This is a genomic window from Streptomyces sp. NPDC102259, assembly GCF_044766465.1.
Lineage (GTDB): Bacteria > Actinomycetota > Actinomycetes > Streptomycetales > Streptomycetaceae > Streptomyces.
Window position 1 is genome coordinate 114,784 of record NZ_JBIWMA010000017.1, and the last position, 84,564, is coordinate 199,347.

General features: G+C 71.3%; 83 protein-coding genes (1 of these 83 only partly in view). 30 read left to right on the forward strand and 53 right to left on the reverse strand.

All coding sequences use genetic code 11. The annotated features are described in order from the left end of the window. The 8 genes from ACIRPU_RS31635 to ACIRPU_RS31670 all read right to left on the reverse strand — a co-directional run. A protein-coding gene (locus ACIRPU_RS31635; RefSeq protein WP_403873357.1) for a TetR/AcrR family transcriptional regulator crosses the window boundary here: on the reverse strand, positions 1-319 show its 5' portion. Its footprint begins 326 nt before the window's first position; the window shows 319 of its 645 coding nt (coding positions 1-319); it begins with the start codon at positions 317-319; its stop codon lies beyond the left edge, outside the window. A 51-nt stretch (positions 320-370) separates the two neighbouring features. Beyond that, a complete protein-coding gene (locus ACIRPU_RS31640; protein WP_403873360.1) occupies positions 371-679 on the reverse strand; it encodes a DUF4229 domain-containing protein in 309 nt (102 codons plus the stop codon). Between the two features lie 111 nt (positions 680-790). Next, a complete protein-coding gene (locus ACIRPU_RS31645) occupies positions 791-1,315 on the reverse strand; it encodes a GNAT family N-acetyltransferase (RefSeq protein ID WP_403873363.1) in 525 nt (174 codons plus the stop codon). A gap of 55 nt (positions 1,316-1,370) precedes the next feature. Further along, a complete protein-coding gene (gene mqnE, locus ACIRPU_RS31650; RefSeq protein ID WP_355704827.1) occupies positions 1,371-2,534 on the reverse strand; it encodes an aminofutalosine synthase MqnE in 1,164 nt (387 codons plus the stop codon). A gap of 133 nt (positions 2,535-2,667) precedes the next feature. Beyond that, positions 2,668-3,123 carry an Lrp/AsnC family transcriptional regulator gene (locus ACIRPU_RS31655; protein WP_054238669.1) on the reverse strand — a complete coding sequence of 152 codons (456 nt, stop codon included), beginning with the start codon at positions 3,121-3,123 and terminating at the stop codon, positions 2,668-2,670. A gap of 128 nt (positions 3,124-3,251) precedes the next feature. After that, positions 3,252-3,923, reverse strand: coding sequence for a UbiX family flavin prenyltransferase (locus tag ACIRPU_RS31660; RefSeq protein WP_384111277.1), 672 nt, complete (start codon positions 3,921-3,923; stop codon positions 3,252-3,254). 128 nt (positions 3,924-4,051) lie between these two features. Further along, positions 4,052-4,954, reverse strand: coding sequence for a menaquinone biosynthesis prenyltransferase MqnP (mqnP, locus tag ACIRPU_RS31665; RefSeq protein WP_403873368.1), 903 nt, complete (start codon positions 4,952-4,954; stop codon positions 4,052-4,054). Next, positions 4,951-6,408 carry a menaquinone biosynthesis decarboxylase gene (locus ACIRPU_RS31670; RefSeq protein WP_403873371.1) on the reverse strand — a complete coding sequence of 486 codons (1,458 nt, stop codon included), beginning with the start codon at positions 6,406-6,408 and terminating at the stop codon, positions 4,951-4,953. The genes mqnP and ACIRPU_RS31670 overlap by 4 nt, the downstream gene beginning before the upstream one ends. A 266-nt stretch (positions 6,409-6,674) precedes the next feature. Here ACIRPU_RS31670 and ACIRPU_RS31675 point away from each other — a divergent pair, with 266 nt between their 5' ends. After that, positions 6,675-7,088: a PLD nuclease N-terminal domain-containing protein gene (locus ACIRPU_RS31675; RefSeq protein ID WP_403873374.1), complete on the forward strand. Its 414-nt coding sequence runs from the start codon at positions 6,675-6,677 to the stop codon at positions 7,086-7,088. 52 nt (positions 7,089-7,140) lie between these two features. Here the strand turns inward: ACIRPU_RS31675 and ACIRPU_RS31680 are convergent, their stop codons facing one another. Further along, on the reverse strand, positions 7,141-8,451 hold the full coding sequence (locus ACIRPU_RS31680; protein ID WP_403873377.1) for a S8 family peptidase: 1,311 nt from the start codon (positions 8,449-8,451) through the stop codon (positions 7,141-7,143). A gap of 213 nt (positions 8,452-8,664) precedes the next feature. Beyond that, positions 8,665-9,450, reverse strand: coding sequence for a CDP-alcohol phosphatidyltransferase family protein (locus ACIRPU_RS31685; protein WP_403873380.1), 786 nt, complete (start codon positions 9,448-9,450; stop codon positions 8,665-8,667). Positions 9,451-9,700: 250 nt separating this feature from the next. On the opposite strand from ACIRPU_RS31685, the gene ACIRPU_RS31690 reads away from it, so the two are divergent. The 4 genes from ACIRPU_RS31690 (at position 9,701) to ACIRPU_RS31705 (ending at position 15,070) form a co-directional block, all read left to right on the forward strand. Further along, the gene (locus ACIRPU_RS31690) at positions 9,701-10,159 is read left to right on the forward strand and encodes a nucleoside deaminase (protein ID WP_403873383.1); all 459 of its coding nucleotides are present in this window, start codon (positions 9,701-9,703) and stop codon (positions 10,157-10,159) included. Positions 10,160-10,274: 115 nt separating this feature from the next. Then, complete coding sequence (locus ACIRPU_RS31695; protein WP_403873553.1) at positions 10,275-11,225, forward strand: isopenicillin N synthase family dioxygenase; 951 nt, start codon at positions 10,275-10,277, stop codon at positions 11,223-11,225. Positions 11,226-11,345: 120 nt separating this feature from the next. Beyond that, a complete protein-coding gene (locus ACIRPU_RS31700) occupies positions 11,346-13,517 on the forward strand; it encodes a hypothetical protein (protein ID WP_403873386.1) in 2,172 nt (723 codons plus the stop codon). Then, the gene (locus ACIRPU_RS31705) at positions 13,517-15,070 is read left to right on the forward strand and encodes a hypothetical protein (protein ID WP_403873389.1); all 1,554 of its coding nucleotides are present in this window, start codon (positions 13,517-13,519) and stop codon (positions 15,068-15,070) included. The genes ACIRPU_RS31700 and ACIRPU_RS31705 overlap by 1 nt, the downstream gene beginning before the upstream one ends. A gap of 7 nt (positions 15,071-15,077) precedes the next feature. Here the strand turns inward: ACIRPU_RS31705 and ACIRPU_RS31710 are convergent, their stop codons facing one another. The 9 genes from ACIRPU_RS31710 to hemL form a co-directional block, all read right to left on the reverse strand. Beyond that, a complete protein-coding gene (locus ACIRPU_RS31710; RefSeq protein WP_403873392.1) occupies positions 15,078-16,046 on the reverse strand; it encodes a CU044_5270 family protein in 969 nt (322 codons plus the stop codon). Further along, positions 16,043-16,639, reverse strand: a complete 597-nt coding sequence (locus ACIRPU_RS31715; protein ID WP_403873556.1) for an RNA polymerase sigma factor — start codon at positions 16,637-16,639, stop codon at positions 16,043-16,045. The genes ACIRPU_RS31710 and ACIRPU_RS31715 overlap by 4 nt, the downstream gene beginning before the upstream one ends. Before the next feature lie 114 nt (positions 16,640-16,753). Beyond that, entirely contained in the window at positions 16,754-17,830 is a 1,077-nt protein-coding gene (gene ccsB, locus ACIRPU_RS31720; protein WP_403873395.1) for a c-type cytochrome biogenesis protein CcsB, read from the reverse strand. Continuing rightward, positions 17,827-19,563 (reverse strand): cytochrome c biogenesis protein ResB, encoded by a 1,737-nt coding sequence (locus ACIRPU_RS31725; RefSeq protein ID WP_403873399.1) that lies wholly within the window; start codon positions 19,561-19,563, stop codon positions 17,827-17,829. Before ACIRPU_RS31725 ends, ccsB begins: the two co-directional genes overlap by 4 nt. A gap of 3 nt (positions 19,564-19,566) precedes the next feature. Beyond that, positions 19,567-20,337, reverse strand: a complete 771-nt coding sequence (locus tag ACIRPU_RS31730) for a cytochrome c biogenesis protein CcdA (RefSeq protein ID WP_355704816.1) — start codon at positions 20,335-20,337, stop codon at positions 19,567-19,569. Between the two features lies 1 nt (position 20,338). Then, positions 20,339-20,971, reverse strand: a complete 633-nt coding sequence (locus ACIRPU_RS31735) for a TlpA family protein disulfide reductase (protein ID WP_385553837.1) — start codon at positions 20,969-20,971, stop codon at positions 20,339-20,341. Between the two features lie 66 nt (positions 20,972-21,037). Next, positions 21,038-22,336 (reverse strand): hypothetical protein, encoded by a 1,299-nt coding sequence (locus tag ACIRPU_RS31740; RefSeq protein WP_403873559.1) that lies wholly within the window; start codon positions 22,334-22,336, stop codon positions 21,038-21,040. Positions 22,337-22,539: 203 nt separating this feature from the next. Further along, positions 22,540-23,187, reverse strand: coding sequence for a histidine phosphatase family protein (locus ACIRPU_RS31745; protein WP_403873562.1), 648 nt, complete (start codon positions 23,185-23,187; stop codon positions 22,540-22,542). A 110-nt stretch (positions 23,188-23,297) separates the two neighbouring features. Next, positions 23,298-24,617 carry a glutamate-1-semialdehyde 2,1-aminomutase gene (gene hemL, locus ACIRPU_RS31750; protein WP_403873404.1) on the reverse strand — a complete coding sequence of 440 codons (1,320 nt, stop codon included), beginning with the start codon at positions 24,615-24,617 and terminating at the stop codon, positions 23,298-23,300. 562 nt (positions 24,618-25,179) lie between these two features. Here hemL and ACIRPU_RS31755 point away from each other — a divergent pair. Both ACIRPU_RS31755 and ACIRPU_RS31760 read left to right on the forward strand, forming a co-directional pair. Continuing rightward, positions 25,180-25,617, forward strand: a complete 438-nt coding sequence (locus ACIRPU_RS31755) for a hypothetical protein (protein ID WP_020130078.1) — start codon at positions 25,180-25,182, stop codon at positions 25,615-25,617. A 379-nt stretch (positions 25,618-25,996) separates the two neighbouring features. Then, positions 25,997-26,857 (forward strand): SAM-dependent methyltransferase, encoded by an 861-nt coding sequence (locus ACIRPU_RS31760; RefSeq protein WP_355704813.1) that lies wholly within the window; start codon positions 25,997-25,999, stop codon positions 26,855-26,857. Positions 26,858-26,865: 8 nt separating this feature from the next. On the opposite strand, the gene ACIRPU_RS31765 is transcribed toward ACIRPU_RS31760, so the two are convergent. The 5 genes from ACIRPU_RS31765 to ACIRPU_RS31785 form a co-directional block, all read right to left on the reverse strand. After that, entirely contained in the window at positions 26,866-27,774 is a 909-nt protein-coding gene (locus ACIRPU_RS31765) for a PaaX family transcriptional regulator C-terminal domain-containing protein (protein WP_403873408.1), read from the reverse strand. Positions 27,775-27,836: 62 nt separating this feature from the next. Next, positions 27,837-29,249, reverse strand: a complete 1,413-nt coding sequence (locus ACIRPU_RS31770; protein ID WP_403873412.1) for an alpha/beta hydrolase family protein — start codon at positions 29,247-29,249, stop codon at positions 27,837-27,839. Continuing rightward, positions 29,246-30,628 (reverse strand): MFS transporter, encoded by a 1,383-nt coding sequence (locus ACIRPU_RS31775; RefSeq protein ID WP_403873415.1) that lies wholly within the window; start codon positions 30,626-30,628, stop codon positions 29,246-29,248. Before ACIRPU_RS31775 ends, ACIRPU_RS31770 begins: the two co-directional genes overlap by 4 nt. A gap of 193 nt (positions 30,629-30,821) precedes the next feature. Beyond that, positions 30,822-31,505, reverse strand: coding sequence for a sigma-70 family RNA polymerase sigma factor (locus ACIRPU_RS31780; RefSeq protein WP_403873418.1), 684 nt, complete (start codon positions 31,503-31,505; stop codon positions 30,822-30,824). A gap of 129 nt (positions 31,506-31,634) precedes the next feature. Further along, positions 31,635-32,351 (reverse strand): hypothetical protein, encoded by a 717-nt coding sequence (locus ACIRPU_RS31785; protein ID WP_403873421.1) that lies wholly within the window; start codon positions 32,349-32,351, stop codon positions 31,635-31,637. Positions 32,352-32,572: 221 nt separating this feature from the next. On the opposite strand from ACIRPU_RS31785, the gene ACIRPU_RS31790 reads away from it, so the two are divergent. Then, entirely contained in the window at positions 32,573-33,184 is a 612-nt protein-coding gene (locus tag ACIRPU_RS31790) for a response regulator transcription factor (protein ID WP_403873424.1), read from the forward strand. 125 nt (positions 33,185-33,309) lie between these two features. Further along, positions 33,310-33,690, forward strand: a complete 381-nt coding sequence (locus tag ACIRPU_RS31795) for a hypothetical protein (RefSeq protein ID WP_403873427.1) — start codon at positions 33,310-33,312, stop codon at positions 33,688-33,690. A gap of 67 nt (positions 33,691-33,757) precedes the next feature. Here the strand turns inward: ACIRPU_RS31795 and ACIRPU_RS31800 are convergent, their stop codons facing one another. The 4 genes from ACIRPU_RS31800 to ACIRPU_RS31815 form a co-directional block, all read right to left on the reverse strand. After that, a complete protein-coding gene (locus tag ACIRPU_RS31800) occupies positions 33,758-35,173 on the reverse strand; it encodes an ATP-binding protein (protein WP_403873430.1) in 1,416 nt (471 codons plus the stop codon). A gap of 100 nt (positions 35,174-35,273) precedes the next feature. After that, the gene (locus ACIRPU_RS31805) at positions 35,274-35,999 is read right to left on the reverse strand and encodes a response regulator transcription factor (protein ID WP_403873433.1); all 726 of its coding nucleotides are present in this window, start codon (positions 35,997-35,999) and stop codon (positions 35,274-35,276) included. 295 nt (positions 36,000-36,294) lie between these two features. Then, on the reverse strand, positions 36,295-36,912 hold the full coding sequence (locus ACIRPU_RS31810) for a CE1759 family FMN reductase (protein WP_403873436.1): 618 nt from the start codon (positions 36,910-36,912) through the stop codon (positions 36,295-36,297). Beyond that, a complete protein-coding gene (locus ACIRPU_RS31815; protein WP_403873439.1) occupies positions 36,909-38,045 on the reverse strand; it encodes an LLM class flavin-dependent oxidoreductase in 1,137 nt (378 codons plus the stop codon). Before ACIRPU_RS31815 ends, ACIRPU_RS31810 begins: the two co-directional genes overlap by 4 nt. Positions 38,046-38,175: 130 nt before the next feature. Here ACIRPU_RS31815 and ACIRPU_RS31820 point away from each other — a divergent pair, with 130 nt between their 5' ends. Further along, a complete protein-coding gene (locus tag ACIRPU_RS31820) occupies positions 38,176-38,973 on the forward strand; it encodes a DUF6597 domain-containing transcriptional factor (RefSeq protein ID WP_403873442.1) in 798 nt (265 codons plus the stop codon). Between the two features lie 89 nt (positions 38,974-39,062). Here the strand turns inward: ACIRPU_RS31820 and ACIRPU_RS31825 are convergent, their stop codons facing one another. Beyond that, on the reverse strand, positions 39,063-39,944 hold the full coding sequence (locus ACIRPU_RS31825) for an NADP-dependent oxidoreductase (protein WP_403873445.1): 882 nt from the start codon (positions 39,942-39,944) through the stop codon (positions 39,063-39,065). Positions 39,945-40,078: 134 nt separating this feature from the next. Here ACIRPU_RS31825 and ACIRPU_RS31830 point away from each other — a divergent pair, with 134 nt between their 5' ends. Next, positions 40,079-40,486 carry a winged helix-turn-helix transcriptional regulator gene (locus ACIRPU_RS31830; RefSeq protein WP_403873448.1) on the forward strand — a complete coding sequence of 136 codons (408 nt, stop codon included), beginning with the start codon at positions 40,079-40,081 and terminating at the stop codon, positions 40,484-40,486. 53 nt (positions 40,487-40,539) lie between these two features. Here the strand turns inward: ACIRPU_RS31830 and ACIRPU_RS31835 are convergent, their stop codons facing one another. The 4 genes from ACIRPU_RS31835 to ACIRPU_RS31850 form a co-directional block, all read right to left on the reverse strand. Further along, positions 40,540-41,343: a TIGR03943 family putative permease subunit gene (locus ACIRPU_RS31835; RefSeq protein WP_403873451.1), complete on the reverse strand. Its 804-nt coding sequence runs from the start codon at positions 41,341-41,343 to the stop codon at positions 40,540-40,542. Next, the gene (locus ACIRPU_RS31840; protein WP_403873454.1) at positions 41,340-42,377 is read right to left on the reverse strand and encodes a permease; all 1,038 of its coding nucleotides are present in this window, start codon (positions 42,375-42,377) and stop codon (positions 41,340-41,342) included. Before ACIRPU_RS31840 ends, ACIRPU_RS31835 begins: the two co-directional genes overlap by 4 nt. Positions 42,378-42,384: 7 nt before the next feature. Then, positions 42,385-42,858, reverse strand: a complete 474-nt coding sequence (locus ACIRPU_RS31845; protein ID WP_351768118.1) for a MarR family winged helix-turn-helix transcriptional regulator — start codon at positions 42,856-42,858, stop codon at positions 42,385-42,387. Positions 42,859-42,926: 68 nt separating this feature from the next. Next, positions 42,927-43,400 carry a hypothetical protein gene (locus tag ACIRPU_RS31850; RefSeq protein WP_403873458.1) on the reverse strand — a complete coding sequence of 158 codons (474 nt, stop codon included), beginning with the start codon at positions 43,398-43,400 and terminating at the stop codon, positions 42,927-42,929. 182 nt (positions 43,401-43,582) lie between these two features. Here ACIRPU_RS31850 and ACIRPU_RS31855 point away from each other — a divergent pair, with 182 nt between their 5' ends. The 4 genes from ACIRPU_RS31855 to ACIRPU_RS31870 all read left to right on the forward strand — a co-directional run bounded on the left by ACIRPU_RS31855 (position 43,583) and on the right by ACIRPU_RS31870 (position 46,210). Then, complete coding sequence (locus tag ACIRPU_RS31855) at positions 43,583-43,921, forward strand: YnfA family protein (protein ID WP_355704794.1); 339 nt, start codon at positions 43,583-43,585, stop codon at positions 43,919-43,921. A gap of 62 nt (positions 43,922-43,983) precedes the next feature. Then, the gene (locus ACIRPU_RS31860) at positions 43,984-44,760 is read left to right on the forward strand and encodes an SDR family NAD(P)-dependent oxidoreductase (RefSeq protein ID WP_384111394.1); all 777 of its coding nucleotides are present in this window, start codon (positions 43,984-43,986) and stop codon (positions 44,758-44,760) included. Continuing rightward, positions 44,757-44,927 (forward strand): hypothetical protein, encoded by a 171-nt coding sequence (locus ACIRPU_RS31865; RefSeq protein ID WP_355704793.1) that lies wholly within the window; start codon positions 44,757-44,759, stop codon positions 44,925-44,927. Before ACIRPU_RS31860 ends, ACIRPU_RS31865 begins: the two co-directional genes overlap by 4 nt. Positions 44,928-44,953: 26 nt before the next feature. Continuing rightward, positions 44,954-46,210, forward strand: coding sequence for a GNAT family N-acetyltransferase (locus tag ACIRPU_RS31870; RefSeq protein ID WP_403873462.1), 1,257 nt, complete (start codon positions 44,954-44,956; stop codon positions 46,208-46,210). A gap of 94 nt (positions 46,211-46,304) precedes the next feature. On the opposite strand, the gene ACIRPU_RS31875 is transcribed toward ACIRPU_RS31870, so the two are convergent. After that, the gene (locus ACIRPU_RS31875; protein ID WP_403873465.1) at positions 46,305-47,498 is read right to left on the reverse strand and encodes an RtcB family protein; all 1,194 of its coding nucleotides are present in this window, start codon (positions 47,496-47,498) and stop codon (positions 46,305-46,307) included. A gap of 205 nt (positions 47,499-47,703) precedes the next feature. Between ACIRPU_RS31875 and ACIRPU_RS31880 the strand changes: the two genes are divergently transcribed. The 3 genes from ACIRPU_RS31880 (at position 47,704) to ACIRPU_RS31890 (ending at position 51,050) form a co-directional block, all read left to right on the forward strand. Then, on the forward strand, positions 47,704-48,537 hold the full coding sequence (locus tag ACIRPU_RS31880) for a DUF3558 domain-containing protein (RefSeq protein WP_403873468.1): 834 nt from the start codon (positions 47,704-47,706) through the stop codon (positions 48,535-48,537). A 118-nt stretch (positions 48,538-48,655) separates the two neighbouring features. Continuing rightward, entirely contained in the window at positions 48,656-49,627 is a 972-nt protein-coding gene (locus ACIRPU_RS31885) for a DUF3558 domain-containing protein (protein ID WP_403873471.1), read from the forward strand. Positions 49,628-49,703: 76 nt separating this feature from the next. Beyond that, positions 49,704-51,050, forward strand: a complete 1,347-nt coding sequence (locus tag ACIRPU_RS31890; RefSeq protein WP_403873474.1) for a DUF2637 domain-containing protein — start codon at positions 49,704-49,706, stop codon at positions 51,048-51,050. Between the two features lie 66 nt (positions 51,051-51,116). Here ACIRPU_RS31890 and lysS read toward each other — a convergent pair whose 3' ends face one another. Continuing rightward, positions 51,117-52,880 carry a lysine--tRNA ligase gene (lysS, locus tag ACIRPU_RS31895; protein ID WP_403873477.1) on the reverse strand — a complete coding sequence of 588 codons (1,764 nt, stop codon included), beginning with the start codon at positions 52,878-52,880 and terminating at the stop codon, positions 51,117-51,119. A gap of 140 nt (positions 52,881-53,020) precedes the next feature. On the opposite strand from lysS, the gene argS reads away from it, so the two are divergent. Then, positions 53,021-54,790, forward strand: coding sequence for an arginine--tRNA ligase (argS, locus tag ACIRPU_RS31900; RefSeq protein WP_355704786.1), 1,770 nt, complete (start codon positions 53,021-53,023; stop codon positions 54,788-54,790). A 107-nt stretch (positions 54,791-54,897) separates the two neighbouring features. On the opposite strand, the gene ACIRPU_RS31905 is transcribed toward argS, so the two are convergent. Continuing rightward, the gene (locus tag ACIRPU_RS31905; protein ID WP_403873481.1) at positions 54,898-55,338 is read right to left on the reverse strand and encodes a peptidoglycan-binding protein; all 441 of its coding nucleotides are present in this window, start codon (positions 55,336-55,338) and stop codon (positions 54,898-54,900) included. Positions 55,339-55,602: 264 nt separating this feature from the next. Between ACIRPU_RS31905 and ACIRPU_RS31910 the strand changes: the two genes are divergently transcribed. The 4 genes from ACIRPU_RS31910 to ACIRPU_RS31925 all read left to right on the forward strand — a co-directional run bounded on the left by ACIRPU_RS31910 (position 55,603) and on the right by ACIRPU_RS31925 (position 58,452). Beyond that, on the forward strand, positions 55,603-56,454 hold the full coding sequence (locus ACIRPU_RS31910) for a peptidoglycan-binding protein (protein ID WP_403873484.1): 852 nt from the start codon (positions 55,603-55,605) through the stop codon (positions 56,452-56,454). Next, positions 56,451-57,407: a helix-turn-helix domain-containing protein gene (locus tag ACIRPU_RS31915; protein ID WP_403873487.1), complete on the forward strand. Its 957-nt coding sequence runs from the start codon at positions 56,451-56,453 to the stop codon at positions 57,405-57,407. Before ACIRPU_RS31910 ends, ACIRPU_RS31915 begins: the two co-directional genes overlap by 4 nt. Positions 57,408-57,431: 24 nt before the next feature. After that, positions 57,432-57,596 (forward strand): hypothetical protein, encoded by a 165-nt coding sequence (locus ACIRPU_RS31920; RefSeq protein WP_403873490.1) that lies wholly within the window; start codon positions 57,432-57,434, stop codon positions 57,594-57,596. A gap of 70 nt (positions 57,597-57,666) precedes the next feature. Beyond that, positions 57,667-58,452, forward strand: coding sequence for a DUF4253 domain-containing protein (locus ACIRPU_RS31925; RefSeq protein ID WP_403873493.1), 786 nt, complete (start codon positions 57,667-57,669; stop codon positions 58,450-58,452). A 15-nt stretch (positions 58,453-58,467) separates the two neighbouring features. On the opposite strand, the gene ACIRPU_RS31930 is transcribed toward ACIRPU_RS31925, so the two are convergent. Continuing rightward, complete coding sequence (locus ACIRPU_RS31930; RefSeq protein ID WP_403873496.1) at positions 58,468-59,733, reverse strand: PLP-dependent aminotransferase family protein; 1,266 nt, start codon at positions 59,731-59,733, stop codon at positions 58,468-58,470. Between the two features lie 317 nt (positions 59,734-60,050). On the opposite strand from ACIRPU_RS31930, the gene ACIRPU_RS31935 reads away from it, so the two are divergent. After that, on the forward strand, positions 60,051-60,335 hold the full coding sequence (locus ACIRPU_RS31935; protein WP_403873499.1) for a hypothetical protein: 285 nt from the start codon (positions 60,051-60,053) through the stop codon (positions 60,333-60,335). Here the strand turns inward: ACIRPU_RS31935 and ACIRPU_RS31940 are convergent. Then, positions 60,275-61,648 carry a helix-turn-helix domain-containing protein gene (locus tag ACIRPU_RS31940; protein WP_403873502.1) on the reverse strand — a complete coding sequence of 458 codons (1,374 nt, stop codon included), beginning with the start codon at positions 61,646-61,648 and terminating at the stop codon, positions 60,275-60,277. The two genes, ACIRPU_RS31935 and ACIRPU_RS31940, sit on opposite strands and share 61 nt — an antisense overlap. Before the next feature lie 188 nt (positions 61,649-61,836). Here ACIRPU_RS31940 and ACIRPU_RS31945 point away from each other — a divergent pair, with 188 nt between their 5' ends. After that, on the forward strand, positions 61,837-62,568 hold the full coding sequence (locus ACIRPU_RS31945) for a DUF4232 domain-containing protein (RefSeq protein ID WP_403873505.1): 732 nt from the start codon (positions 61,837-61,839) through the stop codon (positions 62,566-62,568). A gap of 11 nt (positions 62,569-62,579) precedes the next feature. Here the strand turns inward: ACIRPU_RS31945 and hemB are convergent, their stop codons facing one another. Further along, positions 62,580-63,572 carry a porphobilinogen synthase gene (gene hemB, locus ACIRPU_RS31950; RefSeq protein WP_384122805.1) on the reverse strand — a complete coding sequence of 331 codons (993 nt, stop codon included), beginning with the start codon at positions 63,570-63,572 and terminating at the stop codon, positions 62,580-62,582. 261 nt (positions 63,573-63,833) lie between these two features. Between hemB and ACIRPU_RS31955 the strand changes: the two genes are divergently transcribed. Both ACIRPU_RS31955 and ACIRPU_RS31960 read left to right on the forward strand, forming a co-directional pair. Continuing rightward, positions 63,834-66,110 carry an N-acetylmuramoyl-L-alanine amidase gene (locus ACIRPU_RS31955; RefSeq protein ID WP_403873509.1) on the forward strand — a complete coding sequence of 759 codons (2,277 nt, stop codon included), beginning with the start codon at positions 63,834-63,836 and terminating at the stop codon, positions 66,108-66,110. 128 nt (positions 66,111-66,238) lie between these two features. Further along, a complete protein-coding gene (locus ACIRPU_RS31960) occupies positions 66,239-66,427 on the forward strand; it encodes a hypothetical protein (protein WP_403873512.1) in 189 nt (62 codons plus the stop codon). 139 nt (positions 66,428-66,566) lie between these two features. Here ACIRPU_RS31960 and ACIRPU_RS31965 read toward each other — a convergent pair whose 3' ends face one another. The 5 genes from ACIRPU_RS31965 to ACIRPU_RS31985 form a co-directional block, all read right to left on the reverse strand. Next, complete coding sequence (locus ACIRPU_RS31965) at positions 66,567-68,273, reverse strand: uroporphyrinogen-III synthase (RefSeq protein WP_355704769.1); 1,707 nt, start codon at positions 68,271-68,273, stop codon at positions 66,567-66,569. Further along, positions 68,270-69,226, reverse strand: coding sequence for a hydroxymethylbilane synthase (gene hemC, locus ACIRPU_RS31970; protein ID WP_384122801.1), 957 nt, complete (start codon positions 69,224-69,226; stop codon positions 68,270-68,272). Before hemC ends, ACIRPU_RS31965 begins: the two co-directional genes overlap by 4 nt. Before the next feature lie 5 nt (positions 69,227-69,231). Beyond that, positions 69,232-70,950, reverse strand: a complete 1,719-nt coding sequence (locus tag ACIRPU_RS31975) for a glutamyl-tRNA reductase (protein WP_403873516.1) — start codon at positions 70,948-70,950, stop codon at positions 69,232-69,234. Then, a complete protein-coding gene (locus ACIRPU_RS31980; RefSeq protein WP_403873519.1) occupies positions 70,947-71,711 on the reverse strand; it encodes a redox-sensing transcriptional repressor Rex in 765 nt (254 codons plus the stop codon). The genes ACIRPU_RS31975 and ACIRPU_RS31980 overlap by 4 nt, the downstream gene beginning before the upstream one ends. A gap of 251 nt (positions 71,712-71,962) precedes the next feature. Further along, complete coding sequence (locus ACIRPU_RS31985; RefSeq protein ID WP_384122796.1) at positions 71,963-72,235, reverse strand: glutaredoxin family protein; 273 nt, start codon at positions 72,233-72,235, stop codon at positions 71,963-71,965. Positions 72,236-72,337: 102 nt separating this feature from the next. Here ACIRPU_RS31985 and ACIRPU_RS31990 point away from each other — a divergent pair, with 102 nt between their 5' ends. The 3 genes from ACIRPU_RS31990 (at position 72,338) to ACIRPU_RS32000 (ending at position 76,024) form a co-directional block, all read left to right on the forward strand. Further along, positions 72,338-73,285 (forward strand): HAD family hydrolase, encoded by a 948-nt coding sequence (locus tag ACIRPU_RS31990; protein WP_403873523.1) that lies wholly within the window; start codon positions 72,338-72,340, stop codon positions 73,283-73,285. Between the two features lie 453 nt (positions 73,286-73,738). After that, positions 73,739-74,518 (forward strand): ECF subfamily RNA polymerase sigma factor, BldN family, encoded by a 780-nt coding sequence (locus ACIRPU_RS31995; protein WP_054238616.1) that lies wholly within the window; start codon positions 73,739-73,741, stop codon positions 74,516-74,518. Between the two features lie 255 nt (positions 74,519-74,773). Then, positions 74,774-76,024 (forward strand): DUF5667 domain-containing protein, encoded by a 1,251-nt coding sequence (locus ACIRPU_RS32000; protein WP_403873527.1) that lies wholly within the window; start codon positions 74,774-74,776, stop codon positions 76,022-76,024. 341 nt (positions 76,025-76,365) lie between these two features. Here ACIRPU_RS32000 and ACIRPU_RS32005 read toward each other — a convergent pair whose 3' ends face one another. From ACIRPU_RS32005 to ACIRPU_RS32045, 9 genes are all read right to left on the reverse strand, one after another. Continuing rightward, positions 76,366-77,436, reverse strand: a complete 1,071-nt coding sequence (locus ACIRPU_RS32005) for a lysophospholipid acyltransferase family protein (RefSeq protein ID WP_403873530.1) — start codon at positions 77,434-77,436, stop codon at positions 76,366-76,368. Positions 77,437-77,450: 14 nt separating this feature from the next. Further along, complete coding sequence (locus ACIRPU_RS32010; RefSeq protein ID WP_403873533.1) at positions 77,451-78,524, reverse strand: NAD-dependent epimerase/dehydratase family protein; 1,074 nt, start codon at positions 78,522-78,524, stop codon at positions 77,451-77,453. A gap of 303 nt (positions 78,525-78,827) precedes the next feature. After that, entirely contained in the window at positions 78,828-78,926 is a 99-nt protein-coding gene (locus ACIRPU_RS32015; RefSeq protein ID WP_003948845.1) for a 30S ribosomal protein bS22, read from the reverse strand. Positions 78,927-79,103: 177 nt separating this feature from the next. After that, the gene (locus ACIRPU_RS32020; protein ID WP_015658719.1) at positions 79,104-79,316 is read right to left on the reverse strand and encodes a helix-turn-helix domain-containing protein; all 213 of its coding nucleotides are present in this window, start codon (positions 79,314-79,316) and stop codon (positions 79,104-79,106) included. Positions 79,317-79,450: 134 nt separating this feature from the next. Continuing rightward, entirely contained in the window at positions 79,451-80,266 is an 816-nt protein-coding gene (locus ACIRPU_RS32025) for a phosphatase (RefSeq protein ID WP_384125468.1), read from the reverse strand. A gap of 257 nt (positions 80,267-80,523) precedes the next feature. Continuing rightward, complete coding sequence (locus ACIRPU_RS32030; protein WP_403873537.1) at positions 80,524-81,696, reverse strand: acetoin utilization protein AcuC; 1,173 nt, start codon at positions 81,694-81,696, stop codon at positions 80,524-80,526. After that, the gene (locus tag ACIRPU_RS32035; RefSeq protein ID WP_403873540.1) at positions 81,647-82,900 is read right to left on the reverse strand and encodes an MFS transporter; all 1,254 of its coding nucleotides are present in this window, start codon (positions 82,898-82,900) and stop codon (positions 81,647-81,649) included. Before ACIRPU_RS32035 ends, ACIRPU_RS32030 begins: the two co-directional genes overlap by 50 nt. Positions 82,901-82,975: 75 nt before the next feature. Continuing rightward, entirely contained in the window at positions 82,976-83,686 is a 711-nt protein-coding gene (locus ACIRPU_RS32040; protein ID WP_403873542.1) for a VC0807 family protein, read from the reverse strand. 92 nt (positions 83,687-83,778) lie between these two features. Beyond that, positions 83,779-84,423: an HAD family hydrolase gene (locus ACIRPU_RS32045; protein ID WP_403873545.1), complete on the reverse strand. Its 645-nt coding sequence runs from the start codon at positions 84,421-84,423 to the stop codon at positions 83,779-83,781. Positions 84,424-84,564: the final 141 nt, after the last annotated feature.

Here is an 84,564-nt window from a genome sequence, read left to right on the forward strand (position 1 = left end):
CGTGCGGATGCTCGGCGGTGTGCGCGAAGAACGCCCGCAGACCGTCCCAGAGTTGGCGGTCGGCGGACAGGTCGGTGCGGACGCCGGTGCGCACCGCCTGGACGAGCGCCTTGGCCTCGCGCCGGATGCAGGCGGTGAAGAGGTCTTCCTTGGAGTTCAGGTACAGGTACACCAACGGCTTGGACACGCCCGCGAGTTCGGCGATCTCGTCCATCGACGCGGCCATGTACCCCCGGCGGCCGAAGGTCTCCACGGCGGCGTCCAGCATCTGCTGCTCACGGACCGCACGCGGCATCCGCTTGGTCTTCACGGTCCCCATGGACACAGCGTAGTTGGGCCCGCTCGTGCCCCGGCCCGGCGCGTGCCGCGACTACGAGGTCTGCGTCTGGCCCTGGGGGCGCGCCGCCTCGTCGATCGCGGCGTCCTCCTGGGACTTGTTGGCCTCCAGGTTGGCCTTCATACGGTCCACCCGCGCCACGACGTTCAGCGAGGCGCGGTCGCGCTCCTTGCGCAGCACCACGAAGCTGATCGGCGCGGAGATCACCAGCGAGAGCAGCAGGATCCACATGATGTTGGAGTCGCCGAGACCGCGCGGGACGACACCCGAGTAGACGAGGCCCCAGACGACCACGAGGCAGCCGGCGAAGACACCGAGGCGCATCAGTGTGTAGCGGAGCATGTCAATCCACTCTTCCGAATCCAAAAGGGGCCGTCATCCAGTGAAGCACGCCGGGACGCCGATCTTGCATCGGGGTGTGAGCGGTCGGAGCGGTCGGAGCGGTCGCGGCGGTCACGTCAGCGGCAGCAGCATGACGACGTCGTCGCGGTCGTCGTCCGGCGCGACCCTGATGGCGCCGGGGATCCGGCCGACCTCCTTGTAGCCGCAGGAGCCGTAGAAGTCCTCCAGGCCGTGTCCGCCGCGGCAGGTGAGCCGGATCGCGTCGATGCCGTCGAAGGCGCGGGCCTCGTCGGCGGCGGCCGCCAGCAGGTCGCGGCCGTAGCCCTTGCCCTGGTGCCGGGGGTGCACCATCACCGTGTAGAGCATCACCCAGTGGGTCTGGAGCCGGTGGGTGTTGAAGCTGAGGAACGCCGTCGCGGCCACCTGGCCGGCCGCGTCGTGTCCGACGAGCAGCCGGGTGCGGCCCTCGGCCATCTGGACGAGGTGGCGGACCAGTTCCGGCCGGATCGTCTCGCGCTCCACCGGCGCCACGAAGCCGACGGCCCCGCCCGCGTTGGAGACGTCCGTCCACAGGTCGAGGATGCCGTCACGCAGGGCGGGGGTGACGGCGGGATCGAGGGTGAAAGTAAGGGCCACGGAAGGATGGTAGTCCTTACGCGACCCTGACTTCCAAGTCCCTGCTCCTACCGCCTCAGACCCGCATCGGCTGCGGCGACTCGCGGAGCGCCGGGTCGGGGCCGTCGTACTCGCGGATGATCTCGTACCGCGTGTTGCGCTCCATCGGGCGGAAGCCCGCGTCCCGGATGAGGTCCAGCAGGTCGTCGCGGGTCAGCTTGTTCGGGGTGCCGTAGTTGTCGGCATCGTGCGTGATCTTGTACTCGACGACCGAGCCGTCCATGTCGTCGGCGCCGTGCTGGAGCGCGAGCTGCGCGGTCTGGACGCCGTGCATGACCCAGAAGACCTTGACGTGCGGAACGTTGTCGAAGAGCAGCCGGGAGACCGCGAAGGTCTTGAGGGCCTCCGCGCCGGTCGCCATCTGGGTGCGGGCCTGGAGCCGGTTGCGGACCTTGCCGTCCTGCATGTCCACGAAGTCGTGCTGGTAGCGCAGGGGGATGAAGACCTGGAAGCCGTTCGTCTCGTCCTGGAGCTCACGCAGGCGCAGAACGTGGTCGACCCGGTGGCGGGGCTCCTCGATGTGGCCGTACAGCATGGTGCACGGGGTCTTGAGCCCCTTCTCGTGCGCCAGCCGGTGGATGCGCGACCAGTCCTCCCAGTGGGTGCGGTGGTCGACGATGTGCTGCCGGACCTCCCAGTCGAAGATCTCGGCGCCGCCACCGGTCAGCGACTCCAGACCGGCGTCGATCAGCTCGTCGAGGATCTCGGAGGCGGACAGCCCGCTGATCGTCTCGAAGTGGTGGATCTCAGTCGCCGTGAACGCCTTCAGGGAGACGTCCGGGAGCGCGGCCTTCAGCTCCCGCAGGGAGCGCGGGTAGTAACGCCACGGCAGGTTCGGGTGCAGGCCGTTGACGATGTGCAGCTCGGTGAGGTTCTCGCCCTCCATCGCCTTGGCGAGCTTCACCGCCTCCTCGATGCGCATCGTGTACGCGTCCTTCTCACCCGGCTTGCGCTGGAAGGAGCAGTAGGCGCAGGAGGCCGTGCACACGTTCGTCATGTTGAGGTGACGGTTGACGTTGAAGTGCACGACGTCGCCGTTCTTGCGGGTCCGCACCTCGTGCGCCAGTCCGCCCAGCCACGCCAGGTCGTCCGACTCGTACAGCGCGATGCCGTCCTCACGGGTCAGCCGCTCACCGGCCCTGACCTTGTCCTCCAGCTCGCGCTTGAGTCCGACGTCCATGCCCACACCTCTCTACGACTTGCTGCGACTTCCTGCGACGTGCGGCGACTTCCTGCGATGACGCCACCGACGGCCAACCGTACGCCCCCGCCCCTCGGACGGAAGGCGACCCCGAACGGCGCCGAATACGGGCCTAGACCTCCTCGGGAAGCTCCCCGACCCGGTTCTCCCACTTCGTGGAGAGCACGATGGTGGTACGGGTCCGGGACACGCCCTTGGTCCCGCTGAGCCGCCGGATGATCCGCTCAAGACCGTCCACGTCGTTCGCCCGCACCTTGAGCATGAACGAGTCGTCGCCGGCGATGAACCAGCAGTCCTCGATCTCGCTGAGGTCCTTCATCCGGTTCGCCACGTCCTCGTGGTCGGCGGCGTCGGAGAGCGAGATGCCGATGAGGGCGGTGACGCCGAGACCGAGCTGGGCGGCGTTCACCGTGGCGCGGTAGCCGGTGATCACGCCGGCCGCCTCCAGCCGGTTGATGCGGTCGGTGACGCTGGGTCCCGACAGACCGACGAGGCGCCCCAGCTCCGCGTACGAGGCCCGGCCGTTCTCCCTCAGGGCCTGGATGAGCTGCCTGTCCACCGCGTCCATGCGATCGAAGCCTTCCGGTGAGGAGAGATGAAGTGGTGTGTGGGGTCTGGAAGTGGGTGTCCCCGAAGGGGTGGTGCGCGCCGCCCGTCCCGCCCGTGCGGTCCGCGCCGCCGGTGCCGTGGCGACGCTCAGGCGGGAGGACGGGAGCCGCCGCCGATCTCGCCCTTCCAGCGGCGGTACAGCCCGTGCCCGACGCCCGCCGCGTCGAGGACCCGCCCGGCGACGAAGTCCACCAGGTCCTGGATGTGGGTGGCGCCCGCGTAGAAGGCCGGGGAGGCCGGCACGACGCTCGCGCCCGCCTCGTCCAGGGCGACCAGATGACGCAGGGTCTGGCCGTTCAGCGGGGTCTCCCGTACGGCCACGACCAGCGGGCGCCGCTCCTTGAGCGTCACGCTCGCCGCCCGCTGGAGGAGGTCCTTGGAGAGCCCGAGGGCGACCCCGGCCACGCAGGCGGTGGAGGCGGGCACGATCAGCATGCCCTTCGTGGCGTACGAACCGGAGGACGGCCCGGCGGCCAGGTCCCCGGCCGCCCAGTACCGCACCCGGTCGCCGTCGCCGTCGCCGTCGAGGTCCACGTCGAAGGTGCCCGGCTTGCCGTCGGCCCCCCGCGCGAGCCATTCCCGCAGGTCGTCGCGCCAGTGCGCGTCCCGGAAGGAGATGCCCGTCTCGTCGAGCAGGGTGAGCCGCGAGGCCCGGCTGACCACCAGGTCGACGCTCTCTCCCCGAGCGAGCAGCGCGCGCAGCACAGCGGCGGCATAGGGCGTACCGGACGCCCCGGACACCCCCACGATCCAAGGCACGCGCTGCGTTTCTCCTGCGTTCACACCTTGAGCGTACCGGTGAGCGGAGAGGTCTTCAGGACCGGTCGGCCCTGGAGCCCGCGTTCCCCCCGCGCTCCCTCCGCCCGCCCGTTCACCCGGACGGGCCCCTAGACCGTGAGGCCCCGCACCAGCAGGTCGATCAGCGCGCACCCGAACAGGCTGATCCCGATGAACCCGTTCGTCGAGAAGAACGCCCTGTTCAGACGGGTCAGGTCATGCGGCCGCACGATGGTGTGCTCGTAGACGAAGGCACCCGCGACGATCACCAGACCGAGCCAGAAGAAGGCGCCGGCGTCCGTGGCCACGGCGTACCAGACGAACAGGGCCGTCGTGATCGTGTGACAGACGCGCGCGCCCCAGATCGCCGCCGGGATGCCGAAGCGGGCCGGCACCGACATGACGCCGACCTCGCGGTCCGTCTCGACGTCCTGACAGGCGTAGATCAGGTCGAAGCCGCCGATCCAGACGCCCACCGCCAGGCCCAGGATCACCGCGTCCCAGGACCACTCACCGGTGATCGCCAGCCAGCCGCCGATCGGGCCCATCGCCTGCGCCAGGCCGAGGATGGCCTGCGGGAAGTTCGTGAAGCGTTTGCCGTACGGGTACACCACCATCGGGATCACCGCGAGGGGGGCCAGGGCCAGGCAGAGCGGGTTCAGCAGGGCCGCCGCGCCCAGGAAGATCACCAGGGCGATCAGGGCGCCGGTCCAGGCGTGCCGCACCGACATCGCGCCCGTCACCAGCTCGCGGTGCGCCGTGCGGGGGTTACGGGCGTCGATCTCGCGGTCGATGATCCGGTTGACCGCCATCGCGAAGGTGCGCAGGCCCACCATGCAGACGGTGACCAGCAGCAGCCTGCCCCAGTGGATGTTCCCGTCCATCCGGAACATGGCGGTCAGCGCGGCGATGTAGGCGAAGGGCAGCGCGAAGACCGAGTGCTCGATCATCACCAGCCGCAGGAAGGCCTTGGTGCGCCCTGGCTGCGGAAGCGCTGCGGAAGCGGAACTCACAGGCCGTACTCCTTCCAGCGGCGGTCGACCTTCGCCGCCGTATCCGGGTCGGACAGCACCATCTCCGGCCAGCCGCCGTCCCGCGTGTACCCCTCCTCGGGCCACTTGCGCGTCGCGTCGATGCCCGCCTTGCCACCCCAGAACTGCTGGTACGAGGCGTGGTCGAGATGGTCGACGGGGCCTTCGACGACGGACAGGTCGCGGGCGTAGTCGGTGTTGCCGAGCGCCCGCCAGGCGACCTCGTGCAGGTCGTGGACGTCGCAGTCCGCGTCGACGACGACGATCAGCTTGGTCAGGGACATCATGTGGGCGCCCCAGACCGCGTGCATGACCTTCTGCGCGTGCTTGGGGTACTTCTTGTCGATCGAGACGATCGCGCAGTTGTGGAAGCCGCCGGCCTCGGGCAGGTGGTAGTCCACGATGTCCGGGACGATGATCTTCAGCAGCGGGAGGAAGAAGCGTTCCGTGGCGCGGCCCAGGGGGCCGTCCTCCGTCGGCGGCCTGCCGACCACGATCGACTGGAGCAGCGGCCGCTTGCGCATCGTCACGCAGTCGATCCTCAGGGCCGGGAACGGCTCCTGCGGGGTGTAGAAGCCGGTGTGGTCGCCGAACGGGCCCTCCGGCAGCATCTCGCCCGGCTCCAGCCAGCCCTCGATCACGACCTCCGCCTGCGCCGGCACCTGGAGCGGCACCGTCTTGCAGTCGACCATCTCGATCCGCTTGCCCGCGATGAAACCGGCGAAGAGGTACTCGTCGATGTCGCCGGGGAGCGGGGCGGTGGAGGCGTACGTCACGGCGGGCGGGCAGCCGAAGGCGATCGCGACGGGCAGCTTCTCGCCCTTGCGGGCCGCGACCTGGTAGTGGTTGCGGCTGTCCTTGTGGATCTGCCAGTGCATGCCGATCGTGCGCTTGTCGTGGCGCTGGAGGCGGTACAGGCCGAGGTTGCGGATCCCGCTCTCCGGGTCCTTGGTGTGCGTCAGGCCCAGGTTGAAGAAGGAGCCGCCGTCCTGCGGCCAGGTGAAGAGGGCGGGCAGGGCGTCGAGGTCGACGTCGTCGCCGTGCAGGACCACCTCCTGGACGGGCGCGTCCTGGGGCTTCACCTTCTTCGGCGGGACGTGCGTCATCGCGCCGAGCTTGCCGAACGCCTCGCGGACGCCGACGAAGCCGTGCGGGAGCTCGGGGCGCAGCAGGCCGCCGATCTTCTCGCTGATGTCGGCGTACGACTTGAGGCCTAGGGCCTTCAGGAGCCGCCGGTCGGTGCCGAACACGTTCATCGCGAGGGGCATGGTCGACCCCTTCACGTTCTCGAAGAGCAGCGCGGGGCCACCGGACTTCTGGACCCGGTCGACGATCTCCCCGACTTCCAGATACGGATCGACCTCAGCCTTGACGCGCTTGAGGTCGCCTTCGCGTTCCAGTGCCCTGAGCAGGGAACGAAGATCGTCGTAAGCCATGCGTCCCAGTATCGCCGAGGCCCTTCCGGCGCCGACGCGCGCCCCGCACTACGCCCCCGCACCGCCGCGCGGCACGCCCCGCACCGCCGGCCCGCGCCGCCGACCCTCGCGATCGGCCCTCCCGATCGGCCCTCGCGATCGGCCTTCGCGCCCGGTTCATCCGCTCGGCCCGCCCGCGAGGGAACGATCTCCGCCACCCGCTACCCTGGCCCGGTCACCAGGGCCGTTCCGCGCCCCGTCACCATCTCCTGGGGGAACCCGCCACCATGCTCAGGTATCTGCCGTTCCTGCTGGTACTGGCGCTGTGGATCTACGCCTTCATCGACTGCCTCAACACCCCCGAGGAGGAGGTGCGGGGGCTGCCGAAGGTGATCTGGGTCATCATCATCCTGCTCTTCGGCGAGGTGCTCGTCGGTCCGATCGCCTGGCTGGTGGCGGGCAAGGCGCGGCGCGCGCCCGTGGGCGGCGGCACCGCGGCCCAGTCGCCCCGCGGCCGACGCGCCGAGTGGGTCGCGCCGGACGACAACCCCGAGTTCCTGAAGTCCCTCAAGGAGAACAAGGAAGAGGGCAAGAAGGACGACGAGGCTCTCCTCAAGGACTGGGAGGCCGACCTGCGCCGCCGCGAGGAGGAGCTCAAGCGCCGCGAGTCCGGCGAGGACCCCCAGCCCCCACAGAGCTGAGACGAGCCGACGCCGCCCTGCGGTCTCGAAGAGACGCGGTGACAGACCCTTATTAGGCCGCGTCGTGTTCGCCGGACCTCGGCGAGCACTTGGGAGCGTTCTGCCAGTAGCAGCCGACCTGGACGAGTCCGTACCGGTAGTCCGAGCCGGTGCCGGCGATGGGCCGGGCGTCCCGGCCGAGCGTGCGCAGGATGTCGCGGGCGTTCCCCTGGCAGTGGCCGGAGGTCAGGCACAGCGCGGCGGAGCCGGTCACGAAGGGCGCGGCCATGCTCGTACCGGAGAGGAAGCCGTGGTCCTCGCCCAGGGGTGTGACGCGGGTGGGGAGAGTGGAGAGGATGTCGGCGCCCGGGGCCGCGATGTCCACCCACGAGGCTCCGTGGCTGGAGAAGGGCGCCCGCCGGTCGAACACGGTGGTGGCGGCGACGCTGATCGCCTCCGGGTAGGCCGCCGGATAGTTCGGCGCGGTCGTACCGGCGTTGCCCGCGGAGGCCACCACGGCGACGCCCGCCTGGGTGGCCAGCCGGACGGCCTGGTGCACCAGCGGGCTGTCCACCGAGGTTCCCAGACTCAGGTTGGCGACCCTGATGTTCTTCGCCTTCGCGTTCTGGGCGACCCAGTTCAGGCCCGCGATGAGATCGGAGAAGAGCCCTGAACCGCTGTCCCCCAGGACCTTGACGTTCCACAGCCGGGTGCCGGGGGCGGTGCCCTCCCCGCCGATCCCGTTGTTGAGCGCCTGGACGATGCCCGCGACGTGCGTCCCGTGGCCGTAGAAGTCGTCCGCGCCGGGAGAGGTGCTGAAGTTGGCGTTCCCGGCGACCCGCAGGTCCGGATGACCGGCGTCCACGCCGGTGTCCAGCACCGCCACCCCGACCCGGGCGGCGGCGGGCACCCGGAACTCCCGGTCGGGGCCCGCCACGGCGCCGATCCGGAACAGACCCCACTGTTCGGCGAGCAGCGGATCGCCCTGGTACGCGACACCGCCCTCGCCCGGCCGGCCCGCCCGCTGGCGCGGCGCCCGCACCGACGAGCCGTCGGCGGGCTCGGGCACGGACACCTGCTGGTCGGGTTCGACCGAGGCGACCTGCGGGTCGGCGCGGATGGCCTCGATCTGGTCCGCGGTCGCCTCCAGGGCGTAGCCCTTGAGGGCCGCCCCGTCCACGGTGGCGTCGAACACATGGCGCAGCCGGCTCCTGCCGTCCGCCGCCTGCCCCTTCGTCTGCTCCTCGGCGACCTTGCCCGGATCGGTGACCGTGTCCTTCAGCTGCACGAGCCACCGCTCCGTCGGAGCGGGCTCGGCGGCCTGCGCGGAGCCGGGGACGAGCGCGGCGGCCGTGAGGGCCGACAGCGCGGCACAAGTGATCACAGCGCTACGGAGCGGAATCTTCCCGACTCTTGCCACCTGGTCCTCCACCCTGCACGCACCGAAGCGAAGATCGACAAGGTAGGACAATAGGAGCGGTCACATGTTCCCCCTGGGCGACGCACCCGGGATCGTCCGGGCCGGTCGGGAAATCACCTGCCCGGCCGAGCGGGCTCGGCGCTCCGGCATCCGCCCTCCACGGTCACCTCGCCCGCGTCACCGCAGCCGGGACGACGACAGGATCGACAGCAGGTGGGCCGGGACCATCACCCAGGTGATCGCGGCGATGGCCGCCAGCGCCCCGCGGGTCGGCCCGACGCCGCCGGTCGCCGCGTCCAGGGCGGCCACGGCCAGCAGGACCAGGGAGGCCTCGATGCCGTTGGTGACCCGGTGGATCTTGAAGGCGGCGGCGAGGCGGCGCAGTGAGGCCACGCCCTGGGAACGGGGCGCGGTGGCCTCGTCGTCGGCGACGGCGAGTCCGCGCCGGGCGCGGGCCACGTCCACCAGGTCGGTCGAGGCCTTCAGCAGCACCACGCCGAGCGCGGTCGCGAGACCCAGCGACACCCAGCCGTTGAAGCCCGCCCAGCCGCCGAGGCCGGACTCGGCGGCCCGGAAGCCGAAGCCGATCATGAGCGCCGCGTCGGCCAGATAGGCGCCGAGCCGGTCGACGTAGATGCCGGTCGCGCTGTTCTGTCCCTTCCAGCGGGCGACCTCGCCGTCCACGCAGTCGAAGAGCAGGAACAACTGCATGAGGAGCGCGGCGAGCACGGCCCCGGCGAGGCCGGGGACGAGCAGCGCGGCGCCGGACAGCACCCCGCACACCACCATCGTCCAGGTCAGCTGGTCCGGGGTGACCCGGGTGCGCACCAGCTGGCGGGTGAACCGCAGCGAGACGCGGCGCATGTAGAGGCGCCCCGCCCAGTGCTCGCCGTTGCGACTGGCGAGCTTGGCCTGCGGCTGGCAGACCTCCCGCAGCTCCTCCAGAACAGGAGCAGCAACCATGAACTTTCCTTCCGCCCGGGGCTCAACTGCCGCGCCTGCGGCGGTGATCGGCACAGGTTACTTGACCCGCCGCCGGACATTTCCTGGGGGATTTTGGCACGGTTGGGTGCGGTGTCCCGACCCGCTCACCGCCTCGGGCCGGGTCACCTCGCGCCGGTCCGGCCACACGATCGCGTGAGCGTCCGCGTCAGCGCGGACTCCTCCGGGAACGGATCGGGGTGAAGGCACGCGGCTCGTCGAGGAGGACCTCATGGATCAGGTGGACCACGCGACGGCACGGTCGTGGCTCGCCACCGCCGTCGAAGAGGCGCGGGCCGGTCTCGCCGAGGGAGGCATCCCGATCGGGGCCGCGCTGTACGGCCCGGACGGCACCCTGCTGGGCCGCGGCCACAACCGGCGCGTCCAGGACGGCGACCCCTCGACGCACGCGGAGACGGCCGCCTTCCGCGCGGCGGGACGGCAGCGCTCGTACCGCGGCACGACGATGGTGACCACCCTGTCCCCCTGCTGGTACTGCTCGGGACTGGTCCGCCAGTTCGGCATCTCCCGGGTGGTCGTCGGCGAGGCGAGCACCTTCCACGGCGGGCATGACTGGCTGGCGGAGCACGGCGTCGAGATCGTGCTCCTCGACGACTCCGAGTGCATCGCCCTGATGCGCGACTTCATCGAGCGGAACCCGGCTCTCTGGAACGAGGACATCGGTGAGTAGCCCCCAGCCCGACCACACCGCCCCCATCTCCCCCGCCACTCCTGCGACTCCCGCCACTCCCCCTACTTCCCCTACTTCCGCCTCCCGCGCCTCCTCCACCACTCCCACCTCTCGTATCCCGACCATCGACCTCGGGCCCTGGCTGGACGGCACCCCCGAGACCCGCGCCTCGATCGCCCGCACCGTCGACGACGCCCTGCGGACCGCCGGGTTCCTGCTGGTCACCGGGCACGGGGTCGACCCCGCCCTGCGCGACCGCATCCGGGCGGCCGCCCGCGCGTTCTTCGTGCTGCCCGCCGACGTCAAGCAGGCGTACGGCGCGAAGGTCGGCGGGCGCGGCTGGCTGGGGCCGGGCGCGGAGGCCAACGGGTACTCGGAGGGGACCCCGACCCCGCCGGACCTGAAGGAGTCCCTGACCTTCGCCACGCACGAGCCGTTCGACGACCCGGTGGTCAACGCGCAGTGGTACGCGCCGAACGTGTGGCCCGCGGAGGTACCGGAACTCCAGGGGCTGTGCGAGGAGTACCTGACCCGGATGGGTGAACTGGAGAAGCGGCTGCTCTCCCTGCTCGGGGAGGCCCTCGGCCTGGAACCGGACTTCTTCTCCCGGCACATGGACCACCCCACCTACGGTTTCAACATCAACTGGTATCCGGGGACGGAGGTGGTCGGGGAGCCGCAGCCGGGCCAGTTCCGGATCGGCCCGCACACCGACTTCGGCACCGTCACCCTCCTCGACCGGCAGGCCGGCAAGGGCGGGCTCCAGGTCTGGACGGACGAGGGCGGCTGGGCGGACGCGCCCTTCGACCCGGCCGCCCTCACCGTCAACATCGGTGACCTGATGGCCCGTTGGACCGGCGACCGGTGGCGCTCGGGCCGGCACCGCGTGCTGCCGCCCCCGGCCGACGCGCCCACCGAGGAACTCATGTCCCTCGTCTACTTCGGCGAGTGCACCCCGGGGACGATCGTGGAGTCCCTCCCGGCGCCCGTCGGCCGGGTGGCGTACGAGGCGGTCGACTCGCATGTGTATCTGCGGGAGAAACTCGACTCGATCACGGTGGAATGACGGACCCGTTCCGCTCACGTCCAAAAGTTTCGTGACCCAACGGACACCAGGCGATCTGGCACTTACCAACTCCCTCTCCTTACCCTTGCGTTGGGAACCGAGCCCTGGGGGAGGTGCGCGGTGCACGGACGGTTGTACGGGCGGGGCGCGCTGTTCGACGTCGAGCCCGCCGGTCTCGTACCGCGGCTCGTGGGGATCCGTCCCTACGAGCTCCACGCGGAGAAGCCCGAACACCCCGCCGGGCCGCCCCTGCTGGTGCTGGCGGGCGGCCGGGGTCTGGGCAAGAGCGCGGTGCTCGCCGAGCTGTGGGACGCCTACACGGAACACACCCGCAGGGGCGAGGCCCGCAGACGTACCCCGGTCGCGTTGATCGACTGCGAGGACGAGCAGTTCGCGCGGCCGCCGCACGAGGAGAGCCCCGAGTCCTGGTCGCCCGTGTGGCAGGCACTGCTGGTGGTCGCCGAGCAGCTCACCGAGCCGGTGCGGGCGGCCGGGCAGCTCACCTTCCCGCGGCTGACGGCCGGGCTGGTCGCGGTCCGGGCCAGCGACTGGAGCGGCCGGACCGACTCCGACCGCATCCGGCGCGAGCTGGTGCGGATCCTGCTGCTGAACGAGCGCGCCTCCCGGTTCAGCCTGGCCGGACGGTGGGCGGCCAAGGTCGCGTCGAAGGTGATCGCGGCGGCGAGCGGCGGCGGCCCGTTCGTCGCGGCGACCGTCGAGGCCACCCTGGAGGCGCTCTCCGAGGGCGTCACGCACCGCAAGGAGCAGAAGCCGGCCACCTGGTACCGCTCCTATCCGAACGCGGGCGGCAACGCCAAGCGGGGACTGCTGCTGCTCGCCGGGAACTTCCGGGCCGGCGGCACCTCGCGCGAGCACGCCGAGCGCTGGCTGGTGCGGGCGCTGCTCGCCGATCTGGCCGAGGCCTACTCGGGGCTCGGCTCGCATCTGACCCGGCTGGGCAGGCCGCTCGTCCTGCTCGACAACGCGCGTAGTGGTCCGGGTCCCGGGCTGCTGGACGCCGTCCTGCGGGACCGGGCCGACGGGGTCGCCGACCAGGTGGTGTGGGTGGCGACGGTACGCGGCACGGGCCATCCGGCGCTCGGGGACGCCGTACGCCGTGAACTGCCGGAGGTCGCGCGGGCCACGGACTGGGCGCCGGGCAGTTCGCCCTCCTCGCGCGCACTGCTCGTACCGTTGCCGCCGCTGTCCCCCGACGACACCCTGCACATGGTCGGCGCGGTCTGCGACGACACCGAGCTGCCGCCCCGGTTCCCGCACGCCACCCACCGGCTGACCGGCGGCAACCCGCTCGGCATCGTGCTGCTCGCGACCGCCGCCCGGCAACACCCCGACCAGGCGGTCTCGTTGGGGCGGCTGCTCACCGCGAAGGTCAAGCTGGAGGAGGGCCAGGCCGACGACGGCCGGCCCGCGTACGCCGAGTTACTGGCCCGCCTGGTCCCGGCCGACCGGCTCGACGAGCTGACGGTCCTCGCGGCCGCCCACGGCCACGACTCCGCCGCGGTCCTCGCACAGACCCACCTTCCGGACGACTTCGGCTCGTCGGGCGTACGGGCGCTGCGGATCCGGCTGGCCGAGGAGGGCGTCCCGGACGACGCCGGGCACTTCGTCGGTGACCCCTTCCTGCGCACCCTGCTGCTGCTCCGCCTCCACCACCAGCAGGCCGACCACGCCAAGTGGCGCGAGACGCACGAGACGATGACCGCCCACTTCGCGACGGGCCTCGGCTTGCGGACCCCGGGCCCCGGGGTGGACGCCTTCCGCCTCTACCACGAACTCGCCCTGGGGGACACGGCCGGCGCGGTCGCCCACCTGCGCGACACGTTCCCGGTCCTCGCCACCCGCACCTGGCTGCTCACACTCCGGCTGCTGGGCACCGCGCCCTATTTCCACGCGCACGACACCGAGGGCCGCGACACGGACCGGCACGAGGACCGGCGCTCGGCGATCGCGCTGGGCCGCACGGACGCCGCCGAGGAGCCGCCCGAGGGCGTCGACCGAGCCCTGCATCTACGGATACGGCGACTGCTGCACGCGGTCTGGCAGGTGTCCGACCCGCTGGTGCTGCCGGATCCACGGGTGTGCGGGCGGCTGGAGTTCGAGCTGCTCCAGCTGTCCGACCAGCGGCCCGCCGGGGGCGCGCTGCTGTTCGCGACCTCCCAGGCCTGGCCCCGGGACGCCCTCGCGGGCCGCCCGCTGCGCACCCCGGACGAGGACGACGACGGCGACACGGACGGCGGGCACGGACCGGGCGACGGGAACGGGGTGACGTGATGACCGACGGAGTCAGAAGCCCGCTGGTGCGGTGGCTGCGGGAGGTCTGGGAGATCCGCCTCTACCGCTATCTGGCACTGCTGGTCACGGCCGCCGTGCTGACCGGGCTGGTGTTCGCCGTGCGGACGGTCACCCATGAGGACCGGTCCTGCGCGCCCGGAGTGGCCCGGCCCGTCGGCAGCGACGAGTGCGTGGGCGTGGCCACGGGCGCGTACGACTTCGGGCATCCCCAACTGCGGGACGCGGTGGCGGCGATCGACCGGGAGAACGACCGGCTCAAGGCGGGGAGTTACGTGACGGTCGCGCTGATGCTGCCGTACACCGCCTCCACCCCCTCGACGCTCAGCGACATCCAGCACGAGGTGCAGGGCGCCTACCTGGCCCAGTGGCAGGCCAACCACACCTCCAACGGACAGGCTCCGGCGATCCGCCTGGTGCTCGCCAACCCGGGGGCCACCAGCGGCCACTGGGAGGCGATGGTCGACCGGCTGGAGCGGATGGCGAAGGGCGCCGACCGGCTGCGCGCGGTCACCGGAGTCGGCCAGAGCACCGACAACAACAAGGAGGCCGTCGCGGAACTGACCCGGCGGGGCATCCCGGTGGTCGGCGCCTCCATCACCGCCGACAACCTCGCCAACGGGCAGAACGGCAAGGACCCCTTCCCCGGCCTGGCCCGGGTCTCCCCCACCAACACGGACGAGGCGCGCGCCCTGGCCTCGTTCGCCAAGGTCGACGCGGGCCGGGCCCTGCTGGTGTACGACAAGCCCGGCGACCCGTACACGCGGACGCTCCAGACGTCGTTCGCCGCGCTGCTGAAGGGTTCGCCCTACGAGCCGCAGCCGTTCACCCCGCCCGCCGACCGCACCCAGGAGGGGACGACGGCGAACACCTTCCGGCAGATCACCCACCTGGTGTGCGACACCTCCGCGGGGACCGACACGATCCTGTTCGCGGGCCGGCACACCCAGTTGCGGCAGTTCGTCAACGCGCTCGGCACGCGTGGCTGCCAGAACCGGAAGTTCACGGTGCTGACGGGCGACGAGGGCTCGTACCTGTCCGGCGACAAGAAGCTGGACCGCACCGCCCTCACCCACAACCTCGCCGTCCGCTACACCGCGCTCGCCCACCCGGACGCCTGGGCGAAGGCGCCCGCGGGGCCGGGCGGTTCGGCGGCGGACGCGAAGGTCCTGACCGACCTCCTCGCCCGCAGCGCCCGTGAACCGGTCGGCCCGATCGGCGAGGTCGCTCTGGAGGACGGCCAGCTGATCATCGGTTTCGACGCGCTGACGCTGGCCGTGCACGGCATCCGCGAGGCCACGCCCGACGGCGGCACCGTCCCGCCCCTCACGGACGTCGGCCTCCAGTGGCCGCAGGTCAAGGGCTCGCTGCGGGTGAGCGGGGCGAGCGGCTGGATCTGCCTGGACGTGCACGGCAATCCGTACGACAAGGCCGTGCCGATCGTCGAACTCCACGCCGACGGCGGCTCCCGCTTCGTCCGCATCGCCTGGCCGGAGGGAAAACCCCCGACCGAGGAGTGCCTGCCGCCGTCCTGAAGGGGTCCTACGGCCGCTCGCCCGCCTTGTCGACGACGGCGCGGCGCTGCACGGCGGTGTCGCTGATCACGGTCCCCTTCTTCAGTCCCCTGTAGTCCCGGGTGAGGGTCGACCGCTGCCCGAGAAGTTCGTACGTCTTCTTGTCGAAGGTCCACTCGAGGCGGACGGGCAGCTTGGTATCCGTGCGCGTGATCCCGACGCCGTGCCTCCCTCGGGCATCGACCGAGTCCTTGATCACCGTAACGCCGGGGATGCGGGCGACGGCCCGGTAGAGCGCGGCGCTCTGCGCCGGCGGCACGATCGAGCCGTTCAGCAGTCTTCCGGTCAGCTGCAGCACGGTCTGGTGCGTGTCGTACTCGTCGCCGAACCCCAACACCGGGATGTCGATCCAGGCGAATTGGAGGAGCCGAGGGGGCGTTTCGACCAAATAGTCGTACATCGCGTCCGGGTCGGCGGGCAGGGACCTCAGGAAGTCGTAGCTGATGAAGTCGGCGTAGATCTCCTGTCCCCGCGGCGCGGGGGGATTGCTCAACTCGCTGCCGTCCCTCCCGTCGCGCACCAGGGTCTTGCGGGTGCCGTCCACGGAGACCCAGCTCTCCTTGCGGTACAGGGGCACGGAGACCGCCTTCCCGTCCGGCCCGGTCTCGAAGAAGGTCTTCTCGATGTCGACATAGACGAACTGGTCGTCGCGGATCCTGCCGTACCCGTGCTGATGCTCCGCCGCCAGCGCGACGTCCTCCAACAGGGCGGCCGCCGACGTGATACGCGGTCCCGCGTCGGCGCCGCCGGACGACGGCAGCACGGTGAACGTGACGGCTGCGACGGTCGCCACGGCGGCCGCCGTGAGCGCGGGTCGCACCCACCGCTTCCGCGGTTTCGCGACGGCTTCGTCGGGGTGCCGGATCTCGGTCATCAAGTGCTCCTTGAGAAGTCGGTGACGGCCCGGCGGAAGGTCCTGTTCCGGCAGCTGGTTCATCGGTTCCCCTCCCTGATGGGCCCGACCGCCGAGGTGCGGTCGTCACCTCTCATCTGTCCGCGCACGGCGGGCTGTTCCCTGCGTTTCGCGAGCTTTGCCCGCGCCCGCGAGAGCCGTGATCGCACGGTGCCCACGGGCACCCCCAGCGCTTCGGCCGCCGCCTCGTATCCGAGGCCCGACCACACGCACAGCGCCAGCACCTCGCGTTCGGCGCGCCGCAGCCTCGTCAGCGCGGTGCGCACGGCGGCCAGTCGCACGGCGTCGTCCACCCGGTCCGCCACCTCGTCGGCGAAGTCCCGCACCGCTTCCTCGCGCGGCAGCCGCGCCACCGCGGCGGCGTGTCTTCGGGCCGCGCGGCGGAAGTTGCGGGTGACGTTGGTGGCGATGCCGAGCAGCCAGGGGCGCGGGGAGCCGCCGTCCTCGTCGAGCCTCTCGCGCAGCCGCCAGGCGTCCAGGAAGGTCAGCGAGACGACCTCCTCGGCGACCGTCCACTCCCCCGTGAGCCGGTAGGCGTGGTTGTAGACGGAGCGCGCGTAGGAGTCGAAGAGCTCACCGAAGGCCTCGTGGTCCCCCGCACGGATGCGTTTCCGCAGAGTGCTCGTACTGCTCGGAGTCGTATCCACACCCTTCTGTCTGTCCGTACGACAAAGGCCGGTTCCCGTGACTCAGGTCACGGGAACCGGCCTTCGGCGTGGACGGCTTACGCCTCAGACGCCCGCGTACGAGTGCTTTCCGGAGACGAAGATGTTGACGCCGTAGTAGTTGAACAGCCAGCAGCCGAACGCGATCAGGGCCAGGTAGGCGGCCTTGCGGCCCTTCCAGCCGGCCGTGGCGCGGGCGTGCAGGTAGCAGGCGTAGGCGACCCAGGTGATGAAGGCCCAGGTCTCCTTGGGGTCCCAGCCCCAGTAGCGGCCCCAGGCGTCGCCCGCCCAGATCGCGCCCGCGATGATCGTGAACGTCCACAGCGGGAAGACGGCCGCGTTGACGCGGTAGGCGAACTTGTCGAGCGAGGCCGAGGCGGGCAGCCGGTCCAGGACCGAGTTGGCGAACTTGCCGGGCTTGCCGCCGGTCGCCAGCTTGTTCTCGTAGGAGTCCTTGAACAGGTACAGGATCGTGGCGACCGCCCCGACGTAGAACACCGCGCCGCACAGGATCGCCGTCGAGACGTGGATGTACAGCCAGTACGAGTGCAGCGCGGGAACGAGCTGGTCGCTGGCGGTGTAGAGGACGGTGACGGCGATGCCGAGGTCGAGGAGGACCGTCGTGATCAGGAACAGGCCGAGCCAGCGCACGTTCTTCCGCAGCGCCAGCAGCGTGAGATAGACGCCGACGGCCACCGTGGAGAAGGTGATGTTGAACTCGTACATGTTGCCCCACGGCGCCCGCTCCACCGAGGCCGCGCGGGCGATCACGCCGCCCAGCTCCACCAGGAACGCGAGCACGGTGAGGGAGACGGCGATCCGGCCGTACATGTCGCCCTGCTCGTCGCCGCCGTGCGCGCCGGGCCCGTCGGGCACGTCGCGCGCACCGGCCGCGGAGCGCACCACGACCTGCGGCCGCTCCAGGACGGCTGTGCCGCCGTTCTTCTTGACGGTGACGGCCGGGCCCCCGGCCGCGGACGTGGCGGTGAGCGCGGCGGCGGTACGGCCGACCTTGCTGCGGCTGCCGAGGAGCCACTCGGCGATGTACGCGAAGAAGGCCAGGGTGTAGACGGCCATCGCGGAGTAGATCAGCGTGTTGCTGATGCTCGCGAGGTTTTCGTTGGTGGCGGCGGCGAGAGTCACTTCCCAGCCCCTTCGGCAGGTACGACTTCGGGTTCGGGGGATGCGGGGGATACGGACGATTCGGGGGTGTCGGGGTCCGGGGCCGCGGGAGTCTGGTCGTACAGGATCCCGGCGAGGTCGCCGAGTTCCTCGGGCACCTTGGCCGACTCGCTGCGGCCGAGCCCGCCCATCTCGACCACCGTCACCCCGTCGTCGCCCTTCACCGCGCGCACCCAGACCCGGCGGCGCTGGAGGAACAGGGAGCCGGCCAGGCCGAAGATCGCGGCGATGGCCCCGCCGAGCGCCCAGCCGCTCGCGGGCTGCTGGGTGATCTGGAAGTTCGCCCACTCCTTGGTGCCCTCGTAGGTCACCGAGCCGGCGCCGTTGGGGAGGGTCATGGTCTCGCCGGGCTTCAGGTTCTCCCGCAGCTGAGCGCCCTTGGAGTCCTTGAACTCCTTCATGTGCGCCTTGTCGAGCTGGTACACGCTCTGCGGGATGCCCGAGTTGACGCCGAGGTCGCCGTGGTACGGCGCCAGGTTCAGCACCGGGTTGCGCAGCGACGGGAACGTCGAGGCCGCCTCACTGCCCTTGGTGTACGTCGGCAGGAAGAAGGCCGAGATGCCCAGCTGCTCGTCGACGCCCTTGGCGTCCCGGTAGCCGTCGAGGACCTTGATCACACCGCTGGAGGTGATGTTGGAGTCGAGCGGCAGCAGCGGCACCGCGTCGCGGTAGACGACGTTGCCCTTGCCGTCGCGGACGGTGATGACGGGCGCGTAGCCGTGGGCGGTGAGGTAGATCTTCGAGTCGTCGATCTCCAGCGGGTGGTTGACCTTGACGACGGCCTTCTTGTCCTTGCCGTAGGCGCCCACGCTGTAGGTGATGGCGGACTGGAAGGTGCGCGCGGTGCCCGTGTTGGGACCCGAGGTCTCGTAGGTGCCGGTGAACTTGTCCAGGGTGAAGCTGAACGGGTTCAGGTCGTCGGTGCTGAAGAGGTTGCCGGACTTGAAGTCGTTGTACTGGGTGAGGGTGTTGGAGAAGCCGTCGCCCTCGACGACCAGCTTGTTCCCCTCGGACTTGTAGAGCTGGCCGCAGGCGAAGGCGACCAGCATCACGATCAGCGCGATGTGGAAGGAGAGGTTGCCCACCTCGCGGAGGTAGCCCTTCTCCCCGGCGACGGCGTCCCCGGCGAGGTGGGCGCGGAAGCGACGCTTCCTCAGCAGGGTGAGCGCGGCCTCGCGGACCTGTTCCGGCTCCGCGTCGGTGCGCCAGGTCGTGTACGCGGGCAGCCGGGTCAGCCGCTTCGGCGCACCCGGCGGGCGGCTGCGCAGCTGACCGACGAACTGCCAGGTGCGGGGCACGATGCAGCCGACGAGGGAGACGAACAGCAGGATGTAGATCGCGGAGAACCACACCGAGCTGTAGACGTGGAAGAGGCCGAGCCGGTCGTAGACCGGTGCGAGCGTCCCATGGGCCTGACGGAAGTCGGCGACCTTGGTCGCGTCGGTGCCGGACTGCGGGATCAGCGAACCGGGGATCGCGCCGAGGGCCAGCAGCAGGAGCAGCAGCAGCGCGACCCGCATGGAGGTGAGCTGCCGCCAGAACCAGCGGACCCAGCCGATGAGCCCCAGGGCGGGCCCACTGGCCAGCGTGTCCACGGGCGCGGTGGACAGCTGGGAGCCGGCGGCGCCGAGATCCTGCTCGTCCGTGGCGGCCGGGGTCTCGCCGGGGGCGGAGCCGACGGTGCTCTTGCTCATGAATCAGATCCCCACAGTGAAGCCGGCGGACCAGGACTGGATGTCCTGCACGAGGCGGTCCCACGCACCGGTCAGCAGCAGCAGGCCGGTCACGATCATCATCGTGCCGCCGATCCGCATCACCCAGGCGTAGTGGCGCTTGACCCAGCCGAAGGCGCCGAGCGCCTTGCGGAAGGCGACCGCGGCGAGCACGAAGGGCACACCGAGGCCGAGGCAGTAGGCGACGGTCAGTATGGCACCGCGGCCCGCGCTTCCCTGCTGGGAGGAGAGGGCGATCACGGAGGCGAGGGTCGGGCCGATGCACGGGGTCCAGCCGATGCCGAACAGCGCGCCGAGCAGCGGGGCGCCGGCCAGCCCGGCGACGGGCCTCTTGTGCAGGCGGAACTCCCGCTGGGTCATCCAGGGCATCAGCCCCATGAAGAAGACGCCCATGAGGATCATGAGCCCGCCCAGCACCTTGGACAGGACGTCCTGGTTGGCCTGGAGGTTCTCGCCGAAGTAGCCGAACAGGGCCCCGCTGGAGACGAACACGGCGGTGAAGCCGAGGACGAAGAGGGAGGCGCCGGCGACCATCCGCCCGCGACGGGCCTCGGCCAGGTCGGTGCCGGCGACTCCGGTGACGTAGGACAGATAGCCGGGGACGAGCGGCAGGACGCACGGCGAGAAGAAGGAGACGAGCCCGCCGAGCAGCGCGATCGGCAGCGCGGCCAGCAACGCGCCGTTGAGCACGGTGTCGTTGTAACCCGTCGTGGCGAGCGTGGTGACCGCGCTCACGTCACTTCTCCGCGAGGACGGGCGCGATCATCTTGCGCAGCCTGTCCTCGCTGAGCGCGGCCAGCGACCGGGCGGCGATCTTGCCCTCCCTGTCGATGACCAGCGTGGAGGGGATGGCCTGGAGGCTGAGCGTGCCCTTCTTGAAGCGCAGCAGCAGCTTGCCCTTCGGGTCGGACAGGCTGGGGTAGGTGATGCCCTGCTGCTTCTCGAAGGCGAGGGCGTTGTCGTTGCTGGTGTCGAGGGTGTTGATGCCGACGAACTGCACGCCCTGGCCCTTGAGGTCCGTGTAGACCTTCTGGAAGTTGGGCGCCTCGGCACGGCACGGGGCGCACCAGGAGCCCCACACGTTGAGGACGACGACCTTGCCCTTGTAGGCGGCGACGTCGAGCTGTTCTCCGGCGACGGTCTTGCCGGAGAGGTCGGGGGCCGCGGCGCGCGACCCCTTCTTCGCGGTGGAGATGCCGTCCTTGCCCATCACGAAGTTGGTGTCACCGCCTCCTCCGGCGGTGCCTCCGGAGGTGCAGGCGGAGAGCAGCAGTGCGGCGACGGCTCCGCCGGCGGCCGTGGTCAGGGCGGCACGGCGCGAGCGGTTCCGGCTGGTCGAGCACAGGGGGGCGCGGCTGGCGGCACTCATGTGAAAAGTTTCGCATGCCCGTTCCGGGGATCTTGCGCGCCCCCCTTGCGGGGAGAAAACGCCATTTCAGGCGGCGTTGGCGGCGGTACCCGTGGCGGACGCGGAGGGGGTGCTCGCGCCCAGGAAGGTCTTCCAGCCGCCGGCCGGCTGCTGCCCGACGTCGAGGGTGCGCAGCTTCTCGAGGACCTCCGGCTTCTGGACGTCGATCCAGTCGACGAACTGCCGGAAGGAGACCAGCCGTACGTCCGCGCCCTTCTCCTTCTCGCGCGCGATGTGCTTGAAGGCCTCCTCGACGGCGTCCATGTAGATGCCGCCGTTCCACTGCTCGAAGTGGTTGCCGACGAAGAAGGGCGCGCGGTTCGTCTCGAATGCCCGCTTGAATCCCTGTATGTACGCCTGCGAGGACTGCTGCCGCCAGCCCGGGTAGTTGTGGCTGGGCGCCTTGGTCGAGTTGACCGACTGGTTGGCGAGCATGTTGTAGTCCATCGAGAGGACCTCGAAACCGCGCCCGGGGAAAGGTACCTGCTGCAACGGCAGATCCCAGATCCCGTCCTTCTTCGTCGGCCACACCTGACGCCCGCCCGGCGAGGAGGCATCGTAGCGCCAGCCGAGGGCACGGGCGGTGGGCAGCAGGTTGTCCTGGCCGAGCAGACAGGGCGTCCGGCCGCCGACGAGTTCCTTGTCGTAGTCGAAGGGCAGCGCGGGCAGGTCGCTCCAGCCGGTGTTGGTCCGCCACTCCTTCACGAACGACTTCGCCTGGTCTATCTCGCTGCGCCACTGCTGGGGCGTCCAGTTGCCGACGGTCCCGTGCCCGGAGCAGAAGTGCCCGTTGAAGTGGGTGCCTATCTCGTGCCCCTCGAGCCAGGCCCGGCGGACGCCGTCGAGCGTCATCCTGACGTGCTCGTCGGTGAGGTAGCCGATGTCGGAGGCGCCGCGCGGGTTGTTCGGCGGGTCGTAGAGCCGCTTCTTCGACTCGGGCAGCAGGTACAGCCCGGAGAGGAAGAAGGTCATGCCCGCGCCGTGTTCCTTGGCGAGGTCCAGGAAGCGCGTGAAGAGTCCGTTGCCGACCTCGCCGGCCCCGTCCCAGGAGAAGACGACGAACTGCGGCGGCTCCTCGCCGGGCTGGAGCGGCACGGGCTTGGCCGGCTGGTGGGGCTGCTTGCCGGTGAAGGAGGTGGAGCCGTCGCCGAGGGGGCGGGCGGTGACCTTCGGAGCGGCGCTGCCGGAGGGCTTGCCGGAGCCGCTGGAACCGCCGGGGGTGCTGGGCCCGTCCGAGTTCGTGAGGCTGCCGCACCCCACGAGCCCGGCAGCGGCGGCGGCCCCGGCGCCGAGTCCGAGTGCTCCCCTTCGGGTGATGGCGCGCATGGCAACCCCGTTCGTCACATTTTCCGATGGTCACCCATTCAGAGGACGTGACGAACGAGGAGGTTCCGCCGATAGTTCCGGATTCCGTAACAGAGGGGCTTATTCCAGCCACGGAATCCGGTGCCGGGAGATCCGGGCCGTGAGATCCGGGCCGTGAGATCCGGTGGGCGGACTCCACGGCCGAAGCCGGCCGAGCGGTGGGCCTACGCCCCGAAGGCCTTGCCCTTCCCCTGCACCGGCTTGGCGCCGGCCCGGAGATGGGCGGGCACCAGGTCGATGGCGGGTTCGCTGTAGCCGACGGACACGATCCTGTCGCCCTGGTACGTGAAGCTCGTCAGCGAGGCGAGCGTGCACTGCCGCTTGCGCGGGTCGTGCCACAGCCGCCGCCGCTCGACGTAGGACCGCACGATCCAGATCGGCAGCTGATGACTGACCAGCACCGCCTCGTGCCCGCGCGCCGCGTCCTTCGCCGCGTCCAGCGCGCCCATCATCCGGACCACCTGGTCGACGTACGGCTCGCCCCAGGACGGCTTGAACGGGTTGACGAGGTGCTTCCAGTTCTCGGGCCGGCGCAGCGCCCCGTCCCCCACGCCGAAGGTCTTGCCCTGGAAGACGTTCTCCGCCTCCAGCAGCCGCGGGTCGGTGGCCAGGTCCAGCCCGTGCACCTTGGCGATCGGCGTCGCCGTCTCCTGCGCCCGCTCCAGCGGGGAGGCGACGACGTGGGTGACGTCACGGGAGGCGAGGTGCTCGGCGACCCGGTCGGCCATCTGCCGGCCCAGCTCGGACAGGTGGTAGCCGTCGAGACGGCCGTAGAGGACCCCGTCGGGGTTGTCGACCTCACCGTGCCGCATGAGGTGGACGACGGTGAGGTCCTTGTGGCCCGAGGTGTTCTGGAGGGCGTCCTCGAGGGCGTCCTCGAAGGCCTGGTCGGGCGCGTTCTCGGGGGCGTTTTCCGGGGTGGTCATGCCGCTGTGGCCTCCGCAGCCGCTCGGGCCGCCGCCGGGAGGGCGCCGGCGATTCTCTGGACGGCCTGGTCGTCGTGGGCCGTGGACACGAACCAGGACTCGAAGGACGACGGCGGCAGGTAGACGCCGTTCGCCAGCAGCGAGTGGAAGAAGGCGGTGAAGCGGAACGACTCCTGCGCCTTGGCGTCCTCGTAGTCGCGGACCGGCCGGTCCGTGAAGAAGACGGAGAACATGTTGGAGGCGCTCTGGAGCGTGTGCGCGACCCCCTCCTTGGTCAGCGCCTCCGACACCAGGGACTGGATCCGGGTGGAGACGTCGTCGATCCTGGCGTAGGCAGCGTCGTCGAGGAGCCGGAGCTGGGCGAGCCCGGCCGCGGTCGCCACCGGGTTCCCGGAGAGGGTGCCGGCCTGGTAGACGGGCCCGGCGGGGGCGAGGTGCGCCATGACGTCCGCCCGCCCGCCGAAGGCCGCCGCGGGGAAGCCGCCGCCCATGACCTTCCCGAAGGTCATCAGGTCGGGCCGCACGCCGTCGATCCCGTACCAACCGGCCCGGCTGGTCCGGAACCCGGTCATGACCTCGTCGGAGATGAAGAGCGCGCCGTTGTTCTGGCAGGCGTCCTTGAGTCCCTGGTTGAAGCCGGGGAGCGGCGGCACGACCCCCATGTTGCCCGGCGAGGCCTCGGTGATCAGACAGGCGATCTCGCCGGGGTGCCGGTGGAAGGCCTCCTGCACGGCCTCGAGGTCGTTGTACGGCAGGACGATGGTGTCGCCGGCCTGGGCGCCGGTGACGCCGGGGGTGTCGGGGAGCGCGAAGGTCGCGACCCCGGAGCCGGCCGCCGCGAGGAGCGAGTCGACGTGCCCGTGGTAGCAGCCGGCGAACTTGATCACCTTGGTGCGCCGGGTGAACCCGCGGGCCAGCCGGATGGCCGACATGGTGGCCTCGGTGCCGCTGGAGACGAGCCGCACCTCCTGGAGGGGCTCGATGCGGGCGACCATCTCCTCGGCGAGCGCGACCTCGCCCTCACCGGGCGTGCCGAAGGAGGTACCGCGCGAGACGGCCTCCCGCACGGCGGCGATCACCTCGGGGTGCGAATGCCCGAGGATCATGGGCCCCCAGGAACAGACGAGGTCGACGTACTCCCGGCCGTCGGCGTCCGTCAGATACGGGCCGGTGCCGGACACCATGAACCGGGGCGTGCCGCCCACGGCACGGAACGCGCGCACCGGCGAGTTCACACCCCCCGGTGTGACGGCGGACGCACGGTCGAACAGCGCCTGCGATACAGGCGCATCGTATGAATAGGGCAGTTCGCTCATGACCTGCGACTTCTCCGACCTTCTCCGACTTGCTGGACTCCGGTTGTCAGTGACCTCCCAGGGTAGGCCAGCGGCGGCCGGGGCCGGCGGGGCCGTCATCCGCTCCACCATCTGCGAAACTGAGTCGGAACGGCCCTGCTGGACGTAGCTCACACAGACCGTGTGTCCAGTGGCTGCGAAGATCCTGCGGACAGGTGTTTCAACGCACGTTTCGGCGGGCGGCCGTGGGGGAGGTCACTGACACGATGATCGGGTTGCGCGGCGGGGGCCACGCGTCCTAGAAAAGCAGTCGGGTGGAGATATGCATCGCGGTGGCGGACTGGGCGAGGGGACTGACGACCTGGGTCCTCGACGTGCCCGGCGGGGGAAGCACCGGCGCGACGCGGAGGAAGCCAACGACGCACGTCAGACACAGGCACAAGGTGTACCGAGTGAGCCCGAGCGGAGCGACCGGATCGGTCAGATCGACCGAATCGACCAGATCGAGCGGTTCGAGCAGATCGACCGGCGGGTCGACCAGCGGATCGATCCCCTCCGGGCGGGGAGCAGGAATGGTGGTCGGGTGGGGGTGACGTACAAGTACTTCGGCGCGCCCGACGGCGCGACCGCGGCCCGCGTCCCGATCTCGATGCGCCCCGAGGAGCTCGGCGGCGACGAGCTCGGCATGAACGGCATGTTCACCAAGATCAAGCCGGAGACGATGGCCGCGATGGTGCTGACCGGCATCGAAGGCGTCCCGCTCAGCAAGGTGCCCCCGCTGGAACTGGTCGTCCTCCATCCCGACTACGCCGTGGTGAAGCTCCCCATGACGGTCGTGGACCCGCTGCGGGACATAGGCGAGGAAGCGGTGGGCGCGGCGGCCTTCATCTGGTCGACGGTCCCGGACCGGGGCGGCCCCCGGGACGCGTTCAACGTGTACCAGCTGCTGCACGAGTGGCAGGACTTCTCGCACCGCCTGCACGAGGCGGGGCATCAGCCGTACTGCCTGGTCTGGCCGTGAGCCGACGTCTCACCGATGGCGGGCGAGGTCCTCGGACCTCGCCCTTTTCCGTGGGCGCGGCACGCTGACTCCGTCGGGTGCCGAGGGGGACATCGCCGACGCGGCGAACGGCCGCCACCCGGTCGTCGGTGGGCCGGAAGGCGAAGACGTCGACGCCTCGCCGTAGGGCCGGCGGATCGGACACGGGTCGAAGTGGATCAGGCCGGGCCGGACGGGAACTCCCGTCGTGGGCCCGGTCGTTCGGGTTCACGGAACGTGTCGACCGCCGCGGGGACGGGGCTGGTCCTCGAGCGGCCCCGCATGGTGAATGATGATCCGACAGTCACTCACGGCGGTTCATCCGGTGGTGGGACGCGAGTCCAGGACGGAGCCAGGCAGCATGACCTCTCCCCTCAGCGGCAGCAGTGACGCCGGTAGCGGCGGCACCGGCAGCCCCTTCTTGAAGATAGACACGAGCAAGCCCCACCCGGCCCGGATGTACGACTACTTCCTCGGCGGCAAGGACAACTACGAGGTCGACCGGGATGCCGCCGAGCAGTTCATCAAGGCGGCGCCGGAGGTGCGGGAGGGGGTCCGCGCCAACCGGCACTTCATGCACCGCGCCGTCCGGCACGTCGTCGCGGAGGGCGGCGTCCGGCAGATCCTCGACATCGGCACGGGCCTGCCCACCGAGCCCAACGTGCACCAGATCGCGCACTCCATAGCCCCCGGGACCCGGGTCGCGTACGTCGACAACGACCCGATCGTCAGCACCCACTCGATGGCCCTCATGGCCGACGCGGACGACCCGGAGGCCGACGCCCACACCTCGGTCGTCCTGGCCGACCTGCGGGATCCCCGCGCCGTCCTCGACCACCCCGACGTCCGCAAGATCATCGACTTCGACGAGCCGGTGGCGCTGCTGCTGGTGGCCGTCGTGCACTTCCTCGCCGACGCGGACGACCCGGACGCCGTCGTCGCGACACTGCGCGACGCGCTGCCCGCCGGCTCCTACCTCGTCCTGTCGCACGCCACGGGCGACGTCCACGAGGACCGGCGCGAGGACGCGGCCTCCGTCTACAACAAGGCCAGCGCCTCCCTGAACCTGCGCCCCCACGCCCGGGTCCTGGACCTCTTCGGCGACTTCACCCTCCTCGATCCGGGCCTGGTCCCGGTCCCGGACTGGCGCCCCGAGGAGCCCCCGAAGCACGGCACCCCACCGATCGGCATCTACGGCGGAGTGGCCCGCAAGAACGGCTGAACGGCCGCTCAGCGCAGGGGGGTCGTCTCCAGCAGGGTGCGGGCCAGGTGGTGGGCGGGGCTCGCGGTCCCCTCCGCCACCCGGCGGAAGGTGTCCTGGGCGGGGCGAGCCGGCCAGTCCGGGGGCAGATGGCGGGCCGGGAGCCGGGGGTCCGTGCGGATCGTCCAGAGCCATTCGCTGACCAGCCGCAGACGGGTGCCGATCGGGTCCTCGCCCGGGCCCGCGTTCAGGTGGGCGGTCCAGCGCTTGTCGAAGGAGACATAGCGGGCGGCGATGCTCTCCAGGTCCCAGGTGTCCCGGATCATGAGACCGATGTCGATGGCCTCGTCGGCCGAGGCGTGGAAGATCTTGACGTGGGCGGTCAGACCGAGTTCGGCGACGACGGCGGCGACGTCGACCTTCCCCGGCGCGATCCACAGCCCGCTGTACAGCGCGCCGAACCCGGACCAGGCGAGCCGTGAGCGCAGGTCGTGGCGCTCGCGCTGGCGGGACTCGGGGAGCGAGAAACCGAGCAGCGTCCAGTCGCCGTCCCAGTCGTCGTTGACCGCGCCCTCGCGCCAGATGCGGGTGCGGCCGTCCCACAGGACGCGCGTCGCCTGCTCGGTGAGGCCGAAGTACATCTTGCGGCCCTCGCGCTGCCGCCGCAGCAGGCCCCGGCCGACCATGCGGGTCAGCGTGGACCGTACGGCCTGTTCACCGACGCCGACCCGGCCGAGGACGTCGATGATGCTGCCCGAGTAGACGCACAGGTCGCCCTCCTCCAGCACGTGGTTGCCGAAGAAGGCGAGCATGAGCGACTGCGGGCGCAGCTGCGGGGCGCCGCCGTCCGAGGCGTCCGGCAGGTCGTCCGGCAGGTCGTCCGGCAGGCCGTGCGGTGTGTCGTGCGGCATGGTGTCCGGGATGTCGTCGTCCTCCACGGGGGAAAGGGTACGACCGCCCGCCGGCGGGTGCGGTGCGGGCGGCGGGCGGTCGTACGGGATCACCGCAGGTCGGCCGGGTGGGCGAGGTCGTACGGGCGCAGATAGGGAGTGGGGCGGTAGGGGACGTAACGGGTCGGGGTCGTCGGATCGGCCGCCGTGGCACGGGCGTTGAGGGCGGCCGGGTCGGTGCCCCGCCAGTGGCCGGTGGTGAGGCGGTCCTCCAGGGTGTGCAGGGCGGCGAGCTGTTCGGCCGGGCTGAAGGTGCAGTGGCCCGCGTTGTCGACGTACGCCTGCCGCAGCAGCGCCGAGGACCCGGCGGCCGTCACGGCCCGGCGCAGGGCGCTCTCGGTCTGGACCGGGACGAGGGCGTCACCGACGGTGTGGACGGAGAGCTGCGGCTTGGTGAGCTCACCGGTGAAGGAGCTGGTGGCGCTCATCCATGCCACCGCGCCCGGGTCGGCGGCGATGCGCGGCGCGCGGTTCAGGGCGGCCAGGTCGGCCGTCAGGGACAGTCCGGCCTTCCGGTACAGCTCGGTGACCTCCTTGCGGACGGAGGAGCGGCCGAGCAGCCTGGCGTAGTCGACGCCGGTGTTCCAGGACATGTTGCCGCCGGCCCGGGTCTCGGCCTCCTGCCGCCGGTTGAAGGCGGCGATCTTCAGCAGCCCCTTGACGGCGTCGTACTGGTTGGCCTGCTGCGCGTCCCAGTCGGTCGCGGCGGGCCGGGGCTGCGTCGGCTGGTTCCAGACCGGGATGTTGTGCAGGGCGGCGGCGAGGGCGATCCGGGCCCGGCCGGCGGCCGTCGTCTGCGCCGAGTCGACCGCGGCCGTCAGGGTGTTCGCCGCGTCGGTGGCGGCCGTCTGGTCCGCGAGGTCCACCAACGGGACGTCGGAGCCGGGCGCGAGGAGGGTCTTGACGGCGAAGGCGGGGTCGAGGGTGTTGTTCCAGTTGGCGACACCGCCCTGGACCAGGCCGCACAGGGCGACGGAGCCGTCGATGCGGTCCGGATGGCGTTCGGCGATGGCCGTGGTGACGAGCCCGCCGTACGACCGTCCCCAGGCGATCGTCCGGCCGGCCGCGCCGAAGCGGTCGGTGAAGGCGGCGAGGGCGGCGAGCTGGTCGGGGACCGCGTCCGTCACCGCCCAGCCCGTGGTGGCGTACGAGGAGCCGACGAGCGCGTAGCCCTTCTGGAGGAGGAGGGTCTTCGTGGCTTCGTCCGGGGCGTCCTGCGCGGGGTTGGCGGGACCGGAGGAGTAACCGTGGCTGAAGAGCAGCACGGTTCCGTTCCAGGCGGCGGGCACGTCCATCAGGTACGTGGCGCCGGAGGGGAGCCGGCCCTCGACATGGCTCGTGTCCGCCGCGGCAGCCGCCGTCGAGGCCGGGAGGGCGGTGACGGCGAGCAGGACGGCAGCCGCCCAGGCGGTGCGCGTACGGGCGTGGGAATGGGAGCGGGTGTGGGGGTGGCGGGGCGTCATGCGGAGATCTCCTGCGTGTGGGGGGCGTCGGAGCGTGCGGCGGGATCCGCGGTGTCGGCGAGGGACGTCCGACTGCTCTCGCGGACGAAGAGGACGGCCACGGCGGTGACGGCGGCGCCGCCGCAGAGCATCAGGGAGACGGGGGTGCTGCTGTCGCTTCCCGCCACCAGGCTGCCGGCGATCATCGGGGAGAAGCCGGCGCCGATCAGGGTGGCGCCCTGGTAGCCGAGGGAGGCGCCGGTGTAGCGGACCCGGGTGCCGAACATCTCGGTGAGCAGGGCGCCCAGCGGGCCGTACATCGTGGACTGGGCGATGCCGTGGCCGAGGACGACCGCGAGGATCAGCAGTCCGGGCGACCCGGAGTCGACCAGCGCGAGGACGGGGAAGGCCAGCGCCGCCGAGGCGAGCGCCCCGGCGAGGACGACCGGACGGCGGCCGACCCGGTCGGAGAGCGCGGAGGCGCAGGGCAGCACGACGAGGGCGACGGCGGCGGACACCGTGAGCGCGGTGAGCACCTGCGGTCGGGCGTAGCCGATGCCGGTGGCGTACGCGATCAGATAGCTGGTGAGCAGCGACTGGGCGGTGAAGGCGCCGATGCCGACGCAGCAGGCCAGCAGGACCGGGCGCGGTCGCCGCAGCACGTCGAGGATGGGCAGCCGCGACTCGGCGCGGTCCTTCTTCACCTCGGCGAAGAGCGGGCTCTCGACGACCTTGAGGCGGACGAAGAACCCGACGCCGAGCAGCACCACGCTCAGCAGGAACGGCACCCGCCAGCCCCAGGCCGCGAACTCGTCGTCAGGGAGGGTGACGACGAGCGCGACGACGGCGGTGGAGAGCAGGGAGCCGAGCGGGGCCCCCATCTGCGTGAAGCTGGACCACAGTCCGCGACGCCGCTCGCCCGCGTGCTCGACGACCATGAGCGTGGCGCCGCCCCACTCACCGCCGATGGCGATGCCCTGCACGACCCGCAGGGTGATCAGCAGCACCGGCGCCCACACGCCGATCGTGTCGTACGTGGGCAGCAGCCCGACGAGGAAACTCGCGCCGCCCATCAGGCCCATGGTGAGCAGCAGCATCGACTTGCGGCCGAGCCGGTCGCCGAAGTGCCCGAAGAGGACGCCGCCGAGCGGGCGGGCGACATAGCCGGCGGCGAAGGTGCCGAACGCGGCGATGGTGCCGACGGCGGGATCGGCGCCGGGGAAGAACAGCTCGCCGAAGACAAGGGCGGCGACGGTTCCGTAGACGAGGAAGTCGTAGAACTCCACGGCGGTGCCGAGCAGCCCGGAGGCGGCGACGAGGCGCAGCTGCCGGGTTCGTTCGGCGGCGGCGGTGACCGTGGACGGTGATGGTGACGGTGATGCGAGCGGGGACGGGGGCATCGCGGTCTCCCTTGACCGGGGGAAGGAGGAGCTGACCGTGAAGTTAGGCCTTCAAGTGACCGCCGTCAATAAAGTGCACAACATCGACCCATGGCGCGGGCCACCGGCTCCAGCGGAGCACGGTGACCCGGGCCGGGTCGTCCCAGGGGCCGCAGGGGCCTTACGGGTCGTAGGACGTGGGCGCCGGTACGGGTCAGGCCGCGAGGGTCGCGGGTTCGCCCGCCGGCTCCTCCTCCAGCAGGTCGGCCAGGGTCGCCCGAGCCCGCGCCACGCGCGAACGCACGGTGCCCACCGGACAGCCGCTCGCCTCAGCCGCCTCCACGTAGGGCAGGCCGGCGAGCTGGGTGAGGACGAACGCCTCCCGCCGCTCGACCGGCAGCGAGGCCAGCAGGTCCAGCAGGACGACGCCGTCGTCGAAGCCCGGCAGATCACGCGGCTGGGCGCGCTCGGCGGCGAGTTGCCAGTCCGGTACGTCGGACAGCCGGGGCCGGGTGGCGGCGTACCGATAGCTGTCGATCACCGCCCTGCGGGCGATGGACAGCAGCCAGGAACGCGCCGAGGAGCGGCCCTCGAACCGGTGCAGGCTTCCGAGGGCACGCAGAAAGGTGTCCTGGGCGAGGTCGTCGACCGCCTGGGGATCGGCGCACAGATGGGAGACGTAGCGCAGGACGTCGCGATGCAGAGCGCGTACGAAGCGCTCGACCGCGTCCGCGTCACCGGCCCGGGCGGCGAGCGCCCATGCGGTGATCGACTCGTCGAGTGCGGTGTGTGCTGTCGGCGCGGCGTGTGCGATCGGGGCGGCCTGTGCTGTCGGCGCGGCCTGAGCTGTCGGCGCGGCGTGAGATGCCTGGGGCGCCTTGGGGGCAGACGTGATCACCTGGTGTCCTTCTCGGATCATCCACGAGGGCATGAGGGAGAAACGGCCCCACACCCGTCTGCGCGGGCGTACGGCCGTGGCCCGGAGCGCACAGGGGCAGCTCCGGGTCCGCCTGCTGCCGGCCGGTCGTCAGACGGCGGCAGCGGTCCCCAGGGGCGGACCCCGAGTGGTGATCGCGTGAGTGAGAAGGAGCAGCCGGGGCGCTCGCGCCGAGCCACGGCGACGGAACCGGACGCGCGGCCGGTCCGGGGTGACGGGCAGGGCGAGCAGCAGCCGCAGCGGCGCGGCCAGCCGTCCGGCCACCGCCCGCAGGATCCGGAACGCGGCCTTCTCGCCGTACGCCAGCCACAGCCCGCACAACAGCGCGGCGAGCAGGTGGGCGGCGAGCATCCCGAACGAGGAGGAGCCGCCCTCGCCTGTGGCCTCCCCCATATGACTCACGTGACTCATGTGGCCCGTGTGGCCCGTGTGGCTCATATGACCGACATGGCTCACGTGATCCATGTCCATGCCCATGTCCACGCCCATGTCCATGGAGTCCATGCGCATCGAGCCCATGCCCGGGGCGCCCGCGGACGCCGCGGCACCGGGCTCCGGCCCGGCCAGCGAGAACGCCGAGTGCAGGGCCGTCTGGCCGGCGACCACGACCGTCACGATCAGCGGCAGCCCGCGCTCCCGGCCCGCCAGACACCAGCCCGCGACCCCGGTGACGGCCACGCCCGCGGCCAGCGCCCACGCGGGCACCTCGGCCCCGGACATCAGCACGTGGCCCAGGGCGGCGAGCAGCACGCAGACAGCCGCGAACAGCGCGGCCCGTAGCGTGCGAGTGCACCGCCCAGCAGTCATGGCGCCTCATCCTCGCATCCGGACACCGCCCGTCCCACGGAGGTACGGAATGCACCCCGGTCCGGAACTCAATCCGCCGTATATGACCTGCCTCACCCCGCCGACCACGGCGCGGCGTTCGCCCGAAGGGTCCAGTCCACCGCGCAGGAGGCGCCCACTCCGCCGACCCTGGGGACGGGGCGTGTCCGTCGTGCCCTGTCCATCGAGCAGCGGAGGTGCCGGTGAGCGGTTGCGCCGAACGCGTGCGGATCGCGGTCATCGGGGACTGCCCCGTCTTCCGGCACGGCATCTCGAACCTGATCGGCTCCGCTCCCGACCTCCACCTGGTCGCGGCCGCGCCGTCGATCGAGAGCGCGGACGGCAGCCTGCGCGGCGCGCGGGTCGTCCTGATGGACCTCCAGCAGCCCGCCCCGAGACTCACCGCGGCCGTGACGAGGCTGCACAGGCGAGGACATGCCGTCCTGGTCGTGTCGTCCTCGCCGCAGATCGACGCCGTCCAGGTGATCCGGGCGGGAGCCAGCGGCTATCTGAGCCGGCAGGCGGAGGCTCACGAAGTACTGACGGCGATCCGGACCGTGGGCTCGGGACGCAGCTATGTCTCCGCACCCGCCAGCCGTCTGCTGGGCCTGTCCCCCCGCTTCACGGACCGGGAGCAGGAAATCCTGCGCCTGCTCGCGAATGGTTCGACGGACCACGAAATCGCCGTCGAATTGGGCATCAGCAAACACACCGTCCATTCGCACCTCGACCGAATCGGCGAGAAAACCGGCTCCCGACGCCGTCCCGATCTGACCCGGATCGCCATGGAAAACGGCCTCACCTACCCGGAATGAGCCCCCGATGTGGGTAGTTCTACCCCGCCGACCATGGGTAATGATGACCCTTGACCCGCAGACGGTAAAAGCGAGACCTTGACAGAGGATCACTCACCCACGCCGTAATCAGCTGGGAGAAGCTCATGCGCAATCGTCTGGCAATTCTCACTGTCGCAGCACTACTGCCCCTGTCAGGGGTGGCGGCGTCGGTCGCCGTCGCAGGTCAGGCGCAAGCCGTCACCATCGGGCCTGTCACGGTCACCGGAACTGTTGAAGACTGCAACGACGGATCTTCCCCCGACTCTGTGACGATCAAGGCGGGCACCGAATCGAAGACGGATAATTCACTCGCCGGCAACAGCAATTCGTATTCCGTCACGTTCAAGAAGATCGCCAAGAATGCCACGGTGACAGCGAAGGCGACCGTGACCTGCGAGAGCGAGGAGACGTACAAGCAGAACTTCCCCCTCAAGGGCTCGCCCTCCACAGACCCGGTGAAGCGCAAGCAGAATCTCGAGCCGTAACCGCTTCCGGCCGGTCGGACCGGGACTCGCCACGGCGACGCCCGGCCCGTCGGCATGCTCCGCCCCGTCACACCCCGCCGCCCACCGTGAACCCGATCACCGATCCGCCCCCCGCCCGCCGGTGCGCGAACGGTGCGCCTCCGTGTGCCAGGGCCACCTCGCGGACGATCGACAGGCCCAGCCCCGAGCCCGGCAGGGAGCGGGCGTCGGCGGCGCGGTAGAAGCGGTCGAAGACGCGGGTCAGGTCGGCCTCGGCGATGCCGGGCCCACGGTCGAGGACCTCGACGCGGACGACCCCGGGCCGCGACGGCCCGGTGACGGCGATCTCGACGGGCGCGCCGCCCCCGCGGTCGAACTTGATCGCGTTCTCCACGAGGTTCGACACCGCCCTCTGGAGCATGCCCGGCCGCCCGTAGAGGGTGGTGTCCCCACTCGCCCGGATCAGGACCGGCCGCCCGGTGCGGCGCCGGGCGAGACCGGCGACCTCCTCCGCGATGTCGGCGAGGTCCAGCCTGCGTGGCGGCTCGGCGTCGGACTGGCCGGCCGCGAGGTCGACGAGCTCGTTGACCAGGTCGGTCAGTTCCCGGGCCTCCTGGGTCAGATCCGCCACCAGTTCGTCACGGGTGTCCGGCGGCAGCTCGTCGATGCGGCGCAGCAGCGAGATGTTCGTCCGCAATGACGTCAGCGGCGTGCGCAGTTCGTGCCCCGCGTCCTGGACCAGCCGCCGCTGGTCCTCCTCCGACTGGGCGAGCCGGCCGAGCATGCGGTCGAAGGCGCGGCCCAGCCGGCCCACCTCGTCGTGACCGGTGACCGGCACCTGCACGCCGAGCCGGCGGGTGCGGGCGACGTCCTCGGCGGCGGTGGTGAGGATCACCAGACGGTGGGTGATGCGCCGGGCCAGCCACCAGCCGAACAGCCCCGCGGCCGTCACCACCGCGATCATCAGGATCAGTGTGCGCTGCTGGAGCGCCCGCAACAGATCCTCGGTGTCGCTGAACTCCTGCGCCACCTGCACCGCGCCCCGACCGCCGCCCAGCGAGACGGTCGCGATGCGATAGACGTCGCTGCCGACGTCGACGTCCTTGTGCTCGGTGATCCGCCCGGCCGCCGCGGCCACCGCGACCGTGCGGTCGGCGGACACCACGGGCAGTCCGGGGCTCCCGCTGTCCACGACCGAGCCGTCCTCGCCCAGCACCTGCACGTCCGTGCGGGCCGGCCGCACGATGTCGTGCCCCGGCGCGGACGAGGAGAAGTCCTCCGGCGCCATCCGATGGTCGCGCACCTCGTCCCGCAGGTCCTGCACGACCTCGTCGAAGACCGACTCCTGGTCGACCCGGACCAGCCGGGCGGCCGCCGAGTACGACAGGACGCCGACGAGCACGGTGACCGCGGCCGTCACGGCGGCGAAGGACACCGCGAAGGTGGTGCGCAGCGACACCAGCTTCGGCCGCGGCCGGGACAGCAGCCGACGCAGACGACTCACCCGCGTCCCCGTCTCACTGTCGTCCTCGTGTCACTGTCGTCCTCGTCTGACTGTCGTCCTCATCTTCCGCGTCTTCCGCGTCCCGTCGGGCCCTCGTCACTCAGTCCTCCCGCAGCACGTAACCCACTCCGCGCACGGTGTGGATCAGCTGCGGGGCACCCGGCTGGTCGAGCTTGCGGCGCAGATAGCCGACGTAGACGGCGAGATTCTTGGAGCCGGGGCCGAAGTCGTAGCCCCAGATGCGGTCGTAGATCGTGGAGTGGTCCAGGACGATCCCGGCGTTGCGCGCCAGCAGTTCCAGCAGCTCGAACTCGGTCCGGGTCAGCTCCAGCTCGCGCCCGCCCCGCCACGCGCGCCGCGCCTGCGGGTCCATCCGCAGCCCGGCCGCCTCCACGTGCCGCTCCGTACCCCGCTTCGGGGCGTCGGGCACCGGTGCGGCCGCCTCGGGGGCGGCGTCGGGGCTGGTGCGGCGCAGCAGGGCCCGCAGCCGGGCGAAGACCTCCTCGACGTCGAACGGCTTCACGACGTAGTCGTCGGCGCCCGCGTCCAGACCGGCGATCCGGTCGGCGGTCTCCACCAGCGCGGTCAGCATCAGGATGGGCGTGCGGTCGCCCTCGGCGCGCAGCACCCGGCAGACCTGGAGGCCGTCGATGCCGGGCATCATCACGTCGAGGACGAGCACGTCCGGCGGGTGCTTGTGGGCGTGCGCCAGCGCTTCGACCCCGTCGGCGACCGCGGTCACGCGGTAGCCCTCCAGGGCCAGGGCGCGTTCCAGGGCGTTGCGGATGGCACGGTCGTCTTCGGCGAGCAGCACGGTGGGAGGCACCAGGCCAGTCTGCCAAGGCCTCCGGCGGTTGGGCGGTGGGGACGGTCGTACGATCACCCTTCTTACTGGGCTCTCACCGTCCGATCGGGTGGGCGTACCGGGGGGCTGCCGCCCCCGGACCCCCGCATCGGCCTGAACGGCCTCGTCCTCGATCGCCGGACGGGCTGGATTTCCCCGCCCGGCACTCAAGAGAGCAGCGCCGGACGGGCTGGATTTCCCCGCCCGGCACTCAAGAGAGCAGCGCCGGACAGGGTGGATTTCCCCGTCCGGCGCTCAGGACAGCAGCGGTCGGCCGTTACCGGGCGGCCAGGGCCGCCAGCTGGTCGGCGAAAGGGACCACCGTGAACTCGCTCTTCTCGGCCTTCTCGTCCCTCTCGGTCGCGGATGGCGTGGACGGTGCGGACAGGCCCGTCATCAGCGTCGTCAGCTCGGCCGCCGCCCGTTCGATCCGCTCGGGCAGGCCCGCCGCGCCCCAGTCCTCCGAGGCCGCGTAGACGGCGGTCGGGACGACCACGGCGCGCAGGTACGAGAAGAGCGGCCGCAGGGCGTGTTCGAGTACCAGCGAGTGGCGCGCGGAGCCGCCCGTGGCGGCGATCAGCACCGGCTTGCCCGCCAGCGCGTCCGGGTCGATCACGTCGAAGAACGACTTGAACAGGCCGCTGTAGGAGGCGGAGAACACCGGCGTGACGACGATCAGCCCGTCCGCCGCCGTCACCGCCGCCAGCGCGGCGGCCAGCTTCCGTCCGGGGAAGCCGTTGGTGAAGTTGTGGGCGATCTCGACGGCGAGGTCGCGCAGCTCCACGACCTCCACCTCCGCCGAGGTCCGCCCGGCGGCCGCGGCCGCCAGCCGGTCGGCCAGCAGCCGGGTCGACGACGGGACGCTCAGCCCCGCCGAGACGACGACGAGCCTCATGCGACGTTCACCCCTTCCTGGGAAGCCGGGGAGCCCTGAGCGGCCTGAGAGCCCTGAGCGGCCTGGGCGGCCTTGAGCAGCGACTCGTGGGTCGGCGCGTCCGGGACCTCGGCCGGCCGGCCGACGGCGAACTCCTTGCGCAGCACCGGCACGACCTCCTCGCCGAGCAGGTCGAGCTGCTCGAGCACGGTCTTCAGCGGCAGCCCCGCGTGGTCCAGCAGGAACAGCTGACGCTGGTAGTCGCCGGCGTACTCGCGGAACGTGAGCGTCTTCTCGATGACCTGCTCCGGCGTGCCGACGGTCAGCGGGGTCTGGTCGGTGAAGTCCTCCAGGGACGGCCCGTGACCGTAGACCGGCGCGTTGTCGAAGTACGGCCGGAACTCGCGCACCGCGTCCTGCGAGTTCTTCCGCATGAAGACCTGCCCGCCGAGCCCCACGATGGCCTGCTCGGGCGTGCCGTGTCCGTAGTGCGCGTACCGGGCGCGGTACAGCTCGACCATCTGCTTGGTGTGGTCGGCCGGCCAGAAGATGTTGTTGTGGAAGAAGCCGTCACCGTAGAACGCGGCCTGCTCGGCGATCTCGGGCGAGCGGATGGAGCCGTGCCAGACGAACGGCGGCACGTCGTCCAGCGGGCGGGGCGTGGAGGTGAAGCCCTGGAGGGCGGTGCGGAACTTGCCCTCCCAGTCGACGACGTCCTCGCGCCACAGCCGGCGCAGCAGGGCGTAGTTCTCGATGGCGAGGTTGATGCCCTGCCGGATGTCCTGGCCGAACCAGGGGTAGACCGGGCCGGTGTTCCCGCGTCCCATCATGAGGTCGACGCGCCCGTCGGCCAGATGCTGGAGCATCGCGAAGTCCTCGGCGATCTTCACCGGGTCGTTGGTGGTGATGAGGGTGGTGGAGGTGGAGAGGACCAGCTTCTCCGTCCGCGCGGCGATGTAGCCGAGCATCGTCGTCGGGGACGAGGGGACGAACGGCGGGTTGTGGTGCTCGCCGGTGGCGAAGACGTCGAGGCCGACCTCCTCGGCCTTCTGCGCGATGGCGACCATGGCCTTGATCCGCTCGCGCTCGGTCGGCGTACGGCCCGTGGTGGGGTCCGGCGTGACATCGCCGACGCTGAAGATCCCGAACTGCATGGTCGCTCAACCTCCAAAGTTGTTGACCGTTAAACTATACCGCCCCAACGGCATCCCTCCTCCGTCTATTCCGCCCTGCCCGGCCGGGCCGGCCGCCCCGGCTGTCGGTGCCCCGTCCTACGATCCGGAGATGGCCACCCCACGCCGTGACACCCGAGGCATCGTCGACGCCGCGGACTTCCTCGCACGCGTGCGCTTCCGCCGTCCCGAACCGGCCCCGGCCCTGCGCCCCTACGTCGAGCACTACTGGCTGATCGACTGGGACCTGACCGAGCCGTACGTCTCCCACGTCGTCCCGCACCCCGCGGTCCACCTCGTCTTCCAGCGGTTCGAGGGACAGGAACCCTTCGTCGAGATCGCCGGCGTCCAGCAGGGCCTCTTCACCCAGAAACTGGAGGGCCGGGGGCGGGTGTGCGGCGTCAAGTTCCGGCCGGGCGGCTTCCGCCCCTTCGCCCCCGAGCACCCGGTCTCCCACTGGACGGGCCGCCGGGTCCACCTCACCGGCACCGACCCGGCCCCGGTCCTCGACCCGGCCGACGAAGGGGCCCGGGTGGCGGCCCTCGACGCCCACCTCCTGGCGGCCCGCGTCCCCCGCCCGGACCCTCAGGCCGACCTCGCGATGAGCCTCGTCGACCGCATCCGCACCGACCGCGCGATCCGCAGGGTGGCGGACCTCGCGAGCGACGAGGGGCTGTCGGTACGCCTGCTCCAGCGCCTGTTCGCCGCGTACGTCGGCGTGGGCCCCAAGTGGGTGATCCTGCGCTACCGCATCCACGAGGCGCTGGAACGGGCGGAGGCCCAGGAGGCGGTGGACTGGGCGTCCGTGGCCGCCGACCTGGGCTACGCCGACCAGGCCCACCTGGTGCGCGACTTCACCGCGACGGTCGGGGTCCCCCCTGCCGCCTACGCCAGGCACCGCACCCCATGAGCGGCCCCGCACCCCCATAAGCGGCCCGGCGGGGCCCCGCGGCCCCGGCCCAGCCCCGCGCGGCCCGTCGTGGGGTGGGGTCAGGGCAGTCAGGGCACCAGGACCAGCCGGCCCCGGATCCCGCCCTCCGCCAGCCGCGCGTGCGCCTTCACCGCGTCCTCCAGCGCGTACGTCTCGGCCACCCGCAGGGTCAGCTCGCCCGCGTCCACCGACCGCACCAGCTCCGCCAGCCGGGCCCCGTCCGCGCTCACCTCGACGGCGTCGGTCCGCACCCCCCGCTCCGACGCGGGCTGAGCCTGCGGAATCACCCCCGCGTACACGCCCCCGTCCCGCACCAGGGCCAACGCCTCGGCGCCGAGCACCGCCGCGTCCAGCACCGCGTCGAAACTCCCCTCGCCGCCCGGGAAACGCGTGGCCCCCAGCGACCGGACGAACTCCTCGTCCTGCGCCCGGGCCAGCGCGGCGACCGTCACCCCGCGCCGCGCGGCCAGCTGGACGGCATAGCCGCCGACCGCGCCCGCACCGCCCGTGACCAGCAACGAATCCCCCGGCGACAGGTCCAGCAGATCCAGCGCCTGCGCGGCGGTCAGGGCGTTCAACGGCAGCGTCGCCGCGTGCACCGCGTCCACGGAGGCCGGCGCGAGCGCCACCGCGTCCGCGTCGACGACGACGTATTCCGCGTGCGTACCGAGCGGCTTGACCATCCCGTAGTCGAGCGCCACGACCTCCTCCCCCACACTCCACACGGCGGCCACCCCCACCGCGTCCACCGTCCCGGCGACGTCCCAGCCGAGTCCGACCTGCTTGCCCGCGCCGCCGAAGACCCCGGCGCGCACCCCGGCGTCCACCGGGTTCAGCGCGGCCGCCGCCACCTTGATCCGCACCTGCCGGGCGGCCGGCTCCGGCACCTCCGCGTCCACGAGCTCCACGGCCTCGGGCCCGCCGAACGTCCGCACCACTGCTGCACGCATGACAACTCCCCTGCCTGGGCGGGTACTTGCGGGAATCTCCCGCTTCCCTCTTGCTGGCACAACCCTAGGAAGAGTTACTATCCAGGGGGAAGTAGTTACCTGAAGGTGCCTACGTCACCGGGAGGAGAGCCACCATGGCCACCACCACCGCAGCCCAGCGGCGCGAGCAGGCCCGCGGCGAGTACGACGCCTTCCTTCGCAGCTGCCCGACCAACCAGCTCCTGGACCGGCTCAGCGACAAGTGGGTCAGCCTGGTCGTCTCGGCCCTCGCCCCCGGCCCCCGGCGCTACAGCGACCTGGCCCGCAAGATCGCCGGCGTCAGCCCCAAGATGCTCACCCAGACCTTGCGCACCCTGGAACGCGACGGCATCCTGACCCGCACGGTCACCCCGTCCGTCCCCGTCCGCGTCGACTACGAGCTGACCCCCCTCGGCAGCAACCTCGCGCTGCTGCTGACGGCCGTGAAGGACTGGGCGGAGACCCACTTCGACGAGGTCCACGCGGCCCGCCGCCGCTACGACACGGACAACACCGACGTCTGAGCGTCCGAGCGGTGTCCCCCTGCCCCCGTCCGGAGGGCGCTGGAGCGGTTCGCTCAGGAGGTGAGCGGCAGCGCGTCCATGTACGCGTTCGACGGCTTGCGCACCTGCCGCACGCCCCGCGCGTCCAACGCGACCGCCGCCGACGAGGTGCCCAGCGTGCCGCTCCCCTGCCAGATCCCGGTGACGTTCACCCAGGTGTCGGCCTTCGGCGCCGCGATCCCCCGGACCAGCACCTTCACGGACGACGCGTCCGCCGCACAGCAGCTGACGATGATCCGGGTCAGATACCAGCCGTCCCGCTGCCGCGGGGCCGGGGTGACGAACCCGGTCATCACGACCGCGCGGCCCCGGATGGCGCGCGACCGGTCCTGCTGCACCCGCTGTGTGAAGTCGGTGAGCGTGATCGGCAGCGGGGAGGTCGCGGGCAGCGGATCGAAGGCGTCCTCCTGCACGGCGACGGCCTTCGCCGGCTCCCGGGAGGCCGTGTAGGAGCCGAGCGCGGGAGGCGCGTAGAAGAGCAGGCTCAGCACGGGCAGGAACAGCAGCCAGGCGACCCGCGGGACACCGGAGTGATCGTGACCGTGCCCCTCATGCCCGGCATGCCCCTCATGCCCCGGCTCGGCGTGCCCCTCATGCTCGCGCCCAGCCTCGCCGTGCCCAGCCTCGCCGGGCCCCTCCTTCGGCGGAGCGGCCCAGGCCTCCGCCACGCCCAGCACCACCAGCAGCACCCCTGAGGCGACCAGCAGCGGCCGCATCCCCTCCTTGACGTACCGCAGGTACTCGTCCGTGAACAGCGAGGTGTGCAACAACCCCAGCCCGGCCAGCACCAGCAGCCCCACCTGCACGAACCGCCTCACAGCAGCACCCCTCCGATCACCGCGCTGCACACCACGGCGACCACCGCCGTGGCCGCCGAGAACCGCACCGCGAAGGCCCGCCCGAACGTGCCCGCCTGAAGCGCGATCAACTTCAGGTCCACCATCGGCCCCACCACCATGAACGCGAGCCGCGCGACCGGCGAGAACCCGGTCAGCGAGGCCGCGACGAACGCGTCCGCCTCGCTGCACACCGCCAGCACGATCGCCAGCCCCGCCAGGAACAGCACCGACAGCAACGGCGAACCCGCGAAGGTGTCGAGCAGCGTGCGCGGCACCGCCACATTGAACGTCGCCGCCGCCATCGCCCCCACCACCAGAAAACCCCCCGCGTGCAGGAAGTCGTGCTGGAAACCGCGCCGGAACTCGGTGAAACGGCTGCGCCCCGGCACATGCCCCGTGTGCCGGACGACGGCGGGCTTCAACCACTCCTCGCGCCCCAGCCAGAGCCACAGCCAGCCCATCACGGCGGCGGTGACCAGCGAGGCCAGCAGCCGGGCGAAGACGATCTCCGGGTCGCCCGGGAAGGCGACGGCCGTGGCGGTCAGCACCACCGGATTCACGGCAGGCGCCGACAGCAGGAACGCGAACGCGGCGGCCGGTGTGACCCCCCGCCCGATCAGACTGTTCGCCACCGGCACCGACGCGCACTCGCACCCCGGCAGCACCACACCCGCCATCCCCGCGACCGGCACCGCCAGCGCGGCCCGCTTCGGCAGCAGCCTGCTGAAGACCCGCGCCGGCACGAACGCGTTGATCGCCCCCGACAGAGCCGTGCCCAGCAGCAGGAACGGCAGCGCCTGCACGGTCACGGCCAGACACACCGTCCGCCAGGCCTGCATGGCCGGCTCGTCCAACGACCGCCCGACGAACACCAGCAGCACCCCCGGCACCACCGCCGCGCCCAGCAGCAACAGCGGCCAGTGCCGCGGCAGCGCGGCGCGCACCGGGCGGTCGCCCGCCCCCGTCGCTTCCCCGGCCGCCACCGCGGACGGCCGTATGTCCGTCTCCTGCATCCCGCCCCTAGACCCGGCCTTCCCGCAACCGTGCGACCTGCTCCGCGCCGAACTCCACCGTGCGCCGCATATGCCGCACGATCACCGCGAGTTCGCCGTCCCCCAGATCCTCGAAGAGCGGCATGCAGTCGCCGCCCAGCCGCTCCCACATCCGCGTGAACTCCGCGATCCGCTCCGGCACCGTCACCACCAGGACCCGCCGCCGGTCGGCCGCGTCCCGCTCCCGGACGACGTAACCCGCCTTCTCCAGCCGGTCCACCAGCCGCGTCGCCGACCCGGTGGTCAGCCCCGTCAGCTCGGCGACCCGGCCCGTCGTCACCGGCTCCCGTTCCAGCATCAGCAGGTTCAGACACTGGAGATCCGTGGGATGCAGCCCGAGACGGTCGGCGAGAGCCTGGTTGAACAAGGCGTACGCGGCCGCGTACCGACGCGACACGACGGCCAGCTCGTCCAGCAGCCGCGAGCGCACGTTCCCGGACATCGCACCCCTTCGTCGGCGCCGCCGTCAGCGCCGTCCGCAGATCGTACGACGCTCCGCTCCCGCGAACGTCAGAAGAAGTACGCGTCCCCGGTGTCCAGGACCAGCACCTGCTGCCGGTCGTTGGACCGGTTACGGTCCACCGCCCCGCCGCCCCACAGTGTGTCGACGGCCATCGTCACCTCCGTCGGCCGCCCCCGCAGCCACACCCGCAGCGCGATCCGCTCCCCCAGCCCGTCCGCGACCAGCGCCCCCGTCCGGCACACCACCTCCTGGCGGCCCGTCCGCGCGCAGCCGCCCGGCAGCCGCTGCGCCCCGGCCGCCAACGGCACCGACCAGCGCAGCCGCACGGTCGAGTCGGAGACGTCCGCCGGACCGTGGTTGCGCGGCGTCAGCCGGACGTCGACCCGGCCGCCGCGCATGACGGCGGAGCCGTGGTACGACAGGTCGGCCTCGGTCGCCTCCCCCGCCGCCCGCGCGGGCGCCACCCCCAGCCCCACCGCCAGGACCGCACCCCACACCGCGAGAAACCGCATCCTGCGCATGCCACCACTCCTCGATCGGAAACCGCCCGGGTACGAAGGGCCGGGTACGAAGGGGATGTATCCCACGCCCGGCGCCCGACAGGCGCCCTCCAACAGGTGACAGCACCCGTGCAGCACCCGTGCTGTCGGGCGACAGCACCCGGCCGTCCGGTGGAAGCACCCGGCCGTGCCAAGCTGCGGCCATGCTCATCCTCCGGTCGGCCGCCCTGTTCGCCGTCGCCGCGCTCTTCGAGATCGGCGGCGCCTGGTTGGTCTGGCAGGGCGTACGCGAGCACCGGGGCTGGCTGTGGGCGGCCGGCGGCGTCCTCGCCCTCGGCGCGTACGGCTTCGTCGCCACCTTCCAGCCCGACGCCCACTTCGGCCGGATCCTCGCCGCGTACGGCGGCGTCTTCGTCGCCGGCTCCCTGCTCTGGGGCGCGGTCGCCGACGGCTACCGCCCCGACCGCTGGGACGTGACCGGCGCCCTGGTCTGCCTCGCCGGGATGGCCGTGATCATGTGGGCCCCGAGGAACGGCGGCTGACCCCGATACCCTGGGCGGCAGCTGATCGTATGAAGTACACCCCCGTGCACGAGGAGCAGCCCATGGCCACCGCCGCACCGTCCGCCGCCTCCCGCATCGCCGTAGTCACCGGTGCGAGCAGCGGAATCGGCGCCGCCACCGCCCGGCAGCTCGCCGCGGCCGGCTACCGGGTCGTCCTGACCGCCCGCCGCAAGGACCGCATCGAGGCGCTGGCCGAGGAGATCTCCCGCACGGGCGGCTCCGCGACGGCCTACCCGCTGGACGTCACCGACCGCGCCGCGGTCGACGAGTTCGCCGGCGCCTTCAAGACGATCGGCGTCCTCGTCAACAACGCGGGCGGCGCGCTCGGCGCCGACCCCGTCGCCACCGGTGACCCGGCCGACTGGCGCACGATGTACGAGACGAACGTCCTCGGCACCCTCAACGTCACCCAGGCCCTGCTCCCCAAGCTGGTGGCGAGCGGCGACGGAACGGTCGTGGTGGTGTCCTCGACCGCCGGACACGGGACGTACGAGGGCGGCGGCGGCTATGTCGCCGCCAAGCACGGCGCCCACGTCCTCGCCGAGACCCTCCGCCTGGAGATCGTCGGCCTGCCCGTCCGCGTCATCGAGATCGCCCCCGGCATGGTCAGGACCGACGAGTTCGCCCTCACCCGCTTCGGCGGCGACGAGGACAGGGCCGCCAAGGTCTACGAGGGCGTCGCCGAACCCCTCACCGCCTCCGACGTGGCCGAGACGATCACCTGGGCGGTCACCCGCCCCAGCCACGTCAACGTCGACCTCCTCGTCCTGCGCCCCCGCGCCCAGGCGTCCAACACGAAGGTCCACCGGGAACTGTGACGGCCGACGAGGAGACGGCCGGGAAGGACCCGGACTCGTTCGAACAGCGCCGCCTCGCCCAGGAGACGAAGAACGAGCGCCACATGTGGGTCTTCCTCGCCTACTTCCTCTTCGGCATCCACATCGTGGCGTTCGTGATGATCTACGCGGTACGCCACGCGAAGTGACGGCCGCCGCGCCATAGGGTTTCCACGTGGACAGACACATACCGTTCGAGACGCTGCACAACTTCCGTGACCTGGGCGGATACCCGACCAGCAGCGGCCACCGGGTCCGCGCGGGCCGGCTGTTCCGCGCGGACTCGCTCGGCAAGCTGAGACCGGACACCCCGGACTGGGACCGCTTCCTCGCGCTGGGCGTCGGCACGGTCATCGACCTCCGTCACCCGTGGGAGGCGGAGGCGAGAGGCCGGGTCCCGGAGCACTCCTCCTTCGCCTACCGCAACCTCAGCATCGAGCACCGCCCCTACGACCAGGCGGCGCTGAGCCCGGACGTGGACCCCGGCCCCTACCTCTCCGCCCGCTTCATGGAGGTCGCCGAGGACGGCACCAAGGAGATCGCGGCGGCCCTGGAACTGGTGGCGGAGGCGGAGCGGGGGCTGGTCTTCCACTGCGCCTCGGGCAAGGACCGCACCGGGCAGCTGGCCGCGCTGGTCCTGAGCCTGCTGGGCGTCCCGGACGAGGTGATCATCGAGGACTTCTCCCTGACGGAACTGGCGACCCCGGCCCTGCTCGCCGACTGGCGCGCGAGAAACGACGGCCGCTCCCCGGCATGGCCGGCCTTCGGCCGGGCCCCCGAGTCGGTGATGCGCCTGTTCCTCACGGCCCTGCGAGCCCGCTACGGCTCGGTCGAGGCCTATGTCACCGACGCCCTGGGCATGAACGCGCAGGCCCTGTCGGCGACCCTGCGCACCCGCCTGCTGGAGCCCGCCCCCACCGTCCGGCCCGAATTGACCCACCGCAGGGCGCAGCCGCAGGACGCGCCCCTCCTGGTCCGTCTGCGCGACACGGCGGCCCTGTGGCAACTGGCCCGGGGCATCGAGCAGTGGCAGCCCGGCGAGAAGACCGAGGCCCACTTCGTCGAGCGGATGCGCGAGGGCGAGGTCTGGCTGGCGTACGCGGACGGCTCGCTCGTCGGCGCCTGGGAACTCTGGTGGGACGATCCGGCCGCCTGGGGCCCCCGCCCGCCCGAGGCCGGCTACATCCACCGCCTGATGACGACCCCGCACACCGCCCCACCGGGCGCGGGCCGCAGGATGCTGACCCAGGCCGAGTCCCGCATCACCGCGGCCGGCCGCCCCTACGCCCGCCTCGACTGCCTCTCCACCAACCCCCGCCTGCGCGCGTACTACGAGTCCGCGGGCTACACGGTCGTCGGCGAACAACACGCAAAACAGGACGGCACGGGAAGCCCATACGCAGTAACCCTGCTGGAGAAGCGGCTCGGCTGAGAAACAAACGCGTGAGGGGCCCGAGCCGAACCGGCTCGGGCCCCTCACCCTGCGGGCTTCATCCGAGGGCCCACGGGCCCGCGGTGTCAGGGCGTCAGCCCTTCACGCAGATGAACTGCTTCAGCTTCGCCACCACCTCGACCAGGTCCCGCTGCTGATCGATGACCTGCTCGATCGGCTTGTAGGCAGCCGGGATCTCGTCCACGACGCCGGAGTCCTTACGGCACTCCACGCCCCGCGTCTGCTCCTCCAGGTCCTGCGTCGAGAAGCGGCGCTTGGCCGCGTTACGGCTCATCCGCCGACCCGCGCCGTGCGAGGCCGAGTTGAAGGCCTTCTCGTTCCCGAGACCCTTCACGATGTACGAACCGGTGCCCATGGAGCCGGGGATGATCCCGTACTCGCCGGAACCGGCACGGATCGCGCCCTTGCGGGTCACCAGCAGATCCACGCCGTCGTAACGCTCCTCGGCAACGTAGTTGTGGTGCGCGCTGATCTCCTGCTCGAAGGCCGGCTTCGCCTTCTTGAACTCCTTGCGGATCACGTCCTTCAGGAGCGCCATCATGAGCGTGCGGTTGTACTTCGCGTACTCCTGGGCCCAGAACAGGTCATTGCGGTACGCCGCCATCTGCGGGGTCTCCGCGATGAAGACGGCGAGATCGCGGTCGATCAGGCCCTGGTTGTGCGGGAGCTTCTGCGCCACCCCGATGTGAAACTCGGCAAGTTCCTTGCCGATGTTCCGGGAACCGGAGTGCAGCATCAGCCAGACGGAACCAGTGGTGTCCGTGCACACCTCGATGAAGTGGTTGCCGGCGCCGAGGGTGCCCATCTGCCTCACGGCACGCTCCTCACGGAACTTCACCGCCTCGGCGACCCCGTCGAACCGCCCCCAGAAGTCGTCCCACCCCGCTGTGGCGAACCCGTGGAACCGCCCGGGTTCGACGGCCGAATCATGCATCCCCCGCCCCACCGGAATCGCCTGCTCGATCTTCGAGCGGAGCCGGGACAGATCGCCGGGGAGGTCGTTCGCCGTGAGCGAGGTGCGGACCGCGGACATCCCGCAGCCGATGTCGACCCCCACCGCCGCGGGGCAGACGGCGCCCTGCATCGCGATGACCGAGCCGACCGTCGCGCCCTTGCCGTAGTGGACGTCCGGCATGACCGCCAGGCCCTTGATCCACGGCAGGCTCGACACGTTCCGCAGTTGCTGGAGCGCCCCTTCCTCGACCGACGCAGGGTCGGCCCACATACGGATGGGTACCTTCGCGCCCGGCATCTCCACGTACGACATCTCGTCCTCTTTCCCCCGGAATAAATACAAAAGCCTTAGATCGCAAAACTGGTGCCAAGGTCAACGAAAGGGACAGCGGACCGGCATCCACAGCTCCACGTGCGATACACATTGTCTCCAGGGGCCGCCCCCGTCCGGCAAGCGAATAACCAGCGGGGACACCAGGCCGCCTTCACCTCACCTGACCTGTCGAGAGGAGCCGACCGTGCAGCGGAAGGCATACGTACCCGGCGTCGTCGCGCTCCTCGCGGCACTGCTGGCCGGCTGCACCGGCGGTTCGGACGAGGGCGGCTCGACGGACAACTCCAACCCGGGCGAGGCGGGGACGGCCACCGCCGCCGCGCAGCCCGGCAAGTACGCCACGCTCCCCGAGGCCTGCGGTGTGGTGAGCCGGTCCACCCTCGACTCGCTCCTCCCCGGCATCAAGCAGCTCGCCGACGAGGCGCAGCGCGACACGGCCTACTCGGGTGAGGCGACGCAGACGTTCGACACGGACCGCAAGGTGGGCTGCCGTTGGAAGGTGGAGTCGACGGACGCCACCGACCATCTCCTCGTCGACTTCGAGCGGGTCGTCTCGTACGACAACGCCGTGAGCGACGACAACCAGGCCGAGGCGCTCTTCGCGCAGAAGGTGACCGCGGCCGACCTCCCCGCGCCCACCGCCTCCACCCCCACCGGGGCGGCGACCGGCTCCCCCTCCGCGAGCCCGAGCACCTCCCCCTCGACGACGACCTCGCCCTCCGTCGGCGCCTCCTCGCCGGCCTCGCCCTCGGCTTCCTCCACCGTTCCCTCCGCCGAGCTCCAGCCCCGTCTCCTGGAGGATCTGGGCGACGAGGCGTTCATCGACGACGCGCTCAGCAGCTCCGGTTCGACGGCCAAGCAGCGCACCGTGACTGTGGCGTTCCGCACGTCCAACGTCATGGTGACCATCCAGTACGAGGAGCAGCCGGCGACCGTCGGCACGGTGCCGGACAGCGAGGAAATGCAGGACAAGGCCCGGAAACTGGCCGCGCAACTGGCCGACTCGCTGGCCGGCTGAGGGCACTTCGGCCCGGTTCGGTCCCCACCCGTGAAGCCCTCGAAGCCGAGCCGCACAGCTTCTTCACCGACTACGGTGGCCCCTCGGACCCGATCAGACCGCAGGAACCACGAGCGTCATGAGTGAAGGAACCATGCAGCGACGAGCCCAGCGAGACGGCCAGTTTGACCAGCGCGAGCAGCGTGCCGAGCGAGTGAACCGGGCCGGAGGGCTGAACCGCCTCCTGGCCGCGGTGGTCGCCGTCCCGGTGATGCTGGTCGCCGCGGGCTGCTCCTCGGACTCCGGCTCGGGCGACGACGCGAAGGACGCCGACGCCTCCACCGGTTCCGGCACCGACTCCGCGGCGAGCGCCGCGCCGACCGTGCAGGCGGCGGCGTACAAGACGCTGCCCGAGGCGTGTGCGGTGGTGTCGAAGAAGACGCTGACGGAGCTGGTGCCGAAGGGGGCGACCTCCGGCAAGGAGGGGACGTCCAGCGACACCGCGGCCCGTGCCAGTTGTTCCTGGTCCAGCCTGGCCAACAACGGTGTGAAGGGCTCGCAGTTCCGCTGGCTGAACGTTTCGCTGCTGCGCTTCGAGTCGGACGCGACGACCGGTGACGGCGAGTCGCAGGCGAAGACGTACTACGCGAAGCAGGTCAAGGACGCCCAGGCGGTGTCGGGCGCGAAGAACGTCAAGTCGGCGCCGGTGACCGCGACGGGTGACGAGGCGACGTCGGTGCGCTACGACCTGAAGAAGTCGGAGGGCGCCTTCAAGCAGCAGACGGTCGTGGTCCGCGTCGAGAACGTCGTGCTCACGCTCGACTACAACGGCGCCGGTCTGGCGGGCGACAAGGCGCCGAGCGTGGCGACCCTGACGAAGGCGGCGGAGAAGGCGGCCAAGGAGGCCGTGGCCTCCGTGCAGTCGGCCAACGGCGAGGGCACGGACGGCGGTTCGGACAGCTCGACCAAGAGCCCGTCGAGCCCGTCCCCGTCCAAGTCGGCCTCTTCCGCGCCGAAGGCGACGCCCTCCAAGTCGTCGGCGACCCCGAAGGCGACGGCCTCGAAGGCGGCCGCGGCGGCTCCGAAGGCTTCCGCCTCCGCGAAGAGCTGACGGACCGGCAACACGTGCGCCGCACACATGTGCCACCCTGTTGCGCGCAAGAGCACGCAAGGGGAGGGGAGTACGGGTGGCCGAGCGAATACAGCTGACCCGGACGCATCGCGTTCTCATCGGCGTGGTCGTGACCGGCGCTGTGATCATCGCCGGCATCGGCTTCGCCGGTTCGTACGCGGCCGTCCGGGAGCTGGCCCTGGAGAAGGGCTTCGGGAACTTCTCGTATGTGTTCCCGATCGGTATCGACGCGGGTATCTGCGTCCTGCTGGCCCTGGATCTGCTGCTGACCTGGATCCGCATCCCCTTCCCGCTGCTGCGGCAGACGGCGTGGCTGCTGACGGCGGCGACGATCGCCTTCAACGGCGCGGCGGCCTGGCCCGACCCGCTGGGCACGGGTATGCACGCGGTGATCCCGATCCTGTTCGTGGTGTCCGTCGAGGCGGCCCGGCACGCGATCGGCCGGATCGCGGACATCACGGCGGACAAGCACATGGAGGGCGTGCGCATCACGCGCTGGCTGCTCTCCCCGCTGCCCACCTTCCTGCTCTGGCGCCGGATGAAGCTGTGGGAGCTGCGCTCCTACGAACAGGTGATCAAGCTGGAGCAGGAACGTCTCGTCTATCAGGCGAGGCTGCGTTCCCGCTTCGGCCGCGCCTGGCGCCGCAAGGCCCCGGTCGAGTCGCTGATGCCGCTGCGGCTGGCCCGTTACGGCGTGCCGCTGGCGGAGACCGCCCCGGCGGGTCTGGCCGCGGCGGGCATCGAGCCGGCCGTGCTCCCTCCGGCGCCGCTGCCGGCCGCCGCGCCCCAGCAGGAGCTGCCGGCGGCCGCCCCGGTCGCCGCGGGTGTCCGGGCCGTCGAGGCGGCTCCCGCGCCCCAGCCGGCACAGCAGACGCAGCAGACGCAGCAGACGCAGCAGGCGCAACAGACACCGCAGGCCCAGCAGGTCGGCCATGCGCCCGCCCCCGCGCCGACGCAGGAGGAGTCGAGCCCGTGGTTCCAGGCGCCGCCCGAGATCGCGTACCAGGGGGGCTACGACCCCACGTACGACCCCTCGGAGCAGTACGCCCAGTGGTACGAGGAGCAGCAGCAGGCCGAGCAGTACCAGGACCAGTACCAGGTGGAGCCTCCGACGCAGGAGCCCTCTCCGGAGGAGACCGGCTCGTTTCCCATCCCGGTGGGTCCGAACCGCAGCCGCGAGCTCGGTGAGGGCGGCGGCACGCCGGTGATCGAGCCGGACGAGGAGTCGTACTACCAGGTGTTCCGTCAGTCGATAGACGGCAGCTTCCCCACGCCCGGTGTGCTCGGCGACAACATTCAGGCGACCTACGGCACGACCATGAGCCCCAGCGCCCTGAAGACCCTCACGGAACGCTTCCAGCACCGCTTCAACGCGGAACTGGAGGAGGACCACATCGCGTGACCCGCGTATACGAGGAGGGGGCGCCCGGTGCAGCACCGGGCGCCCCCTCCTTCGTGATGACGCGGTCTACTCCCCGAGCAGGGCCCGTACCCGCTCCTGGCCCACGGCCAGCAGCAGGGTGGGCAGCCGCGGGCCGGTGTCACGCCCCACCAGCAGGTGGTAGAGCAGGGCGAAGAACGTCCGCTGGGTAGTCTTGATCTCCGGCGGGAGTTCCTTGGGCGTGGCGTCGGCGGAGAACCCGGCCTGGACCTTGGGGACGCCGTAGACGAGGTGCGTGAGGCCGTCCAGCGACCAGTGGTCGGCGAGCCCGTCGAGCAGCAGGCGCAGGGACTGCCGGGAGGTCTCGTCGAGGGACTTCAGCAGCTCGGCGTCGGCTTCGGCGCGGACGATGGTGCGCTGGTCGGCGGGGACATGGGTGTTGATCCAGGCCTCGGCCTTGTCGTACCGGGGCCTGGCCTCGTCGAGGGAGCCGAGCGGGTGCTCCGGGTCGAGGTCGGAGAGGATCCGCAGGGCCTGGTCCTGGTGTCCGGCGGTGATGTCGGCGACGGAGGCCAGCGTGCGGTACGGCAGCGGCCGGACGGTGCGCGGCAGCTCGCCGGCGGCCGTGCCCACGGCGCGGGCGTGCGCGGCGACGTCGGCCGGGAGCGCCGAACCGTCGGCGACCTTGGCGTCCAGCTTGTCCCACTCGTCGTAGAGCCGCTGGATCTCCTGGTCGAAGGCGATCTTGAAGGACTGGTTGGGGCGGCGGCGGGCGTAGAGCCAGCGCAGCAGCTGCGGCTCCATGATCTTCAGCGCGTCGGCCGCGGTGGGGACACCGCCCTTCGAGGACGACATCTTGGCCATGCCGCTGATGCCGACGAAGGCGTACATGGGCCCGATGGGCTGCTTGCCGCCGAAGATGCCGACGATCTGGCCGCCGACCTGGAAGCTGGACCCGGGCGACGAGTGGTCGACGCCGCTGGGCTCGAACACGACGCCCTCGTACGCCCAGCGCATCGGCCAGTCGACCTTCCAGACCAGCTTGCCGCGGTTGAACTCGTTCAGCCGGACGGTCTCGGCGAATCCGCAGGCGGTGCAGGTGTAGGAGAGCTCGGTGGTGTCGTCGACGTACGAGGTGACCGTGGTGAGGTCCTTCTCGCAGTTGCCGCAGTAGGGCTTGTACGGGAAGTAGCCGGCCGAGCCGGCCGAGCCGTCGTCCTCGTTCGCCGCGCCCGATCCCTCCGCCGCCTCGAGCTCGGCCTCGTCGAGCGGCTTCTGCTGCTGCTTCTTCGCGAGGGCCTTCTTGGTGCGGTACTGGTCGAGGATCGCGTCGATGTCACCGCGGTGCCTGATCGCGTGCAGGATCTGCTCGCGGTAGACGCCGGAGGTGTACTGCGCGGTCTGGCTGATCCCGTCGAACTCCACGCCGAGCTCGGCGAGCGACTCGATCATCGCGGCCTTGAAGTGCTCGGCCCAGTTCGGGTGGATCGAGCCCTTCGGAGCCGGGACGGAGGTCAGCGGCTTGCCGATGTGCTCGGCCCAGGAGTCGTCGATCCCGGCGATGCCCTGCGGCACCTTGCGGAAGCGGTCGTAGTCGTCCCAGGAGATCAGGTGGCGGACCTGGTGTCCGCGGCGGCGGATCTCGTCGGCGACGAGATGCGGGGTCATGACCTCGCGGAGGTTGCCCAGGTGGATGGGGCCGGAGGGGGACAGCCCCGACGCGACCACGACCACCGCGTCGGCGGCAGGCGTCGCTTTGCCGGCGGCCCGACGCTCCGACTCCTCGATGACCTCATCCGCGAAACGGGAGACCCAGTCGGTGGTCTCGGTGCTCAGAGCCACGATCGGCACGTCCTCTTGTTCTGAAGGCTTCCAGGTTTGAAGTGCGTTTCATTGTCCCAGACGGCCCCGCACCCGGGAAAACGGCTTTACCCCCCATGGGATACTGACTGCGTCTATCCATCCCCACGAGGAGAACGGCACCCATTCCTATGGCCCCGGTCACGTCCCTCAGTCACTCCGTCGAACAGCACCTCACGTCCGCTCTCTCGGCCACCCTGCCGGAGGCCGCCGGCGCGGACCCGCTGCTGCGACGAAGCGACCGGGCCGACTTCCAGGCCAACGGCATCCTGGCGCTGGCCAAGAAGGCGAAGGCGAACCCGCGGGAGCTGGCGACGCAGGTCGTGGCGCACGTGGTCACCGGTGACCTGATCGGGGAGATCGAGGTCTCGGGCCCCGGCTTCCTGAACGTGACGATCACCGACGGCGCGATCACCCGGAACCTCGCGGCGCGGTACGCGGACGCGGACCGCCTGGGCGTGCCGCACTCCGGCCACCCCGGCACGACGGTCATCGACTACGCCCAGCCGAACGTGGCGAAGGAGATGCACGTCGGCCATCTGCGGTCGGCGGTCATCGGCGACGCGACGGTGCGGATCCTGGAGTTCACCGGCGAGAGCGTGGTCCGCCGGCACCACATCGGCGACTGGGGCACCCAGTTCGGCATGCTCATCCAGTATCTGGACGAGCACCCGCACGAGCTGGACCACAAGGAGTCCCAGGTGAGCGGCGAGGAGGCGATGTCGAACCTCGACCGCCTCTACAAGGCCGCGCGCAGGCTGTTCGACGCGGACGACGCGTTCAAGACCCGGGCCCGGCGCCGGGTGGTGGACCTCCAGGCGGGCGACCCGCACACGCTCGCGACCTGGCAGAAGTTCGTCGACGAGTCGAAGATCTACTTCTTCTCGGTCTTCGAGAAGCTGGACATGGAGATCCGGGACGAGGACATCGTCGGCGAGTCGGGTTACAACGACATGCTGGCGGAGACCTGCCGTCTGCTGGAGGAGTCCGGGGTCGCGGTCCGCTCCGAGGGGGCCCTCTGCGTCTTCTTCGACGACGTCAAGGGCCCGGACGGCAACCCGGTCCCGCTGATCGTCCAGAAGTCGGACGGCGGCTACGGCTACGCGGCGACCGACCTGTCGGCGATCCGCGACCGTGTCTTCCAGATCAAGGCGAGCACGCTGCTGTACGTGGTGGACGCCCGTCAGTCGCTGCACTTCAAGATGGTCTTCGAGACGGCGCGCAGGGCGGGCTGGCTGAACGAGGACGTCAAGGCGCACCAGCTGGCGTTCGGCACGGTCCTCGGCAAGGACGGCAAGCCGTTCAAGACCCGTGAGGGCGAGACGGTCAAGCTGGTCGACCTCCTCGACGAAGCGGTCGAGCGCGCCACGACGGTGGTCCGGGACAAGGCCGTCAAGGTGGGCCTGTCGGAGCCGGAGATCGTGGAGAACGGCCGGTACGTGGGCGTCGGCGCGGTGAAGTACGCCGACCTGTCGACGTCCGCCGTGCGGGACTACAAGTTCGACCTGGACCAGATGGTCTCGCTGAACGGCGACACGTCCGTCTACCTCCAGTACGCGTACGCCCGGATCCAGTCGATCCTGCGCAAGGCCGGCGAGGCCCGCCCGGCCGCCCACCCGGAGCTGGAACTGGCCCCGGCGGAGCGGGCGTTGGGTCTGCACCTGGACCAGTTCGGCGAGACGGTGCACGAGGTCGGGGCGGCGTACGAGCCGCACAAGCTGGCGGCCTACCTCTACCAGCTGGCCTCGCACCTGACGACGTTCTACGACCAGTGCCACGTGCTGTCCGCCGACAACCCGCCGGAGGTCGTCGAGAACCGCCTGTTCCTGGTGGACCTCACAGCCCGCACCCTCCACCTGGGCATGGCCCTGCTGGGCATCCGGACGCCGGACAAGCTCTGACCGACCGGCGGCCCCCAGGGGCGCTCGACGTACCGCGGCCCGCCCTCCTTCCGGCATCCGGTTCTCCGGCTTCCGGGGGGGGCGGGCCGCGGCCGTGCCGGGGTGTGTCAGCCGGCGAACCGCTTGAACGCCGCCCGGGTCCCGGACCCGGCGATGCCGTCGATCTTGCCGGTGTAGCCGTAGCTGTCCTTCAGGAGCCGCTGGAGCGCCATGATCGTGTTGGGGCCCGGGTCGCCGTCGATGGCGTCGGTGTAGCCCCAGTACTTCTTGAAGCAGCGCTGGAACGCCTTCCAGCTCTCGGTGCCCAGCTGCCCGTCGATCTTGCCTGTGTAGTCCCAGTCGCCCGCCAGGAACGTCTGGACGTTCTTGGCCTCGGCGGTGGTGAGGCCGAAGTTCTCCGTCGACAGCGTGGCGGCGGGTGCGCTCACGGCCTGCGTGGCCGGCGCGGAGGCGGCGAAACCGGTGCCCGCGGTCGCCAGGGATCCGGCGGCGAGACCGGCGACGGCGGTGAGTCCGACGAGGGTCCTGGCCAAGACGTTCGGTCGCATGCGTTCCTCTTTCGGGTCGTGGGGCGACACCTGGCCCGGTCGACGAGCTGGTGACGACACGAGAGTGCGGGGCGAGCGCCGGGGGCCGCCACGGCTGCCGCCGAGTTGACGGCCCAACGGGACGACACCGGCACTGACCTGCGAGAGCACCGCCCGCCGGGACGGTCCCGCGGGACGGCTGTGGCGGGTGTTGTGATGCTCATGCAGAATGCGAGCGAGCGGGGGGCCGCTGACCACGGTCCATGACCGCGAGTGGGGGGGAAGATGTCGCGCTGGAAAGCGCTGTCCACCGAACTGGATCCACGCGTACGGCAGTTGCTGACGCAGTTGCGCCGGCTGAAGGACCACAGCGGGCTGAACATGCGTCAGCTGGCCGCGAAGACCGGGTACAGCGAGAAGTCGTGGGAGCGGTATCTGGGCGGCAGGTCGCTGCCGCCCCGGGAGGCGGTCGAGGCGCTGGCCCGGATCGGGGGCGTCGACCCGGTCCGCCTGCTCGCGCTGCACGAGGTCGCCGCCGACACATGGGGCGGCGGCAGGCAGCACCTCGACACCTCCGCACCGGAAGGGCCCGCGCCGGATCTCGTGCCGGAGCTTGTGCCTGCGCCCACGGTCGGGCCGGCCGCCCGCCCGGACCCGGAAACAGAACCGGAACCGGAACCGGAAACGGAACCGGAGTCGGTGACGGCTGCCCGGCGGTCGCTGCGCGTGGCGCTGGTGGCGGGAGCGGTGGCCCTGGTGCTGGCCCTGTCCTCTGCTGCGCTCCTGGTCATGCGGCTCGACGACGGCGACGGCGAACCGGCGGCCGCTCCCCTCGCCGTGTCCACCGCTGCGGTGCCGTCGCCGGCGCCCGCGTACACCTGCCGGGTGGAGCGGACCGACGGCCTCTGGTACGCGGGCATCAGCCGCACCCGGGACATCGAACTCGCCTACGGCGCGGTGGGCCCCGAGGTGGCCGAGGCGCAGTGTCTGCTGCGCCGGGCCGGGATCTCGCCCGGCGGCATCGACGGGATGTTCGGCCCGCTGACCCAGCGCGCGGTCAAGGCCTTCCAGACGCGGGCCGGGCTGGCCGTGGACGGCTCGATCGGACCCCACACCTGGAAGGCCCTGCGCGGATGACCCGTCCCGCCTCGTCGCCGGAGGGTGCCCGACTGGCCTCCGCGCTCAGGGAATTGAGGGGCCGGACCGGCCTGAGCCTGGCGGGTCTCGCGGCGAAGACCACGTTCAGCAAGTCGTCGTGGGAGCGCTATCTCAACGGCAGGGCCCTGCCGCCGCGCACCGCGGTGGAGGCGTTGTGCCGTCTCGCGGACGAACCGGTCGGTCGGCTTCTTGCCCTGTGGGAGATCGCGGAGTCCGAGTGGGGCGGCCGCGCCAAGGAGGCGGAGCCGGCCCGGCCCGCGCGCCCCACGACAGCTCCGCCGCCTCCCGCCCTTCCGGCCCCCACAGCCACCACAGCCACCACAGCCACCACAGCCACAACGGCCGACGGGGCCGCACCGGTCGGCCACCGGGGAGCGGCGGCCGTGGCGGTCCTCGCGTCGGCGTGCGCCGCGGTGTTCGGGGCCATCGCCTTGACCCTCTTCCTCCTCCCGGGCCGGCACGGCGCACCGCAGCCCGCCGAGCACCCGACCGCGTCCTCGTCCCCGTCCACCTCCGTCACCGGCCCGCGCTGCCGGGACACGGCCTGCGAGGGCGGGAGCCCGATGGACATGCGGTGCGCCACCGCGCCGGAGACCCTCGCCGAGCACGTCACCGCCACCGGGGCGTCGGTGCAACTGCGGTACAGCAGGGAGTGCGGGACGAGTTGGACCCGGATGTGGGGTGCGCGGATCGGTGACCGGATCGAATCCGAGGCCGTGGGCGGCGTCCGCACGTACCGGGCCGAGGTCGCGGACCAGGCCGAGGCGGACACCTATGTGCACACCGCCATGACGGCGACCCGCCCCGGGACGCTCGTCCGGACCTGTTTCCTGCCGACGGCGGACAGCGGCAAGGAGTGCTTCGAGGCCCGGGTCGGCCGGTCCCCGGAACCGACTCCCCGCACCCGCACGTCCCACCTGTCGACGACCTGAGAACACCGGCGCGAGGAGCGGCAGTTGGGCGGCACGGAAGACCCGTCGACCGGTGACGCCCTGATCACCTTCCTGCTGATCGGAGGCGCGGGGGTGGCCATCCCGGCCGTCGTCGTCCTCCCGCTCGTCGGCCTGGGCATCTGGCTGACGCACGCCTGGCGCCGTCGGCGCGCGAGACACTCCGCCTGACGGCCGTCGCGGTCCGTACGGGACACACCGGCCCGGGCCGGTGTCAGTGCCTGCCCTTACAGTCACCGGCATGGCGACTCTTCCCAATCCGCTCCCCAAGCTGGCCTCCGATCCCAGCGGCCGCTCCCTCGGCCTCCAGCTCCCGCCGGGCCGGCTGATCGACACGACGGACGAGGGGGTGTGGCACGAGCCGTTGCTGTGGCACGCGGAGCAGTCCGCCTCCTCCGGCAACTGGACGGCCCTGGGCGGGACGGCGGGGCGGGCCGGGCTGCTTCCGGTCCTGGTCGACCTCGGCGGCTCCCAGGGCGGCCCGTCGGAATGGGAGTTGATGCCCGCCGAGGTGTCGTACCCCGGGGACCACGACGCGGAGGAGGTCCTCGCGCAGTACTGGCAGGAGTGCGCGGCGGACGGCGAGGAGTGGCCCGGTCTCGCCGCGCCCGGCACCCTGACGGCGGACCCCGACGCTCGCGCCGCGCGGATCGCCGACACCCTTGCGGAGCAGGGGGCTTCCTGGTTCAGCTCGCCGCATGTCGCCCTGGTCCCCGCCCGCCGCAGCGCGGACGTCCCGGCGGCCGTCGGCTGGTCCGGCCCTGCCAACCACGAGAACGACACCGCGCGTCTGTGCGCCGTCCTGCGCTCCTGGGAGGACCGCTTCGGCATACGGGTCGTCGGCCTCGGCTTCGACGTCCTGGCCGTGTCCGTCGCGGCCCCGCCCGGCACCCTCGCGGAGGCGGAGCGCATCGCCGCCGAGCACTTCGCGTTCTGCCCGGACAACGTCCTCCAGGGCCCGGGCACCCTGGAGGCCTATGCCCAGCAGCTCGTCGGCGAGCCCACCTGGACCTTCTGGTGGGACTGATCCGACAGACCGGCGCTACCCGGTGAGCCCCCGCCCCAGCCTCCGCAGCCCTTCCCCGATCTCCTCCGGGGTCTGCGTCACGAAGCACAGCCGCAGGGTCGAGCGGTCGGGCTCACCGGCGTAGAAGGGGGCGCCGGGGACGTACGCCACGTCCTGGGCGACGACCCGCGGGAGGAGGGCCGTGGTGTCGTACGACTCGGGAAGGCGGGCCCAGAGGAACATGCCGCCCTCGGGACGGGTCCACACCGACCCCGCCGGGAGGGCGTCCGCGAGGCCGGCGAGCATGGCGTCCCGGCGCTCCCGGTACACGGCGGCGACCCGGGCCACGTGCGCGTCCAGGTCGAACGCGGTCAGGTACCGGGCCGCGGCGAGCTGGTTGACGGTCGGGGTGTGCAGGTCGGCGGCCTGCTTGGCGACGGCGCAGGCCCGGCGCAGCTCGGCCGGCGCGCGCAGCCAGCCCAGCCGGATGCCGGGCGCCATGACCTTGGAGAAGGAGCCGAGCAGGACCGTACGGTCGCGGGCGTCGGGGTGGGCGGCGATCCAGGGGACGCGCTCGCCCTCGTAGCGGAGTTCGCCGTAGGGGTCGTCCTCGACGACCCACAGGCCGTGCCGGGCGGCGACGGCGGCGACCGCGGCGCGACGCTCGGCGGGGAGTGTGCGGCCGGTGGGGTTCTGGAAGGTGGGCACGGTGTAGAGGAGCTTGGGCCGTTCGCGGACCACCAGGTCGGCGAGCGCCTCGGGGTCCGGGCCGTCCGCGTCCCCGGGCACCGCGACGATCCTCGCTCCCGCCAGACCGAAGACCTGGAGGGCGGCCAGGTAGCAGGGGGCCTCGACGAGCACCGTGTCGCCGGGGTCGAGGAGAGCCGTCGCCAGCAGGGACAGGGCTTGCTGGGAACCCGTGGTGACGAGGAGGTCGTCGGCGGTCGTGGGCAGTCCGCGGGCCGTCGTCCGCGCCGCCAGCCGCTCCCGCAGGATCGGCTCGCCCTCGGTCGTGGCGTACTGGAGGGCCTGGGCCGGGGTCTCCTCCAGCGCGTACCGGAACGCGGCGGCCACGCCCTCGCGGTCGAACAGCTCGGGCGCGGGCAGCCCGCCCGCGAAGTTGATCACCTCGGGGCGGGCGGTGACGGCGAGGATGTCCCGCACGGGCGAGCCGCCGATCGACCGGACCCGGGCGGCCGGCGAAGGCACGGGGGCCGGAACGGATGCGGGAACGGATGCGGGACCGGGGCCGGAAACGAAGGCGTGGGCGGGCGCACGGGACGACTCGGCTGCGACAGTCATGCCCGCACCCTAGGGAGATACATGCCGCCTACACACGGGTTTCTGCCATGTGGACAGCGGCACGCGTTCACACCTTCGTCCCCGCCGCCCCGTACACGTTGCCGTCGTCGCCCGTCACGTCGTCGAGGACAGTGCGGGCTGCGGACGAAACTGTGCGGGCTCTGCCGACAAAGGGGCGCTTCCAGGCCGTGGGGCGTCCCACATCCCGTCCCGGCAGGGCACTGTCACCGCAGGTCAGAGGCCATGGGACCGGACCGGCGTCCCGACTTGCACCGCGGATGTGGAAGGTCGGAGGCCGTACGACTCAGGCTTGCCCCATGCCTCCACTCCCCACCCCCCTCATCCGCCCCCACCCCCGCCACCGCGTCCGCGTCCGTCTGCTCGCCGCCGCGCTGACCGCCGCCGCCGCGCTCACCCTCACCGCGTGCCACGACGGCGAGGGCCTGCGCGACGAGGGCCCGTCGGGCGCCGGCACTCTGAACGACTCCGACTCCGACTCCGGCTCCAACTCCGGCTCCAACTCCGGCTCCGGAATCGGTTTCTACGGCGTCGGAGAGGCCCCCGCCCGCTCCCACGCGGATCCGCCGAGCGGGAACTCGTAGGCGGGCCGCCCGTTGTTGCCGCTGGTGTGGAACGCCTTGCCGTCGTCGTCGACGGTCAGCGTGCCGTGCCGCGACCCGCTGGACCAGGACAGCTCCAGTTGCCAGCGCACGTCGTACGCGGAGGCGTCGGCCAGCACGTAGTAGACCTCGGGGTCGGACGCGCTGACCGTGAACGGGAAGTCGGCGTGCCCCGCCTCGGGCACCAGCGACGGCCGTGCCGCGTCGAGGGCGACGGTGAAATAGCGGGTCGGGACTCCGCCGCCGCAGCCGACGCCGGGGTAGCCCATGGCGTAGTCGTTCCAGGCCAGCGGCGAACTCTTCTCCACGGTACGGACCTTCAGGTCGTCCACGACCACGGTCTCCGCGCCGGTCCCCTGCACGGTGAGCTCCAGGTACTGCTCCCCCGACGACACGGCCCCGTGCGCGGCCACCCACGCGGGCGCGTCCTGCTCGACGGGCGGCGGAGCGACCTGCCCCGGCCCCCGCTCGATCAGATAGTGCTGGGCGCAGGGGCTCTCCCAGGCGTAGGGGCTCGCCCTGACGGTCAGCGGGACGGTGTCGGCCGCCTGCCCGCCCGCCGCCTGCCCGCCCGCCGCCGGCGCGGAACCGCCGCCCGACGCCGAAGCCGAAGCCGACGGCGTCGCCAAGGGGGAGGCGGACTTCGAGGCCGACGCGGAGGGAGACGGCGAGACACTCGTCGCTCCCCGGCCCGGCACGGACGTGGCCCCGGCGGGAGTGCCTGCGCCGTCCACGTCCTGCGCCGAGCCACCGGAGGGCAGGCTCAGGGACAGCGCGAGGGCGACCGACCCGAGGGCGGCCACGACACCGACGCCCGCGAAGAGCACGGGCCGACGGGCGCGCCACGACGGCTCTCCGCCGCTGTCACCGCTTCCGTCACCGCCGTCACCGCCACCGAAGTCGCCGTCGGACAGCGCCTCTTGCCGATCCCCCCGGACAGCCTCCGGCCCGACCTCGACCCCGACCGCACCCGCGTCCGCGACGGGGCCCTCGCCCACCTCGGTAACCCCGGCCACCTCGGTAACCCCGGCCACCTCGGCGACACCGGTCTTCCTCCCCCGCACCGCGTCCGCCAGCACCCACCGCCGGTGCAGCTCGACCAGCTCCTGAGGCGACGCCTTGCAGAGCCGTGCCAGCCGCTCCACGGGCGCGTAGTCCGTGGGGACGGCGTCCCCGTTGCAGTAGCGGTGCAGCGTCGACGTACTCATGTGGAGCCGTTTCGCGAGCATTCCGTAGCTCAGCCCGGACCGCTCCTTCAACTCCCGCAGCAGCTCGGCGAACTCGGTCGCAGACACCGTTCCTCCACTCCCCGTGTCCCATCCCCGCGTTCCAGGCATGGTCCGTTTCCCCAGGTCAAACCCATTGCGGGCATTCCAGCGTCCCTGATCGTCCGCCGACCGTGGCGGCCGGGACGGATCCCCCCACAAGCTTTGGCCATCCAAGCACGCCGCTTCAACCCGGCTTTCCGGAAGAGGACTTCACGATGCGTATCCGTCGCACCAGCCACCTGCTCGCCCTCACCGCCCTGGCCGCCCTCTCGCTCACGGCATGCAACGACGGGACGGGCGTACAGGACGAGGGCGCGTCGCACCCGGCATCGTCGACCGCAACGGCGGCTCAGCCCACGCCCGGCACGGACAAGGGCACCGGCACCGGCACGGCCCCGACGAAGGACACGACGGGCTCGACCGGCTCATCCGGCAAGACGGGCGGCACCACGGGCGGCACCACGGGCGCCGGATCGGGCGGCACGACGGACGACAAGGCCGACGACACCGCCTCCGACAACCGCGTGCTCTGCAACGGCTCGAACACCAAGGTCACGGCACAGCCGGTCCCCCGCCCGCTCAACCACATGCTGCTCACGGTGACCAACACCGGCAGCAAGACCTGCGACCTGACGTACAACCCGGTCGTGCGCTTCGACGAGATGCAGTGGGTGCCGCAGGCCGCCAAGGAGACGCAGCCGCAGGCTGTGACGACCCTCGCGCCCGGCGAGTCCGGCTACGCGGGCGTCCTGCTGTCCGCCGCCGACGGCAGCGGCGACGGCGGACAGACGGCCAAGAAGCTGACGATCGCCTTCCAGGGCTACACCCCGAACAGCGAGGGCGGCGCCTCCGCGACGCCGGCCCTGCCCGCCAAGGGCGTCTACTACGACAGCTCGCTGGCGGTGACGTACTGGCAGCAGGACATGAACGACGCGCTGTCCTGGTGAAGGCGGGTGGACTACCGCAGCTTCTGGGCCACTTCGGTGGCCCAGTAGGTGAGGATGTTCCGCGCTCCGGCCCGCTTGATGCCGGTCAGCGTCTCGAGGATGGCCCGGTCGCGGTCGATCCAGCCCTTCTCGGCGGCGGCCTCGATCATCGAGTACTCGCCGGAGATCTGGTAGGCGGCGACCGGCACGTCCACGGCGTCGGCGACCCGGGCCAGGATGTCGAGATAGGGGCCGGCCGGCTTCACCATGACCATGTCGGCACCCTCCTCCAGGTCCAGCGCCAGCTCGCGCAGCGACTCACGGAAGTTCGCCGGATCCTGCTGGTAGGTCTTGCGGTCGCCCTTCAGGGACGACCCGACGGCCTCCCGGAACGGGCCGTAGAACGCCGACGAGTACTTGGCGGTGTACGCGAGGATCGAGACGTCCTCCCGGCCGATCTGGTCGAGGGCATCGCGGATGACCCCGATCTGCCCGTCCATCATCCCGCTGGGACCGACGACATGGGCGCCGGCATCGGCCTGGACCTGAGCCATCTCGGCGTACCGCTCGAGGGTGGCGTCGTTGTCGACGCGCCCCTCCTCGTCCAGCACCCCGCAGTGCCCGTGGTCGGTCGTCTCGTCCAGGCACAGGTCGGACATGACGAGCAGGTCGTCCCCGACCTCGGCCCGCACGTCCCGGATGGCGACCTGGAGGATCCCGTCCGGGTCGGTCCCGGGCGTGCCGAGCGCGTCCTTCTTCGACTCCTCCGGCACGCCGAAGAGCATGATCCCGGAGATCCCGGCCTGTACGGCCTCCAGCGCGGCCTTCTTCAGGCTGTCGCGCGTGTGCTGCACGACGCCGGGCATGGCCTGGATCGGCACCGGCTCGCTCAGGCCCTCCCGCACGAAGGCGGGCAGGATGAAGTCGGCCGGGTGCAGCCGGGTCTCCGCGACCATGCGCCGCATGACAGGGGTGGTGCGCAGCCGCCGGGGACGCGTACCGGGAAAGGATCCGTACTTCGTCATAGGCCTACGCTACGCCCGGCCCACGCCCCCTTTTGCCGACGCCCAGTCGGCCCCCTCGCCCCTCGCCCCTCGCCGGTGAGTGATCCCCGTCATCAAGATCCGGACCGGTGTGACGTTTCCCGGCCAGTGAGCGCTTGCTTTACATGGGCCGCCTGTTTGTCAGGTGGCCCATGACTGTTGTCGATGACTTACAGGGGTGGGGATTCCGTCGTGAGCAGACGTCGCCGCAGGGGTGGGACGCGCGCGTACAGACCGCTGAGCATGCAGAGAAGGGCCTGGCTGACGCTCGGGGCGGTGGTCCTGGGCAGCGGCGGCGTGGTGACCTACGCCATGGCCGGGCAGCCCGCCGGTCAGGAGGCCCGGCCCAAGCGGCCGGTGAAGGTCTACGACCTCACGCTGACAGGGACGTCGACCGGCCGCCGGGAGCTGCCGCGCACGGACACCGAGCAGTTCTCGCTGCTCGGCGTCACCTGGACCGGCGGCGCCAGGCGGCTCGCCGGCACCGCGCAGGTGCGGACCCGTAGCGTCGCGACCGGCGAGTGGAGCGCCTGGCACGACCTGGAGCTGGACGTCGACCCGCTGGACAAGCCGGGCCCGAAGGTGCGCGGCACGTCCGAGCCGGTCTGGGTCGGCCCATCCGACGGCGTCCAGGTGCAGGTCGCCCACCGGGACGGCACCACCGCCGCACTGCCCAAGGGGCTGGAGGTCAACCTGGTCGACCCGGGCGTGACCGCCGCCGAGACGCGGACCGGCGCCGAGCCCGCCGGGTTCGTCCTGGACCCGAGCCCCGGTGCGACGGACTCCGGGTCCGCCGAGCCCACCGACCCGCCCGGCGAGCCCACCGACACGGCCTCGGCGTCGCCGGCCGACACGGTCACCGCCGAGCCCATCGACACCCTCTCCGCCTCGCCGGCGGACACCACGCCCGCGGCCACCGAGACGGCCTCGACGAGCCCCGCCTCCCCGACGACGAGCCCGACGCCGACCGCCGCGCCGAGGCCGACCGCGCCGCCGTCCACCGCGCCCGAGCCGCCGATCCGCTCGCGCGCCGACTGGGGCGCCGACGAGTCGATCAGCCCCGAGGCGCCGGAGTACGACAACGACGTCAAGGCGGTCTTCGTCCACCACACGGACGGCGCCAACGACTACACCTGCGATCAGACGCCGTCGATCATCCGGAGCATCTACGCGTACCACGTGCAGGTCAGCGGCTGGAAGGATCTCGGCTACAACTTCCTCGTCGACAAGTGCGGAACCCTCTACGAGGGCCGCAAGGGCGGCGTCGACCTGCCGGTGTTCGGCGCCCACACCTACGGCTGGAACCGCGAGTCCGCGGCCGTCGCCGTGATCGGCGACCACACCCGGACGACCGCGAGCAGCGCCGCGCTCACCTCCATCGCCCGTCTCGCGGCCTGGAAGCTCGGCCAGTACGGCGCGGACCCGGCGGGGACCGTCCAGCTCACCGCGGGCGCCACCCAGAAGAACCTCTTCGGCAAGAGCTTCACCGCAGGCAGCCTCTACACCTTCGACCGGATCTCCGGCCACCGCGACGGCTTCAACACGGAATGCCCCGGTGGGCTCCTCTACGACCAGCTGCCGACCGTGCGCACCCTGGCGGCCGGCCCGGTGCAGGGCCTGAAGGTCACCTCGGTGGCCGGCGGCGCGAGCCTGTCGGGCTCGGCCTACTACACCCGGGGCGCCGTCACCGTGAACTGGACGGCGACCACCCCGGGTTCGCTGATCTCGAGGTTCGAGCTGCTGGCCGACGGCAAGGTCGCCGCGACCGCGTCCGGCGCCGCCACCTCGGCGAGCGCCACCCTGGCCGCGGGCAGCCACACCGTCGCCGTACGGGCGGTGCACCAGTCAGGCAGGACGGCGACGACCGCCGCGCTGGCCGTCGTGGCGGACACGACGCTCCCGGCCTTCACCACCGCCCCGAAGCTCTCCCTGCGCAGCGGCTCCGTCAGCACCACCGCCGTCCCGGTCACCCTCGGCTGGAAGGCCACCGACGACAAGGCGCTGCGTTCCGTGCAGCTGCTGTCGCCGACCGCCGCGACCTTCGGCCCGACGGTGACCACCTCCAGCCGTACGGCCAAGCCCGGAGCCGCGACCACCTGGTCGATGCGGGCCACCGACTACGCGGGCAACGCGCGCACGGTCTCGTCCTCCTTCACCCCGGTGATCCTGCAGGAGACCTCCGCCGTCAGGTCCGGCAGCTGGACCGCCCGCTCCTCCACGAGCTACCTCGGCGGCAAGTCCTACTCCAGCGGGTCCAAGGGCGCGAGCGTGACCTGGACCTTCACGGGCCGTTCCGCCTCCTGGGTGGTCTCCCGCGCCACCACCTCCGGTCAGGCGTACGTCTACGTCGACGGCACGAAGGCCGCGACCGTCGACCTGAAGTCCGCCGGCACGCTGTACCGGCAGGCGATCTGGACCAAGACCTGGACCGGCAGCGCCAAGCACACGATCAAGATCGTCGTCGTCGGCACCAGCGGACGCCCCACGATCACCACGGACGGACTGGTCTACCTCGAGTAGCCCGCGAACCCGGCTCCGCGAGATCGGCGGCGGCCTTCACGATCCACCACGATCGCGAAGGCCGTCGTCTTCGCGATCCCCCCACACGCCGGGCCCTCGCACGGGGATTGCCGTCCCGGCGGGGGCCGATGCGTCTTGCACGGCACCGGCCCGCACCGCACACCCCACCGGTCGGCCAACTCCTCGACGAGCAGCAGACCGTAGCCGGACTCCGCGGGAGCGTCGCCGCCCGCCCGCGCCGGGGCGGGCAGACGATCTCCCCCGGTGTCCGCGACCTCGCCGCGCAGGGGTTCCGGGCCGGACGACAAAGAGCGTGAGGCGGTCAGCGGATGAACACCTCTGCTTCGGTCCAGCCCTCGCTCATGAAGAACGCCCCGCTGTCTCCGACGGAGACAGCGGGGCGCACAGGGTGCCGTCGAGGGCGAGGCGCCCTCGGGGCGGACCGCGAAGAGGCCGCTACGTCGCCCGTCGCCGCCGGGCCCCCGGACGCCGCTCGCTGGGCCGGCTGACCGGGTCCCCGGCCTCCTGGGCCGCGGCCCGCCGACGCAGTCCGAAGTCGGCCAGCGCCTCGGCCAGCTTGAGCACGGACGGCTCGGGCGCCATGACGTCGACCCGCAGCCCGTGCTCCTCGGCCGTCTTGGCCGTGGCGGGACCGATGCAGGCGATGACCGTCACGTTGTGCGGCTTACCGGCGATGCCCACCAGGTTCCGCACGGTGGACGACGACGTGAAGAGCACGGCGTCGAAACCGCCGCCCTTGATGGCCTCCCGCGTCTCCGCCGGCGGCGGCGAGGCCCGCACGGTCCGGTAGGCCGTGACGTCGTCGACCTCCCAGCCCAGCTCGATGAGCCCGGCGACCAGGGTCTCGGTGGCGATGTCGGCGCGCGGCAGGAACACCCGGTCGATCGGGTCGAAGACCGGGTCGTAGGGCGGCCAGTCCTCGAGGAGCCCGGCGGCCGACTGCTCACCGCTCGGTACGAGGTCGGGCTTCACACCGAAGGCGACCAGCGCCTTCGCCGTCTGATCGCCCACCGCCGCGACCTTGATGCCCGCGAAGGCACGCGCGTCGAGCCCGTACTCCTCGAACTTCTCGCGCACCGCCTTGACGGCGTTCACCGAGGTGAAGGCGATCCACTCGTAGCGGCCCGTCACCAGGCCCTTGACCGCGCGCTCCATCTGCTGAGGGGTGCGCGGCGGCTCGACGGCGATCGTCGGCACCTCGTGCGGCACGGCCCCGTACGACCGCAGCTGGTCGGAGAGCGACACCGCCTGCTCCTTCGTACGCGGCACGAGCACCTTCCAGCCGAACAGCGGCTTGGACTCGAACCACGACAGCTGGTCGCGCTGGGCGGGGGCGGAACGCTCACCGACCACGACTATCACCGGCCGGCCGCCCTCGGGCGAGGGCAGCACCTTCGCCTGCTTCAGCGTCTGCGCGATCGTGCCCAGGGTCGCCGACCACGTCCGCTGCCGCGTCGTCGTACCGGCCACGGTGACCGTCATCGGCGTATCGGGCTTGCGCCCCGCCGACACCAGCTCGCCGGCGGCCGAGGCCACCGAGTCGAGGGTCGTCGACACGACGACCGTGCCGTCGGACGCCCCGACCTCGGTCCAGCAGCGGTCCGAAGCCGTGCGCGCGTCGACGAACCGGACGTCGGCGCCCTGCGCGTCCCGCAGCGGGACACCGGCGTACGCGGGCACGCCGACGGCGGCCGCGACACCGGGTACGACCTCGAAGGGAACACCGGCCGCCGCGCACGCGAGCATTTCCGCGGCCGCGTACGTATCAAGCCCGGGGTCCCCGGTCACCGCACGGACGACCCGCCTGCCGCCCCGCGCGGCCTCCATGACAAGATGTGCGGCATCGCGCACAGCGGGTACCTCAGGGGTTGTTGACGTGCCGTCAACGATCGTCGGGAGGGGCGCGCCCGTGCCCGGAAGAGGGTCCGACGAAGGACCCGCTTCCGCGTTCACGACGGCGACGCCCGGCCTCGCGTGCGTCCGTACGACGTCGAGCACCTCGTGCTCGGCGACGAGGACGTCCGCGTGCGCAAGCGCCTCCACGGCGCGCAGAGTCAGTAGTCCCGGATCCCCGGGTCCGGCACCCAGGAAGGTGACGTGCCCGTGTTCAGGACCAGCGGCTGGAAGGGTGGTGGGGCTCACAGTGCTCGCTCCCCCATCAGACCGGCCGCGCCCTGGGCGAGCATCTCGGCTGCGAGTTCGCGACCGAGCGCCATTGCCCCGTCGTGCGTCTCGGGCACGGGACCGGTGGTGGACAGCTGCACCATGCGCGTGCCGTCGGTCGTGCCGACGACTCCACGCAGGCGCATTTCGTTGACAATCTGCCCGTCGGCCAGAAGGTCGGCCAGCGCGCCCACAGGGGCGGAGCAGCCGGCCTCCAGGGCGGCGAGCAGGGACCGTTCGGCGGTGACGGCGACCCGTGTGAAGGGGTCGTCGAGCTCACCGAGCGCGGCGATCAGTGACGCGTTGTCCGCGGCACACTCGATCGCCAGTGCTCCCTGGCCGGGAGCGGGCAGAACCGTGTCTATCGACAGGAAGTCGGTGACCTCGTCGATGCGGCCGATGCGGCTGAGGCCGGCTGCCGCCAGCACCACCGCGTCCAGCTCGCCGTCGTGCACGTACCCGATCCGCGTGTCGACGTTCCCGCGGATCGGTACGGTCTCGATGTCCAGCCCGTGGCTGCGCGCGTACGCGTTCAGCTGCGCCATGCGGCGCGGCGCACCCGTACCGATGCGTGCCCCGCGCGGCAGGTCGGTGAACTTCAGCGCGTCCCGGGCGACGATCACGTCGCGGGGGTCCTCGCGCACCGGTACGGCGGCCAGGACCAGGTCCTCGGGCTGCGTGGTCGGCAGGTCCTTCAGCGAGTGAACCGCGAAGTCGACCTCGCCCTTGGCCAGCGCGTCGCGCAGCGCGGTCACGAAGACGCCCGTGCCGCCGATCTGCGCGAGGTGCTCGCGGGAGACATCACCGTAGGTGGTGATCTCGACGAGTTCCACGGGCCGTCCGGTCACCTGGCTCACGGCGTCCGCGACCTGCCCGGACTGGGCCATGGCGAGTCTGCTTCGCCTCGTCCCCAGTCTCAGTGCCTTACTCATGCCGCTCATGCCGGCCCTCGGTTCTCTGCGTTCATCTCGGTGCTTTCCTCGGCCCGGGACACGGCGGCCACCGCTTCCGGATCGAGGTCGAACAGGGTCCGCAGCGCGTCCGCGTACCCGGCGCCGCCGGGCTCGGCCGCGAGCTGCTTGACCCGTACGGTCGGCGCGTGCAGCAGCTTGTCGACGACCCGCTTCACGGTCTGGGTGATCTCGGCGCGGTGCTTGTCGTCCAGGCCGGGCAGCCGCCCGTCGAGCCGGGCGATCTCCGTGGCCACGACGTCGGCGGCCATGGTGCGCAGGGCGACCACGGTCGGCGTGATGTGCGCGGCCCGCTGCGCGGCGCCGAAGGCGGCGACCTCGTCGGCGACGATCCGCCGCACCTGGTCGACGTCGGCGGCCATCGGCGCGTCGGCCGAGGCCTCCGCCAGCGACTCGATGTCGACCAGCCGGACGCCGGCCAGTCGGTGCGCGGCCGCGTCGATGTCCCGCGGCATCGCCAGGTCGAGCAGGAAGAGCACCGGCTCCGGCCGGACGAGCGTGGCGACCGGCTCGGGCCTGCGGCGCTCGGGGATACGGCCGAGGGCGGCGGCGGTCGCGGCGAGCGCGATGATCAGTTCGGCGTCGGCCTCGGGGCCGGGACGGGCGGCGAGCCGGCGGTCCACGGTCGCGTTGTCGACCCAGGCGGCGTGCTGCTCAAGCGTGGCCGCGTCCATGCCGGCCACGGCGGCCTCCCCCAGCACGGAGAAGCCGGACTGCTGCACGGGGGCCTGCTGTACGGCGGCCAGGTCGAGGGGGCAGTTCTCGTCGGCGCCGACCGAGGTGGGCGGCAGCGGCCGTACGTCGGTCGCCGCGCTCTCCTCGTCGAAGGCGACGGGTGCCCCGGTGCGGCCCTCGACGGCCTCGGCGACCGCCTCCGCCGTCAGGACCAGGCCCGTCGCCCCGGTACAGGAGACGGCCACGTCGGCACGTGTCAGCTCGGCCGGCACCGACTCCATCGGTACCGCGCGGGCCGACACGTCCGTGTCCTCGGCCTCGGTCAGTATCTGTGCGAGCCGCTCGGCCCGGTCGGCGGTGCGGTTGGCGACGACGACCTCGGCGACCCCGGCGCGCGCGAGCGTGGCGGCCGCCAGCGAGGACATCGAACCGGCGCCGATGACCAGCGCCTTCTTGCCCCGCGCCCACGCGGCCACGTCCCCGCCCGCGGCCAGCTGCTCCAGGCCGAAGGTGACCAGGGACTGCCCGGCGCGGTCGATGCCGGTCTCGGAGTGGGCGCGCTTGCCGACCCGCAGGGCCTGCTGGAACAGGTCGTTCAGCAGCCGTCCGGCGGTGTGCAGCTCCTGCGCGCGGGCCAGGGCGTCCTTGATCTGCCCGAGGATCTGCCCCTCGCCGACGACCATGGAGTCCAGACCGCAGGCCACCGAGAAGAAGTGGTGGACGGCGCGGTCCTCGTAGTGCACGTACAGGTAGGGGGTGAGCTCCTCGAGCCCCACCCCGCTGTGCTGGGCGAGCAGCGTGGACAGCTCGGCGACACCGGCGTGGAACTTGTCCACGTCGGCGTAAAGCTCGATCCGGTTGCAGGTGGCGAGGACCGCGGCCTCGGCGGCCGGTTCCGCGGCGACGGTGTCCTGGAGCAGCTTGAACTGGGCGTCCGTGGACAGCGAGGCCCGCTCCAGCACGCTGACGGGGGCGCTGCGGTGGCTCAGCCCGACGACGAGGAGACTCATGCCGGCATCACGGCGGGTACGTCCCCGTCGGGTCCCTGGTCGGTGGAGTCGGCGCGGCCGACGGCGGCCGCTACGGCGCTCTCGTTCGCCGCGGCCTCCTCGCCGGCCTTGCGCTGCTCGTGGAAGGCGAGGATCTGGAGCTCGATGGAGAGGTCGACCTTGCGCACGTCGACGCCGTCCGGGACGGTCAGCACGGTCGGCGCGAAGTTCAGGATGGACGTGACGCCCGCGGCCACGAGCCGGTCGCAGACCTGCTGCGCGACGCCCGGCGGGGTGGTGATGACCCCGATGGAGACGCCGTTGTCGGAGATGATCTTCTCCAGGCCGTCGCTGTGCTGGACGGAGATCCCGGCGACCTGCTTCCCGGCCATCGCGGGGTCGGCGTCGATGAGCGCCGCGACCCGGAAACCACGCGAGGCGAAGCCGCCGTAGTTGGCCAGGGCCGCGCCGAGGTTACCGATCCCGACGATCACGACCGGCCAGTCCTGGGTGAGCCCGAGCTCGCGGGAGATCTGGTAGACGAGGTACTCGACGTCGTAGCCGACACCCCGCGTCCCGTAGGAACCGAGGTAGGAGAAGTCCTTGCGCAGCTTGGCGGAGTTGACGCCCGCCGCGGCCGCGAGCTCCTCGGAGGAGACCGTGGGCACCGAGCGCTCCGACAGTGCGGTCAGCGCGCGGAGGTACAGCGGAAGTCGGGCGACGGTGGCCTCGGGAATCCCTCGGCTACGGGTCGCCGGTCGGTGAGTTCGGCCAGTTGCCACGGTGCTCCTGCGGGTAGAGCGGGGCTGTAGGCGGTCACACGTACCCAGACCGCCCCGTCGACAGCAGGCTATGTCTTTGTGAACGCGTGCACAAAGATGGTGTCCGATTTGCCCGGCCAACGTGACCGGGGTCACGCGCAACATTCCAGGGGGCAAAACCGCCACTCTCCTCGTGAATCCCGCCCCCGAGACAAAACCGCCATCGATCCTAAGCGACGTTCGGTACAGCCTTGTACTGCTCGGTCAGTTCCTCACCCGGACAGTTCTTTGCGCAGGCGACTCTCGTCCACCCGCCAGAAGGTGTGCTGCCTGCCGTCGACCAGCACGACCGGGATCTGCTCCCAGTACTGGTCGTACAGTTCCCGGTCGTCGGCGATGTCCTTCTGCTCCCAGGACACACCGAGTTCCCCGCAGACCTTCTCGATCACGCGCTCGGCGTCGTCGCACAGATGACAACCGGACTTACGAATGAGGGTGACCGACCGCTCGCCCGCGGCGGCCTTACGTCGAAAGAGGGGAGTCATACCGCCATTCTCGCGCTTCTTTAACGGCGCGGTCGCGGAGAGTTCACACCCTTCGAACCTCTCGGCTCCGGAACCACCGAACGGACTGGCTATGCTCACGCCATGGCCGCTCTAGGATGGCTCACTCCCCGTAGGCGCTCCGCCACGGCGCGGAGCGTGTTGGCAGGCGAGGCCTCGGCGGAGGCAGCCCGCAAGTCCACCCAGGAATCCCTGGACCCCCAGGAGACCCTGACGCCCCTGGACACCTCCGACCGCGAACCGCCGTTCCCGGTGCACGGCGACGCGATGGCCGCCGCCTTCTTCGACCTCGACAACACCGTGATGCAGGGCGCCGCGCTCTTCCACTTCGGCCGTGGCCTGTACAAACGCAAGTTCTTCGAGACCCGCGACCTGGCCCGCTTCGCCTGGCAGCAGGCGTGGTTCCGGCTGGCCGGCGTCGAGGACCCCGAGCACATGCAGGAGGCCCGCGACTCGGCGCTCTCCATCGTGCAGGGTCACCGGGTCTCCGAGCTGATGTCGATCGGCGAGGAGATCTACGACGAGTACATGGCCGAGCGCATCTGGCCGGGCACCCGGGCCCTCGCCCAGGCGCACCTGGACGCGGGCCAGAAGGTGTGGCTGGTCACGGCGGCCCCGGTGGAGATCGCCCAGGTGATCGCCCGCCGCCTCGGCCTGACCGGCGCGCTGGGCACGGTCGCGGAGTCCGTCGACGGCGTCTACACGGGCAGGCTGGTGGGCGAGCCGCTGCACGGCCCCGCGAAGGCGGAGGCGGTACGCGCGCTGGCGGCGGCGGAGAACCTGGACCTCTCCCGCTGCGCCGCCTACAGCGACTCCCACAACGACATCCCGATGCTCTCCCTCGTCGGCCACCCCTACGCCATCAACCCCGACGCCAAGCTCCGCAAGCACGCGCACAAGCTCGACTGGCGGCTGCGCGACTACCGCACGGGCCGCAAGGCGGCGAAGGTCGGCATCCCGGCCGCGGCCGGCGTGGGCGCGGTGGCGGGCGGCACGGCGGCGGCGATCGCGCTGCACCGCCGCCGGCGCTGACGACGGCACCGACGACTGCACCGACGACTGCACCGACGACTGCACCGACGACCACGACGGCGCGGGCAACCCGACCGAGCGGCCGAGGCGTAACAGCCCGGCCGCTCTTTGGCGTTACCGGACAACACCCCACACCGGGCACCGAACCCGACCAATCCGACGGTCGTACCCCCGTAACCCCCCGTCCAGTCCTGTTGTCCGCGCACAGCCACAACACGCCCTGGACCGAGCCGAAACTCGAACCATTTCGATCAACAATCGCTCACCCTGTGAAACTTGATCGAGCGTCAATAGGCCACAGAAGCGACGTAATCGATGATTTGAGCAACTCGGTGTAGCAGTGCCTGCACGAAGCGTTATTCTCCTCAGACGCAATCCGGTACCCCTTCCGTCGCTACGACGGGTGAATGGTTCCGTACTGCACGTGATGCAAGCTCTGCCTCTGGGAGTCCCGTGTACCCACACGTCGGGGTTGACACCTCGGGCCTGGCTACGCTGCGCGCAACGGTCGCTACGGTCCATGACCTCTTGCGCGGCGTCGTCCCCACCGCGTACGCCGTCCCCGCCTTCGCCACCACCGCTCCGCTCGGCCCGTGCTACGCACTGGCCGACGGCAGCGCCGCGGTGGGCAGACGAGGACGCTCGGCCGGCGCGGCCACCGCCCGTCGGCCGGCCGCCGACAGTGACAGCGCCCGCATGATGGACCTCGTCGAACGCGCCCAGGCCGGTGAGGCCGACGCTTTCGGGCGCCTGTACGACCAGTACAGCGACACGGTCTACCGCTACATCTACTACCGGGTGGGCGGCAAGGCCACCGCCGAGGACCTCACCAGCGAGACGTTCCTGCGCGCCCTGCGCCGCATCGGGACGTTCACCTGGCAGGGCCGCGACTTCGGCGCCTGGCTCGTCACCATCGCCCGCAACCTCGTCGCCGACCACTTCAAATCGAGCCGCTTCCGGCTCGAGGTGACGACCGGCGAGATGCTCGACGCCAACGAGGTCGAGCGCTCACCCGAGGACTCCGTCCTGGAGTCCCTCTCCAACGCCGCGCTCCTGGACGCCGTACGCCGGCTCAACCCGCAGCAGCAGGAGTGCGTGACGCTCCGGTTCCTCCAGGGGCTCTCCGTCGCCGAGACCGCGCGCGTGATGGGCAAGAACGAGGGTGCCATCAAGACGCTCCAGTACCGGGCCGTCCGCACCCTGGCCCGTCTGCTGCCGGAAGACGCCCGCTGAACCCGTCCCCCGCCCACCACCGACGCCACACACTCCGTGACACCAACTCACCTTCAGTGAAAGTCCGTTGTCTTCCCGATCCGATCATCCGCAGTCCGTAACCCAAGTGCCGCGCCAGTCGTTGTGCGGGATACAGGCTCCCTGTGGTCACGTCCTGGCCGACCCCGATCACTCGATCGTGTGGATCCGGTCCAGGGCGTGGAACCGTCAGGACCCCAGGGGAGTCGACCGTGATGACGAGAGGAGGTGCCGCCAGTGATCGCGAACGTATCGGCGCACCGGCGGGCGAACGCCTTCGCCCAGGCCTGGGAGGAACAGTCCGACTGTTCCTCCCAGGACACGGCGGCCGAGCAGACCGAAGGATCACCGCCGGCGCCGGCCGCTGCGGACCAGACCGGGCAGGGCCATCTTCTGGCCCTCGCCACGAGTCTCGCCGAGCTGCCCAAACCGGAGTTCGATCCCGAGGTCAAGGTCGTCCAGCGGGCCCAGTTGGTCGCCGCTATGGAGGCCATGCTGCAAGCGGGCACCGCGGGAGGCGAAGCGGCGGACACTTCGGTACGGGAGCAACGCTCCCAGCGGGCCAGGGGCACGCACCGGGCCAGTCCCCTGGGCAAGTTCCGACCGCGTTCCCGCCTTGCCAAGGGCCTCACCGCGGGCGGCCTCAGCGTCGGCGTCGCGGCGGGCGCCTTCGGCGGCGTCGCCGCGGCGAGCTCCGACGCCCTCCCGGGCGACGGGCTCTACGGGCTGAAGCGCGGGATCGAGGACTTCAAGCTCAACTATCTGTCCGACGGCGACGACGAGCGCGGTCGGACCTATCTCGACCAGGCCTCCACCCGGCTCAGCGAGGCCCGTCGGCTCATGGAGCGAGGCCGCAGCGGCGACCTCGACCACGAGTCCCTCGGCGAGATCCGACGCGCCCTGAACGGCATGCAGCACGACGCGTCGGAAGGCCACCGGCTCCTCCACGAGGCGTACGAACGCGACCCGAACTCCCTGGGCCCCATCCAGGCCCTCGACGCGTTCTCCCGCTCGCACCGCGAGGTCTGGGGCGCCCTGCGCGACCGCCTGCCGGTCCAGCTCGGCGACGTCAGTCAGCAGGTCTCGTCGGTCTTCGAGGCCATAGACGAAGAGGTCGCCCCGCTGCAGTCCCTCCTCCCGCGGCCCCCCGCCCCGGGCGGCGGCGGCACCCGCGAGGGCTCCGGTTCGGCGTCCACCGGTACCTCGGACACCGGGCGCCATGGGACCACCCCCGGCACCGGTACCGGCCGCGCCCCGACCGACGGGACCGGCGCCGACACCGGAAGCCCCAGCAAGTCGTCCACCTCCGGCACCACCGACGACGGCCTGCTCGGCGGCAACACCGGCGGCCTGCTGGACCCCCCGAAGGAAACCGGCGGCACCGCCCCGACCACCATCGTCCCCAGCACCCAACCGGACGTCACCCTCCCGCCCCTCCTCCCCGGCCTGCTCCCGGGCCTGGGCATCGACAGCGAGGACGCGGAGTAGAACAAACCCGTACGGCTGTGGGGGCGCCCCTCCCAAAAAGAGGAGCGCCCCCACAGCCGTTTCCCCCTACACCACCGACCCCGCACCAGTACACGGGCTTCGCCCGGCTGCACCGGACCCCGTCCGGTGCAGCACACCAAACCCCAACCGGCCGGTACCCATCTACACCGATCACCCGGCCACCGGGCGACGGGCCACCGGGCCACCGGGCCACCGGGCCAGGCACCCATCTACACCGCCGACCTCGCACCGCTACGCGGGCTTCGCCCGGCTGCGCCGGACTCCGTCCGACAGCACACCGAACCCCAGCCACCAGGTGCCCCGGCCACCCGGCCACCCGGTCAGAAGAACACCGACCGCCGCTGCACCAGCAACTTGTACAGCGTGTGCTGGATCTGCTCCCTCACCTGATCCGTCAGGTTGAACATCAGCATCGGGTCCTCCGCCGCCTCCGGCGGGTAGCCGTCCGTCGGAATCGGCTCGCCGAACTGGATCGTCCACTTCGTCGGCAGCGGAATCCCGCCCAGCGGTCCCAGCCACGGGAAGGTCGGCGTCAGCGGGAAGTACGGGAAGCCGAGCACCCGCGCCAGCGTCTTGGCGTTGCCGATCATCGGGTAGATCTCCTCGGCCCCGACGATCGAGCAGGGGATGATCGGAGCTCCCTGGCGCAGTGCCGTGGAGACGAAGCCGCCCCGGCCGAACCGCTGAAGCTTGTAGCGCTCGCTGAAGGGCTTCCCGATGCCCTTGAAGCCCTCCGGCATCACCCCGACCAGCTCGCCCTGGCCGAGCAGCCGTTCGGCGTCCTCCGCGCAGGCGAGGGTGTGCCCGAGCTTGCGGGCCAGCTCGTTGACGACCGGCAGCACGAAGACGAGGTCGGCGGCCAGGAGTCGCAGGTGCCGGCCCGCCGGGTGGTGGTCGTGGACGGCGACCTGCATCATCAGGCCGTCCAACGGCAACGTCCCCGAGTGGTTGGCGACGATGAGCGCGCCACCGTCCGCCGGGATGTTCTCGACGCCCTTCACCTCGACCCGGAAGTACTTCTCGTACAGCGGCCGCAGCAGGGACATCAGGACCTGGTCGGTCAGTTCCTCGTCGTAGCCGAAGTCGTCGACCTCGTAGTCGCCCGTGAGGCGCCGGCGCAGGAAGGACAGCCCGCCCGCGATCCGCCGCTCCAGGCTGCCCGCGTCCTTGTCCAGCCGTTCCTCACCCGTCACAGGAACATCATCCTGCCCAGCCGCCCTGGTGGGCAGGGGCTGGACCTCACCGACCTCGCCGCCCTCGCCGATCTCCCGGACCGGCGCGGGCTCGCCGTTCCGACGCCGGCTCACCGCGCCCCGGCGCCGGGGCGGCCGCGCTACGGCGCTCCCCCGGGACCGGTCGTCGTCGAACGGAAGGACCTTGGCATCCGCCATCGTTGATGCGCTCCTCAGTTGGCGCTCTGCGTCGGGAGGTGGACCGGGGCGTGGTCGCCGCCCGGCAGGGCCAGCGCGGCGACCCGGTCGACGGCCCCGGCAACGGCCTCGGGCGGCAGGAGTCCGGGTCCGTGACTGCGCGCGAAGTCCGCGAAGGTCTCCGCCGTGGTGTACCGCGGCATGAACCCCAGCGTCTCGCGCATCTGGACCGTGGACACGACCCGGCCGTGGGTGAGCAGCCGGATCTGCTCGGGCGAGAAGTCCGTCATGCCCAGCGTACGCACCAGAGACCCCGCCCAGGTGACGGCGGGCAGCAGCAGCGGCACGGTAGGCCGCCCGAGCCGCCGCGAACACTGCGACAGCAACAGCGCTCCGTCTCCGGCGATGTTGAAGGTGCCGCTGTTGAGGGTGCCCCGCCGCGGTTCGTGCGAGGCGATCCGCAGCACCTCGATCACGTCGTCCTCGTGGACGAACTGGAGCCGGGGGTCGTAGCCGAGCACGGTGGGCAGCACGGGCAGCGAGAAGTACGAGGCGAGCGGCGTCTCGGCGGTCGGCCCCAGGATGTTGGCGAACCGCAGCACGCACACGGCGACATCGGGACGCCGCCGGGCGAACCCGCGCACATACCCCTCGACCTCGACGGCGTCCTTGGCGAAGCCGCCGCTGGGCAACGACTTGGGCGGGGTCGTCTCGGTGAACACGGCGGGATCACGCGGCGCGGACCCGTAGACGTTGGTGGAGGACTTGACCACCAGCCGCTTCACGTTCGGCGATTTCTGACAGGCGCCGAGCAGCTGCATGGTCCCGATGACGTTGGTCTCCTTGACCGTGGTCCGGCTGCCCCTGCCCAGCGCGGTCGCTGTCACGTCCAGGTGGACGACGGTGTCGGCACCGGTCTCGGCGAGCACCCGCGCGATGGTGGGCTGCCGGATGTCGGCCTCGATGAAGTCGGCGCCGCCGAGATGGTGCTCGGGCCGCACCGCGTCCACGGCGACCACCCGGTCGACCTCCGGGTCACGCTGGATCCGTCGTACGAACCGGCCCCCCAGCTGACGGGCCACTCCGGTAACGAGCACGACCTTTCCCAAGATCAGCGCCTTCCTTCCGTCCTGGAACCGCCGGCTGCCCTGCCGTGTTCCCGCCTGTGGGCCAACTTAGCGGGTCGATGTTGCGCTGTGATGACCGCTCGGCGCACGAAGTGACGGGAACCCTTCGGTCATACGACCAGATCAGCCATGGTGCACGTCCAGGCATCCGCACGGCGTTCAGCCGACCGTACGGGCACCCGGATATGCGTGTGGCCCCCCACCGATAACACGGTGGGGGGCCACACCACGCCTACGCGGCTCGCGTCGCGCGAAGTAAGTGCTTGCGCCTACTTCTGCTCGCGCTTACTTCTTGTTGCGACGCTGAACGCGCGTGCGCTTGAGCAGCTTGCGGTGCTTCTTCTTGGCCATCCGCTTACGCCGCTTCTTGATAACAGAGCCCACGACTACCCTCGCTCACTTCTCATCACTCGGTGCTGGGCGCCATGGGCCCACACGACCTTCAAGGGGCTAGCCTACCCGCCCGAGCGCTGAGGTCGTAATCGAGGGGCGGGAGGGGCCCGAGACGGTCCTGAGGCCGGGCCCCACCCCGAGCCTGCCCTGCCGGACAGGCCCCGACCGTCAGGCGGTTTCCACCCCCACGTAGCTCTCGCGGAGGTACTCGTGCACCGCTTGCTCGGGGACGCGGAAGGACCGCCCCACCCGGATCGCGGGCAGATGACCGCTGTGCACCAGTCGGTACACGGTCATCTTCGACACTCGCATCACCGAGGCGACTTCCGCCACGGTAAGGAACTGAACCTCGTTCAGAGGCCTCTCGCCGGCTGCACCCATGACACACCTGAACCTTCCGCACTCGACTCGACGGCCACCGGCTTCCCCTTCCGGTGACTCTTCGTCGTTGCGTGCTCACTCCCCAATGTAGGGGCGGGTGATGCGAGTGGGGAAGAGGTGCACCCATCAGCGGCCTACTGTGACAGACACGCTCGATTGAGTACGTAGCGGGTCAGCGGCCTGTAGTAAGCGGACCGCACGGCGTCATCAAGTGGAACGACGACGGAGACGACTCCTTCGGCCTCCCCCACGAACAGCGCGGGGTCGTCGGTGTCCGCCAGCCCGATGGCCTCGAACCCCAGCTGACCTGCCCCGCAGACCCATCCGTGGTCCCCGATGACCAGCTCGGGCAGCGGCCCGCCGCCCTCGGCCGCCGCCGCCAGCGCGACCCGAACCGGGAGCGGCGAATGACTGTGCGCACCGGTCGCACAACCGGCGCGTTCGGCGCCCGCCTCCCGGACGACCGCGACTCCCCGTACGTAGTCGAGGTGGTGGGTGCGTAGACCGAACCGGGTCGTTATGTCGACACAGTGACCCTGCGCCGGGGTGAGGACATCACATCCCGCCGCCGACAAAGCGTCCGCAACGGTGGCGTAGAACCCCAGCAGCCGATGCGGATGCCCGGTGCCCAGCAGCACGGGCGCGCCACGCTGGGCGACCGAGGCTAGCCGTTCCGCGAAGGAATCCAGCGCGGCCAGCGTGCGCTCAGGATCGATCACATCATGCCCGGAAACGCAGCCGGGATCGGCCGAAACTCCACACTTGTCGGCCATCAGCGCGATCAGATCCCGCTGCCCCCAACTCCACTCGGGATCCAGCCCGATCAGCACCCGAGGATCACGAGCGGCGAAGAGCCGATAGCTCCGCAGACTCTCCTCCCGGGAGGTGGCCACCGCCCCGGCCAACCGCGAGGCGAGCAGATGCGCCCGAAGCGCCCCGGAACTCAACACAGAAGCGATGCTGACGGACCAGGCCCGGCCCCGAGGCAAAACCCCACCAACACCGCACAGTTGGCGTAAACCCAAGCCCCCCACAGCCCGTCCGGCACCCTCCAGCCCATCCGGCACCCTCCAGCCCTTCCGCCCGTCCGGCACCCTCCAGCCCGTCCGGCGATTGAGGACGAGGCCGTCCGGGCCGACACGGGGGTCACAGGGGCAGAGCCCCCTGAAGAGGAGGGGAACGGGTGAGGGCGGCGGGGGCGACCCCCCTACGGCAACAACCCCCGCAACGGAAACACCGCCCGCCGCGTGGCCAACACAGCCTGGTCCAAACGATCCGCGGGGTCGTACCCCGACTCCCACCCGGCCCACTCCACCGGCCACCGCCCATCAGTCATCCGCACCGGCCCCAACTGCCGAGTCCGAGCGAAAACCTCCTGCCGCCACCCCTCCGGAATCACCGTCTCCGGCGCCACCGGCACCCCCGCCGCCACTCCCACCAGATGCGTCCACGACCGCGGCACCACATCCACCACCGCGTACCCGCCCCCACCCAACGCGACCCACTTGCCCCCGGCGTACTCGTGCGCCAATTCATGACAGGCCACCTGCACAGCCCGCTGCGCGTCGAGAGACACCGCGAGATGCGCCAGCGGATCCTCGAAGTGCGTGTCGGCCCCATGCTGGGTCACCAGCACATCCGGCCGGAAATCGGCGATCAGCTCCGGCACCACCGAGTGGAACGCCCGCAACCACCCCGCGTCCCCGGTCCCGGCCGGCAGCGCGACGTTCACCGCCGACCCCTCCGCCCGCTCCCCACCGGTCTCCTCCGGCCACCCGGTCTGCGGGAACAAGGTACGAGGATGCTCGTGCAGGGAGATCGTCAGCACCCGCGGGTCGTCCCAGAAGGCCGCCTGCACCCCGTCCCCGTGATGCACGTCCACGTCCACATACGCGACCCGCTCGGCCCCCAGCTCCAGCAACCGGGCGATCGCCAACGCAGCGTCGTTGTAGATACAGAACCCCGACGCCCCGCCCGGCATCGCATGGTGCAAGCCACCCGCGAAGTTCACCGCGTGCAGCGCCTCTCCCCGCCAGACGGCCTCCGCGGCCCCCACCGACAGCCCGGCGATGAGAGCGGACACCTCGTGCATCCCCGCGAAGGCCGGATCGTCCATCGTCCCCAGCCCGTACGACTGGTCCGCCGACCCCGGCTCCACCGACGCCGCCTTGACGGCCTGGACGTAGTCCTCCCGGTGCACGAGCCGCAACGTCGACTCCCCGGCGGGCTTCGCCGCGACGACCTCCACCTCCCGGTCGAGCCCCAGGGCAGCGACCAGCCTCCGGGTCAGATCCAGCCGAACCGGATCCATCGGATGCTCGGGCCCGAAGTCATAGCCCGTTACTGCCTCGTCCCACATCAGCTGTGCGCGGCCGCTCATGCCCGCCACCGTATCGGTCCGGTTGAGCGGCGAACGACCGGGCGTACACCAACGTCACCAGCACCAACACCATCGGCACCACCATCGCGCCCCGGTAGGTCCAGGCGTCCCCCAACGCCCCCACCAACGGCGAACCGATCAGGAACCCGACGTAATTGAAGATGTTGAGACGGGCGATCGCCGCATCCGAAGCCCCCGGGAACAACCGCCCCGCCGCCGCGAACGTCTGCGGCACCAGCACACACAACCCCAACCCCACGAACGTGAAACCGAGCATCCCGACCCACGCCCCGGGCGCGACGGCCACCACCGCGAACCCCGCCGCCGCCACCAGCGCCCCCAGCCGCACCACGGCAGCGGCCCCGAACCGCCGCACCCCGAAGTCCCCGATGGCCCGCCCGAGCAGCGTGGTGACCATGTAGACGTTGTACGGAACGGTGGCCAGCTGCTCGCTGCTGCCCAGCACGTCCTGGAGATACTTCGCGCTCCAGTTGGAGACCGTCGAGTCCCCGATGTAGGCGAAGGTCATCACCAGACACAACGGCAGCAGCACCTTGAAGACGACCCCCGTACCGCCACCCGCCGACTCGGCGTCCGCCGACTCGGCGTCCGCCGCCTTGCCGCCCTCCGCCCTGCCATCCTCCGCGCCCCTGTCCACATACCAACGGCTCCCCACCAGGACGGCCGGCAACAGCACCGCCACCACCGGCAGATACGACACCCACAGCGCGAGATGCCAGTGCGCACCCACCCACGCCAGCGAGGCCCCCACGATCCCGCCCAGGCTGTACACGGCATGGAAGCTGAGCATGATGCTGCGCCCGTACGTCCGCTGAAGACTCACCCCGAGCATGTTCATCGAGGCGTCCAACGCCCCCACGGCGAGACCGAAGACAGCCAGGGCGACCCCCAGCTCGGCCACCCCCCGCCCCGCCCCGACCCCGAGCAGGGCCAGCAGCACCACCGGCTGGGACCAGCGCAGCACCCGGCTGGGCGGTATCCGCTTCACCAGCTGCTCGGTCGACACGCTGCCGACCCCGGCCAGGATGGGCACGGCTGCGAGGAAGACGGGCAGCAGCGCGTCCGAGACCTCGTACCTGTTCTGGATGGCCGGGATCCGGGTCACCAGCAGGGCGAAGGCCGCGCCCTGCGCGAAAAAGCTGAACGCCAAAGAGGCCCTACCGCGCCGCAGCACTTCTGTCATGGCGGCGAGCGTAGGGCCCCTGCGTACTCGTGGGTAGATCCAGCCAAAGATGAATTCTCCTCAGCTTTACCGGCATCACCGGGCGAGGACCACCTCGGGCACCTCGACCTCGGCCTGGACGGCCTTCCCGGCCCTCGTCTCGGAGGCGACCATCGCCGCCATCGGCCCGGCACCGAGCGCCCCGCCGACCAGGAAACCGATGCCCATCGCCACGACCATGACCACGGTGCCGAGCCACACCATGGTGTCCACCGGAACCGTGTACGCCCCCACGACCCGCACGACACACTCGACGAGCAGCACCACGCCCCAGACGATCGAGAAGGCCCGCTCCCGCTTCTGGAAGTCCGCCGACGCGACCGACGCGCCGCTCTCCAGCCGCGCCCACGCCGCCTCCCTGACCGCGTCACCCTTGACCAGGAACGGCTTGACCGCGGCGGTCATCATCGGCCTCCCCAGCACCACGGAGACCAGGATCCCGATGCCGATCGTGCTGCTGACCCCGCTGTCCTTGGCCAGCATCAGCCGCGGGTCACCGGAGACCAGGCTGAGTGCCAGTCCGACGATGTTGACGACGAGGATGAGCCCCGCGAGCCCGTTGACCGTCCGCCTGCTCACCGCGCTCCACATGGTCCGCCCGGCCGGGATCAGACTGCTCCAGGCGAGAGCGGCGAAGGTGCTCATCCCGAACGCGCCCTTGAAGAGGTAGTACGACCCGAGCGGCACCGCCACATCCACGATGAGCGGGGCGAAGGCGTTCTGCTTCTTGTGCTGGTTCGTCGTCATGCCCATAGCTTCGCCGCCGGGAGGGGTCCCCCAGTAGAAACGATCGTCCGGAGCTACGCATGACAAATGTCAGCCCGACACCGGAACGTCCGTCAGATCAGCAGGTCAGGCAACTGCCCCATGTCGGAGAAGAGTTGAGTGGCGCCCGCGAGCTTCGCGGCCGGAGTCATCGCGGTGAACCCGTACACGTCCATCCCGGCCGCCACAGCCGCCCGCACCCCCAACGGACTGTCCTCGACGACGACACACCGCTCCGGCGCCACCCCCATCCGCCGGGCCGCGTGCAGGAAGAGATCCGGCGCCGGCTTCCCCTTCCCGACGTCCTGCGAACTGAAGATCCGCGCGTCCTCGAACCACCGGTCCAGCCCGGTCTTCCGATGCCCGACCCGGATCCGCTCATGACTCCCTGAAGACGCCACGCAGTACGGCACCCCGTCCGCGGCCAGCTTCGCGAGGACGTCCACGGCGCCGGCCACGGGCTCCAGCTCCTGGTCGAAAGCCGCGAACACCCGCCGGTGGAACGTGTCGTCGAACTCGGCCGGCAACAGCTGCCCGGTGCGCTCCTGGACCAGGTCGTGGATGCGATGCATCGCGGACCCCATGTAGTCACGGATGGAGTCCTCGTACGAGGTGGGGTGCCCGATCTCGGTCAGATAGGCGGCCAGCAGCCGATTGGAGATCGGCTCACTGTCCACGAGAACACCGTCGTTATCGAAAATCACCAGGTCGTAGCGCATGACTAGACCCTAAACGAGCCCAAACGCAGAAAACCCCCGCACCATGAGGTGCGGGGGTTTCCCGTAATATTTGTTCGGCGGTGTCCTACTCTCCCACAGGGTCCCCCCTGCAGTACCATCGGCGCTGTAAGGCTTAGCTTC

Excerpts from the sequence above, each read along its gene's own strand:
- hemC (WP_384122801.1), bottom strand. The coding sequence starts at position 69,226 with ATGAGTAAGGCACTGAGACTGGGGACGAGGCGAAGCAGACTCGCCATG.
- ACIRPU_RS31915 (WP_403873487.1), top strand. The coding sequence starts at position 56,451 with ATGACCCGTCCCGCCTCGTCGCCGGAGGGTGCCCGACTGGCCTCCGCG.
- ACIRPU_RS31770 (WP_403873412.1), bottom strand. The coding sequence starts at position 29,249 with ATGACGCCCCGCCACCCCCACACCCGCTCCCATTCCCACGCCCGTACG.
- ACIRPU_RS31850 (WP_403873458.1), bottom strand. The coding sequence starts at position 43,400 with ATGCGCAGGATGCGGTTTCTCGCGGTGTGGGGTGCGGTCCTGGCGGTG.
- ACIRPU_RS31685 (WP_403873380.1), bottom strand. The coding sequence starts at position 9,450 with ATGGTTGCTGCTCCTGTTCTGGAGGAGCTGCGGGAGGTCTGCCAGCCG.
- ACIRPU_RS31820 (WP_403873442.1), top strand. The coding sequence starts at position 38,176 with ATGGCCACCCCACGCCGTGACACCCGAGGCATCGTCGACGCCGCGGAC.
- ACIRPU_RS31845 (WP_351768118.1), bottom strand. The coding sequence starts at position 42,858 with ATGTCCGGGAACGTGCGCTCGCGGCTGCTGGACGAGCTGGCCGTCGTG.
- ACIRPU_RS31910 (WP_403873484.1), top strand. The coding sequence starts at position 55,603 with ATGTCGCGCTGGAAAGCGCTGTCCACCGAACTGGATCCACGCGTACGG.
- ACIRPU_RS31735 (WP_385553837.1), bottom strand. The coding sequence starts at position 20,971 with ATGAGTGCCGCCAGCCGCGCCCCCCTGTGCTCGACCAGCCGGAACCGC.
- ACIRPU_RS31675 (WP_403873374.1), top strand. The coding sequence starts at position 6,675 with ATGCTCAGGTATCTGCCGTTCCTGCTGGTACTGGCGCTGTGGATCTAC.
- ACIRPU_RS31795 (WP_403873427.1), top strand. The coding sequence starts at position 33,310 with ATGCGCAATCGTCTGGCAATTCTCACTGTCGCAGCACTACTGCCCCTG.
- ACIRPU_RS31760 (WP_355704813.1), top strand. The coding sequence starts at position 25,997 with ATGACCTCTCCCCTCAGCGGCAGCAGTGACGCCGGTAGCGGCGGCACC.
- ACIRPU_RS31840 (WP_403873454.1), bottom strand. The coding sequence starts at position 42,377 with ATGCAGGAGACGGACATACGGCCGTCCGCGGTGGCGGCCGGGGAAGCG.
- ACIRPU_RS31670 (WP_403873371.1), bottom strand. The coding sequence starts at position 6,408 with ATGGCTTACGACGATCTTCGTTCCCTGCTCAGGGCACTGGAACGCGAA.
- ACIRPU_RS31705 (WP_403873389.1), top strand. The coding sequence starts at position 13,517 with ATGACCGACGGAGTCAGAAGCCCGCTGGTGCGGTGGCTGCGGGAGGTC.
- ACIRPU_RS32040 (WP_403873542.1), bottom strand. The coding sequence starts at position 83,686 with ATGACGACGAACCAGCACAAGAAGCAGAACGCCTTCGCCCCGCTCATC.
- ACIRPU_RS31640 (WP_403873360.1), bottom strand. The coding sequence starts at position 679 with ATGCTCCGCTACACACTGATGCGCCTCGGTGTCTTCGCCGGCTGCCTC.
- ACIRPU_RS31725 (WP_403873399.1), bottom strand. The coding sequence starts at position 19,563 with ATGAGCAAGAGCACCGTCGGCTCCGCCCCCGGCGAGACCCCGGCCGCC.
- ACIRPU_RS31905 (WP_403873481.1), bottom strand. The coding sequence starts at position 55,338 with ATGCGACCGAACGTCTTGGCCAGGACCCTCGTCGGACTCACCGCCGTC.
- ACIRPU_RS31975 (WP_403873516.1), bottom strand. The coding sequence starts at position 70,950 with ATGAGTCTCCTCGTCGTCGGGCTGAGCCACCGCAGCGCCCCCGTCAGC.
- argS (WP_355704786.1), top strand. The coding sequence starts at position 53,021 with ATGGCCCCGGTCACGTCCCTCAGTCACTCCGTCGAACAGCACCTCACG.
- ACIRPU_RS31655 (WP_054238669.1), bottom strand. The coding sequence starts at position 3,123 with ATGGACGCGGTGGACAGGCAGCTCATCCAGGCCCTGAGGGAGAACGGC.
- ACIRPU_RS31745 (WP_403873562.1), bottom strand. The coding sequence starts at position 23,187 with ATGCGGCACGGTGAGGTCGACAACCCCGACGGGGTCCTCTACGGCCGT.
- ACIRPU_RS31690 (WP_403873383.1), top strand. The coding sequence starts at position 9,701 with ATGGATCAGGTGGACCACGCGACGGCACGGTCGTGGCTCGCCACCGCC.
- ACIRPU_RS32035 (WP_403873540.1), bottom strand. The coding sequence starts at position 82,900 with ATGACAGAAGTGCTGCGGCGCGGTAGGGCCTCTTTGGCGTTCAGCTTT.
- ACIRPU_RS31740 (WP_403873559.1), bottom strand. The coding sequence starts at position 22,336 with ATGCGCGCCATCACCCGAAGGGGAGCACTCGGACTCGGCGCCGGGGCC.
- ACIRPU_RS32005 (WP_403873530.1), bottom strand. The coding sequence starts at position 77,436 with ATGGCGGATGCCAAGGTCCTTCCGTTCGACGACGACCGGTCCCGGGGG.
- ACIRPU_RS31935 (WP_403873499.1), top strand. The coding sequence starts at position 60,051 with ATGCCTCCACTCCCCACCCCCCTCATCCGCCCCCACCCCCGCCACCGC.
- ACIRPU_RS31860 (WP_384111394.1), top strand. The coding sequence starts at position 43,984 with ATGGCCACCGCCGCACCGTCCGCCGCCTCCCGCATCGCCGTAGTCACC.
- ACIRPU_RS32045 (WP_403873545.1), bottom strand. The coding sequence starts at position 84,423 with ATGCGCTACGACCTGGTGATTTTCGATAACGACGGTGTTCTCGTGGAC.
- hemB (WP_384122805.1), bottom strand. The coding sequence starts at position 63,572 with ATGACGAAGTACGGATCCTTTCCCGGTACGCGTCCCCGGCGGCTGCGC.
- ACIRPU_RS31815 (WP_403873439.1), bottom strand. The coding sequence starts at position 38,045 with ATGCAGTTCGGGATCTTCAGCGTCGGCGATGTCACGCCGGACCCCACC.
- ACIRPU_RS31875 (WP_403873465.1), bottom strand. The coding sequence starts at position 47,498 with ATGTCGTACGTGGAGATGCCGGGCGCGAAGGTACCCATCCGTATGTGG.
- ACIRPU_RS31775 (WP_403873415.1), bottom strand. The coding sequence starts at position 30,628 with ATGCCCCCGTCCCCGCTCGCATCACCGTCACCATCACCGTCCACGGTC.
- ACIRPU_RS31930 (WP_403873496.1), bottom strand. The coding sequence starts at position 59,733 with ATGACTGTCGCAGCCGAGTCGTCCCGTGCGCCCGCCCACGCCTTCGTT.
- ACIRPU_RS31945 (WP_403873505.1), top strand. The coding sequence starts at position 61,837 with ATGCGTATCCGTCGCACCAGCCACCTGCTCGCCCTCACCGCCCTGGCC.
- ACIRPU_RS32030 (WP_403873537.1), bottom strand. The coding sequence starts at position 81,696 with ATGAGCGGCCGCGCACAGCTGATGTGGGACGAGGCAGTAACGGGCTAT.
- ACIRPU_RS31985 (WP_384122796.1), bottom strand. The coding sequence starts at position 72,235 with ATGACTCCCCTCTTTCGACGTAAGGCCGCCGCGGGCGAGCGGTCGGTC.
- ACIRPU_RS31855 (WP_355704794.1), top strand. The coding sequence starts at position 43,583 with ATGCTCATCCTCCGGTCGGCCGCCCTGTTCGCCGTCGCCGCGCTCTTC.
- ACIRPU_RS31830 (WP_403873448.1), top strand. The coding sequence starts at position 40,079 with ATGGCCACCACCACCGCAGCCCAGCGGCGCGAGCAGGCCCGCGGCGAG.
- ACIRPU_RS31960 (WP_403873512.1), top strand. The coding sequence starts at position 66,239 with ATGCGTCTTGCACGGCACCGGCCCGCACCGCACACCCCACCGGTCGGC.
- mqnE (WP_355704827.1), bottom strand. The coding sequence starts at position 2,534 with ATGGACGTCGGACTCAAGCGCGAGCTGGAGGACAAGGTCAGGGCCGGT.
- ACIRPU_RS31825 (WP_403873445.1), bottom strand. The coding sequence starts at position 39,944 with ATGCGTGCAGCAGTGGTGCGGACGTTCGGCGGGCCCGAGGCCGTGGAG.
- ACIRPU_RS31710 (WP_403873392.1), bottom strand. The coding sequence starts at position 16,046 with ATGAACCAGCTGCCGGAACAGGACCTTCCGCCGGGCCGTCACCGACTT.
- ACIRPU_RS31955 (WP_403873509.1), top strand. The coding sequence starts at position 63,834 with ATGCAGAGAAGGGCCTGGCTGACGCTCGGGGCGGTGGTCCTGGGCAGC.
- ACIRPU_RS32020 (WP_015658719.1), bottom strand. The coding sequence starts at position 79,316 with ATGGGTGCAGCCGGCGAGAGGCCTCTGAACGAGGTTCAGTTCCTTACC.
- ACIRPU_RS31990 (WP_403873523.1), top strand. The coding sequence starts at position 72,338 with ATGGCCGCTCTAGGATGGCTCACTCCCCGTAGGCGCTCCGCCACGGCG.
- ACIRPU_RS31785 (WP_403873421.1), bottom strand. The coding sequence starts at position 32,351 with ATGACTGCTGGGCGGTGCACTCGCACGCTACGGGCCGCGCTGTTCGCG.
- hemL (WP_403873404.1), bottom strand. The coding sequence starts at position 24,617 with ATGAGCGAACTGCCCTATTCATACGATGCGCCTGTATCGCAGGCGCTG.
- ACIRPU_RS31925 (WP_403873493.1), top strand. The coding sequence starts at position 57,667 with ATGGCGACTCTTCCCAATCCGCTCCCCAAGCTGGCCTCCGATCCCAGC.
- ACIRPU_RS31885 (WP_403873471.1), top strand. The coding sequence starts at position 48,656 with ATGAGTGAAGGAACCATGCAGCGACGAGCCCAGCGAGACGGCCAGTTT.
- ACIRPU_RS31810 (WP_403873436.1), bottom strand. The coding sequence starts at position 36,912 with ATGAGGCTCGTCGTCGTCTCGGCGGGGCTGAGCGTCCCGTCGTCGACC.